This window comes from Bacillus sp. ABP14 (assembly GCF_001831375.1).
In the GTDB taxonomy this organism is placed as follows: Bacteria; Bacillota; Bacilli; order Bacillales; family Bacillaceae_G; genus Bacillus_A; species Bacillus_A paranthracis.
Map to the genome: position 1 here is coordinate 420,343 of NZ_CP017016.1, position 99,658 is coordinate 520,000.

The 99,658-nt window shown below is 35.6% G+C and carries 98 protein-coding genes, 1 pseudogene, 2 riboswitches and 1 other annotated feature (1 of these 102 cut by a window edge); of the genes and pseudogenes, 69 read left to right on the plus strand and 30 right to left on the minus strand.

Features of this window, described 5'->3' with window-relative positions; translation table 11 throughout:
- On the minus strand, window positions 1-746 hold the 5' portion of the coding sequence (locus BGI23_RS02205) for an anaerobic C4-dicarboxylate transporter family protein (protein WP_000498726.1). The gene continues 568 nt to the left of window position 1, outside the view; only the first 746 of its 1,314 coding nucleotides appear in the window; it begins with the start codon at window positions 744-746; its stop codon lies beyond the left edge, outside the window.
- A 283-nt stretch (window positions 747-1,029) separates the two neighbouring features.
- A riboswitch (cyclic di-GMP riboswitch) is annotated at window positions 1,030-1,114 on the plus strand.
- Window positions 1,115-1,255: 141 nt separating this feature from the next.
- Here BGI23_RS02205 and BGI23_RS02210 point away from each other — a divergent pair.
- The 7 genes from BGI23_RS02210 (at window position 1,256) to BGI23_RS02240 (ending at window position 8,754) form a co-directional block, all read left to right on the plus strand.
- The gene (locus BGI23_RS02210; protein ID WP_044790814.1) at window positions 1,256-2,995 is read left to right on the plus strand and encodes a methyl-accepting chemotaxis protein; all 1,740 of its coding nucleotides are present in this window, start codon (window positions 1,256-1,258) and stop codon (window positions 2,993-2,995) included.
- 61 nt (window positions 2,996-3,056) lie between these two features.
- Window positions 3,057-3,158: riboswitch (TPP riboswitch) on the plus strand.
- 100 nt (window positions 3,159-3,258) lie between these two features.
- Entirely contained in the window at window positions 3,259-3,579 is a 321-nt protein-coding gene (locus BGI23_RS02215) for an MTH1187 family thiamine-binding protein (RefSeq protein WP_000082897.1), read from the plus strand.
- On the plus strand, window positions 3,551-4,324 hold the full coding sequence (locus BGI23_RS02220; RefSeq protein ID WP_001057149.1) for an ABC transporter permease: 774 nt from the start codon (window positions 3,551-3,553) through the stop codon (window positions 4,322-4,324). The genes BGI23_RS02215 and BGI23_RS02220 overlap by 29 nt, the downstream gene beginning before the upstream one ends.
- Window positions 4,321-5,319 (plus strand): ABC transporter substrate-binding protein, encoded by a 999-nt coding sequence (locus tag BGI23_RS02225; RefSeq protein WP_000715548.1) that lies wholly within the window; start codon window positions 4,321-4,323, stop codon window positions 5,317-5,319. The genes BGI23_RS02220 and BGI23_RS02225 overlap by 4 nt, the downstream gene beginning before the upstream one ends.
- Window positions 5,316-6,065: an ABC transporter ATP-binding protein gene (locus BGI23_RS02230; protein WP_000016058.1), complete on the plus strand. Its 750-nt coding sequence runs from the start codon at window positions 5,316-5,318 to the stop codon at window positions 6,063-6,065. Before BGI23_RS02225 ends, BGI23_RS02230 begins: the two co-directional genes overlap by 4 nt.
- 65 nt (window positions 6,066-6,130) lie before the next feature.
- On the plus strand, window positions 6,131-6,904 hold the full coding sequence (locus tag BGI23_RS02235) for a hypothetical protein (RefSeq protein WP_070805146.1): 774 nt from the start codon (window positions 6,131-6,133) through the stop codon (window positions 6,902-6,904).
- Between the two features lie 305 nt (window positions 6,905-7,209).
- Window positions 7,210-8,754, plus strand: a complete 1,545-nt coding sequence (locus tag BGI23_RS02240) for an ABC-F family ATP-binding cassette domain-containing protein (protein WP_000025938.1) — start codon at window positions 7,210-7,212, stop codon at window positions 8,752-8,754.
- Window positions 8,755-9,213: 459 nt separating this feature from the next.
- On the opposite strand, the gene BGI23_RS02245 is transcribed toward BGI23_RS02240, so the two are convergent.
- A complete protein-coding gene (locus tag BGI23_RS02245) occupies window positions 9,214-11,238 on the minus strand; it encodes a glycosyl hydrolase family 18 protein (RefSeq protein WP_070805147.1) in 2,025 nt (674 codons plus the stop codon).
- Window positions 11,239-11,592: 354 nt separating this feature from the next.
- On the opposite strand from BGI23_RS02245, the gene BGI23_RS02250 reads away from it, so the two are divergent.
- The 7 genes from BGI23_RS02250 to BGI23_RS02280 all read left to right on the plus strand — a co-directional run bounded on the left by BGI23_RS02250 (window position 11,593) and on the right by BGI23_RS02280 (window position 15,091).
- Window positions 11,593-11,964 carry a DnaJ family domain-containing protein gene (locus BGI23_RS02250; RefSeq protein WP_070805148.1) on the plus strand — a complete coding sequence of 124 codons (372 nt, stop codon included), beginning with the start codon at window positions 11,593-11,595 and terminating at the stop codon, window positions 11,962-11,964.
- A 10-nt stretch (window positions 11,965-11,974) separates the two neighbouring features.
- Window positions 11,975-12,289, plus strand: a complete 315-nt coding sequence (locus tag BGI23_RS02255; protein WP_001091219.1) for a thioredoxin family protein — start codon at window positions 11,975-11,977, stop codon at window positions 12,287-12,289.
- Window positions 12,290-12,302: 13 nt separating this feature from the next.
- Window positions 12,303-12,554: a hypothetical protein gene (locus tag BGI23_RS02260; protein ID WP_070805149.1), complete on the plus strand. Its 252-nt coding sequence runs from the start codon at window positions 12,303-12,305 to the stop codon at window positions 12,552-12,554.
- 126 nt (window positions 12,555-12,680) lie between these two features.
- The gene (locus tag BGI23_RS02265) at window positions 12,681-12,824 is read left to right on the plus strand and encodes a hypothetical protein (protein ID WP_000817976.1); all 144 of its coding nucleotides are present in this window, start codon (window positions 12,681-12,683) and stop codon (window positions 12,822-12,824) included.
- Between the two features lie 80 nt (window positions 12,825-12,904).
- On the plus strand, window positions 12,905-13,486 hold the full coding sequence (locus tag BGI23_RS02270) for a TetR/AcrR family transcriptional regulator (protein WP_001254436.1): 582 nt from the start codon (window positions 12,905-12,907) through the stop codon (window positions 13,484-13,486).
- A 65-nt stretch (window positions 13,487-13,551) separates the two neighbouring features.
- On the plus strand, window positions 13,552-14,784 hold the full coding sequence (locus BGI23_RS02275) for an MFS transporter (RefSeq protein ID WP_000992549.1): 1,233 nt from the start codon (window positions 13,552-13,554) through the stop codon (window positions 14,782-14,784).
- A gap of 55 nt (window positions 14,785-14,839) precedes the next feature.
- Window positions 14,840-15,091, plus strand: a complete 252-nt coding sequence (locus tag BGI23_RS02280; protein WP_002078892.1) for a helix-turn-helix transcriptional regulator — start codon at window positions 14,840-14,842, stop codon at window positions 15,089-15,091.
- 73 nt (window positions 15,092-15,164) lie between these two features.
- Here the strand turns inward: BGI23_RS02280 and BGI23_RS02285 are convergent, their stop codons facing one another.
- Window positions 15,165-16,448: an MFS transporter gene (locus tag BGI23_RS02285; protein WP_044790809.1), complete on the minus strand. Its 1,284-nt coding sequence runs from the start codon at window positions 16,446-16,448 to the stop codon at window positions 15,165-15,167.
- A 108-nt stretch (window positions 16,449-16,556) separates the two neighbouring features.
- Window positions 16,557-17,870, minus strand: a complete 1,314-nt coding sequence (locus tag BGI23_RS02290) for an alkaline phosphatase family protein (protein ID WP_000356446.1) — start codon at window positions 17,868-17,870, stop codon at window positions 16,557-16,559.
- 153 nt (window positions 17,871-18,023) lie between these two features.
- On the opposite strand from BGI23_RS02290, the gene BGI23_RS02295 reads away from it, so the two are divergent.
- On the plus strand, window positions 18,024-18,317 hold the full coding sequence (locus BGI23_RS02295; protein ID WP_000383851.1) for a YesK-like family protein: 294 nt from the start codon (window positions 18,024-18,026) through the stop codon (window positions 18,315-18,317).
- Between the two features lie 93 nt (window positions 18,318-18,410).
- Window positions 18,411-18,617 (plus strand) — a binding site (T-box leader).
- A 47-nt stretch (window positions 18,618-18,664) separates the two neighbouring features.
- Window positions 18,665-20,095, plus strand: a complete 1,431-nt coding sequence (proS, locus tag BGI23_RS02300; protein ID WP_001040954.1) for a proline--tRNA ligase — start codon at window positions 18,665-18,667, stop codon at window positions 20,093-20,095.
- A gap of 117 nt (window positions 20,096-20,212) precedes the next feature.
- On the opposite strand, the gene BGI23_RS28580 is transcribed toward proS, so the two are convergent.
- On the minus strand, window positions 20,213-21,271 hold the full coding sequence (locus tag BGI23_RS28580) for an LPXTG cell wall anchor domain-containing protein (protein WP_070805150.1): 1,059 nt from the start codon (window positions 21,269-21,271) through the stop codon (window positions 20,213-20,215).
- A 202-nt stretch (window positions 21,272-21,473) separates the two neighbouring features.
- Here BGI23_RS28580 and BGI23_RS02310 point away from each other — a divergent pair, with 202 nt between their 5' ends.
- From BGI23_RS02310 to BGI23_RS02340, 7 genes are all read left to right on the plus strand, one after another.
- Window positions 21,474-22,352 carry an ROK family protein gene (locus tag BGI23_RS02310; protein WP_070805151.1) on the plus strand — a complete coding sequence of 293 codons (879 nt, stop codon included), beginning with the start codon at window positions 21,474-21,476 and terminating at the stop codon, window positions 22,350-22,352.
- 128 nt (window positions 22,353-22,480) lie between these two features.
- Entirely contained in the window at window positions 22,481-23,077 is a 597-nt protein-coding gene (locus BGI23_RS02315; protein WP_070805152.1) for a TerD family protein, read from the plus strand.
- Window positions 23,078-23,100: 23 nt separating this feature from the next.
- Entirely contained in the window at window positions 23,101-23,685 is a 585-nt protein-coding gene (locus tag BGI23_RS02320; protein WP_000146723.1) for a TerD family protein, read from the plus strand.
- 79 nt (window positions 23,686-23,764) lie between these two features.
- Window positions 23,765-24,343, plus strand: coding sequence for a TerD family protein (locus BGI23_RS02325; RefSeq protein WP_001007533.1), 579 nt, complete (start codon window positions 23,765-23,767; stop codon window positions 24,341-24,343).
- Between the two features lie 72 nt (window positions 24,344-24,415).
- A complete protein-coding gene (locus tag BGI23_RS02330; protein WP_000025694.1) occupies window positions 24,416-25,207 on the plus strand; it encodes a TerC family protein in 792 nt (263 codons plus the stop codon).
- A 109-nt stretch (window positions 25,208-25,316) separates the two neighbouring features.
- Window positions 25,317-26,948: a YceG family protein gene (locus BGI23_RS02335; RefSeq protein WP_070805153.1), complete on the plus strand. Its 1,632-nt coding sequence runs from the start codon at window positions 25,317-25,319 to the stop codon at window positions 26,946-26,948.
- 18 nt (window positions 26,949-26,966) lie between these two features.
- A complete protein-coding gene (locus BGI23_RS02340; RefSeq protein ID WP_001064400.1) occupies window positions 26,967-28,049 on the plus strand; it encodes a toxic anion resistance protein in 1,083 nt (360 codons plus the stop codon).
- A gap of 127 nt (window positions 28,050-28,176) precedes the next feature.
- Here the strand turns inward: BGI23_RS02340 and BGI23_RS02345 are convergent, their stop codons facing one another.
- The gene (locus tag BGI23_RS02345; protein ID WP_070805154.1) at window positions 28,177-30,843 is read right to left on the minus strand and encodes a cation-translocating P-type ATPase; all 2,667 of its coding nucleotides are present in this window, start codon (window positions 30,841-30,843) and stop codon (window positions 28,177-28,179) included.
- A 190-nt stretch (window positions 30,844-31,033) separates the two neighbouring features.
- Window positions 31,034-31,258, minus strand: a complete 225-nt coding sequence (locus BGI23_RS02350; protein WP_000366197.1) for a DUF1128 domain-containing protein — start codon at window positions 31,256-31,258, stop codon at window positions 31,034-31,036.
- A 174-nt stretch (window positions 31,259-31,432) separates the two neighbouring features.
- Between BGI23_RS02350 and BGI23_RS02355 the strand changes: the two genes are divergently transcribed.
- The 3 genes from BGI23_RS02355 to BGI23_RS02365 are packed head-to-tail and all read left to right on the plus strand — an operon-like array spanning window position 31,433 to window position 33,342.
- On the plus strand, window positions 31,433-31,897 hold the full coding sequence (locus tag BGI23_RS02355) for a low molecular weight protein-tyrosine-phosphatase (RefSeq protein WP_000250909.1): 465 nt from the start codon (window positions 31,433-31,435) through the stop codon (window positions 31,895-31,897).
- Between the two features lie 53 nt (window positions 31,898-31,950).
- Window positions 31,951-32,466: a DUF4075 domain-containing protein gene (locus tag BGI23_RS02360; protein WP_001085393.1), complete on the plus strand. Its 516-nt coding sequence runs from the start codon at window positions 31,951-31,953 to the stop codon at window positions 32,464-32,466.
- Window positions 32,467-32,472: 6 nt separating this feature from the next.
- Window positions 32,473-33,342, plus strand: a complete 870-nt coding sequence (locus BGI23_RS02365) for a YihY/virulence factor BrkB family protein (protein ID WP_001226530.1) — start codon at window positions 32,473-32,475, stop codon at window positions 33,340-33,342.
- 184 nt (window positions 33,343-33,526) lie between these two features.
- Here the strand turns inward: BGI23_RS02365 and BGI23_RS02370 are convergent, their stop codons facing one another.
- A complete protein-coding gene (locus BGI23_RS02370; protein WP_044790805.1) occupies window positions 33,527-35,452 on the minus strand; it encodes a heavy metal translocating P-type ATPase in 1,926 nt (641 codons plus the stop codon).
- A 271-nt stretch (window positions 35,453-35,723) separates the two neighbouring features.
- On the opposite strand from BGI23_RS02370, the gene BGI23_RS02375 reads away from it, so the two are divergent.
- Together BGI23_RS02375 and BGI23_RS02380 are read left to right on the plus strand one after the other, a co-directional pair.
- Entirely contained in the window at window positions 35,724-36,674 is a 951-nt protein-coding gene (locus BGI23_RS02375; RefSeq protein WP_070807270.1) for a DMT family transporter, read from the plus strand.
- Between the two features lie 122 nt (window positions 36,675-36,796).
- On the plus strand, window positions 36,797-37,477 hold the full coding sequence (locus tag BGI23_RS02380; protein WP_001051052.1) for a lysoplasmalogenase: 681 nt from the start codon (window positions 36,797-36,799) through the stop codon (window positions 37,475-37,477).
- Window positions 37,478-37,530: 53 nt separating this feature from the next.
- Here BGI23_RS02380 and BGI23_RS02385 read toward each other — a convergent pair whose 3' ends face one another.
- Window positions 37,531-37,815: a hypothetical protein gene (locus BGI23_RS02385; protein ID WP_000867043.1), complete on the minus strand. Its 285-nt coding sequence runs from the start codon at window positions 37,813-37,815 to the stop codon at window positions 37,531-37,533.
- 186 nt (window positions 37,816-38,001) lie between these two features.
- Here BGI23_RS02385 and lepB point away from each other — a divergent pair, with 186 nt between their 5' ends.
- The gene (gene lepB, locus BGI23_RS02390; protein ID WP_070805155.1) at window positions 38,002-38,538 is read left to right on the plus strand and encodes a signal peptidase I; all 537 of its coding nucleotides are present in this window, start codon (window positions 38,002-38,004) and stop codon (window positions 38,536-38,538) included.
- 42 nt (window positions 38,539-38,580) lie between these two features.
- Here the strand turns inward: lepB and BGI23_RS02395 are convergent, their stop codons facing one another.
- Complete coding sequence (locus tag BGI23_RS02395; RefSeq protein ID WP_000151439.1) at window positions 38,581-41,343, minus strand: tetratricopeptide repeat protein; 2,763 nt, start codon at window positions 41,341-41,343, stop codon at window positions 38,581-38,583.
- Between the two features lie 448 nt (window positions 41,344-41,791).
- Here BGI23_RS02395 and BGI23_RS02400 point away from each other — a divergent pair, with 448 nt between their 5' ends.
- Window positions 41,792-42,388 carry a DedA family protein gene (locus BGI23_RS02400; RefSeq protein ID WP_000434856.1) on the plus strand — a complete coding sequence of 199 codons (597 nt, stop codon included), beginning with the start codon at window positions 41,792-41,794 and terminating at the stop codon, window positions 42,386-42,388.
- 7 nt (window positions 42,389-42,395) lie between these two features.
- Here the strand turns inward: BGI23_RS02400 and BGI23_RS02405 are convergent, their stop codons facing one another.
- From BGI23_RS02405 to BGI23_RS02415, 3 genes are all read right to left on the minus strand, one after another.
- The gene (locus tag BGI23_RS02405; RefSeq protein WP_000100304.1) at window positions 42,396-42,824 is read right to left on the minus strand and encodes an EamA family transporter; all 429 of its coding nucleotides are present in this window, start codon (window positions 42,822-42,824) and stop codon (window positions 42,396-42,398) included.
- A 145-nt stretch (window positions 42,825-42,969) separates the two neighbouring features.
- On the minus strand, window positions 42,970-43,116 hold the full coding sequence (locus tag BGI23_RS02410) for a BH0509 family protein (protein WP_000817786.1): 147 nt from the start codon (window positions 43,114-43,116) through the stop codon (window positions 42,970-42,972).
- Window positions 43,117-43,270: 154 nt separating this feature from the next.
- Window positions 43,271-43,687, minus strand: coding sequence for a pyridoxamine 5'-phosphate oxidase family protein (locus BGI23_RS02415; protein WP_000550219.1), 417 nt, complete (start codon window positions 43,685-43,687; stop codon window positions 43,271-43,273).
- A gap of 179 nt (window positions 43,688-43,866) precedes the next feature.
- Here BGI23_RS02415 and cax point away from each other — a divergent pair, with 179 nt between their 5' ends.
- Both cax and BGI23_RS02425 read left to right on the plus strand, forming a co-directional pair.
- Window positions 43,867-44,922: a calcium/proton exchanger gene (cax, locus tag BGI23_RS02420; RefSeq protein ID WP_000482144.1), complete on the plus strand. Its 1,056-nt coding sequence runs from the start codon at window positions 43,867-43,869 to the stop codon at window positions 44,920-44,922.
- A gap of 81 nt (window positions 44,923-45,003) precedes the next feature.
- Window positions 45,004-45,801 carry a YfkD famly protein gene (locus BGI23_RS02425; protein WP_001992424.1) on the plus strand — a complete coding sequence of 266 codons (798 nt, stop codon included), beginning with the start codon at window positions 45,004-45,006 and terminating at the stop codon, window positions 45,799-45,801.
- A 34-nt stretch (window positions 45,802-45,835) separates the two neighbouring features.
- Here BGI23_RS02425 and yfkAB read toward each other — a convergent pair whose 3' ends face one another.
- Window positions 45,836-46,963: a radical SAM/CxCxxxxC motif protein YfkAB gene (gene yfkAB, locus BGI23_RS02430; RefSeq protein WP_070805156.1), complete on the minus strand. Its 1,128-nt coding sequence runs from the start codon at window positions 46,961-46,963 to the stop codon at window positions 45,836-45,838.
- A 213-nt stretch (window positions 46,964-47,176) separates the two neighbouring features.
- Between yfkAB and BGI23_RS02435 the strand changes: the two genes are divergently transcribed.
- From BGI23_RS02435 to truA, 6 genes are all read left to right on the plus strand, one after another.
- Complete coding sequence (locus BGI23_RS02435; protein WP_000513558.1) at window positions 47,177-47,359, plus strand: SE1561 family protein; 183 nt, start codon at window positions 47,177-47,179, stop codon at window positions 47,357-47,359.
- A 206-nt stretch (window positions 47,360-47,565) separates the two neighbouring features.
- Window positions 47,566-49,086, plus strand: coding sequence for a class I fumarate hydratase (gene fumA / locus BGI23_RS02440; protein ID WP_000413516.1), 1,521 nt, complete (start codon window positions 47,566-47,568; stop codon window positions 49,084-49,086).
- Window positions 49,087-49,212: 126 nt separating this feature from the next.
- Window positions 49,213-49,995 carry a delta-lactam-biosynthetic de-N-acetylase gene (pdaA, locus tag BGI23_RS02445; RefSeq protein ID WP_000681212.1) on the plus strand — a complete coding sequence of 261 codons (783 nt, stop codon included), beginning with the start codon at window positions 49,213-49,215 and terminating at the stop codon, window positions 49,993-49,995.
- A 59-nt stretch (window positions 49,996-50,054) separates the two neighbouring features.
- The gene (locus BGI23_RS02450) at window positions 50,055-50,918 is read left to right on the plus strand and encodes a DNA-3-methyladenine glycosylase family protein (RefSeq protein ID WP_044790801.1); all 864 of its coding nucleotides are present in this window, start codon (window positions 50,055-50,057) and stop codon (window positions 50,916-50,918) included.
- Window positions 50,919-50,928: 10 nt separating this feature from the next.
- On the plus strand, window positions 50,929-52,308 hold the full coding sequence (gene rlmD / locus BGI23_RS02455) for a 23S rRNA (uracil(1939)-C(5))-methyltransferase RlmD (RefSeq protein ID WP_000615206.1): 1,380 nt from the start codon (window positions 50,929-50,931) through the stop codon (window positions 52,306-52,308).
- Between the two features lie 56 nt (window positions 52,309-52,364).
- On the plus strand, window positions 52,365-53,102 hold the full coding sequence (gene truA, locus BGI23_RS02460; protein WP_001067308.1) for a tRNA pseudouridine(38-40) synthase TruA: 738 nt from the start codon (window positions 52,365-52,367) through the stop codon (window positions 53,100-53,102).
- Between the two features lie 52 nt (window positions 53,103-53,154).
- On the opposite strand, the gene BGI23_RS02465 is transcribed toward truA, so the two are convergent.
- Both BGI23_RS02465 and BGI23_RS02470 read right to left on the minus strand, forming a co-directional pair.
- Window positions 53,155-53,352, minus strand: a complete 198-nt coding sequence (locus tag BGI23_RS02465) for a hypothetical protein (protein WP_044790800.1) — start codon at window positions 53,350-53,352, stop codon at window positions 53,155-53,157.
- 149 nt (window positions 53,353-53,501) lie between these two features.
- Window positions 53,502-54,905, minus strand: a complete 1,404-nt coding sequence (locus BGI23_RS02470) for a sigma-54 interaction domain-containing protein (protein WP_070805157.1) — start codon at window positions 54,903-54,905, stop codon at window positions 53,502-53,504.
- Between the two features lie 274 nt (window positions 54,906-55,179).
- Between BGI23_RS02470 and BGI23_RS02475 the strand changes: the two genes are divergently transcribed.
- From BGI23_RS02475 to BGI23_RS02485, 3 genes are all read left to right on the plus strand, one after another.
- Entirely contained in the window at window positions 55,180-55,434 is a 255-nt protein-coding gene (locus BGI23_RS02475; RefSeq protein ID WP_000859492.1) for a biotin/lipoyl attachment domain-containing protein, read from the plus strand.
- 99 nt (window positions 55,435-55,533) lie between these two features.
- A complete protein-coding gene (locus tag BGI23_RS02480; protein WP_044790798.1) occupies window positions 55,534-56,955 on the plus strand; it encodes an amino acid permease in 1,422 nt (473 codons plus the stop codon).
- 95 nt (window positions 56,956-57,050) lie between these two features.
- Entirely contained in the window at window positions 57,051-58,331 is a 1,281-nt protein-coding gene (locus tag BGI23_RS02485; RefSeq protein WP_044790797.1) for an acetylornithine deacetylase, read from the plus strand.
- A gap of 94 nt (window positions 58,332-58,425) precedes the next feature.
- Here the strand turns inward: BGI23_RS02485 and BGI23_RS02490 are convergent, their stop codons facing one another.
- A complete protein-coding gene (locus BGI23_RS02490) occupies window positions 58,426-59,079 on the minus strand; it encodes a helix-turn-helix domain-containing protein (protein WP_001123720.1) in 654 nt (217 codons plus the stop codon).
- A gap of 129 nt (window positions 59,080-59,208) precedes the next feature.
- Here BGI23_RS02490 and ytaF point away from each other — a divergent pair, with 129 nt between their 5' ends.
- The gene (gene ytaF / locus BGI23_RS02495) at window positions 59,209-59,820 is read left to right on the plus strand and encodes a sporulation membrane protein YtaF (protein WP_000100718.1); all 612 of its coding nucleotides are present in this window, start codon (window positions 59,209-59,211) and stop codon (window positions 59,818-59,820) included.
- Between the two features lie 114 nt (window positions 59,821-59,934).
- The gene (locus BGI23_RS28260; RefSeq protein ID WP_000532409.1) at window positions 59,935-60,093 is read left to right on the plus strand and encodes a hypothetical protein; all 159 of its coding nucleotides are present in this window, start codon (window positions 59,935-59,937) and stop codon (window positions 60,091-60,093) included.
- 23 nt (window positions 60,094-60,116) lie between these two features.
- Here the strand turns inward: BGI23_RS28260 and BGI23_RS02505 are convergent, their stop codons facing one another.
- A complete protein-coding gene (locus BGI23_RS02505) occupies window positions 60,117-60,458 on the minus strand; it encodes a DUF3969 family protein (protein ID WP_000766603.1) in 342 nt (113 codons plus the stop codon).
- Between the two features lie 175 nt (window positions 60,459-60,633).
- Window positions 60,634-61,563 carry a glutaminase A gene (glsA, locus tag BGI23_RS02515; protein ID WP_001149852.1) on the minus strand — a complete coding sequence of 310 codons (930 nt, stop codon included), beginning with the start codon at window positions 61,561-61,563 and terminating at the stop codon, window positions 60,634-60,636.
- Window positions 61,564-61,632: 69 nt separating this feature from the next.
- Between glsA and BGI23_RS28890 the strand changes: the two genes are divergently transcribed.
- The 13 genes and pseudogenes from BGI23_RS28890 to BGI23_RS02580 all read left to right on the plus strand — a co-directional run bounded on the left by BGI23_RS28890 (window position 61,633) and on the right by BGI23_RS02580 (window position 76,804).
- Window positions 61,633-61,746: a hypothetical protein gene (locus BGI23_RS28890; protein ID WP_002020305.1), complete on the plus strand. Its 114-nt coding sequence runs from the start codon at window positions 61,633-61,635 to the stop codon at window positions 61,744-61,746.
- 141 nt (window positions 61,747-61,887) lie between these two features.
- Entirely contained in the window at window positions 61,888-63,381 is a 1,494-nt protein-coding gene (gene nagE, locus BGI23_RS02520) for an N-acetylglucosamine-specific PTS transporter subunit IIBC (protein WP_000938880.1), read from the plus strand.
- A 253-nt stretch (window positions 63,382-63,634) separates the two neighbouring features.
- On the plus strand, window positions 63,635-64,876 hold the full coding sequence (locus tag BGI23_RS02525; RefSeq protein ID WP_044790796.1) for a serine hydrolase domain-containing protein: 1,242 nt from the start codon (window positions 63,635-63,637) through the stop codon (window positions 64,874-64,876).
- An 84-nt stretch (window positions 64,877-64,960) separates the two neighbouring features.
- Window positions 64,961-65,766 (plus strand): annotated as a pseudogene (locus tag BGI23_RS02530) (sugar ABC transporter ATP-binding protein).
- Window positions 65,767-65,930: 164 nt separating this feature from the next.
- Window positions 65,931-66,332: an LSm family protein gene (locus BGI23_RS02535; protein WP_046953685.1), complete on the plus strand. Its 402-nt coding sequence runs from the start codon at window positions 65,931-65,933 to the stop codon at window positions 66,330-66,332.
- 16 nt (window positions 66,333-66,348) lie between these two features.
- Window positions 66,349-66,543: an LSm family protein gene (locus tag BGI23_RS02540; RefSeq protein ID WP_000899467.1), complete on the plus strand. Its 195-nt coding sequence runs from the start codon at window positions 66,349-66,351 to the stop codon at window positions 66,541-66,543.
- 13 nt (window positions 66,544-66,556) lie between these two features.
- Entirely contained in the window at window positions 66,557-68,101 is a 1,545-nt protein-coding gene (locus tag BGI23_RS02545) for a glycosyltransferase family 2 protein (protein WP_001266464.1), read from the plus strand.
- Window positions 68,094-69,335 carry a nucleotide sugar dehydrogenase gene (locus BGI23_RS02550; protein WP_044790794.1) on the plus strand — a complete coding sequence of 414 codons (1,242 nt, stop codon included), beginning with the start codon at window positions 68,094-68,096 and terminating at the stop codon, window positions 69,333-69,335. Before BGI23_RS02545 ends, BGI23_RS02550 begins: the two co-directional genes overlap by 8 nt.
- Complete coding sequence (locus BGI23_RS02555) at window positions 69,332-70,297, plus strand: NAD-dependent epimerase/dehydratase family protein (RefSeq protein ID WP_070805158.1); 966 nt, start codon at window positions 69,332-69,334, stop codon at window positions 70,295-70,297. Before BGI23_RS02550 ends, BGI23_RS02555 begins: the two co-directional genes overlap by 4 nt.
- Window positions 70,290-71,834, plus strand: a complete 1,545-nt coding sequence (locus BGI23_RS02560; protein WP_044790844.1) for a glycosyltransferase family 2 protein — start codon at window positions 70,290-70,292, stop codon at window positions 71,832-71,834. Before BGI23_RS02555 ends, BGI23_RS02560 begins: the two co-directional genes overlap by 8 nt.
- A 340-nt stretch (window positions 71,835-72,174) precedes the next feature.
- The gene (gene pflB, locus BGI23_RS02570; protein WP_000195490.1) at window positions 72,175-74,424 is read left to right on the plus strand and encodes a formate C-acetyltransferase; all 2,250 of its coding nucleotides are present in this window, start codon (window positions 72,175-72,177) and stop codon (window positions 74,422-74,424) included.
- Window positions 74,425-74,493: 69 nt separating this feature from the next.
- Window positions 74,494-75,225 (plus strand): pyruvate formate-lyase-activating protein, encoded by a 732-nt coding sequence (pflA, locus tag BGI23_RS02575; RefSeq protein WP_070805159.1) that lies wholly within the window; start codon window positions 74,494-74,496, stop codon window positions 75,223-75,225.
- Between the two features lie 412 nt (window positions 75,226-75,637).
- A complete protein-coding gene (locus tag BGI23_RS02580) occupies window positions 75,638-76,804 on the plus strand; it encodes a diglucosyl diacylglycerol synthase (protein WP_000594714.1) in 1,167 nt (388 codons plus the stop codon).
- 362 nt (window positions 76,805-77,166) lie between these two features.
- On the opposite strand, the gene BGI23_RS02585 is transcribed toward BGI23_RS02580, so the two are convergent.
- From BGI23_RS02585 to BGI23_RS02600, 4 genes are all read right to left on the minus strand, one after another.
- Window positions 77,167-77,286, minus strand: a complete 120-nt coding sequence (locus BGI23_RS02585; RefSeq protein WP_000358485.1) for a YfhE family protein — start codon at window positions 77,284-77,286, stop codon at window positions 77,167-77,169.
- 110 nt (window positions 77,287-77,396) lie between these two features.
- A complete protein-coding gene (locus BGI23_RS02590) occupies window positions 77,397-77,954 on the minus strand; it encodes a GNAT family N-acetyltransferase (protein ID WP_000914738.1) in 558 nt (185 codons plus the stop codon).
- A 241-nt stretch (window positions 77,955-78,195) separates the two neighbouring features.
- Window positions 78,196-79,326 (minus strand): amidohydrolase, encoded by a 1,131-nt coding sequence (locus BGI23_RS02595; protein ID WP_000698305.1) that lies wholly within the window; start codon window positions 79,324-79,326, stop codon window positions 78,196-78,198.
- Window positions 79,327-79,466: 140 nt separating this feature from the next.
- On the minus strand, window positions 79,467-80,372 hold the full coding sequence (locus BGI23_RS02600) for a TIGR01777 family oxidoreductase (RefSeq protein ID WP_070805160.1): 906 nt from the start codon (window positions 80,370-80,372) through the stop codon (window positions 79,467-79,469).
- Window positions 80,373-80,453: 81 nt separating this feature from the next.
- Between BGI23_RS02600 and recX the strand changes: the two genes are divergently transcribed.
- Together recX and BGI23_RS02610 are read left to right on the plus strand one after the other, a co-directional pair.
- Entirely contained in the window at window positions 80,454-81,266 is an 813-nt protein-coding gene (gene recX / locus BGI23_RS02605) for a recombination regulator RecX (RefSeq protein WP_000268519.1), read from the plus strand.
- 10 nt (window positions 81,267-81,276) lie between these two features.
- Window positions 81,277-81,594 carry a YfhH family protein gene (locus BGI23_RS02610; protein ID WP_001057032.1) on the plus strand — a complete coding sequence of 106 codons (318 nt, stop codon included), beginning with the start codon at window positions 81,277-81,279 and terminating at the stop codon, window positions 81,592-81,594.
- A gap of 64 nt (window positions 81,595-81,658) precedes the next feature.
- Here BGI23_RS02610 and BGI23_RS02615 read toward each other — a convergent pair whose 3' ends face one another.
- Window positions 81,659-81,811, minus strand: coding sequence for a YpzG family protein (locus BGI23_RS02615; RefSeq protein WP_000122093.1), 153 nt, complete (start codon window positions 81,809-81,811; stop codon window positions 81,659-81,661).
- A 38-nt stretch (window positions 81,812-81,849) separates the two neighbouring features.
- Complete coding sequence (locus BGI23_RS02620; protein ID WP_000517891.1) at window positions 81,850-82,008, minus strand: small, acid-soluble spore protein K; 159 nt, start codon at window positions 82,006-82,008, stop codon at window positions 81,850-81,852.
- 121 nt (window positions 82,009-82,129) lie between these two features.
- Between BGI23_RS02620 and BGI23_RS02625 the strand changes: the two genes are divergently transcribed.
- Window positions 82,130-82,396: a YfhJ family protein gene (locus BGI23_RS02625; RefSeq protein ID WP_000998158.1), complete on the plus strand. Its 267-nt coding sequence runs from the start codon at window positions 82,130-82,132 to the stop codon at window positions 82,394-82,396.
- 24 nt (window positions 82,397-82,420) lie between these two features.
- On the opposite strand, the gene BGI23_RS02630 is transcribed toward BGI23_RS02625, so the two are convergent.
- Window positions 82,421-83,401: a metal-dependent hydrolase gene (locus BGI23_RS02630; protein WP_000379127.1), complete on the minus strand. Its 981-nt coding sequence runs from the start codon at window positions 83,399-83,401 to the stop codon at window positions 82,421-82,423.
- 149 nt (window positions 83,402-83,550) lie between these two features.
- Here BGI23_RS02630 and mutY point away from each other — a divergent pair, with 149 nt between their 5' ends.
- Complete coding sequence (gene mutY / locus BGI23_RS02635) at window positions 83,551-84,648, plus strand: A/G-specific adenine glycosylase (RefSeq protein ID WP_000171401.1); 1,098 nt, start codon at window positions 83,551-83,553, stop codon at window positions 84,646-84,648.
- A gap of 34 nt (window positions 84,649-84,682) precedes the next feature.
- On the opposite strand, the gene BGI23_RS02640 is transcribed toward mutY, so the two are convergent.
- Window positions 84,683-84,907 carry a hypothetical protein gene (locus BGI23_RS02640; RefSeq protein ID WP_000275444.1) on the minus strand — a complete coding sequence of 75 codons (225 nt, stop codon included), beginning with the start codon at window positions 84,905-84,907 and terminating at the stop codon, window positions 84,683-84,685.
- Window positions 84,908-85,031: 124 nt separating this feature from the next.
- Here BGI23_RS02640 and BGI23_RS02645 point away from each other — a divergent pair, with 124 nt between their 5' ends.
- The 4 genes from BGI23_RS02645 (at window position 85,032) to BGI23_RS02660 (ending at window position 88,461) form a co-directional block, all read left to right on the plus strand.
- Window positions 85,032-85,313 carry a gamma-type small acid-soluble spore protein gene (locus BGI23_RS02645; RefSeq protein ID WP_000039045.1) on the plus strand — a complete coding sequence of 94 codons (282 nt, stop codon included), beginning with the start codon at window positions 85,032-85,034 and terminating at the stop codon, window positions 85,311-85,313.
- A 188-nt stretch (window positions 85,314-85,501) separates the two neighbouring features.
- On the plus strand, window positions 85,502-85,762 hold the full coding sequence (locus tag BGI23_RS02650; protein ID WP_000997582.1) for a YgaB family protein: 261 nt from the start codon (window positions 85,502-85,504) through the stop codon (window positions 85,760-85,762).
- A 353-nt stretch (window positions 85,763-86,115) separates the two neighbouring features.
- Window positions 86,116-86,646 (plus strand): nucleoside tri-diphosphate phosphatase, encoded by a 531-nt coding sequence (gene ntdP, locus BGI23_RS02655; RefSeq protein WP_000506628.1) that lies wholly within the window; start codon window positions 86,116-86,118, stop codon window positions 86,644-86,646.
- A gap of 54 nt (window positions 86,647-86,700) precedes the next feature.
- On the plus strand, window positions 86,701-88,461 hold the full coding sequence (locus BGI23_RS02660; protein ID WP_044790792.1) for an ABC transporter ATP-binding protein: 1,761 nt from the start codon (window positions 86,701-86,703) through the stop codon (window positions 88,459-88,461).
- Window positions 88,462-88,474: 13 nt separating this feature from the next.
- Here the strand turns inward: BGI23_RS02660 and BGI23_RS02665 are convergent, their stop codons facing one another.
- The 3 genes from BGI23_RS02665 to hemL all read right to left on the minus strand — a co-directional run bounded on the left by BGI23_RS02665 (window position 88,475) and on the right by hemL (window position 95,763).
- Entirely contained in the window at window positions 88,475-89,563 is a 1,089-nt protein-coding gene (locus BGI23_RS02665; RefSeq protein ID WP_000765784.1) for an aromatic acid exporter family protein, read from the minus strand.
- 260 nt (window positions 89,564-89,823) lie between these two features.
- Entirely contained in the window at window positions 89,824-94,260 is a 4,437-nt protein-coding gene (locus BGI23_RS02670; RefSeq protein ID WP_070805161.1) for a glutamate synthase-related protein, read from the minus strand.
- Window positions 94,261-94,458: 198 nt separating this feature from the next.
- Window positions 94,459-95,763 carry a glutamate-1-semialdehyde-2,1-aminomutase gene (gene hemL / locus BGI23_RS02675; RefSeq protein WP_000260536.1) on the minus strand — a complete coding sequence of 435 codons (1,305 nt, stop codon included), beginning with the start codon at window positions 95,761-95,763 and terminating at the stop codon, window positions 94,459-94,461.
- A 121-nt stretch (window positions 95,764-95,884) separates the two neighbouring features.
- Between hemL and BGI23_RS02680 the strand changes: the two genes are divergently transcribed.
- The 5 genes from BGI23_RS02680 to bcp all read left to right on the plus strand — a co-directional run bounded on the left by BGI23_RS02680 (window position 95,885) and on the right by bcp (window position 99,449).
- Complete coding sequence (locus BGI23_RS02680) at window positions 95,885-96,898, plus strand: ABC transporter ATP-binding protein (RefSeq protein WP_000843643.1); 1,014 nt, start codon at window positions 95,885-95,887, stop codon at window positions 96,896-96,898.
- The gene (locus BGI23_RS02685; protein ID WP_000521525.1) at window positions 96,891-97,682 is read left to right on the plus strand and encodes an ABC transporter permease; all 792 of its coding nucleotides are present in this window, start codon (window positions 96,891-96,893) and stop codon (window positions 97,680-97,682) included. The genes BGI23_RS02680 and BGI23_RS02685 overlap by 8 nt, the downstream gene beginning before the upstream one ends.
- Window positions 97,683-97,686: 4 nt before the next feature.
- A complete protein-coding gene (locus BGI23_RS02690; protein ID WP_000639353.1) occupies window positions 97,687-98,472 on the plus strand; it encodes an ABC transporter permease in 786 nt (261 codons plus the stop codon).
- A 72-nt stretch (window positions 98,473-98,544) separates the two neighbouring features.
- The gene (locus BGI23_RS02695; protein ID WP_000964350.1) at window positions 98,545-98,949 is read left to right on the plus strand and encodes a potassium channel family protein; all 405 of its coding nucleotides are present in this window, start codon (window positions 98,545-98,547) and stop codon (window positions 98,947-98,949) included.
- A gap of 44 nt (window positions 98,950-98,993) precedes the next feature.
- Entirely contained in the window at window positions 98,994-99,449 is a 456-nt protein-coding gene (gene bcp, locus BGI23_RS02700) for a thioredoxin-dependent thiol peroxidase (RefSeq protein WP_000633720.1), read from the plus strand.
- The last annotated feature ends 209 nt before the right edge of the window (window positions 99,450-99,658 follow it).

Genomic DNA, 99,658 nt, shown 5'->3' on the forward strand with positions numbered 1-99,658 from the left:
GGACGAAGTACTTCAAATGAACCGAGAAGTACGACAAGAAAAGTTCCTACTAGGAAAAGGATAACTGATAATTTAGCGCCTTTTACACCAACAAATTCTTTTTTCTCTTCAATCTTAGGAATCATTCCTTCTTTTAATCGTTTTAAGTATTCAGGGTCTTCATTTAATTCTTTCCCCATTTTGCTAGCAACAAATGCAGCTACCATACAAGCGATGAAAGTAGAAGGGATACTTACTTTTAAAATATCTAATAAAGTGATTTTATAGTCAGCTAACATTGCTAAAAGTGCAACTGTTGCAGCTGATATAGGACTAGCTGTAATTGCTTGTTGGGAAGCAATTACGGCAATTGACATTGGTCGTTCTGGTCTAATTCCGGATTCGCGAGAGACTTCTGCGATAACAGGAAGTACAGAATAAGCAACGTGACCAGTTCCCGCACAAAGTGTGAATAAATAAGTAACAATTGGAGCAAAGAATGTAATGCGTTTTGGATTTTTTCGTAATGCTTTCTCAGCCAGATGAACAAGGTATTCCATTCCTCCAGCGGCTTGGAGTGCACCAGCAGCTGTAATTACTGCTAAAATCATAAGCATTACATCAATAGGAGGAGCTGTAGGTTGTAAGTGGAAGACGAAAACAAGTATTGCCATACCAACGCCACCCATTACCCCTAGACCAACTCCGCCTAGGCGTGCGCCAATAAAGATGCAGAGTAGTAACGTAAGAAATTGTAGCCAAAACATGATAAACTACCTCCGAAATTCATTAGTTAAGATATATTCGAATAATTTAATTTAAATGAAAATTAAAATAAATACTCAAAACAATCCTTGTGTTATATACATTTTTTATTATATAACACAAGAAATGTAACATTCACGTACTTTGTTAAATTATTTCGAAAAAATAATACATTAAAACTTTGCATTTGCATCTCTAAATAGGTAGACATTTTAATTTTTATGTTGTAATCTTTGATAGAGAATAATGTAATTCTCATAGAACTCCCATATCGTTCAACTCGTTCAGCGAGAAAGGCAAACTGGTGGAAACATTAGGACGCAAAACTACAGGAGCTAAGGCCGAAAGGCTACGCTAGCCAGTTACCGGACGGATAGGGTTGGTCTTGACCAATGCTTTTTCATTGGTCTTTTTTTATTTGCAAACAAATGAGAAACCTTATCAGTTGTTGATAAGGTTTTTATTTTAATAGTTTTCCTTTATATTAAGTTAATTAAGAAAGGTGATGTTGATGAAAAAATATTGGCACAAGCTATCATTTCTTCAAAAGAATGTATTGTTAACTGTGTTAGTTATTTTGACGCTTGTTGGTACTATGGGAGCGTTAAGTTTTAACATGTTTCAAAATAGCATGATGTCTATATTTGAAAGGCATTCTTTTGAAACAGGAGATACGGTATTACATAAATTAGACGAAGAAATAGTGAGAGATGTTACAAAGGATCCAGTGGCACAAAGAGAAAAGAGAGAGAAGTTAACAGAGAAATTAGATGAAGCAACGGAAGAATTGAATAGCGTTGGACAAATCTATATTGTTGGAGCAAAAGAAAATGAAAAAGGTGAGTTACTAATCGTCGACTTGTCTACAGAGTTAGCAAATGTTGTTGAAGTAAGGCCGGGAGAATATTATAAACAACCAGATCTTTGGATGAAAGCATACGATAAGGTAATGAGCACGAAAAAAGCAAACATGACAGTAGTATATGAAGATCTATTAGGATCATGGGTAACGATATTAGAGCCAATTAAAGATGGAGACGGAAATATTGTGGCAATTGTTGCAGCCGATGTAGATGCTTCTATTGTTCCTATTACAAAGGAAAAATTCATTATACAAGGTTTAATGTTTATTTGTATTTCTGTTTTAATTGCAACTGTTATTCAATTCTTAATCGTACGTAACGCACTTGCTCCATTGCGGGATTTACGTGAAGGATTACGCAGAGTTGGTGAAGGTGATTTAAGTATTAAATTAGAGGAAAGACCAGATGATATTGGTATTATTAATGCGTATTTTAATAATAACATCGAGAAGTTTAAAGGAATTATAGATAAAGTGAAGCAGACAGCAGAACAGGTTTCCTCATCTTCACAAGAATTGTCAGTGAGTACGAAAGAAAATAGCATGGCAGTCCAAGGAATCGTAAGTTCTATAGTTGAGTTAAGGGCTGGCGTTCAATTGCAAGAAACGTCAGTACCAAAGTATTTAGATATTGTATATGAAATGGAAGATAGGATGGAAGAGATAACTAATATTGCAAAACAAATGACGAAAGAGTCTGAAGGTACGAAGCATCATTCAGAAAAAGGAAATGGTATTATTGAACAGACGATGAATCAAATGAACATAATACAAAATGCAGTACAAGATTTATCTTCTATCATTTATTCTTTGGAAGTAAGATCAAAAGAAATTAGTGATATTGTAACTGTAATTACAAGTATTTCAAATCAAGCGAATTCGCTAGCTTTACATGCTACTATTGAAGCTTCACGTGCTGAGGAAACTGGAGAGGAATTTGCCGTTGTTGCTGATGAAGTGCGTAAATTAGCAGAGCAGACGGAAGCATCAGCAAAAGATATAGCAAAATTAATAGGGGAAACACAAGCAGGAACGGAAGAAGCTGTTGTTTCAATGCAAAAAACCTCAAAAGAAGTAGAGTCTGGAATGAAACTTGTTGAAAGTAGTGGTGCTTTCTTTGAAAAAATTTCGAAATCAGCACAAACTGTTACCAATCAAGTTGGAGTTGTTTCTAGCAATTCAAATAATATATTGCAAAATAGCCAAAATATTGTTCGTGTTGTAAATGAACTATCACTTATTGCAAATAAGTATGCGAATAGTAGTAGTAATGTTGAAGAAATCATGAAAGAACAGGAAATGTCTGTACAGGATATTGCTGAATTAGCCAGTTCTTTAAGCTGGCTCTCACAGGAGTTACAAGAGTTAATTGGGGAATTCAAAAGTTAAATGAAATGATTATACATGCTTTTGTTTGTTCAATAAAATAAATCATGCTACAATGAAAACGAATTAAGGACCGGGGAGCCAATTGGCTGAGAGGATGTGAGCAAACATCGACCCTCAACCTGATCTGGATAATGCCAGCGTAGGGAGTTACTTAAAGTGATGTAGCATATGTTATTCTATAATAACTTGCATACAAGGCTTTCCTACGCAGTAGGAAAGCCTTTTCTTGTTTTAAAATTTAATTTCATAAGGGGGATTTTATTATGTCACAACAAGTTACAATTTCGTTTTCAGTAGTACCACAAGCAAAGAACAAAGATGTGTATTCTGTTGTTGATAAAGCGATTGAGGTTGTACAACAATCGGGAGTTCGTTATGAAGTAGGGGCAATGGAAACGACGCTGGAAGGAGAATTAGATGTACTTCTTGATATCATTAAACGTGCACAACAAGCTTGTGTGGACGCTGGAGCAGAAGAAGTGATTACTTCTATTAAAATCCATTATCGTCCAAGCACTGGTGTAACGATAGATGAAAAAGTTTGGAAGTACCGTGATGAATATGCAAAACCAGAAGCAATCTAAAATAATTACAGCAATTTGGCTTATCCTTCTCATTGCGATATGGGAAGGATCTGTTTCATTATTTAAAATTGAACCGTGGATTTTACCGAAGCCTTCTGCCATTGTTCAAGAATTAATTGGAATGAAAGATTTACTATTACCGAATACGATGCAGACGCTGCAAGAGGTTATAATTGGACTGTTCTTTGCGATTTTAATTGGGACAAGCATTGCAATTCTTATGGACGTTATCCCTTTATTTCGTATTTTAATAAATCCGTTGCTTGTTATTTCGCAAACGATTCCAATCGTTGTACTTGCACCGTTATTTATTATTTGGTTTGGATATGGAATGCTACCGAAAGTAATGGTAGTCATACTCGTTTGTTTCTTCCCGATTGCGCTTAGCATTTTAGAAGGTTTTCAAACGGTAGATAAAAATATGTTGAAGTTGTTGCAAACGATGAAGGCAACGAAATGGCAAGTTTACCAGAAAGTAAAGTTTCCAGCAGTGCTTCCATACTTTTTCTCCGGTTTAAAAATTGCAGTTACATATAGCGTAATGGGAGCGATTATTGGAGAATGGCTCGGTGCCAGTGAAGGATTAGGAGTTATGCTTACAAGGGCTACGAAATCCTTTTTAACAGCCCGAGTATTTGGTGTTGCAGCAATTATTGTAATGGTGACATTATGTCTGTATTTTATCGTGGAGTTTATGGCAAGAATAACAGCACCATGGATATATAGAAAGGACGGCAGAAAATGAAAAAAGGTTTAAAAGTTATGTTGGCTGCCTTATTAGCAGTAGGTGTAGCTGGATGTAATCCGGCGAAGAAAGAAGAAAGTGCAAGTAAAGATCAAAAAGTAAAAGTCGTATTAGATTGGTTTCCGAATACGAATCATACTGGCTTATATGTAGCACAAGCGAAAGATTATTATGAAAAACAAGGATTAGATGTAGAAATTATTCAGCCTGGTGATAATGTGACGGCGGAGCAAATGATAGCTTCAGGAAAAGCTGACTTCGCAATAAGCGCACAAGAAAATGTAACGTTGGCTCGTGTGGAAGGTATTCCTGTTGTATCTGTAGGTGCGATTATTCAGCATAACACTTCAGCTTTTGCATCGCTTAAGAAAGATAATATGACGTCACCGAAAGATTTTGAAGGGAAACGTTACGGTGGCTGGGGAGGACCAGCGGAAGAAGCGACATTAAAGACAATTATGGATAAGCACCAAGCCGATTTTAATAAAGTTGAAAAAATCATTTTAGGACAAACAGATTTCTTTAAATCAATTGGTCGTGATGCAGACTTTGAATGGATTTATTACGGATGGGATGGAATTGAAGCGAAGCGCCAAGGAAAAGAGTTAAATACGATTATGGTGAAAGACTTAGATCCAGCACTTGATTTCTATAGTCCTGTTATGATTACGAGTGAAAAACATACGAAGCAAGATAAAGACTTTGTGAAAAAGTTTATGAGTGCAACGGCAGAGGGTTATAATTTTGCAATTAAAGAACCGAAAGAAGCTGCCGATATTTTAATTAAAGCTGTTCCAGATGTAAATAAAGATTTAGTACAAGAAAGTCAAAAATGGCTAAGTAAGAAGTATCAAGATGATGCAAAAGCGTGGGGAGTACAGAAGGAAGAAGTTTGGACGAATTACATGAATTTCTTATATGATAACAAAGTTATTAAGAAGAAAATTGATGTGAAAGATGCCTTTACAAATGAGTTCCTTCCAAGTGAAAAATGAGTGGATTACAAATAAAAGATATTGTGAAATCTTTCGATGGCAAGAATGTATTAGCAAATATTAGTGCTTCTATACGAGAGGGAGAGTTCGTTTCCTTTGTAGGACCGAGTGGTTGTGGGAAAAGCACACTATTAAATATGATCGCAAATATTGAAAATCCAACAAGTGGAAGTGTAACGTATAACGATAAGCAAATGCAAGAGCAAGATGTTGTAAGTTATATGCCGCAACAGGATTTATTACTACCGTGGCGATCAGCTTTACAAAATATCGTTCTTCCGTTAGAAATTGAAGGGAAGCCGAAAAAACAAAGGCTGACAGAAGGAATGGAAGCATTAAAGCAGTTTGAACTAGATGAATATGCAGACCATTATCCAGATGAATTGTCTGGAGGGATGCGTCAAAGAATTAGTTTTCTGCGCACATATTTATGTGAAAAGCCAATTATGCTACTTGATGAGCCTTTTGGTAAGTTAGATGCTTTTACAAAAATGGAAGTACATAGCTGGCTTTTAAACTCTTGGCACCAAGAGAAGCAAACAATCGTTATGGTTACACACGACTTAGATGAGGCAATCTTGCTTTCGGATCGCGTATTTATTTTATCTCAAAGACCAGCATCAATAGTTGGCGAGGTACAAGTGAAATTACCTAGACCGAGAACGATGGATATGTTAACATCACTTGAGTTAAAGAAGGATAAGGAAGAAATTTTGAGAGTATTAGCTCCTTATATGAAAAAATAGAAAAAATCTTTTAACAGTTTTTGGTATAATTACTGTTAAGAGGCTTTTTTTTTAGGGGGAGAAAGATGAAATCTATAGAGCAAATAGTTGATTCGTTAACAGCTGATAATCTTGAAGAAGGAAAGTCCTTATTAAAAAATTATATTTTATTAATGAAGTATGGTATGGAACATCATGAATTAAAAGAAGAAGAAATGATAGAAGTTTTAAAGTGGGTTCAAGGCCGGGATCAATTGAGAAAAGGTGTACCAGAATTATGTGATTTACATTTAGTTAAAAAGTTTCAAGCATTATTAGATGAATTTATTCATTCTATAATTACAAATGGTTATGTGGAAGATGCGGTAGAAATTCTAGAGAGTGTATTAAAAAGTATGGGAGCAGTCGCTCATATTGTAAAAATTATGTTTGTTGGCAAAAGGAAAGTTAATAGAAATTCTTTAGAAATAGTAGAAGAGTTAAAACGAGAGTGCTACAACTTAATGGAAAAGCGTGCTGCTGTCGGGTTGCATGCTCAAATCTTTCACGTTTTAGGTTTCGTTCATTCGATTCAGTTTGATTTAGAAGAAAGGTCACAGGAACATGGGCGAAGTGTAATAGGATTTTTAACAGATTTTAAAACGAATGAATTGAAGTCTGTGCAACAATTTCAAACTGAAGATCATATCCCAGAAGTGAAAAATATAGTGAGTAAAGAGTATGGGATAGAATTACAAAGAAGAATTTATATGTGGAAATCGTTAACAATTATCTTTACAAGTCCATATGCATTAGAAAAGATGTATAAAGAAATTTATGCAGAGAACGATAAAACGGAGAAGGAACAAAAAGAACAATAGAGAATAGAATATAAAAGAGTAGTTTATACTCTTAATATAACAAATGTTAAAGGAGTGAAAGGATAAAATGACTTTATCAACTGTTCTTCAAATGGTTTTAGCTTGATATGGGAGAAGTCTGCCCATTTTTATCGATTAAGCTAAATTGAAGACAGCAGGTAAAGAACCTTAATCCTTTCTTACGATAATATGTAATGGGTAAGGTGTATTCACCTTACCCATTTTTTATATGCACAATTAAATAAGGCTTTATACTGTTGCTCTCTCTATTTAGCTTATGAATCATAAGTAAAGGAGAGAAAATAATGAGTATATTAACGGTAGAAAATTTAAGTCATTCGTATGGTGAGAAAACCATTTTATATAATGCATGTTTTCGAATATTGAAGGGCGAGCATGTTGGGGTAGTAGGGCAAAATGGAATTGGAAAATCAACATTGCTAAGGATTTTAACAGGAGAACTTATACATGATGATGGGAACATTGAATGGTTTCCGCATGTGAAGGTAGGTTTCTTGCAGCAGCATATGGATTTACAAGAAGGGATGACAATTGAGGGATACTTGCAAAGTGCATTTGCTGATTTGTATGCGATTGAATACGAAATGTTAAAAATTGCTGAAGAAATGAATGGAGCAGGAGAAGTAGAAAAACTGTTAGTAAAGTATGGAGAATTACAAACTATATTGGAAAGCTCTAATTTCTATCACATTCATACAGAAGTTGAAGAAGTAGCAATCGGTTTAGGATTATTTGAAATAGGGCTTAAAAAGGATGTTTCAAAGTTAAGTGGAGGGCAGCGAACAAAGTTATTACTTGGGAAGCTCCTTTTAGAAAAAGCTGATGTTTTATTGTTAGATGAGCCAACAAACTATTTAGATACAGCTCATATAGAATGGCTGCAATCGTATTTGAGACTGTATGAAAAAGCTTATGTAATCATTTCGCATGATGAACTATTTTTGAACAGTATTACAAATGTTATTTTTCATCTAGAAGGAGGAAAAGTGCAGCGATACGTAGGAAACTATGAAAAGTTTGTGCAAAGTTACCAATTGCAAAAGAAACAATTACAATCGGCGTATGCGAAACAACAAAAAGAAATCTCTCAGTTAGAAATATTTATTCAAAAAAATAAAATTCGAAAAGCGAAACAGGCTAAAAGTCGAGAGAAAGTATTAGAGAAAATGCAAAGGATTGAAAAGATTCATTCTGTAACTCGATCCCGTTTTGATTTCAATGTTTATGAGGAGCCGGTGAGTCGTATATTGCAAGCTGAGAAACTAAGGATAGGTTATAGTGATCCTTTATGTCCAGAGTTGAATTTACAAGTGAAAAAAGGAGAAAAGATAGCGATTATTGGTCATAATGGAATTGGAAAAACGACGATGTTAAAAACATTATTAGGTCAAATTAAGCCGCTAAGCGGTTCAATTTCTGTTGGAGAACGAGTAAATCCTGCGTATTTTGCCCAGGAAGAGTTTGCTTCAGAAACAACACCCTTAGAGAAAGTTTGGGCAGAACGACCAGATATGACAAAGAAAGAAGTGCGCCAAGCATTAGCAAAGTGTGGATTGCAAGAAGAACATGTATTAAAACCTATTCGTTTATTAAGCGGAGGAGAACAAACGAAAGTACGTTTATGTGAACTTATCGTAAAGAAAAGTAATGTTTTAATTTTAGATGAACCAACTAATCATTTGGATCTAGAAACAAAGAAGGCGTTGCAGGAAGCGCTACAACGATATAAAGGAACCGTTTTACTTGTATCACATGAGCCTTCTTTTTATGAAGCGTGGATAACAAAAGTGTGGAATATAGAAGAATGGAACGCTGAACAATATGAATAAAGAAAAGGCATTAGCTTGTATAAGCTAATGCCTTTTCTTTGTGATTAACATGATTTTCGAGAACTCTTACATGAGAATTGTATGAAGAAGCACTCTTATGGTGCGCTTATAAGCGTGCTTTTTCTTTTGTTATGTTTATATTTATAATAATACTAGATGCCTTTCCCTAATAGGCGACTATCCTTCTTTATGTATATATAGATAGTTTGAAATGGAATGAAAATAATTCCTATATGTAAAGGATAATGTGATTAGTATAGGAAGACAATAGAGCTTAAAGGAAATTCATGTAAAATTCAGGTGAACTTCACACGAACTTCATATTGTAAACTAAATATAGTTATAATAGGTTATTATAATGTTGATTTGTGATTTTTCATAAAATTAAAAGTTTGAATTTAGGAGAGAGGAATCAAACCTAAATTCAAACTTTAGTGAAATAATTATTGGAAGTTACGTTTAGTTTTCGCTAATGGATGGATTTACAAGTTCAGCAGGAGTGCCTGTTCCTGCTCCTCCGATTGTAATCGATCCACCAGGAGGAATTTCACGATTCCATCCTGCATTCGTAATTACGTAATGATTATTTATTTTACTACTAATTTTAGAATCCCAAACTTGTGTTAAATTGCCGTTATAATCAAATTCTAATTTCCAGTTTTTAATAGAGGTCGTTCCACTATTTTTAATTACAATCGAGAAGTTGTAACCACTTCCCCAATTTGAAGTGACTGAAAAGGTAGCATTGCTATTTCCACCAGGAGGTGTTGTGTTAGCATCATCTGTTTTTACAATAATAGAAGTAGGCTGTGATTTATTCCCAGCAGCATCTTTTGCTAGTATTGAAAATGTGTATTCTGTATTGGGTTTTAAGTTTTTAATTGCAATGCTATTTGTTGTTGTACTCCACTTCTCTTCTCCAGCAGTAATTTCATATTCCGTAACTCCTACGTTATCAGTAGATGCCGTCCAGTTTAATTGAACTGAGTTTGAATTTTTATTTGTTACAGCAATATTTTTTACGTTTGTTGGTGGCTCAATATCTTTTTGAGTAATAGGTCCACCTAGTAATTCTTTTACTAACGTATCAAGTAATTTTGGTCCACTACAACTATATTTTGGACTTGTGCGACAGTCACCACTAAGCTCCCAAAACATTGCACCACTTAAACCTTTTGTCTTTATATAGTCTGTTTTATATTTCATAGATTCGTTGTCATCATAGCTAATAAACGTGCCCGTAGTCGCATTATATAAATAAGGTACTTTTGCTACATCGTTCCAATAGCGAACAAAACCATTTTTATTAACATAATTAGCTGCTAAATCACCATAATCGTACACACCTGTGTCACCGGTAGAATAATCATCCCAAGTTCCTTTAGAAGCGAGCTTTCCATCACTACCTGGTTTACAAGGTTGGTATTGTCCGTTATTTTCTTTTCCACAACTTTTCCACCCGCGTCCGTAAAATGGTACACCTAATACGAGTTTATCTGCTGGAACCCCTTCATTTGTATAAATGTCTATCGCACCATCTACGTAAAAATTCGTATCCGCTGCTGGGTCATTTGGATCTTTGTATAGAGCTGCATTATGATTAGAAGTAGCTTCCCATCCACCGTGGAAATCATATGTCATAATATTAATCCAATCCAGTATTTGAGAGATTTTCTTTAGCTCTGTATGATCAGCATAACGTTGGCTTGCACCTGATGCAATTGTTAGTAAATATTGTTTACCATCTTCTGCACCAGCTTTCGTTAATGCATTTCGAACATCTTGAAGGAGTAGGGTGAAGTTTTGCTTATCTTCAGGGCGATAACTACCACCAGGAATCGTTTCTACGCCTGGATATTCCCAATCTAAATCAACGCCGTCAAATCCATATTCGCGTAGGAAATCGACTGTAGAATCAGCGAATACTTTTCTTGTTTTTTCATCAGCGGCCATGTCAGAAAAGCGGTTAGACCAAGTCCAGCCACCAACGGAAATAATTGTTTTTAGGTGAGGATACTTAGCTTTTAATCGTTTCAGTTCGCCGAAATTTCCGCAGCGTGCGTATTTATCACAATCTTCCCAAGTTGTACCTGAGCCAGGATAAGATTTTGTGACATCAGCCCACGGCTCACCGAGTACGAGAGTACCATTAGGGACCTCTTTATTTTGCAGTGGTACACCAGATTCTTTACAGTTCCACGTTTGTTTATTTGGATTATCAGGGTGAGTAGAAGGGTTTCCATGTTTTCCATTCCAGCAAATATCAGCGAAAGCATAGTTTAAATGAGTTAGCTTTGATGCATCAATATCTGCAACTTGATAATTACGTCCGTAAATGCCCCATGAAGGAAAATACCCAACAATTTTTTGACTTTGCTTTTGTGAATCTGCTAATGCGACATTGGGAGTAATAAAGTTTGTGAGAAAAAGAGGTAAGAAGAGTAGTAGGGATAGTAATAGCAGTGTGAATTTTTTTGATTTCATAGCCATTTCTCCTTTCAAAATAAAAGATATATTTAAAGGCATGCGCCAATAAATCAAAATGAATCTAGATGAAAATGATCAGACATCACGAAGTCTATACAAGGAGCTGAAGCTGATTAAATCGTAGCAAATGTAAGATTTGGTGTAAACGCTTTATTGAATTCGAAAAGACTTTCTCAATATGAAATGGCTCTAATACAGATTACACATGAAAATAAAATATCGATTAGAGAGGAAAGGGCTTCTTGGAGTTAAATTTGAGAAAAAATTGTATGAGGTCAATTTGTAATAGCGTAGCAAGATAATGAAATTTCATGTAAAATAATAGTAAAAATATGTAAGGGAGGGAGTAATGTGGATGTCTTTTTGAACATTGCTGAAGAAAAAATTCGACAAGCAATACGGAATGGAGACCTTGATCATATTCCGGGAAAAGGAAAACCACTACAATTAGAAGACCTTTCAACGATACCTCCAGAACTGAGAATGAGTTATAAAATTTTAAAAAATGCGGGCATGATTCCACCAGAAATGGAACTACAAAAAGATATATTAAAAATAGAAGACTTAATTGCGTGCTGTTATGATGAAGCGGAGAGAAAAAAATTACAAGAAGAGTTAACAACAAAAACGCTGCGTTTTCAGCAGGTAATGGAAAAGAGGAAAATGAAAGATAGTTCAGCTTTTCGTATGTACCAAGATAAGGTATTTCGTAAATTACGCTAAGAGGGATAAGATGAATACATTTGAAACGATAGAAGAATTAGCAACATATGTTGAAGAACAACAATTAGTACTGCTCTTTATTAAAACGGAAAATTGTGGTGTCTGTGATGTTATGCTAAGAAAAGTAAATGGTCTATTAGAGAATTATGATTACGTAGAGAAAGTAGAAATATTACTACAAGACATGCAAGAAATTGCAGGGCGATATGCAGTATTTACAGGGCCAACAGTTTTATTATTTTATAATGGAAAAGAGATCCTTCGTGAATCGCGCTTTATTTCACTTGAAAATCTAGAGAGAACTATTCAATTATTCGAAGATTAAGGGAGGTTTTTATATGGAATTTATTATTTTCATACTATTATTTGTTGTAGTTGTAACAATCTTAACAGCAGTTCGATCAAACAAAAAGAAGGTAAATCTTACAAAACAAAATAACATTCATAACTCATCTAACAACTCATCACCATTATTTTTCTTTGCGGGATCTGATAATGATAGCTCGCATGGAGTTTCACATGATTGTGGAGGGTCTTCTGGTGGAGATAGCGGAGGCAGCTGCGATGGTGGCGGAGGTGGCGGTGATTGATGAAAATGCGCCTTATATAGGCGTATTTCTTTTTAAAACAAACGTTTGATTAGTTGGCTTACATATGCATAAAAACAGTTAAACAAACGTTTGATTAATATTTTTAACGTACTAAGGGGAATAGAAATGAAAAGGGAACCGAAAGTGAAAAACAAGGGGAAAGTAATGTTATTTTTATTAGCTGCGGGAGGCGTATTTCTTGTTAAATTAGGATTTAAAATTGGAATCATACATATGATTCGAACATGGTTTGAAAGTACGTTTTCTTAAATAAGGAATATAGCCTCTTGCGATAGAGGTTTTTGATTTGTTATTATTAGACTGAACGGTCGGTTTAAAGAGGTGTGAATATGAGAAGAAGTGCAGAAGAGATAAAGAAAGAAATTGCATATAAAGCAGAAAGTTTGTTTTCACAGAAGGGCTATGCAGCTACATCTATGGAAGAGATTTGTGAAATTACAGAGCGAAGTAAAGGAAGCATTTATTATCACTTTAAAAGTAAAGAAGAATTATTTTTATTTGTAGTAAAGCAGCATACGTATGATTGGCTTGAAAAATGGAATGAAAAAGAGAAGTTGTATAGTACGAATACTGAAAAACTATATGGTCTCGCGGAATATCATGTCGAGGACATACAGCAACCAATTTCAAATGCAATAGAGGAATTCTCTATGAGCCAAGTTGTAAGTAAAGAGATTTTGGATGAACTATTAGCTTTAACTAGAGAATCGTATGTTATGTTTGAGAAACTAATTGAAGCAGGCATACAGTCTGGAGAGTTTCGGGAAGATAATACGCGCGATCTTATGTATATTGTGAATGGATTATTATCAGGGCTTGGAGTACTTTATTACGAGTTAGATTATAAAGAGCTACAACGTATTTATAAAAAGGCAATAGATGTATTGTTAAAAGGAATGGCAGCTGAATAATAAGTCAGTTGCTTTTCTATAAAATAAATTAGACCGAACGGTCGGTTTATGAAAGGGGAATGAAAATGAACGCTTTATTTAAAAACCGAGCATTTATGCTCGTTATGGCGTCTGATATTTTACAACAATTTGCAATTTGGATCAGAAATATGGCCCTTCTATATTTCATAATGGAGCGAACGAATAATGATCCAGTTTCCGTTTCATTGTTATCGGTTATGGAATATGCACCTATTTTTATTTTCTCGTTTATCGGTGGTGCGCTAGCTGATCGCTGGAATCCGAAAAGAACAATGGTCGCTGGAGATGTGTTAAGTGTACTATCTATTATAGGTATTGTCTTGTTGTTAAAGCTGGATTATTGGCAGGCTATATTTTTTGCAACACTCATTTCCGCAATTGTAGGTCAGTTCTCTCAGCCATCATCTTCGCGTATATTTAAGCGCTACGTGAAAGAAGAACAGATAGCAAATGCGATTGCATTTAACCAAACATTACAGTCATTATTTCTGATTTTTGGACCAGTGGTAGGATCGCTTGTGTATACACAACTTGGTTTATTTACATCACTATATAGTTTAGTCATTTTATTTTTGTTATCTGCTATCGCCCTTTCGTTCTTACCAAAATGGGTTGAAAAAGAGCAAGTGGCGAGGGATTCATTAAAAAATGATATAAAAGAAGGGTGGAAATACGTTCTTCATACAAAAAATTTACGTATGATTACGATTACTTTCACCATTATGGGCTTAGCTGTTGGACTAACGAATCCATTAGAAGTGTTTCTTGTAATAGAACGGCTTGGAATGGAAAAGGAAGCAGTTCAATATTTAGCCGCAGCTGATGGGATAGGTATGTTAATCGGTGGTATTGTTGCTGCAGTTTTCGCTTCAAAAGTGAATCCGAAAAAGATGTTTATATTCGGTATGAGCATATTAGCGATGTCATTTTTAGTAGAAGGGATATCTACATCATTTTGGATTACTAGTTTCATGAGATTTGGAACAGGTATTTGTTTAGCTTGTGTTAATATCGTTGTCGGTACGCTTATGATTCAACTTGTACCAGAAAATATGGTCGGGAGAGTAAATGGAACAATTTTACCGCTGTTTATGGGGGCAATGTTAATCGGAACTTCACTAGCTGGAGGATTGAAGGAGATGACCTCACTAGTTACTGTATTTTGTATAGCGATGGCACTTATTTTATTTGCTATAGGACCAGTTCTACGCATGCAAATAAATAAAGAAGATGTCGCGAATAAAGAGGAACTAACAAGTTCGTTAGCCTCGAAATAACTATTGTAAGGGAGCAAAACTGCTCCCTTTTTTGTGGTAGTCTTTTGACAATGAAATGTACCGATTATATACTAATGTTGTAAAAACGATTTTACATGTTAGGAGAAAAGATGTGAAAAATCAAATTTATGAATTACGCACTGAAAATAATATTTCACAAGGTGCATTAGCTGATAAATGTAAAGTTTCAAGACAAACGATAAATGCAATTGAGAATAATAAATATGATCCAAGCTTAGCATTAGCTTTTCGTTTAGCGGAAGTATTAGGAACAACTGTTGATAAACTATTTTTGTATAAGATGTAGCGTCTTTCATTGTGGGACGTTATTAATAAAAGTATAGAAAAGATCCTCTTCTTATGTGAAGAGGATCTTTTTCTTATAGTGTTTTAGTCTTTGGATTAGGTGGTGTAACGGATGTATGATTTTCTGGAACTCTAGTTAGTAAGAATCCCCCGATAAGGAATAGTACAATAATGCTAAGGACACCAGCGTTTGTTTTTCCGGTTAATTGCGTTGTAACACCGACTAATATTGGACCCATAATCGCGGCAAACTTGCCAAATATGTTATAAAATCCGAAGAATTCATTTGCCGATTCTTTAGGTACTAGTTTTGCAAAATAGGAACGACTAAGTGCTTGGATCCCGCCCTGAGAAGTAGCAACTAGCATTGCTAAAATCCAGAAATCGAGTGTCGTTTTTAAGAAATAAGCATATATGCAGATAATGATGTAAATAATAATACCGACATATAGCATTTTTTTACCGGTAAATGTCTCCGATAGTTTTCCGTACAATAAAGCGAATGGACAAGCTACAATTTGTGTGACGAATAATATGATTAATAGATTTGTCGCACTAATACCGAGGTCTGTTCCGTAAGCGGTGGACATAGTAATAATTGTATCGACCCCATCAATATAGAAAAAGTAAGCAATTAAGAACATAAAGACCGTTTTATATTCTTTAATATTTTTAAAAGTATCAGCAAGGCGTTTGAAGCTCATTGTAATTGGTCTTGGGTGACGTTCAATATAGTGCGTTTGTTCTACGTTTTTTAGCATTGGAATTGTAAATAATCCCCACCAAAGAGCTGTGATCGCAAATGAAATTTGACTAGCAATGCCGACTGATAAAGGGATAGTTCCTTTTTGAGCAAGAATGATAAGAGCGATACAACCGATAAATGGAATAGTACTCCCAATATAGCCTAAAGCGAAACCTCTTGTAGAAATTCGATCCATTCTATCTTCAGAAGTGACATCTACTAAAAATGCATCATAAAAAATGTTTGCTCCAGCAAAACCGACTAATGCGAGCATATAGCATCCTAGTAATAAGTACCACTGAGATGTTGGAACGACTGCTAGCATACTTGTAAATACGATACCGAGTCCAAAGAAGAATGTGAAAAATCGTTTTTTAAATCCTTTATAATCAGCAACTGTGCCGAGAATAGGAGCAAGTATAGAAATTAAAAGTGTTGCGAACGAGTTTGCATATCCCCAATATGCTGTTGAAGTTGCACCAGATAACCCGGCTTCTTTTGCAGCTGCTTTAAAGTAAATTGGGAATAATGCGGTTGTAATGACGAGCGAATATACGGAGTTCGCCCAATCGTATAATATCCAGCTTTTTTCTTGTCTGGACATTTTTTTCATATAATGTTCCCCCTCAAATTTGTTCTACTAACAGTGTACAAAAATAAAAATTATAAAAAGAGAAACAATGATGAATTTTACATAACTTTTACATATATACACAGTTCTTTACAATTGGAGTAAATCCTCTACAATTGATCCGTCTGTTTCACCTAAGTGTAAACCGAGTAGTCTAGCGATAGTTGGGCCTTCATCAATAAGTCTCATATACGGTATGGTAATGCCGCTTTTTATTCCTTTCCCGGCAGCTATAAAAATTGTTTCATAGTTAGGTTTTGTTGGAGAGTATCCATGCGTACCAAATGTATATTTTTTACTAGGCGTAACATCTTTTTCAGTAATTTCTTTTATAAAATCTCCTGTATAGTTTTCAGTGAAATAATACCCTTCTCGTGCTTCTAACATAAATAAACAATTGCCATCTGCACCGCATTCCTTCGCATCCTCATCATGAAGTATAAATTCAATACCGTTTTGTTTATTTTGAAGCAGTTCTTCAAGGAGTAGTTGTACTTCTCGAATTGTATCGGTATCGTTTTTGTCTTTCACATATACATAGGCGGACCCATCGCAACTTTGGCAATAAGCATTCCAGTCTACTAATTTTCCTTTTGAATTTATAGAGATAAGCCCTTTTTGATGAAATAATACATTTAATTGAATGGCTTTGTTTTCACTTAAAGCGCTATGATCACCAAGAGCGATAATGGTGCTCTCTTCGTATAGTCCACTGTCTTTTAAAGCTTGAATAATTTTCCCTAGTCGCTCATCATGTCTATGAATTGCGGCTATTGTTTCTTTTGATTCAAAGCCGTGATAGTGTCTTTGGGTGTCTAAATCGGTGAAATGTACAAACATGACATTAGGCTTTTTCGTCTGGATTGTATGCACAGCAGAAGCAAGTACGAAATCATCAAGTTCAGGTTGTGACAGTCCATTTCGTATATGACCGAAACGACGATTTAAATCTAATTGATATAGCGGGCTACCGCTAAATAATGAAACTAAAACTTGATTTTGCCACGGTCTATTTGGAAAGATTTCTGGTAAATTGTAATCAATATTTGCTCTGCCGGTAACAGGCCATAGAAGGGCAGCTGTCGTTAAATTTGCTTTATGTGCTTCATCATATAACGTTGTTCCTTGTATTGATTTTCGGTACCAATGCCAATCGGGTGATTCACGTCCAGGTTGAAGTAACGTATTGCTAACAACACCATGTTTATTAGGGTAATTACCAGTTACGATTGTTGAGTGACTTGGGTATGTTACAGAAGGATAAATTGGTTCTACTTTTTCGACAACCGTGCCCTTTTTGATTAGAGATTGGAAGTGAGGTAATTTTTGTAGTATAGGAAAATCTAAAGCTGATAAACAGTCGAATGATAAAATGATGACACGATTCGTTAATGCTTTATCCATAAAGTAATCCTCCTAATTATATAAAACTTATTACTATATACTACTATTAATACCTAGTAATAAAAATATGTTTTTAAATAAAATTTATTATTTATTTTCAGAAAAGTTGAACATATAATAAGTATAAGGGAATCTATGGAAGGAGGGAATAGTATGGACTGGTTAGATGGATTTGGTATATTTTACATCATTGGCGGAATCACGATTATCCTTGTATTTGCTATTTCGTATTTACTAAAGAAACGGTTTCCAGACAAGCAGTTCGATATTATATTTGCACTTAGTTTAATACTTCTTTGTTTAGCATCCTTTCCTGTTACAATGATGGTTATTGGTGGATGGGAAGGAATGGGGTATGGGTTTATTGGTTTCTTCGTCCTACTTGGTACACTTATTGGTATGATTGCACATCAACTTTTAAAAATATCACGAAAAAGCTACGTATAAAACTGTAAAAAATGAAAAGAATATATAAAAATAAGAAAATTCACTCTTGTTTTGAAGTGAAATTTATATTATGATATTCAACAAATTTATTTTGTTATAACGATGAAAAAGGACTAGTATATGTTCAACCTTTTTAGCAGAGAGAGAATCCGTCAGGCTGAAAGATTCTTAAAAAGACAACATGGAACCTACCTTTGCGTTCTGCATATGCAGCGGGAATTTCCCGTTATCAAAAAGAGAGCATGCGCAATTTTTGTGCATGAATCAGGGTGGTAACGCCGGCAAAGCTCGGTCCCTATTTAGGGACGCGGGCTTTTTTGTATTTTCTAGAAGGAGGAAAACTGACTATGGCAAAAGAACAAGTACAAGCGATTACGAAGATGGAAGAGGACTTTGCACAGTGGTACACAGATATTGTAAAAAAAGCAGAACTTGTTGATTATTCAAGTGTAAAAGGATGTATGATTCTACGTCCGTACGGCTATGCCTTATGGGAAAATATGCAGAAAGTTATGGATGAGAAGTTAAAAGCAACTGGTCATGAAAATGTGTATATGCCAATGTTTATCCCAGAGAGCTTATTACAAAAAGAGAAGGATCATGTAGAAGGATTTGCTCCTGAAGTAGCATGGGTGACACATGGGGGGGATGAAAAATTAGCAGAAAGACTTTGTATACGCCCTACATCTGAAACTTTATTCTGTGAGCACTTTTCAAAAATTGTGCAATCCTATAATGATTTGCCAAAGTTATATAATCAGTGGTGTTCAGTAGTTCGTTGGGAAAAGACAACGAGGCCATTTCTTCGCACAACGGAATTCTTATGGCAAGAGGGACATACAATTCATGAAACAGCAGAAGAATCTCAAGCTGAAACGTTAAATATTTTAAATCTATATGCTTCTTTCTGTGAAGACTATTTAGCGATACCAGTAATTAAAGGACAAAAAACAGAAAAAGAAAAATTTGCGGGTGCAAAGGCAACTTATACGATTGAAAGCTTAATGCATGATGGGAAAGCACTTCAAACAGGAACATCCCATAACTTTGGAACGAATTTCTCTGAAGCATTTGATATTAAATTTTTAGATCGTACCGGTAAGTGGCAATATGTACACCAAACATCTTGGGGCGTATCAACGAGAATGATAGGTGGACTGATTATGGTTCATAGTGATAATAATGGGCTTGTAATGCCTCCTAAAGTCGCACCAGTGCAAGTTGTTATTGTACCGATTGCGCAGCATAAAGAAGGAGTTTTGGCGAAAGCGATAGAGTTACAAGGACATATTCAAAAGGTTGCACGAGTAAAAATAGATGCTAGTAATAAAACACCAGGTTGGAAATTTAATGAGTATGAAATGAAAGGTATTCCAATTCGATTAGAAGTTGGTCCTAAAGATATTGAAAAGAATCAAGTTGTACTCGTAAGAAGAGATACGAAAGAAAAAGAGTTTATATCAATGGATCAATTAGAAGAACGCATTCCAGCACTACTTGAGGAAATTCATAACTCTTTATTTAATAAAGCAAAAGTATTTCGTGATGAAAATACGTATAGTGTGACGAAGTTTGAAGAGATGAAAAAAGTAGCTGATGAAAAGCAAGGATTTATTAAGGCAATGTGGTGCGGGGAACTAGCTTGTGAAGAGAAATTAAAAGAAGAAGTCGGAGTATCTTCTCGCTGTATGCCTTTTGAGCAAGAGCATTTAGCTGACGAATGTATTTGTTGTGGTAAAGAAGCGAAACAAATGGTGTATTGGGGAAAAGCGTATTAATGCTCTTTTGGATAGGAAGGATGAAAAGGACTTTAGGCTGCATAATAAAATGCAATCCAAAGTCCTTTTTAGTTTTACAATTTGTTTCATGTATTTTTAAGATGGAAGGATATGTTTTTATTTTGCGTTTTTACGGCGAATGAATAGTAACATACCAATTAGGAATGTTGAAAATCCCATTAAAATAGATGCAGGATAATGTGTTGCAGTATTCGGTAACTTATCGCCTTGTTTTTTCGCGTTATCTTTTACGTTACCACCTTGAGAGTCAGTTTCTCCTTGAGAACTGCTATCGCCTTTAACGCGGTTTCCGCCTTGAGAGCCACTGCCGCCAGAACCGTTGCCACCAGAGCCACTGCCATCAGAACCGTTGCCGTCAGAGCCATTACCACCAGAGCTATTGCCGCCAGAACCGTTGCCACCAGAGCCATTGCCACCAGAACCGTTGCCGCCAGAACCGTTGCCACCAGAGCCATTGCCATCAGAACCGTTGCCGCCAGAACCATTGCCACCAGAACCATTGCCACCAGAACCGTTGCCACCAGAACCATTGCCACCAGAACCACTGCCATCAGAGCCATTGCCACCAGAACCATTGCCACCAGAGCCATTGCCGCCAGAACCACTGCCATCAGAGCCATTGCCACCAGAACCGTTACCACCAGAACCATTGCTACCAGCGCCGTTACCACTAGAACCGCTACCGCCAGAACCGTTGCCACCCGAGCCATTGCCGCCAGAACCACTGCCATCAGAGCCATTGCCATCAGAACCGTTGCCACCCGAGCCATTGCCGCCAGAACCACTGCCATCAGAGCCATTGCCATCAGAACCGTTGCCACCCGAGCCGCTACCGCCGGAACCATTGCCGCCAGAACCATTGCCATCAGAACCGTTGCCACCAGAGCCGTTACCGCCAGAACCATTGCCGCCGGAACCACTGCCATCAGAGCCGTTACCGTCAGAACCATTGCCACCAGAACCACTATCGTCCTGAGAACCACCGTTTCCAGGTGGTTTATTATTATCTTTTGAGTTACCTTCTGCGAGATGATCGTTATTTTGTACAATCGCGTTTGTTATTGGAGAGAAGTTTTCTGTTGCTGTATTACCGATATTTAAACCACTAAAAAAAGATAAAGAAAGAGTTGATGCTAAAATAAAAATTTTCGTCATTGATTTCCTCCTGAAAAATTAATATTCCATCTAAAATACATCCCTTTGTAATATTTCATAGGAAAAAGAGTTTTATGCAAAAAAAACTATATATAGAAAAAGGTGGTGTATTTCTCAAGAGAGAAAAGAGTTAGTGTAAATTCTTTATAGTAGTAGAGTAGTGGGAATTTCACACCCATTACAGTAGAGGAAGTGACAGCAGATGAAAGAGTATATTGCATTTGATATTGGTGGTACACACATTAAATATGGAATTGTTTCAGAAATAGGAACAGTACTAAAGCATAAAACAGTTCCAACAGAAATTCATTTGGGCGGAGAACAAATCATTCAAAAACTCATTCTTTTATCAAAAAAATTAATGGGGGAACATAAGGTTTGGGGAATTGGTATTAGTACGGCAGGAATTGTTGACGTTAATAAAGGGATTGTGACGGGAGGTGTGGATCATATTCCGGGCTATAGTATGATTCCTATTATGAATAGATTGCAAGATGTATTAAAAGTTCCTGTATCCATTGATAATGATGTGAATTGTGCAGCGTTTGGAGAAAAGTGGAATGGTAGTGGAAGAGAGAAAGGAAACTTTATTATGCTCACCCTTGGAACTGGTATTGGAGGAGCGATTTTTATAGATGGAGAGTTATATAGAGGGCATTCGTTTAGTGCTGGTGAGTGGGGAAATATGTTAATAGAAGGAAAAGCGTTTGAAGAGGTCGCTTCCGTTTCAGGGTTAATTCATCTTGTCCGAAAATATAAAGGAGAAGGTGATTGGAATGGGAAAACGATTTTCGAACTGTATGATAAAGGAGATAGGGAAGTTACGCAAGTAGTTGAGGTGTTCTTTAAACATTTAGCGATTGGAATTAGTAATCTTGCTTATATTTTTAATCCAGAAACAATTATTATTGGTGGAGGAATTACAGCTAGAGGAAATGAGTTTTTAAAAGAAGTAAAAGAAGAGGTTAGTAAATACTTAAATAAAGAGATTTATAGTAATTGTGAGATTGAACTTGCGCAAAACGGTAATTGTGCAGGAATGGTTGGTGCTATTTATCACTTCTTACATCATCATAAGTAAATTATATGAATGTTTTCATATAACTGAGAATTTATCCTTTTTATCACTAGGTAAATAATGCTACAATATAAGGGAAGAATACAATATTTTCCGATTTGGAAAATGCTTTGTAGAAAGGGAGAAACTGCATGCCTATTATTTTAGAAAAAGGTCAAAAGATCGATTTAACGAAAGGACAACCAAAAGTAGCAAAACTACAGGTTGGCTTAGGCTGGGATCCAATTGGGCAATCAGGTGGATTTCTGTCTTCATTATTTGGAAGTAAACCAAATGTAGATTGTGATGCATCTGTTGTTATGTTAGAAGGGGATTGTTTTTTAAATAAAAACGATTTAGTTTACTTCGGAAACAAGCTTTCTACTTGTGGTAGTATTATTCATTCAGGAGATAATTTAACAGGTGAAGGCGCTGGTGATGACGAAACAATTTTCGTAGAATTACATAAAGTTCCAAGCCGTATTAATCGTTTAGTATTCGTTGTAAATATTTATGACTGTGTAAATCGTCGTCAAGATTTCGGGATGATTCGTAATGCATATATTCGTATTCAAAACCCGCAAACTGGTGAAGAATTCGCACGCTATAATTTATCTGATAATTATGCTGGCAAAACGACTCTAATTGCAGGTGAAATGTATCGCCACGGAAGTGAATGGAAGTTTTCAGCTGTTGGAGAAGGCACACAAGATAAAAACTTAAGTGAGATTGTATCACGTTATCAATAAAATAAACCGAGGAGGAATTGTGTATGGCATCAATTTCATTGAAAAAAGGACAAAAGGTAGACTTAACAAAAACGAATCCAGGTCTTTCAAAAGTTCTTGTAGGACTTGGTTGGGATACAAATCGTTATGATGGACAAGCTGATTTTGATTTAGATGTTAGTATTTTCTTAGTAGGTGCGAACGGTAAAGTTTCAGGTGCAGAGGATTTCGTTTTCTATAATAATCCAAAAGGCGCAAATGGTGCTGTAGAGCATCTAGGAGATAACCGAACTGGCGAAGGTGAAGGCGATGATGAATCTATCAAAGTAGATTTGAAAAATGTACCTGCACATATCGAACGTATTTGCTTCACAATCACAATTTACGATGGAGAAGGACGCAGCCAAAACTTTGGACAAGTTTCTAACTCTTTCGTACGTATTTTAGATGAAGAAAAGAATGCAGAGTTAATTCGTTACGATTTAGGAGAAGATTTCTCTATTGAAACAGCGGTTGTAGTAGGTGAATTATACCGTCATGCAGGTGAATGGAAGTTCAATGCAATCGGAAGTGGATTCCAAGGTGGATTAGCGTCTCTATGTAATAACTTTGGTTTAGACGTAGAGTAATAGAGTTATATATCCATCCGTAAATATATATTTGCGGATGGATACATTCTTTAAGATTAAAATATAGAGGTGAATATAAATGGCTATTCAGTTACAAAAAGGACAAAAGATTGATTTAGGTAAGACAAGTCCTGGTTTAACAAAAGCGGTAATTGGTCTTGGCTGGGATATTAAATCTTACGACGGTGGATCAGATTTCGATTTAGATGCATCAGCATTCCTATTAGATGCGAACGGAAAATGTACGAAGGAAACTGATTTTATTTTCTATAACAATTTACAGTCTCCTTGCGGATCCGTTCTACATACAGGTGATAACCGTACAGGTGAAGGTGAAGGCGACGATGAGCAACTTGTTGTGGACTTAAAGAAAGTTCCAGCAGATGTGCACAAAATTGCTATTACAGTTACAATTTATGATGCAGAAGGCCGTAGTCAAAACTTTGGACAAGTAGGAAATGCGTTCGTTCGTTTAGCGAATGAAGAAACGAATGAAGAAGTTCTTCGTTTTGATTTAGGCGAAGATTTCTCCATTGAAACAGCAGTTGTCTTTTGTGAATTATACCGTCATAATGGACAGTGGAAGTTTAATGCAGTAGGAAGTGGATTCCAAGGTGGTTTAGGTGCTCTTGTAAGAGCGTATGGCTTGGATGCATAGAAGGGAAACGATATTCGTTTCCTTTTTTTGACCTTTCTATAAATCTAGCAAAGAATAGGGGATATAGGTAAGATGAGTATTTTGCAAGGAATCCTTGATACGTATGCTCAGTTTTTCGACTTGGACATGTGGATTAAAGTGTTGCAGGATCCAGTATCTTGGGGATTAATAGGTACACTTGTTGTACTTGAAGGATTGTTATCTGCTGATAACGCACTTGTATTAGCAGTAATGGTAAAACACCTTCCGGAAGAAAAACGTAAAAAAGCATTATTCTATGGACTTATTGGAGCTTATGTATTCCGATTTATTGCAATTGGAATTGGAATGTTCTTAATTAAATTAGCATGGGTAAAAGTGTTAGGTGCACTTTACTTAGCATGGCTTTCAGTTAAATACTTTATTGATAAACGAAAAGGTAATGCAGAAGAAGAGGAAGCTCATGGTATGAACCAAAACAGTATTCTCTTCAGAATGTTTGGTGTCTTCTGGGGAACAGTTGCGATGGTTGAATTAATGGATATCGCATTCTCTGTAGATAGCGTACTTGCTGCATTTGGTGTATCAAATGAAGTTTGGATTCTATTATTAGGTGGAATGCTTGGTATTTTAATGATGCGTGGTATCGCTGGTGTATTCTTAAAGTTGTTAGAGCGTATTCCAGAACTTGAAACGACAGCATATATTTTAATCTTAATTATCGCAGCAAAAATGTTACTGTCTGTTATTCATATTGAAATAAGCCATACAGTGTTCTTCATTATTTTAGTTGTAGCATTTGGAGCAACATTTATACTTCACTACATGAAGAATTCTGGACAAGCTAAAGAAGAAGTTGCAGCTACTAAAGAAGACAATAAATAATTGAAATGGGTTTGCTCGTTTTACGAGCGCCCATTTTTTATAACCAAAAATAGTTTATAATAGAAGAAAGACTTAGAAAAAACGTAAATGTTTTTGGAGGTGAACTGTTGTGTTTTCACGTTTTACACTTCAACCATATGCATTAAAAGATGAATCAGATTTAAAGCAATTTGAAACACTTTTAGAAAAACGTCCACAATATGAGCTGACAGAGAATGAGATGAAATTTAGTTATATAGCATGTCGAATCCTTGGCGTTCCTAATGATGTAGATGAATATTTTAATGAATTATTTGATTATAGTGAAGCGAAAGGAATCGAAGTTTTACACGAACAAAATTTAAACAAAGTGATCGATTCGGAAAAACTTCGTCATATTCAAGAAGTGTTCGGATTACATCAAGAAGCACCAAATGGTCTAACAGTAAATAGGCTAGTGGCGCACTTATCTGGGAAACAACTTTTGCCAAAAGTAGACAATCCGGATTTACAACATTATATACATACGACATTTATTTCTGTATTGAAATTATATGAGAAACAACATAATCAATCTTTAAAGACAGAAGGCTTCCGTCGTTTCTTAATCGATATGATTAAATTAAGCGAAAATTACGTAGCGAAGTGGTTCTCTACGATTAACTATAAGAAACAAATGCCGCGTATCGTTTGGTACGGTGATGCACAGGAAAGCCGTATATATTTCTTATATTTTCTTATTATGCTCGGCTGCGATGTACTTTATTATCATCCAGAAGGAAAAGATGGATTTGAGAATGTTGATGAAGAAGGAAGAAGTTTTATTGTGTCTCATCCAGGTCGCATTTCTCTTGAACCATTTCCAGATCGTCGCCGTGAGCGTGTAGCAACAGTAGCGTATCAAGCTTCAAAAGAAATTGAGCAAGTACTTCACCACGATAATTCACTGCTGTACAAGCCGTGGCAATTTCGTTCCTATACGCCTGTAGCTCGTACATTAAAAACAACATACGATGAACTCTTTTTAATTACGAAGGAAAAGGCGTTCGTACGCCCGACATTCTTTGTTGAAAATAAACACATTTATATTCCTTCTTTATTTGCGAAAATATCAGGTGTTTCAAAAAATGATAAAGAATATTTTCAACGATTAAAGGCTGTTACATCATTTGATAATAGTTTATTAATTAATGTATTTCCGTTTACGAAAGAACAGAAAGCAAATTTCCAATACCATTATCGAGATGCATTAGACCGCGGGGGAAAATTGCATCCAGATTTAATTATGAACAGTCATTGGTGGCCGCATAAACGATTGCCAGAAGGATTACAACATGGTATTGCAGAGGCAATCATCCATACGTGTGAAAGTGAAATGTGTAAACCAATTGCAAAAGAGACGAAACAAGATGTAGCGCTATATGTTTTTGCACAACTTTCTCAAATACCACCAAATATTTTAGAGCAGCTTGAGAAATTTGATTATTCACAAGATGTACCAAAAATTGTTATATTTAATAATGAGAAGAGTGGAGAATTGACTCGTTCTGATGCTGTTTTATTACTATTTTTAAATCAAATAGGAGTAGATGTATTCCACTTCAATCCAACAGGAAGAAACGACATTGAACCGTATATTGAAGCGGAGGCATTTGATTCACATTGGCTTGAAGAAGTTAATTTCGATCTTGAGTTTCATGGTTCATCAGCCTATAAAAATTTATCACAAACAATAAAAGGACTATTTCGTCCATTTTTATAAGGAAAGGGAGAATACCATATGAATAACCCAGTCATACTAGATTCGAAAACAGAATTAAATGAGCAAACAGCACAAGATGTTCGCTTGCAGCTTAGACAAGATGCAGATGTACAACGTATTTATAATGCGGTAGATATTAAAGATCAATTAGAATTAATCGAACTTGGAAAAGAACCTTCTATGGAAATTTCACGTTTCGCTGATCAAATTTTACATACAATGTCATTATCAAAAATAGAAGATTCGGGTGAATTATTAAAACAACTTGGTAAAATTATGGACCGATTCGATAGCAAAGACTTTGCGGAAGAGAAAAGTGGTTTCTTCTCACGTATGTTCAAAAAAGCGGATAAAATGATTGAACAAATCTTTAGCAAGTATCAAACGATGGGCCGTGAAATTGATAAGGTGTATGTGGAAATTACGAAGTATCAAGATGAAATGAAAAAATCAATTGGTACGTTAGATGGTTTATATGAGCAAAACTTAAAATATTATTTAGACTTAGAAAAATACGTAGTAGCAGGAGAAATGTTATTAGAGCGTTTAAATACAGAGTTAGTTCCGATGTATGAAGAGCGTGTACGTAATAATGATCAATTAGCAGGTATTGAATTAGAGTCGCTTAAAAACTCTGTTGAAATTTTAGAACAACGTATCGATGATTTAGAAAAAGCACGTATGGTCGCGTTACTGACAGCACCACAAATTCGTATGATTCAACGTGGTAATAATAAATTAATTGGTAAAATCAATACAGCATTTATTACGACGATTCCTATCTTTAAAAATGGTATCATTCAAGCAGTAAATGCGAAGCGTCAAAAGCTTGTTGCAGATTCTATGGCTGAACTTGATCGCCGTACAAATGAATTACTGAAGAAAAATGCACAAAATATCGCGACGCAAAGTGTGGAAGTAGCGAGGTTATCAGGTTCTTCTAGTATTAAGATGGAAACGCTTGAGGAAACTTGGAACATTATTTCAAGAGGCATGCAAGAAACACAACAAATTGAAGAGCAAAACAAACGTGAGCGTGAAGAAAGTCGCAAACGTATGGCTACATTAACTGAGAACATTAAAAAAGAATTACAAGGATAAAGTGAAACTTTAATCAGTGGGGTTTTGTTCATTCCCGCTGATTATTAGCCTTCACCGATCGGATGTTTACTGCCCGGTGAATAGTGGGATAAATGAAAAGGCAATGAGGAATAGTCCTCATTGCCTTTTAGTTTTTCTTCGCTAATTTAATGATTTCATTCACAACAAGCGGAATGATACTTAATAAGAGAACAAATCCCCAATCTCGCAGCGTTAATGCATGCACACCGAATATATTTGCAAGGGGCGGGATGGAGATGATACAAACTTGCATAAGAACACCGATAAGAAGGGAGAAGACTAAATATTTATTTGTAAAAATCCCAATTGAAAAAATCGATTTCGTTCTTGAACGTAAGTTAAATGAATGAACGAGCTGAGAAAAACTAAGAACGACAAATGTCATCGTTTGAGCGTGTAATAGAGCGTCCTCATCAATTCGCTCTGGGAAAAGAGGGAATAAATTTGTATCTCCAGTATAGAACTTTGCTCCGGCAATAAAGGCTATTAGCGTTAAAAGTCCAATGACAACCCCATTGAAAATAAGGAAAGGAACGCTACCACTAAATAAGCTTTCTTTCGCATGTCGCGGTTTTTCCTTCATCACATCAGGATCTTCAGGATCAACCCCAAGTGATAATGCGGGCAGCGTATCTGTAATTAAATTTACCCACAAAATGTGAATAGGTCGTAGTGGTGTTGCCCAGCCGAGTAAAATGGCTAAAAATAAAGTGATAATTTCTCCGAAGTTACAAGAGAGTAGGAAGAGAATTGATTTTTTTATGTTACGATAAATGTTTCTACCTTCCTCAACAGCTTTCACGATAGATGAGAAATTATCATCTGTTAATACGACATCCGCTGCCCCTTTTGCAACGTCTGTTCCTGTAATGCCCATCGCTACGCCAACATCTGCTTGTTTTAAAGATGGAGCGTCATTGACGCCATCACCAGTCATAGAAACGATATTGCCTTTTGCACGTAATGCTTTTACGATCTTTACTTTATGTTCTGGAGAGACTCTAGCGAATACATGTAAGTGATCAATTTTGCTTGCTAGTTCTGTATCTGAAATGTTATCTAATTCAGTTCCAATCATAATTTCAGATATTTCTTCAGCAATGCCAAGTTCTTTAGCAATTGCAAAGGCGGTATCTTTATGGTCACCAGTAATCATAACTGTGCGAATACCGGCTTTTTTACATTCTGTAATTGAATCTTTTACTTCAGTTCGCGGTGGATCGATCATACCGACAAGACCAATAAAGATGAGGTTTTCTTCGAGATGATCTATATCCACATCGTTTGAATTGTATTGTTTAAACGCGAATGAAAGTACTCTTAAAGCTTCTTGAGACATTGACCTAGCGGCTTCTAATATTTGATCTTTATCAGCATCTGTTAGAACCTCGATTTTACCGTTTTTAAATATGTGGGTACATCGAGGTAAGAGTTTGTCGATAGCACCTTTCGTCATGCTATAGTAGCTTTCATCATATGTATGCACGGTTGACATCATTTTACGATCTGAATCGAAAGGCAGCTCATTTACACGTTCATGTATTTTTTCTAAATGATCTTTTTGCATATTAAAGGTGCTGCCGGCAACGAGAAGAGCAATTTCAGTCGGGTCTCCCGTTTGTGATTCATTGTTGTAAGACGCATCGTTACATAGCACCATATTTTCTAACAATAGACGTTGCACATCATTATTTACATTTAAATTTTCTAATTGATCGTATGTGTTATCACTATAAAAGTGAGTAACGGTCATTTTATTTTGTGTTAACGTACCTGTTTTATCTGAACAAATAATTGTGACAGAACCGAGAGCTTCAACAGCTGGTAGTTTCCGAATGATAACATTTTGTTTAATCATACGCTGCACACCAATTGCAAGAACGATGGAAACGATAGCTGGCAAACCTTCTGGAATAGCTGCAACGGCTAAACTAATAGCAGTCATAAACATTTCTAGTGTATCTCGTCCTTGTAAAAAGCCGATGAGAAACATAACGATACAAATCACTACAGCAACAAAGCCTAAATACTTTCCGACTTGTGCTAAGCTTTTTTGAAGTGGTGTCATATCATCGTCTGCTTCATGCAACAGGGTAGCAATCTTACCAATTTGTGAGTTCATTCCAGTTTCAACAGCAACACCGACGCCTCTTCCATATGTTACAAGGGTAGACATGAAGGCCATGTTTTTTTGATCACCGAGTGGTACTTGTTCATCACTTTGCATGGAAGGGTGGTAGATTGCCTCTTTATCAACAGGGACAGATTCACCAGTTAGAGCAGATTCTTCAACTTTTAAATTTGCGGTTTCGATCAGGCGTAAATCGCATGGGATATATCGTCCGGCGTCGAGCATAACGATATCACCTGGAACGACGTGCTCAGATGGAATTTCTTTTAGTTCACCATCTCGCTTGACGATAGCTTTAGGTGTCGCCATCTTTTTCAATGCCTCTAAAGCTTGTTCTGCTTTCGATTCTTGGACGACACCGATAACAGCATTTAAAACTACAACGAGTGCAATAATACTTGCATCAGCCCATTCACCTACAAAGGCAGAAATAAGAGCAGCAATAATAAGGACATATACGAGGACGTCATTAATTTGGGCGAAAATACGCTGCAATAAAGTGCGTTTTTGTTTTGTAGCTAATTCATTAAAACCATATTGCTTTAAACGTCCATTTACAATTTCTTCTGTTAAACCGTGTTGTTCGTTTGTTTCTAAGTCGATTAATGTTTGGTCTTTCGTCTTACTGTACCAATTGCTCATAAGTAAGCACCTCCAGTAAAAACAGTTAGCAATGGTAGTGTTGCTATTATTTGTGAGTAGTATGTATGGAGAAAAAATCTAAGGTGAGGTTCTACTTCTATTGTACAATATTTTACAGTTGCTTGAGGGAAAGAGAAGAGTTGTCATGAATTTGTTGGAAATAAAAAAGAGCCTCATAAACGAGGCTCCTTTACTTTTTAATTAATGTACCTAATTCTTCTGTAATAGCTTGCATTTCACTAATGCTGAATGTTTCACGTTTCATAACATGCTCATAAATGTCACGTAAGTCTTCGTACATTTCTTCATTAAAACTAGCAGCTCTCATCGCTCCAGCATTAACCATACGTAATTTTTCTTTAATAGCTTCGACCATATATTCAACGTTTTCTTCTGACTTTACGGATAAATCCACCGAAGTGTCCCCCTTTAAAATAACATAAGGCTATCTTAACATTTTTTATCATTTTCGTTAATGAATCTTTTCAATCCTATTAAATTAGTAGGGATTTCCTTTATATTTAATAATTGGTTGTTTATACTATAAGTATATATAAAGAAATGCACCAAGAAAGGAAGAAACAAAAATATGGTTCAAGTATTGTTTGTTTGTCTTGGGAACATTTGCCGTTCTCCGATGGCAGAAGCGATTTTTCGAGATCTTGTCGTAAAAGAGGGACTCGAAGAGAAAATTGTCATTGATTCTGCAGGAACTGGAGATTGGCATGTTGGCCATCCGCCACATAAAGGAACACAAAAAATTTTAAAAGAAAATGCAGTCACTTTTGAAGGAATTAAAGCAAGGCAAGTAGAAAAAGAAGACTTAACAAAGTTTGATTATATTATTGCCATGGACAACAAGAATATAGCAGATTTAAAAAGTTTAGGTAAAACTGGAGGCTATATTGGTAGGCTGTCCGATTTTGTTCCAGACGGTGGCTGGACAGACGTTCCCGACCCTTACTATACAGGGAATTTCCAAGAAGTATATGACCTTGTAACAGAAGGGTGTGCAAAGCTATTAGCTTTCATTCGAAAAGAACAAGGAATATGAGGAAGCTTAGAAAGAAATACTTTCTAACATAAGAAATGAAAGGGTGAAGGAATATGGCAAAGAAAAATAATATTGCTCGAAACATTGCGATTGGTGTAGCTGCAGGTGTAGCTGTATCTATGTTGAAGAAAGAAAACCGTGAAAAAGTAAAAAATACTGCAGAAAAAGCAAAAACAAAGATGATTGAAATTGGTGAAAATGCAAAGATTAAAGAAAAAGTGCAAACTGTTACAGATAAAGGACGCGAACTTGCTGATTTAAATGTAGTGAAAGCAAAAGTAGCAGAAATTAAAAAATTGACGCCGTCTGTTGTAGAGACGTTAAAAGAAACGAAAGAAATTTTTAGTAAGAAAAAGGTTGAGCCAGCAGAGAAGCCAGAAACGATTGAAATTCAAGCCGTTTCTCCAAAAGTAGATGAACTGAAAGCAGAAGAAGAGCCGGTAGTTGCTGAAGATGGCGGTATGAAAGAAGCGCGTGAACTATTTATGAAAGACTCCAATGTAGAGGAAAAAAAAACTGAAGCGTACATTGAGTTGAAGCAAGATAAAGAAGAGAAGAAAAGCGTTTAACCATATATGAGAAAAATTTTAGAAAAGGTGAGAAGAAATCGTACTTATTCGTTTGGTAAAGATTTATATGACCGAACGATGCGCGATGATGTAGCGGGCTTGGCAGCACAGCTCGCTTATTTCTTCTTGCTTGCGATTTTTCCTGGGCTTGTTTTCTTAATTACGCTTCTTGGATTCATTGACCTTCAAACAGAAAGTGTGCTCAACTTATTAGAACCGTACGTACCTGAAGATGCAATGTCTTTAATTGAAGTAAACGTGGATAAAGTTGTAAATGAGCAAAATGGTGGTTTATTATCATTTGGTTTATTATCAATGCTATGGTTTGCTTCAAATGGTGTAAATGCGGTGATGAATGCTTTTAACCGTGCGTATGATGTAACAGAAACACGTTCTTTTATTAAAACGAGGGCGTTATCAATTGTATTTACATTAGCGATTATTTTTATGATTGTGTTTGCACTAATTGTTCCAGTGTTTGGACAAGTCATTGGGGCAGCTGTATTTAAAGCAATTGGTTTATCGGATAGTTTTTCTTACGTGTGGAGTATTACGCGTTTAGTAGCGAGTTTCTTCGTGTTATTTGCATTGTTTAGTTTTTTATATACATTTGCACCAGATCGAAAATTAAAAAGAAGAGAAGTCATTTCAGGAGCAACATTTGCTACTGTAGGATGGATTGTGGTATCGTACTCATTTGCTTATTATGTAGATAAGTTTGCGAATTACGCCAATACATATGGTGGTCTCGGTGGTATTATTATTTTAATGTTATGGTTTTACTTAACTGGATGGGTAATTTTACTTGGCGGTGAAATTAATGGTTTACTCCATCATTATAGGACGGGTGACAATAATTCCCGTAATGAAAAGTGAGCTCTTGTTCCATAATAATAGGGAACAGGGGGGATATTTCATGAGTAATAATAAAAAGAATCACAACAATAAAAATAACAATAAACAAAAGAGTAGTTCGCATCCAAAGCATAAGACGAGTGGTAGTGCAAACGGGCATAATAGCTACCATTAGAAAAAACGGGTCCTTTATGAGGGACCCGTTTTAATTGTTTCCTTTTAATAATCGTAAGCCATTTAAAATAACAAGAATCGTACTTCCCTCATGCCCGATAACACCGAATGGAAGAGCTAAAAATTGCATGAAGTTTGAACAAATGAGCATTGCAATTACAGCTAGTGAAAAGATTACGTTTTGCTTTACAATACGGTTCATTCGTTTTGATAAACGAATTGCTTGTGAAAGTCGAGATAACTCGTTCTTCATAAGTACAACGTCTGCCGTTTCTAAAGCTACGTCTGTTCCTTCTCCCATTGCTACACCAATGCTAGCAGTAGCGAGTGCAGGGGCATCATTTATACCATCTCCGACCATTGCTACTGTCCCGTATTTTTCTTTTAGCTTTTTAATCGTTTCCACTTTTGTTTCTGGTAAGCATGATGCGTAATATTCCTTTATATTACTTTCAGAGGCAATTGCTTTTGCTGTTTCTTCATTATCACCAGTAATCATAATTGCTTCGACACCGATACTTTGTAATTCGCGAATAGCAGCTATCGTTTCTGGGCGAAGCGTATCTTTTAAAGCGATAAGGCCAAGAATGCCATCCTTATCACTAATATAAACGACAGTTTTACCTTCTTTTTCAAGTGAGGCAGAAACACCATTATGAAATGTCTTTGTTTCTTCACCAATAAAATCAGCTTTACCTATTTTATAAGCTTTGCTTTCAAATATTCCTTTTAGCCCAAAACCAGTTACATCTTCAACATTTTCTGGTTTTTTTAATGTAATGTCATACGTATGTTGTGCATATTTCACAATAGATTCAGCTAAAGGATGTGTAGAGTGACTTTCAATTGCTGCTGTAATAGAAAGTACTTCTTTTTTTGTCATATTTTCTCGAACATATACATCTGTTACAGTAGGTTTTCCTTCTGTTAATGTTCCTGTTTTATCAAAAGCAATTGCTTTTACTGAAGCGAGACGCTCTAAATGTATGCCACCTTTAAAGAGAATTCCGTTTCTTGCGCCGTTAGAAATAGCAGATAACGTTGCTGGTGTAATGGCAGCAACGAGTGCACAAGGAGATGCTACTACAAGTAAGATCATAGCGCGATAAAACGTTTCATTCCAGCTCCAATCTAGTAAGAAATGAGGGACGAACATCATAAGCGCAACAACGAGTAGTACACCTTTTACATATGTTCCTTCAAACTTTTCGATGAATAGTTGTGATGGTGATTTTTCACTTTGTGCACTTTGAACGAGACGAATAATCTTTTGGAATAATGTTTGATCACTCGGCTTCGTAATTTTAACTTCGATAGCACCGCGTAAATTTACAGTACCAGCAAATACTTCATCACCATGTTTTTTTTCATTTGGAATAGGTTCACCAGTAATCGCTGCCTCATCGATATTTGTTTCACCGCTATGAATCGTACCGTCAGCAGGAACGCGCTCACCTGGCTTAATTAGAATAATGTCGTTAATTTGTAATCGTCCAACAGGAACACGTTCTTCAGTTCCATTTGAAATACGTAATGCTTCTTCCGGTTGTAAATCAAGAAGCGCTGAAATTTCTTTTTGACTTTTACTTAATGTATAAGATTCCATCGCACCGCTTAGTGCGAAGATAAAGATTAAAATGGCACCTTCTGCCCAGTAGCCAATAATTGCAGCACCGATAGCAGCAAAGAGCATAAGCATTTCGACATTTAGCTCTTTCTCCTCAATTGTATCTTCAATACCTTCTTTTGCTTTTGCATATCCACCAACTATATAAGCAAGGATATAGCAAGTAATGCCTACATTCATTACATCGTTCTTTGTGAATAACCAACCAGCTAAAATGAAAATACCAGATGCGATTGCAAATATAAGTTCATAATGTTTCTTTAATGTATCCCATAAAGAGGGATGAGAAATAGACTTTTGTACTTGTAATGTTTTTACTTCTGAGTTCATTACTACTCGCTCCTTCCAAATTCTTATTGAGAAAAATAATCAAAATCGAAACCCCTATAAAACGACGAAAGCTGCCATCCATAATGGATAGCAGCATTTCTGTTGAATCTGTTTTTAACAGTTATTATGTTGTAATTATTCTATAGTATAGCATATGTTTTCGTTAGATGATATGTTTTTGTTTGCATATAAACTGAAAACTTGTGTTTTCACACTTCCTTTGGTATATATGAATATTGTTCGTAAAAAAGATCGGAAAGGAAGACAACAAGTGAAGACAGAGAAATTTTTTACCCATCCGATTGGCGTATTTATTGCTGCAATAGTAGCAACTTTTTTATGGGGAAGCGCATTTCCTTTTATTAAATTAAGTTATGCTGAACTTGGAATTCAGCCACAAGAAGTTGGGGAGCAAATATTATTTGCTGGTTATCGTTTCTTCTTATCTGGGGTTATGCTTTTATTCTTCTTTAAAGCGTTAGGAAAAGATATGAGCTTCAAAAAAGGAACGGGGAAGCAGTTAGTACAAATTGGCTTATTTCAAACATTTCTTCAATATATATGTTTTTATATTGGAATGAGTTATAGTTCTGGCATTGAAGGAGCTATCATTTCAGGAACATCATCATTCTTTCAAATTTTACTTGCGCACTTCTTATATAAAGACGATGCGCTCAATATGAAAAAAATAATTGGAGTCTCTATCGGATTTTGTGGTGTCGTTTTAGTAAATGTACCGAGTGATGGTAGTTTGTCATTCCATTTCGGAATTGGTAGTTTATTACTTCTGAGTGCAGCAATGTTGTACTCGTATGGGAATATATTGGCGAAAGAAGGTAGTAAAACATTAGATGTTGGCTATATGACAGCATACCAAATGATTTTTGGTTCTATCGGGCTATTATGTATAGGGGGTTTGCAAGTTGGAGTCATGCCATTTACATTTAGTGTACATGCAATACTTATGCTTATCTACTTATCTTTCTTATCCGCAGCAGGCTTTTGTATTTGGAATACAATTATGAAGTACAACAAAGTTGGAAAAGTATCAATGTACATGTTCTTTATACCCGTATTTGGTGTGTTATTATCGAGCATGATTTTAGGAGAAGCAATTCATTCATTTGTATTATTTGGTTTAGCATGTGTAGCCGTGGGAATTATCGTGGTGAATCGTACGCCAGCTAAGCAGAAAATGGAGCAAGAAAAACAAGTAGCATAAATAACAGAAAACCGATTACAATGGAAGAACAGTACTGTTCTTCTTTTTTTATGTAGAAAAAGGATAATAGACTAGGTATAACGAAAAAAGATACAAAAAGCATTTATTGGGGAGAACGTGTTATGAATCTACTTTACATGGTGTTAATTGCACAAATCATTCTTTTTTTAATTGGTGTAATTTATGCAATAGGACAGACAAAAAAGAAAAGAAATAATATGCCGTTACCTTTAGCTGTGCGTCTTATTCTTAGTTTTTCTTTAACAGCAAGTGCAATTTGGATATGGTTACAAGATCCATCAGTAGATTATAGTACGTGGGTTGCACTAGGTATGACGTTATCAACTGTAGGGGATTTATTTATGGCAGGTTTAATTCCAATTGGTCACAGGCTAATTGGAGGGATGATTACTTTCGCGCTTGCGCATTGTTTTTATGTAAAAGCATTTTTGCAAACAGGCATTTCATGGAATGGTTTTTGGATTGGTTTACTCGTATACGGACTCTTTCTCATTATAGGATGGTTCTTTTTTATTCGAAATGAGAAACAAGATAAATTGTTTACGATAGGGGCGCTAATTTACGGATTGTGGGTTGGAGGAATGGCTTGCTTTGCATTCGCCTTATACTATGAGAATACAGGAATATGGTGGATACCAGCTTTTGGTGGTTTACTATTTGTGATTTCTGATTTTATTATTGGCGTGACAGATATTGGAGGGCGCAAATTAAAGTATGAACCACTTTGGATTTGGTTTACATATGTAGCGGCTCAAATGTGTATTGTATATGTGGGAATATAAAAAGATACTCTTCGAATAGTGGATAGACTATTTGAAGAGTATCTTTTTTGTTACTATGCTACAATGTTTTTTTGTTGTAGAGCAGAAAGGCTGTATTCATCTGCTGCTTTATAACCTTGGGATAATAAATCATTGATGTAAAGCTTGTTGTAAATAAAGCAGAAGACTAAGTTAGAGAATCCGAATGTAAACATACTAGCGACTAAAATAATTAAAAACCATTTCCAGTCTCCACGGAATATAGCAGGGAAGAAACCAAAGAAAAATACAGTCCAACTAAAACCAATTTTTGCTTGTTTAATTTGACCGGTATTTTCATTTTTAAGCATAACTTTCATAGAAAAAGTCCTCCTAAGTAACTAAAAATATAATGATAAATGCAAGGTATAGTATATCAAAATAATACATTCTTGAATATTATTATTTGTATTTTTGCAATATTGTAATTTTGCAATTCAGAATCTTGTGGAAAATATACAGTTGAAGTCTTTATAATAAAAGTAAAAAAACGATGAGATGGTGGAATGATGCAAAAGAAAAAACGTTTGCGTGAATTCTTTGGAACAATTGCAATTGCTTGTTTGCTCGTGCTTTTGGCGAAAATTTTCGTATTTTTTCCTACGACTGTAAAAGGGGCGTCTATGAAGCCAACGTTACAAGATGGGGATAAGGTGATTGTGAATAAGTTGGCAAAGAAATTTGAAAGTTATGGGAGAGAAGATATTATTGTTGTAAAGACAGATAATTTTTATGTGAAAAGGGTTATTGGTTTGCCTGGCGATGTTATTGAGGTGAGAAATGATCAATTATATGTGAATTATGAAGTGATAGAGGAATCGTATTTGTATAGTAATAAAAAACAAGCTGAAAAAAAACTTATGAATTTAACGGAGGACTTTGGACCGATTACAGTTCCTAAAAATAAGATTTTTGTTATGGGAGATAATCGCTTAATAAGCAGAGATAGTAGAAATGGTTTAGGACTCATTGATAAAGCTGATGTATTAGGAGAATTAGCAGCAATTTATTATCCATTTGAACATATGAAAATAATGAATTAAAGTAAAAAACCAAGCAAATTTCAGTTTGCTTGGTTTTTTATGTTAAATCGTAGGAGACTCATTAAATTCATAGACGTCTTCATTGTTTTTGTGCGTACTTAAAACGAATTTGTGCTGTAATAGTTGCAGTTTAAAGAATGCTAACGGATCGTGATAAGTTTCTGGATTGCTTCTTAACGTTGCTAATGTTTGCTCGTCTTCCTGTATTTCAAGTTGAGCGGCTTCTACATTTTGTTTCAATATGCTAAGTGGATCTTTAAAGAACATCATGATATCTCGTTCTAATGCGCCTTCAAATACTTCAAATTGAAGGAAGAATTGTTTTGAGATTGTTTGAGCAATTTCCGTATAGTCTTCCGTTTCAATGTATTGTTTATATTTGTTTGCAAGCATAGATTGATTCTTTTGCATGTTACCAAATAGTTTTCCTGCACTCTTTAAGAAAAATTGTGTCGGTGTAAAGCGTAATAAAATATTGATGTTCGATACTGTAATTCTATTTGTCATACGTACAACATCTCGATGCCAATCATCTAGTAATTTGAAATCGCAAGGAAGTTTCATACGTTCTTCTTTATATAATTTATTAAACGTTTCACTCATTTCATCTAAATAAGATTGAGCTTGAATAAATTCATTATGCGCTGTTTCAATCCACTCTTGAATAAACCCAGTAAATTTAGGGAGAAGCACTTGCTGTACATGTTTTTGAATTCGTTCGTTCATCGCAGTATTTAATTCTTCATGAACTAATTTGAAATCACTATCTTCTTGAACAAGGTCAGAGCAGCTCTGTAATAATTCAGGAATTTGAGAATGGATATCTCTTGTGATTTCTTCTTTCGTTAAAAGATAAGATTCTGTAATAGAACGAATTTTATCTTTTTCAAGAGCAGTAAGATTGTTAATAAATCCGTTTAGTTTTACTGAGATATGTTTATTCCAGCGTACTGATTTGACTAATGTATTTTCTAATTCCACACGTTCATTTACAAGGTATGCGATTGTCTTTTGAGTAAACCATATTAGCTTTTCGATACGTTCTTGTTCTATATCTCGTTCTGCTAGATTAGAAAGAATAGACTCTGTCACGTCCCCAAGTTGCTGGCTTCCCTCTTGTGAAGGAGAGTATGGGAAGAACTGCGCATTTGGGAAATGGACTTTCATCTTACTCATTAGTTTTTCATTCGTACCCGCACTATTTGTATGTAATACGAAATGAATTTGTAAGTTTGGTACTTGTTCACGTAAATAAAGTAATGTATCAAGTTCTTCACCATGTAACGATGAAGCAGAATTTAATACGTAAATAAGGCTATCTGCGGCTTGTAAGTATTCAAAATATGAGCTGTTTTTATCCACTTGTCCTCGAACAGATGGTGTAACAAGAAATGCAAATTTATTCTTTCTCAAAAATCTACTTGGTAATTTAATTTCTATACATTTGTTCTCAAGTTCTGATTGTTCAGGTGTAGCCATTATTTGATGGAATTCATCAAAGTTCGGTATATTGTGCACATCTAACGCAGTGAATTCTGTTATTTCAGTTTGGCTATCATCTTTAAATAGAATAGGAGTTGTTATAGTTTCAGTTAAGATGTTCTCTCCTAATATTGAATTGACGAATGATAATTTATCATGGTCACTAGTTCCCGAAATTAGTAATTTTGTAACATTTAAATCACATAGTTCATGAACGAGTAACGTAAATTGATGACTTAAATCTACATCATTTTTTTCAGCCCATACAGCAATTGTTTCGAATAAATGAGAAACAGTTTCCATATTCACATTTGTTTCAGCTGTTGAATTAGAGAGTAGGGCTCCCGCACTTTTTACGAGTAATGACTCTAAAGTTGTAGGTGAAACTTCATTCCACGCTAACACTGCAGCAGAGACGAATAGGGCGTCTTTTGCTCTCGTTAAACTAAACCAATTTGTTAATAAGTCAGGTACAAGTCCTTGCATTTCATGCATGAAATGTTCACCAGTAATTAATTCAAAGTACGTATCTTGATAGCGTTCAACAATTTCATGCCAATCGTCATTGTTGTCTGTCTCAATATGTAAGAATAAATGATTGATTGTTTGAATCCAAGGTAGATGTGACTTTTCATTTTGATAGCTGTTCCAAAGAGCGATAACAAGTTCCTTAAATTGGACTTGATCAATTGCATATAAAGCTTTTAAAGATTCATAGAAATATTCTGGTTTGATTTGTTTCGTAAATCCTTGATTCACATAATTAATTAAAGTATCGAACCAGTGTAATGATTTTGTTCGAATTCCTTCTTGAACGGCAAGTTCGATGGCATTATTCCAATCTTCTTGTTTTTCATAGAACGAGCGAGCAATTGAAGTAATATTTGGATAGTCAGGTTGAAATGCAACAGCTTCACTAATCGTCTTAAATGCTAGACCTAAACGATCTTGTTCGATATAAAGAGAAAGAAGTTGTAAGGAAACTTCCATTGTAAGAGTTGTATCTTCCGTTTGGATAGATTGATACATTTCTTCTGCTTTTGGTAAGAATCCTAGTTCAAAATAAGCATCTGCAATATTTTTGGTTGCCCAAAGTGCAAGCTCGTTATTTACTTTCTCCCATTTAAATATCGCTGCTTCAAAGTCTTTATTTTGGTAATAAAATTCACCTTGAGCAAAGCGAATATTAGAAATGTTGGAGAATTCATTTGTAGATTCATTTATATATGCTTCACCGAGTACTTCTGATACTGGAGTAGAAGTTTCTTCTGTTAAAAATGTTTTATAGTAAACCTTTTGGATAAATTGATTTTCAATGGTCATGTTCGTTCCCCCTGTATAATTTAGAAAAATGATGTTGTATGTAAAGGGTGCATGTTCTTTTAATAGGTAGAAGTTGCATTATATCGACCAAACTGTGTTTTTGCTAGGTATATCATTTTTCCTGAGAGTTAAACCGTTGCGAAAAGTAACTTTCCTTTATTGTAACAAAAAAACAAGCATATGAATTTTTATTTTTTAATCATGGTATTTGTGGATAGTAAGATTAGTCCTTCAAGAGGAGATGGATATAAGAAAAGAAGGCGGGAGTCTAAGTCTAGCACATGATTGATGTCACTGATTAATAGTTCAATTTCTGCCTGCTAAAGGAATGGATAGAAGTAGAGTTCATTATAAAAACAATGTATAGTGAATATGTATACCATGTTTGTCTGAAAGATAGAAAGGGCACAATGTGGAATAACGATCGTGTATAGGATGTGTCTTCCGAATGGAACAACATATTGGCGAGTTAATCGCACATTATGGGTATTTTGGAATTATTATAGCTTTAGCTGGCGGGATTGTTGGATTACCGATACCAGACGAGTTTTTATTGACCTTCGTTGGTTATAACGTTTCAAAAGGCGTTATGTCAGGAACTGCTGCGTTTTTAAGTGGGATGGCTGGTGCGATGTTAGGCATTACATTAAGCTACATATTAGGTTTAAAACTTGGACTCCCTGTTTTAAAAAAATATGGACCGAAAATTAGAATTAAAGAACATCACATTGAAAAAACACATATTTTATTTGAAAAATATGGCCCATTTCTTTTAATAGTTGGTTATTTTATCCCAGGAGTACGTCATTTAACAGCGTATTTTGCTGGGATGTCGAATTTAACACTTTGGCGTTTTTGTTTGTACGCTTACGGTGGTGCACTTATTTGGATAAGTGTTTTTATTGGACTTGGCTGGAAGTTAGGAGAGAAGTGGCGTTTCGTTGAGTATAGTTTGCATCATTATGGAATATGGATTTTATCCATTTCAGTAGTTGTTACATGTGTCGTATGGTTTTACATAAAGAAAAAGAAAAACCGCGAGTAGCGGTTTTTTAGCTGAAAGCGATAAATAGTACACCAGCTGTAATAAAGACAACCCCAATACCAGTCATAAAGTTTAATTTTTCGCCGAGTATAATCATAGCGAGAATGATAGAAAATACGACGCTTAATTTATCGACAGGAGCTACTTGTGAAACTTTTCCTGTTTTAAGGGCAAGAAAATAAAATAGCCATGACGAAGCACCTGCAATTCCGCTTAATGTGATAAAGAGAAGTGCTTTTTTATTTAGTAGTACGTCGCCAATATTTTGAAATTTACCTTGTATAATAATAACGCCTACCATAAATAATGCCATGATAATAGAACGAACCGTCGTAGCAACATTGGCATCGATTCCATCTAAACCAATCTTACCGAAAATAGATACAAGGGCAGCAGCAATTGCTGATAATAGTGCGAATAAGAGCCATGAACTCATAGTAAAATTCCTCCAATCTTACATTATTATACATGAAAATCATTCTCATGTATAAAGTGAATGGGGTTTTACCGCCTCGCAAAGAGCTGGATAGATAACGAAATAATCCCCACCTTATATTTTTCATAAGGTGGGGATTATTATACTACTCTGCAATTTCTTCATATAAAAAGTACGTTACATTATAAATATGTTCTACTTCATCGTCTGTCATAAACAATAATTCGTCACGCTCAATCCCTTTTTTCTTTTCGATAAACTCAATCATGTTTTTACGTTCTTCTCTTTTCATCAATTTTATTTCTCCTCTCAATCTGTTTTAATACAGTTTATTTAAGTTACTGCTATTATATAACAGAATCTTTAGAAAGTTCCACCTATTTTATTGTTTTTTTCAGAAGAACTTTTCGACAAAACAAGCCCACCTAAAGGGGGCTTGTTTTATTTTATAGTCGTAAAAACTCGGGCTCCGTCGTACCGGCACCATCGATGTAATAAATTGTATCGGGATTGATTTTAATTAGTACATAATTAGGGTCTTCAGGACCGAGTAACCAACGTTTTAAGCTATTATTCCAAAACTTGTTTTTTAATGTTGAGTCTTCCTCGATGGAGGCTAAGCCTTCCACTTCAATATAATCTTCATCTAATTTTTTTCCTTCACGACCAAGTAGTACATGTACATTTGGATTGTTTTCGATATCTGTTATCTTTTTTGATTGTCGATCTGTTGCAACATACAGTACAAAATCTTCGTGGAAAAACATCATAAAGGCGCTATGTGGTTTCTCATTTCGTACTGTAGATAATACACCGGTACGTTGACCTTGAATAATAGTTGCGATTTTTTCTTTTAAGTGCATAATTTTAACCCCTTTTCATAATTTATAATTCTGTCTGTTTCAACAAGGTAATTTAAATATCTTTCATACTGTTTTCTTCAATCCGATTTTTTAAACGTAATTGTGATGAAATCGGACAAGTTAGGAGAAGAATAATAATAATATCGAGGAGAAATACATACGATGGAAGGATGAAAAGCATGTTTAATAAAATATTTCTTATAGTGGCGCTTATAGGTGTACCATTGTCTGTACTTGGGAAAACACTTCATTGGCCTCAAACAATTATGTTTGCTGTGTATTGTATTACGATTATCGCATTAGCGGGTTTTATGGGGAGAGCGACAGAAAGTTTGGCAATTGTATCTGGTCCTAGAATAGGTGGATTATTAAATGCTACTTTCGGTAACGCTGTTGAACTAATCATTTCGATTTTTGCACTACAGGCAGGATTAATTGAAGTTGTGTTAGCTTCTTTAACAGGTTCTGTACTTGGAAATTTATTATTAGTAGGAGGGCTATCCTTCTTTGTGGGAGGGCTTAAATATAAAAGACAAAGTTTTAATGTATATGATGCAAGGCATAATTCGGCTTTATTAATCTTTGCTGTAGTAGTAGCATTTGTTATTCCAGAGATTTTTTCAATGAAAATGGACGCTGGAAAGACGTATCAATTAAGTATTGGTGTCTCGATTATTATGATTATTATGTACCTTGCTGCATTGCTATTTAAGTTAGTTACGCACCGTGGTGTATATCAGCATAAAAGTGATGAAGTCGCTCATGAGGAAGAACCAGAGTGGTCGAAAGGGAAAGCATTACTCATTTTAGCGATAGCAACAATTGCGGTAGCTTATGTGTCAGAGGCGCTCGTGCATACATTTGAGACAGTTGCAAAATCATTTGGTTGGTCAGAATTGTTTATAGGTGTTATTATCGTTGCGATTGTTGGAAATGCAGCAGAACATGCATCTGCAATTATTATGGCGTATAAAAATAAAGTAAATATTGCAGTTGAGATTGCGATAGGTTCTACATTACAAATTGCCATGTTTGTTGCTCCTGTATTAGTACTGCTTTCTATGTTTTTCACGCAAAGGATGCCTTTAGTATTTACAATACCAGAACTTGTTTCTATGATTACAGCTGTTTTCTTAACGATTGCGATTTCAAATGATGGAGATACGAACTGGTTTGAAGGCGGTACTTTATTAGCTGCGTATGTCATTATGGGAATTGGTTTTTATTTATTATGAAAAATAGGCATAACAATTGTGCTCAGAGAAAACAATAAACGAAGTAGTATATATACCTTTATGTAGGAAGGAGCCAGACAGGTGAAACGAGTATACAGCATATGTCTTTCAACTATGGTCTCGTTTATTTTATTATTTCCTAACAGTGGCTTTGCAAAGACAACAGTAGAAACAAAAATGCCTTCATCTGTTTTAAATATTTCTAAAGACAATACGTTTCCAAATGATGCGCAAGATTTACCGCGTTTACAGCCGAGTAAGTTTGCTCAAGAATTATTAAAAACAGCAAATATTAAAATTGAAAATCCGGACTTAATTCGAATGTTTAATGAAACAACAATTTCGAATGCGCCGCTTGCGGTAGGGTACCGAGCAAAGATTTATTTAGGGCAATGGGCTTTACATTATGAATCGATTGATACATCGGTTAATTGGGAATATAAACAAGTAAATCGCAATGTGTACGATAATCGCGGAGGAGATCGCCTATATCCACTACGCTATAAGCAAGAAACACAAAAGACGGTTGAAGGTGATTTAACAGCAGATATGAAAGATGCTGCAGATGTGAAAAAAATGATGCTTCTCAAAGCACTTGAAAAAGTACAATTGCCACTTTCATTTAAAACGACTATTGGTTATGGTACAGGGCATGAGCGTGTGTATAATATTAGTCCGAGTCAACTTGGATATTTATATGCTTATACACCAGCAGTAAATGAAAAAGGGAAAGTAACATTTGGAGAAGTATATCTCGTATTAAAAGGAAATCAAAAAAGGCTTGTTGTAAAAAATATTACTTCTCAAGGAATTGGAGCCGCTATCCCAATTCATGATCATTTATATTTTAAATTCATTTCTTCTTCTCATTCGCAATAAGATAAAAAACGTCAGCTTATAAGCTGACGTTTTTTTATAATGTAATATTTGCTGTTTTTGATAAGAAATCTTCGGTTGGATAGTAGCTGTTTTTTACAAGAACATTCGGTCCAAGACATTTTACTGCTGGACAGTGACAGCTTAATGATTTTGCTGTTTTTGAAGCGCTCCATTTTTCATACGCTTCTTGTAACGTATTTGTTTGAATGTTACCTAGAAGTGGAACATCACCAAAGTCCGTTACAATAATATTTCCATCAAAAATATTTACATTTAAACGAGAACGGCCATCGGGATCGTTACGAACAGTTACATTTTTGCTCTTTTGTAATTTTTTAAATGTGGCAATGTCTCGCTCATCATCGCTACAAGCATAGAAAGGTAAAGTTCCAAATAACATCCATACATTTTCATCGCGAATTTCTAGTAAATGCTCAATTGCATCACGAATTTCAGATTTTGTTAAAATCTCTAGATTACTCGCGAAGTCACTTGGATACATTGGGTGAACCTCATGACGTTTACATCCCATTTCATCAACGATTTGACGATGAATATGCTCAATGTGTGGTAGAGTTCGTTTATTCAACATCGTTTCGGCTGATATGAGTACACCTGCATCTGATAGAGCTTTACTATTTGTGATCATACGTTCAAATAATTTTGCACGCTGTTCATACGTAGGTTTACGCTCCATCATTGCAAATCCGCCTTCAACGAAGTCGTCAATTGTTCCCCAGTTATGAGATATATGCAATACGTCTAAATAGGGAATAATTTGTTCGTAACGTGCTAAATCTATAGTTAAGTTTGAGTTGATTTGAGTGCGAACACCTCGTTCGTGGGCGTATTTTAAGAGTGGTGTTACATAGTTGTCGACGGATTTTTTTGAAAGCATAGGTTCTCCGCCAGTAATACTTAAAGAACGTAAATGAGGAATCTCATCTAATCGTTTTAATAAAAGATCCATCGGAAGCGGATTCGGGTCTTTCGGCTGTAACGTGTAACCAACAGCGCAATGCTCACAGCGCATATTGCATAACGTCGTTGTTGTAAACTCAACATTTGTTAATAGTAGTTTGCCGTACTCTTCAAGGTCCATATACGCTTCCCATGGATCGTAAGAAGGAGTAATCGGCTTCATTTTTTGTGATATCGTCATATGAAATACTCCTTTGACTATTGAAATAACAATTTGTCCATCCTCTATAATAGAAGAATATGTGCTTTTTATAAAGCGAAACTTTTTAGAGGAAAAAGAGAGAGGGCTTACATTATAGTGAATAACCGTGACAAAATTGATGAAATTACATACCCATTGTAATCATTTTTGCGGTATAATAAAAGCAACTCGAATTAAAAGGAGAGTGCCTTCATGGGAAAAGCAATTCAAGATAAAGATACACAATTAGTATATTTAAAAGAACGTTTAAATATGTTCATTGAAGTAATTGATACAATTGAACCTGAAGAAGTAGAATTAGAAGATGTAGATCGTCTTCTTGCAATGCTAGATGAATTAGAATTAAAATGTGAGCAATTTAAAAAAGACGAATAATATATTAAAAAGGCTGCCAATTCCAATTTGGTAGCCTTTTTCTGTGCGGATAATAGAAGGACGATAGAAAAAGAGGTATAATCAAGTTGTGAAAAATTTCATGTATGCTTGAATAGCGTGAAAGAAATAAAAAGCTGAAGAGCATAACAATGGAATTTTCAGCTCATAACGTTTTGGTAGCGTTCACAATTGAGGGGGAAGTAACAATGGAAAAGCTTCAAGAAAGCATGTATCAACTAATTGTTGAAACGTCAACGAACTTACCGAAAGATGTTCGTCGTGCGATTCAACAAGCGAAAGAGCGAGAAAATGCAGGGACTCGTTCTGCGATGGCACTTGGCACAATTACAAATAATATTAAAATGGCTGATGATAACATCTCGCCAATTTGCCAAGATACAGGGATGCCAACGTTTAAAATTTATACACCAGTTGGTGTGAATCAATTAAAGTTGAAGGAAGCTATCTATAATGCGCTTGAGCGGGCGACAAAAGATGGTAAACTTCGTCCAAATTCTGTTGATTCTCTTTTTGGAGACAATAGTGGAAATAATTTAGGACCAGGTACACCGGTTATTAAGTTTGAACAATGGGAAAAAGATTATATTGATGCACGTTTAATCCTAAAGGGGGGTGGCTGTGAGAATAAAAATATTCAGTATAGCTTACCGTGTGAACTAGAAGGACTTGGACGAGCTGGCCGTGATTTAGAAGGGATTCGTAAATGCCTTCTTCATGCAGTATATCAAGCACAAGGTCAAGGATGTAGTGCAGGTGTAATTGGTGTTGGTATCGGGGGAGACCGCACATCAGGTTACGAATTAGCAAAAAATCAATTATTCCGTACATTAGATGATGTCAATCCAATCCCAGAATTACAACAACTTGAAGAATATGTATTAGAAAATGCGAATAAGCTTGGCATTGGTACGATGGGATTTGGCGGAGAAACAACTTTACTTGGCTGTAAAATTGGCGTGTATAACCGTCTGCCAGCTAGTTTCTACGTATCTGTGGCGTATAATTGCTGGGCATACCGTCGCCTTGGTGTAACAATCCATCCTGAAACAGGTGAAATTATGGATTGGTTATATCAAGAAGGTGAAGATACACTGGAGCAAGAAGTACAAGAAAAAACGGAGCAGCGTGAAATTGTATTACAAGCGCCAATTACAGAAGAGCAAATTCGTGAACTTCGTGTTGGTGATGTTGTAACAATTAATGGCATGATGTATACAGGTCGTGACGCAATTCATAAGCATTTAATGGATAATGATTGTCCAGTAGATTTAAATGGACAAATTATTTACCACTGTGGTCCAGTTGTTGTGAAAGATGACAATGACAATTGGCAAATTAAAGCGGCAGGTCCAACGACAAGTATTCGTGAAGAACCGTACCAAGGTGATATTATGAAGAAATTCGGTATTAGAGCTGTCATTGGAAAAGGCGGCATGGGTGCGAAAACATTAGCAGCTTTAGAAGAACACGGCGGTGTATATTTAAACGCAATTGGTGGTGCAGCGCAATATTATGCTGAATGTATTAAAGAAGTGAAAGATGTTGATTTCTTACAATTTGGTATTCCAGAGGCAATGTGGCATTTACGTATCGATGGATTTAAAGCAGTTGTAACAATGGATTCTCACGGTAATAGCTTACATGCAGATGTTGATAAAACATCACTTGAAAAATTAGCTAGCTTTAAAGAGCCAGTATTTAAGTAAACAAAAATGCATCTCGAACGATTCGAGATGCATTTTTTTGGTATATATAGAAAAACATGTTCAGCATGAAAGAATGCGTAGCAACAGAAACTACGAGTACGATTATATATGGAAAGGAGACTATTTATGAAACATAAATGGTTATATATCGGTCTCATTTTTTCAATTATGATGGCACTTGTTCCAGTTTCGGCATTAGCTTATACAAATACTCCACATAACTGGGGAATCCCGCGTCCTAAAAATGAAACAGTACCAGATGCAGGAAAGTTATATACAGATTTACTACAAAAAAATGGCGGGTTTTATTTAGGGGATACGAAGAAAAAAGATATTTATTTAACATTTGATAATGGTTATGAGAATGGATACACAGGGAAAATCTTAGACGTATTAAAAGAGAAAAAAGTACCAGCAACTTTCTTTGTAACGGGGCATTACATTAAAACACAAAAAGATTTATTGTTAAGAATGAAGAATGAAGGACACATTATTGGAAACCATTCTTGGAGTCATCCTGATTTCACAGCGGTAAATGATGAGAAACTTCGTGAAGAATTAACGAGTGTAACGGAAGAAATTAAAAAAGTAACTGGGCAAAAAGAAGTGAAATATGTACGTCCCCCGCGCGGCGTATTTAGTGAAAGAACGTTAGCTCTTACGAAAGAAATGGGCTACTATAATGTATTTTGGTCACTTGCATTTTTGGATTGGAAAGTAGATCAGCAAAGAGGATGGCAATATGCGCATAATAATGTTATGACGATGATTCATCCAGGATCTATTTTATTACTTCATGCAATATCAAAAGATAATGCAGAAGCACTTGCAAAAATCATTGATGATTTGCGCGAGAAAGGGTATCATTTTAAAAGTCTAGATGACTTAGTAAAAAGCAATCAACCGTAAGCATGTATGCTTGCGGTTTTCTCATGCTATAATGATGTGTAAAAAGGATGGGGAAACGTATGTGGAGCGAACATGTTACGTTAGAGTATCCGTATCATTTTGAAGAAGTATTAAAACGTTTATCTTTTGATCCTCTTAACGTCATTCAATTAGATGAGAAAGTTATTTATGTCCCGATTTGTATAGACGAGGAACAGATTGTTGTTCGCCTGCAAGGGATTGGTACTGTTCAAAATCCACAGTTTTGGATTTCTAGTCAGACAGGAGATCCAGAGAAAGTTATGAAACGAATGAGGGCCATTTTTCATTGGAATGAACCGTTTCAAGATATACAAAATCATTTTTTAAACACATCATTACGTCCACTATTTGAAACATATGCTTATACTCCAATTATTTTAGAGTTTGATTATTTTGCTTGTCTTCTTCGTTGTATCATTCATCAACAAATAAATTTGAAATTTGCTACTGTGTTAACAGAACAGTTTGTGAAACGATATGGAACAGAGAAGAACGGTGTATTCTTTTTCCCAACGCCAGAAGTAGTAGCAAATATTTCAATAGAGGAATTGAGAGAGCAGAAGTTTAGTCAGCGAAAGGCTGAATATATAGTAGGATTAGGGCGAAGTATTGTCAGCGGTACATTAAATTTAGCGAGTATAGAAACCAGGGCGGAAGAAGAGGTTACAGCACAATTGTTACCAATTAGGGGGATTGGTGCATGGACAGTGCAAAACTTTTTAATGTTTGGGCTTGGACGGAAAAATATGTTTCCGAAAGCAGACATTGGGATTCAGCGTGCAGTACAAGGTGTATTTCAATTAGATGAGAAACCTGATGATGCATTTTTAGAAAACGTGAAACAAGAGTGTGAACCATACTGCAGTTATGCAGCGTTATATTTATGGAAAAGTATAGAGTAGAGGTGTAATAATGATACAAAAGCAACATGAGAGTAAGTTGGAAGTTGGTCAAACGTTTCCTGTGACAATTAAACGTCTTGGGATTAACGGAGAAGGCGTTGGTTATTTTAAGAGACAAGTTGTTTTCATTCCCGGGGCATTACCAGGAGAAGAAGTTGTTGCTGAAACGACGAAAATTCAGCGTGGCTTCGCTGAAGCGAAAGTGAAAAAAGTTCGTAAAGCTTCACCACATCGTGTGAAAGCACCATGTCCGGTATACGAAGAGTGCGGCGGTTGCCAATTGCAACATTTAGATTATAAAGAACAATTAAATCAAAAGCGTGATATCGTTGTACAAGCATTTGAGAAGTATATGAAAAACAGTATGGAAGAGAAAATTCGTCCGACGCTTGGCATGGAAAATCCATGGCATTATCGTAATAAGAGTCAATTACAAGTGGGGCGTAAAGACGAAAAGGTTATTACAGGGCTGTATAAACAAAACTCACATCAGTTAATTGATATTGCTCATTGTATGATTCAACATAAAGCAACGAATGAAGCGACAAAAGTTGTAAGACGTATTTTAGAAAAATTAAATGTTTCTATTTACAATGAGAAAAAACAAAAAGGTTTAGTACGTACAATTGTGACACGTACTGCAGTTCAAACAGGGGAAGTACAAGTTACACTGATTACAACAAAAGAAGAGTTGCCAAATAAAGAACAATTTATTGCAGAAGTACAAAAACAGATGCCAGCTGTTAAATCGATTATGCAAAATGTAAACTGGCGTAAAACATCTGTTATTTTCGGTGATAAAACATTTAAATTAGCTGGAAAAGAAGTAATTCAAGAAACACTTGGTGATTTATCATTTGAACTATCAGCACGTGCATTCTTCCAGTTGAATCCAGAACAAACGGTTGTTTTATACAATGAAGCGAAAAAAGCGGCTGCTTTAACAGGAAATGAGAAAATTGTAGATGCGTATTGTGGTGTTGGTACAATCGGACTTTGGCTTGCAAATGATGCGGCGGAAGTACGTGGTATGGATGTAATTCCAGAAGCGATTGCAGATGCAAGAAAAAATGCGAAGCGTCACGGATTTACAAATACGAAATATGAAGCAGGTAAAGCTGAACAATGGTTACCGAAATGGGTAAAAGAAGGATGGCGTCCAGATGTAATTGTTGTCGATCCACCTCGTACAGGTTGCGATGATAAATTATTGGAAACAATTTTAAAGGTGAAGCCGAAACAAGTTGTTTATGTATCTTGTAATCCTTCTTCATTAGCTCGTGATGTACAAGCATTAATGAAGAGTTATGAAGTGGAGTATGTGCAACCAGTTGATATGTTCCCGCATACAGCTCATGTAGAAAATGTAGTGAAGCTTGTTAGAAAGTAGAGTTTATTCATATTCCCTCACGATATGAGGGAATATTTTCTATGAAGGAGAGTAAAATGAATAATTATAAATTAACGATTCAGTACGATGGTGCACGTTTTAAAGGATGGCAACGTCTCGGTAATAACGATAATACGATTCAAGGAAAAATCGAAAGTGTTATATCTGAAATGGTCGGAAAAGAAATTGAAATTATCGGTTGCAGTAGAACTGACGCTGGTGTGCATGCTTTGAATCAAGTTGCTAACTTTCAAAGTGATGAAAAGTTAGTGGAACATAAAGTGAAAAAATATTTGAATCAATATTTACCAAATGATATTAGCATTACGAACGTGGAAGAAGTACAAGACCGCTTCCATGCTCGTTACAATTCTAAAGCAAAAACATATCTTTATAAGATTTGGAATGAAGAGCATACAAATCCATTTATGCGTAAATACAGCATGCATGTGAATAAAAAATTAAATGTGAAAAGCATGAAAGAAGCTGCGAAACATTTAGTTGGTTCACATGACTTTACTGCTTTTTCAAATGCGAAATCAAAGAAAAAGTCTATGGTTCGAGAAGTATATACACTTGAAGTGATGGAAGAAGCAGGATTTGTACAAATTAGAGTAAGTGGTAACGGATTCCTTCATAACATGGTACGAAAAATTGTTGGAGCATTAATTGAAGTTGGATTAGGACAATTAGATGCAGAAGCAATTCCACACATTTTAGAGTCGAAACAACGCAATCAAATTAATTGCCTTGCTGAGGCAAGTGGTTTGTATTTGGAGAATGTTGAGTTTTAATAGTCAGTAAAAAAATCGAGCTGTGTAGGCTCGATTTTTTTATGTTTTGGCGTTAAGAAGATTTCTCTTTCTTCATACGTATCTTCAAATTCCAAAAAACAGCAAGCATAATAGCTGCAAAAGAGCCGCTAATTGTTGCTAATAGTTTTGCATAAGGATAGGCGTTTATATCAACTAGTAACATCATACATACAATGGTAGGGAAGAAGGCTAAGTATTGTAATAACTTTAATTTGTTATCATTACTCATATATATCGTTCCTTTCTAGTATGTTATATTTTTATTATAGCATATTTTACCAAATGTTTATTTGTACATTAAAGCAGATTTCTGCTATATGAATAAGCAATAAAAGTCGAATAGGTGAGAGTTAGTAATCGACTCATTCAAGTTTCATTTCATATGTGTAAATGCAGTTTTTTAATTCGATATTGTAAGTTTTGCCTACTTAATCCTAAAAACTTTGCAGCTTGTGAAATATTACCGTGATACTCTTTCAGAATTTGAGTGATGTAGTTCTTTTCCATTGCTTCTATTGTGTGTTTTAACGTTTTAGGTCTATCAGTATCGTTATTAGTTAGGAAAGGTTGCGTATTGGATTCTTTTTTTATTTGTTCACGAAAGCGAGTAGGAAGATGAAACGCCGTAATAATATTTTCATCTTCAACCAAGTTCATTGAACCTTCAATGATATGTTCCAATTCTCGGACGTTTCCAGGCCAATCATATGCATACAAGAATTCTCTTACATGTATATCTACATCCGTTACAGCGAGTCCAAATTGAATGTTGTACTTTTCGATAAAGTGCTGAACAAGAGCGGAAATATCTTCTTTTCGTTCACGTAAAGGCGGGAGGCATAAAGTAACGACGCTTAATCGGTAATATAAGTCTTCCCGTAATCGATTATGTGTAATAGCTTCAAGGGGGTCTTCATTAATAGTTGCTATAATACGAACATCAATTTCTTTTTCTTGTGTGCCCCCGATTCTTCGTATTGTTTTTTCTTGTATAGCTCGCAGTAACTTCGCTTGAAGTGCTGGACTTAATGAGTTGATCTCATCTAATAACAAAGTTCCTCCGTTCGCTTCTTCAAATAAACCAGCTTTATCGATTGCTCCTGTAAATGCCCCCCGGTTCGTACCAAATAATAAACTTTCCATTAACGTATCAGGTATAGCGGCACAGTTTTGTGAAATAAATGGTTTGCCTGAACGCTGACTTTCATTATGGATACTTTGTGCAAATAGTTCTTTTCCAGTTCCTGTTTCTCCTACGAGAAGTATGGAGGAGGATGTACGAATTACCCTTTTTCCTTCCGCAATGGTTGATTGAATGGCTTCAGAATCACCAATTATGTGATCAAAGGTAAATTTAGTGTTTTGTTTTCGGGAAGAGTCCATTTTTATTGTTTGCTTTAAGTGATTCATCTCTTTTGAAATTTCAATAGCGCCTTTAATTTTTCCATTTTCTATTATAGGGAAAGTATCGTTAATCGTCGTAATTTCTTGCCCTTTATTGTTAAAGTACGTTTGTTTTATATTTTTGTTTGTTTTTCCTAATTTTAATGCTTCTATAAGAGTACTATTTTTATTTTCTTCAAATGCGAATACTTCTAAAGGACTTTTATATAGCACATCTGAGCGCTCCATTGATTCAATTTCCATCATTTTACGGTTATAGATAATCGTTTTACCTTCCTCATTAATAATATGAATCCCGATATCGAGTTCATTGAGCAAAGTTTCATATAGCATATTCATTTCAATGATCTGTTTCAAATTAATTTCTTCTGTACGCATAGATTATCTTCTCCTCATTTCACCCTATGAAGACTGACTTTTTATAATTTTATTAAAATTCTTATAAAATCGCAAAATTTTTTTGCGATTTTCCTTTTAAAACTTCTTACACGGTAGAAAAAATTTGCGGTTATGAAGATTTTTTTGTGAGGAACCCTCATTTTAAATAGGAATTTAAGATTGGTACGCATTTTGCATAAAGAATAGTTGAAATTTTTAAAGGAGGGATATGCAACGTTTCAGTACCAATTAATAAGAAGGAGGAGTGTATAAAGTGAAGACGGTTATAGAAGGCGTGTATAGTCCTTGTTACGGGAAAGTTGAGAAGTTATTTGTTACGGAAAGTTCTTACGTATACGAATGGGAGAAATTAGCGTTAATTGAAACAATAGATAAACAGAAAGTAGAAATTAAGGTAGGAATCAGTGGATATATCGAGTCATTAGAAGTAGTAGAAGGACAAGCTATCGCTGATAAAAAGTTATTAATAACAGTGAGGGATGATCTTTTAATAACAGGTAGTGATTAATACTATGTATTTTGCTCTTTTCAATAATTATTTTTCGTATAAAAAATTTTAAAAACGCTTACATGAAATGGGTTTCCAAAGGGAAAAGGGGGGATTTTTATGATGGATCAAAACCAAGGATTAAAAAGGGAATTGAAAAGCAGACACATATTTATGATTGCACTTGGAGGAGTTATTGGTACCGGACTTTTTTTAGGATCGGGGTATACAATTCATGAAGCTGGGCCTGGAGGAGCGATTGTAGCTTATCTTGTTGGAGGATTTGTTATGTATTTAACGATGCTCTGTCTCGGGGAATTAGCTGTTGCGATGCCTGACGCAGGATCTTATCAAACGTATGCGACGAAGCATATTTCCCCTGCAGCGGGTTATGTAGTCGGATGGATGTCGTGGCTAAACTGGTCGGCTACAATAGGTATTGAATTAATTGCAGTTAGTATTTTAATGAAACGATGGTTTCCTGATGTACCGTCTTGGATTTGGTGCGTAGTGTTTGCGGCATTACTTTTTGCTATTAATGCGTTATCTTCAAGAAGTTTTGCAGAAGTTGAATTTTGGTTTGCAAGTATTAAAGTCATTACAATCATTGCATTTATTATTTTGGGCGGGGCAGCAATGTTTGGTTTTCTAGATATGAAAGGAAATGAACCAGCACCAATGTTTTCTAGCTTTACTGATTATGGTGGGTTGTTTCCAAATGGATTATCCGCTATTTTAATTACGATGATTGCTGTTAATTTTTCCTTCCAAGGAACAGAGCTGGTTGGTATTGCAGCTGGGGAGAGTGAAAATCCAGAGAAAACGATCCCGAAGGCAATTAATAATACAGTTTGGCGTATACTTGTGTTCTTTGTATTATCTATTTTCATTCTTGCAGGATTATTCCCATGGCAACAAGCAGGAGTGATAGAAAGTCCATTCGTAGTTGTATTTGATAAAATTGGTATTCCTTATGCAGCCGATATTATCAATTTCGTTATTATTACAGCGGTTCTATCCGTTGCGAATTCAGGATTATATGCAACTTCTCGTATGCTATGGTCTATGTCTAATCAAGGAATGATTAGTCCGATTTTCGGTAAGTTATCTAAAAATGGTGTTCCTATTTATGCATTGATTGTAAGTACAATTGTAGGTTGCCTTTCATTACTATCAGGTATTTATGCGGAAGATACAGTTTATTTATGGCTACTTTCTATTGCCGGGTTCGGAGCGATATTAGTTTGGGCATCTATTGCTCTATCTAACTTATTAGCTAGAAGGTCATATGTGAAGCAGGGCGGAGATGTGAAAAACTTGAAATTTAAAACACCGCTGTATCCGTTCGTACCACTGCTTGCGTTAGTATTAAATGTAACGGTAATTGTTGGTATGGCCTTTATTCCAGAACAAAGAATGGCATTGTATTGTGGTATTCCCTTTATGATTGTTTGTTTACTGTTTTACCGTGCGACAAGAAATAAGGGGAGTAACTTGGAGCATATTGAAAAGACAAATACAACAGAAGTAGAAAGTTTATAATATTGAGTAATTCGGAGACTGTAAAATTGTAAACAGTCTCTTTTTTTGTGAAAATAAAGCTGGAAACATACTACGTATGCAAAGGGGAATTAGCGATGAATGAAGAAGTTGCACAGCTATTAGAACAGATTGATCTACGAAAAAATGAGTTACTAGAGCTTACAAAAACATTAATTCGTTTTGAAACACCAGCACCGCCGGCGAGAAATACAAATGAGGCGCAAGAATTTGTTGCACAGTTTTTAAGAAAACGAAATTTTAGTGTTGATAAATGGGATGTATATCCGAATGACCCGAACGTTGTTGGGGTGAAAAAAGGGACAGAAAGTGACACACATAAAAGTCTTATTATTAATGGACATATGGATGTAGCTGAAGTATCAGCAGATGAGGCGTGGGAAACGAATCCGTTTGAGCCATTTATAAAAGATGGTTGGTTAGTTGGACGTGGTGCAGCAGATATGAAAGGGGGACTGGCTGGGGCACTATTTGCTATTCAGCTTTTACAAGAAGCTGGCATTGAATTACCTGGAGATGTAATCTTTCAATCCGTAATTGGGGAAGAAGTTGGAGAGGCGGGAACACTTCAATGCTGTAAAAGGGGATATGAAGCTGATTTTGCAGTCGTAGTGGATACGAGTAATTTACATATGCAAGGACAGGGCGGCGTAATTACTGGATGGATTACTGTGAAAAGCCCGCAAACGTTTCATGATGCAACACGTAGGCAAATGATCCATGCAGGGGGGCGTTTATTCGGAGCGAGCGCGATTGAAAAAATGATGAAAATTGTGCAAAGTTTACAAGAATTAGAGCGTCACTGGGCAGTCATGAAAACATATGAAGGTTATCCGTCTGGAACAACAACAATTAATCCAGCTGTTATAGAAGGTGGAAGACATGCAGCGTTTATTGCCGATGAGTGCCGATTATGGATCACGGTGCACTTTTATCCGAATGAAACACATGAACAAATAATAAAAGAAATTGAAGAGTATATTGGGAAAGTGGCAGCTGCCGATCCATGGTTAAGTGAAAATCCACCGCAATTTAAGTGGGGCGGAGAATCAATGATTGTGGATCGTGGCGAAATTTTCCCTTCTTTAGAAATAGATAGTGAACATGCAGCTGTAAAAACGCTTAGCTCAGTACACGAATCAATTCTTTCTAAAAATGCAATTTTAGATATGTCTGCAACGGTAACGGATGGTGGTTGGTTTAGTGAATTTCATATTCCGGCCGTTATTTACGGACCAGGTACATTAGAGGAAGCTCATTCAATAAATGAGAAAGTAGAAATAGAACAGTTAATTGAATTTACAAAAGTAATAACAGCATTTATATACGAATGGTGTCATACGAAAAAAATAGATTAGTATGTTGAAATCGTACAGGTATGTATACTTGTACGATTTTTTAGTGAACTATTTCAGAGTTGGATAGAAACAACTGAAATAGTTCTTTATTTTTCTATGTCTTTCGTTTTAGCTCAATTAATTTCTCTTTCGCTAATTCAACAGCAATTGCATCATCTAAATAACCAATTGGAAAGAGATAGTCGGGAATGATATCTGTCGATAAAATGAAATACAGTAATGCGCCGCCAAGAACTGCACGCTCTTCTTTTGAAATCGTTTCATTGCAAAATTGTTGATACATATCCGTTAATTGTTCAATGAAAGGACCAGCGCTATCAATTTGTTCTAACTTGCTTGCAAAACTTTCATGAATACGTTTTTCACCCTCTGTTGTTTGCGCATATCGTTCATAGTTTTCAAGTTCTTGTTTTACGCGGGTTGTTGTGTAGTCGAAATCGAATAAGTTAGAGGATTGCAGCGTTTGCTGAATTGTATCAAGAGATGTGTACATATCCGTCTTTTCTTTATTAATGTGAGGAGAATCCGGATACATTTCATCAAATAACAATTGGGGTGGAACTTGCAGACATTCTGCGAATTTTTGTAGGTGTTTTTGTTTTGGCGGTTGTTTACCATTCATAATTCTTGAGATTGTTGCGGGATCAATATTTGTAAGCATTCCGAGTTGACGCATAGATAAGGCACGTTCTTTTAAAAGTTTTTTTATTAATCTACTAAGCCGCTCATTTGGATTTTCTTTAGGCATAGCGAAGGCACTCCTTTTTATTGTTGAAAAAATGTTGAGTATTTATTACATGTATATGAAACAGACAGGCACAGTTGCTCAACATTTTCATAAGATGCATTGAAAAGTGAGAAAAAGGGGTGGCTATTTATGAGTACGGCAGGTCTATTTTCAATTTTTTTAATTGGGATTGCTTCTAATTTAGATAATGCAGGTGTTGGGATTGCATATGGCATTCGTAAAATTAGAATTTCGTGGTTCAACAATTTTATTATCGCATTTTTTGGTTTTTTATTTACTTTATTAGCTGGATTTTTTGGGAACTGGATTGCGTTATTTATTTCAGAGTTTACAGCAAACTTGATTGGAGCAATCGTTTTAGCGATAATCGGTGTGTTTATTTTGTGCCAGCCTTTCTTGGGGCAAAGAAATACCGTAGGCTCTAAAGATGGTAATGTACTTATGGGAATTTTACGTGATCCAGAAAAAGCAGATTTTGATGGTTCTAAAACAATTAGTTTTTCAGAAGCAATTGTTTTAGGGATTGCGTTGTCTATTAATAATATTGCAGGTGGATTTGATGCTGGAGTAACAAACTTGAACCTTTGGCTTACAGCAACTATTTCTGGGGTGTTTAGTTTTATTTGCATAAGTGGCTTTGCGTATGTAGGAAAACGATATTTAGCAGAATACTTAGGGAAATGGGCTACGGTTATTGCGGGTGTGTTATTAATTCTTATCGGGATAGATCAGTTGTTGTAAGGAGAGTAGAAAACAAGGTTCGAGTATTTCCTTGGAAATACAGCAAGGGATTGCATATATCGACGTACTTTTCTCCATACTAATACGGATTTCTTTTAAGAAAGGGGGATTTGTATGGGACGTGGGAAAGCATTTGATCATAAGAAAAAAGGGCATGATCACCAACCACCTAAAGGTGCGTTCATTCATAAAGATGTAAATGAACATACTTTGGAAGAGGAAGAGCTACCAGTAAATATTGAAGCGTATAAAAATAGTTTGAAAAAACATTAAAAGCACCTACATAGGTGCTTTTTTTAACGTATATCTTCAATTAATTGTTCTGATTCTTCATGCATACTGTACTCACTTAATACTTGGATACAAAGCCACTTTAATTCTTCAATCGTATGTTCAAGTTCTTCAGGAAGCACATGATGAATGTCTTCAAGTCCCATTCCGAAATGAATAAGTTCAAGTACTTGATCATCGATGTTCCGATCCATTAATAGTTCAAGTACTTCTAAATTGAATATGTATCGGTGAGCTTCATCGAGTGAAACAACTTTTAGCTTTAAGCTTTCTACAATACTCAATATAAAAAGAAGAATTGTTTTTTCAAGAACAGGCTGTTTTCCCATTTGAAATATTAGCTTCATCTTTCACACCTCCACATATAGCGCTAGGTTGTACTATATTATTCAGGAGGGGGGAGCAAATATGCATGATATAGAGAAACTTTCAGTACGGTTTCAGTACGGTCATGGATAGCTGATAAAGTTAAGATTTTTATGAAATGAAAAAATCCTGCTAGTATAGCAGGATAGTTCTGAATTAAAAAATGCTCCAACCTTCTTGAGCAGAAAGAAGTTCAAGAATTTTAAAACCAGCGATACTATTTCCGTTTGCATCTAAAGCTGGTCCGAAAATACCAATTCCCATTTCGCCTTTTACACAGCCGAAAATGCCACCAGCTACACCACTTTTTGCGGGGATACCAACACGAATCGCAAATTCACCAGACTCGTTATACATACCGCATGTAACCATAAATGTTTTACAAATCTTTGTAATATGCTTAGGGATAATTTGTTTTTCCTTATATGGATCATATCCATCCATTGCAAAAATTAAACCGATACGTGCTAAATCGATACAGTTTACCTCAACTGCACATTGACGAGTGTATAAATCCATCAGTTCTTCGATATCACAATCAATAATTCCGTTTTGTTTCATATAGTAACAAAGTGAACGATTTAAGTAAGCTGTCTCTAATTCTGAATTCGCAACTTTAGAAGAATAATTAATAGTAGGATTATCTGTTATTTCACGTACGAAATGAAGAATGCGCTCCATTTTTTCTTCATTATCTTTACCTGCTAACATGCTTGTAATGGCTAGTGCCCCTGCATTAATCATTGGATTAAGTGGTTTAGAAGGACTTGTCGTTTCTAATTTAATAATAGAATTAAATGGATCACCGGTTGGTTCCATTCCAACTTTAGAAAATACATATTCTTCACCACGATCTAAAAGGGCAAGTGCAAGTGTAATTACTTTTGAAATACTTTGAAGAGTGAATAGTGTTTGTGAGTTGCCAGCATGGATGTATTCTGTTTCTTTATGAAAAATGGCAATCCCTAAATCATCTGGATTGGCATTTCCTAGTTCGGGGATATAAGTAGCAAGCTTTCCTTTTTTCGTATATGGTTTTACTTGTTCTAACAACTGTTGTAAGTTGTTTGTCTCAATGCACTGCATAGTACCAACGCTCCTATTTTGAATTAACTAAGTTTACTTTTCCCGATATGCTCGGAAATAAATAATAACATGAAAAAGTGGAATGATAAAACGAAAGTTGCATGTTCTATAGTGGGTCTTTCGTTTCGCGTATTTTGTAGTGAAAAAGGAGAAATTTCCTTTTATATAACAGTTTGGAAATAGGAGATTTATCCATAAAAAATTCAAAAATAAAAACTACACATCTATACAACTATATGTTATTATGGTTATGTAAATAGAAAGCGTTTTCTAAGGCGTACTTATAATGATAACGATTTCATAAATTTGATAGGGGGAATTAAAATGTTGCAGTTTTTACAACGTATTGGTAAAGCGTTAATGCTTCCAATTGCCGTACTACCAGCAGCAGGATTATTGCTTCGTTTAGGACAAGAAGACGTATTTAACATTCCTGTTATGGCACAGGCCGGTGCAGCAATTTTTGATAATTTAGCACTTATTTTTGCAATTGGTGTTGCAATCGGTTTGTCTGTTGACGGTAGTGGAGCAGCTGGACTTGCCGGAGCAATCGGATATCTTGTTTTACAAAATACAACGAATGCTCTAAGTAAGACGTATTCAGCAGCAGAGTTAAATGATAAATTAAAAAGTGTTCAAGATTTAGTCGGTTCAGTAGATCCAACTAAATTAGCAGATACAATGACAAAGGTTTCAAAAGCAGCGGCGTTAACGCCGAAAATTAATATGGCCATACTCGGTGGTATTATTGCAGGGGTTGTTGCTGGGTTACTATACAACAAATTCCATAAGATTAAGCTACCAGAATGGTTAGGATTCTTTGCAGGAAAACGTTTTGTACCAATCATTACTTCAATCGTGATGCTTCTTTTAGGATTAGTATTCGGTCAAATTTGGCCAACGATTCAAAGTGGTATTGATGCAGTAGCACACGGTATCGTGAACTTAGGTTCAATTGGTGCTGGTTTATTCGGATTATTAAACCGTTTATTAATTCCAATCGGTTTACACCACGTAATGAACACATACTTCTGGTTCGTACTTGGTGACTTTACAAATGCAGCTGGCGATATCGTTCATGGTGATATTGCACGCTTCTTTGCAAAAGATCCATCAGCAGGTATGTTCATGACTGGTTTCTTCCCAATTATGATGTTCGGTTTACCAGCAGCATGTTTCGCAATGATTGCAGCTGCTAAACCAGAAAAACGTAAAATGGTTACAGGTATGTTAGGTGGTCTAGCATTAACTTCATTCTTAACTGGTATTACAGAGCCAATTGAATTCTCATTCATGTTCTTATCACCAGTATTATATGGTATTCATGCTGTATTAACAGGTCTGTCTCTATTCATTACAACAACACTTGGCATTCACGATGGTTTCTCATTTAGTGCTGGGGCAATCGATTACTTCTTAAACTTCGGTATTGCAACAAAACCATTGTTACTAGCAGGAATTGGTTTAATTTACGCAGCAATTTACTTTGTAGTATTCTACTTCTTAATTAAGAAGTTCGACCTAAAAACTCCTGGTCGTGAAGATGAAGAGGAAGTAGCTGAAGGCGAAGAAGCTCCAGTTGCAGGTTCAATTGGTGAAACTTACGTAGCAGCTTTAGGTGGAAAAGAAAACTTAACAGTTATTGATAACTGTGCAACACGTCTACGCTTACAAGTGAAAGATGCTGGTCAAGTAAACGAAGCAGCATTAAAACGTGCTGGTGCAAAAGGTGTTATGAAATTAAGTAACACGAGTGTCCAAGTTATTGTAGGTACAAATGTTGAATCTGTTGCCGATGATATGAAAAAACACGTATAAATAATGAGATAAGAGGATATCCGAAAAGATTGATGACATCAATTTTTTTAGAGGATATCCTCTTTTTTTGTTAACAATTTAACAGCAATCTTACTTTTGTAAATTTTCTTTTTCTTTTTTATACATATAGGTTGGTAATATGTGCAGTGCGTGATAAAGTAGGGATGACATAGAATGGCGTATCCATAATCTACTAAAAAAAATCTTTAGTAGAGGGAGTAAATTATTGTTGAGTAAGGGGAAAAAAGCAATCATGGATCAGGAAAAAAATAATGCGAATGGGAAAGCACGTCGGCCGATTGTATACATAAAAAGAACAATCATTATCGTCTTACTATTTTCAGTTGTATATTTCATGTATACAAAAATTGTTGCGCATAATAAGAAAGAAGAAACTTTAAAAGCAGCAGCAGAAATGAAGAAACAAGAAGAGCTAAAAAAGAAAGAAGAAAAAAAGAAGCAAGAAGCACAAAAACAAAAAGAGCAGGAAGAACAAGTGAAGCAAGCACAAGCTGCAGAACAGCCTGCTGAGGGACCACCTCAAGAAGTTAATGAAAACGCTCAATTAGATCAATATTTACAAAATACAGGATTTAGCGGGACAGCGGTTATTGTGAAGAACGGAAAAGTTCTTTTGAATAAAGGATACGGTATGGCGAATAAAGAGAAACAAGTACCGAATAATTCAGAGACAACCTTTTATATTGGTTCTATTTCAAAGGCATTTGTAGCGACTGCTATTATGCAATTAAAAGATCAAAATAAATTAAACGTAGAGGATACGATTGCAAAGTATATTCCAGATTTCCCTCAAGGTAATGGGATTCAGTTAAAACATTTACTAACACATACATCAGGAATTCCAGAGTATGAACAGGGAACAGAGGATATTTCGCATGAAGAACTGATAAAACGAATAGGAAACCAAAAGCGTGTTGGGGGTCCAGGAGAGAAATGGAAGTATTCCGATTCTAACTATTCGATACTCGCCTATATTGCTGAGAAGGTAAGCGGACAACCGTTAGAAGAGTATATTAAACAACATATTTTTGCACCTGCTGGTATGAAACATTCTGGTTTTGGTAGAGAGCTAGAACAAACAAGATTTCCATCGACAGGTTATAAAATAGTAAATAACAATATGACAACACCTAATATTCCAAGTATGTCACAACTATATGGTTGTGGTGATATATATACAAGTGCACACGATTTATATTTATTTAATGAAGCACTCTTCTCTGGAAAGCTAATTTCAAAAGAAAGCTACAATCAAATGTTTACAGGCGGAAAAAAAGATTACGGGTTTGGATGGTACGTAGATCCGGGAAGTTATTCGAATCACGGTGTAATGCCAGGCTGGAATTGCTTGAATGGATTTAGTAAAAACGGAAGTGTGTATGTCGTTTTATTATCTAACATTCAAAACAATATTAAATCGTTTGGTAAAGTGAACAACGATATTTATACGATGTTGCGAAATATTGAAGTATAAGAGACTATCCTTTTGGGTAGTTTTTTTTATTGAGGAAGTGTATGTGCAATGAGATAATGAAATAAATGGAAAAGGGGGAGGGGTATGAGTATACATAAGCATCATGAACGTAATGCAAAGCGCATCTTTTTTTTATCTGTTATTGTATGGATTATCGTCGCAATTGGATTAGTGATGGAATATAAAAAAGGGATGTTATTTACTTCGGAGAAAGAAAATCTGAAATTAATAGGTGTTATACTACCGGCATTTGGATTATTAATATATAGCTTTATAGAAAAAAGAAGATCAAAAATGCTCAAACAGGAAAATTATAATATAGAGACTTTTGAATTATTGGAACAACAAAAATTTGTTGTTCGCAAAGAGGTAGGGATATTTCAAGTAATTACATACTTTGGATTAGATGGAAATACAGTAGGATTTTTAAAAGAAGAGTATGATTTTGTGATTCAAAGTGTATGGCAAGCTGTACTCTCTTTTCTTTTTAAGGGACTACATAAGCAACAATTTTATTTATATAATCAATCGGGAGAAAGATTATTGCGTGTTCAAAAGAAGATGGGAGTACGCAACTTTTATATTTTTTCTAATGTAGATGGAGAGAAATTAGGAGAGTTGAAACAAGTACTAAGTTTAAAAAAGTGGGAATGGATCTTTTTTGGGCCGGATGATAAGGAATTTGGTAAAGTGACTGGGGACCTTTCAGCAACAATGCAGAAAATAGAATGGCGAGATGGAACGCATATTGATGTGAAAGAAGATGGTATTCCGTTAGAAGCTGTTAAATATTTCTCGGCAAGCGGTGGTTCACTTGTTACAGCTTCTATAAGTGAACGGGCAGAGCGGTTTATTACTGTGTCTCTGCGATAGTTACAATTAAAAATTAAGAGGTAAAAAAGATAGATGGAATGCCATCTATCTTTTTTATTGTTAGAACATATTGTTTCGATGAAAAATGTATGCCTTACCTATCACAAAAAAAGCCTGATTTGTATACATTAAGATGTATGGATGTGTTTTTATAATTTTAAAATAATAGGAGGAGAAGTGTATGTGTCTGTTCGGTAAGTATTGGAAAAAGTTATCGAGATTGTTTAATAGGCAATTAGATTACTTTTTAGATAATAAGTTATTACCTGCTGTGGAAAGACTTTTATTTTCACAAAACTTCGCGAGATTTATTCAAAGAAACTCTAAGCAAGCTACGGAAGAAGTTATTGAATCAAGTAGATTTCAATCTATTATTTGTAACATTTTAAAAGAATGTAATACATCACCTTTTAAAGAAATTGCAGAGCAGTATTTGGGTAAAAATGTTGAAATTACTGTGACAGTTGGACAGTTAACGGGTGTAATTGTAGCAGTTGGTGATGATTTCTTAACACTGCAAGAAGGAATAGGAACAGAAGTTTTATTACCATTTACAAGTATTATATCAATTAAAGAAGCGTAAGAAAGGAGAGTTATATATGTTATTTACTGATGAATTACGTAACCATGTTGGTGAACTAGTGCAAGTTGTGACAGCTGTAGAAATCATTGCGGGCGTTCTTTTATCTGTGACGGATGGGGCAGTAATTATTCGTACTTCTCCTTCTTATGGACCACCAGAAGATGTAGCTGTACGTATTCCTATTATTGCTTATGTTCGCTTGGAAGGGTAAGAGTGATACAAGTATGAGAGTGTCAGTTGTGATTCCAGTGCATAATGAAGCAAGTACTTTATCAAAAGTTTTAGTAGAAGTAAGGAAGTTGGAACCATATGAAATTATCATAGTAGATAATGGATCGACAGATGGTACGAAAGAAATAGCGCTACAGCATAATTGTCGTGTGATTTATTATAGATATTCTCTTGGTAATGATGTGGGACGGGCAATTGGCGCTAGAGAAGCAAAAGGTGAAATTGTCTTATTTTTAGACGGTGATATCGTCATGAAAAGTGAAGAATTATATCCTTTTATTAAAGGAATACAACAAGGACATCAAATTGTTTTGAATAACTTAACATGGTCTGTTTATTTAAAAGTACGACCGCATTATACGACGGTTGGAAAATATATGTTAAATCGTTATTTGAACAAGAAAGAATTTGTTGTAGGGTCTTTAATTGCGATACCACATGCAATCAGTCGTGAAGTGATTGAAAAACTAGGGTGGTGGAATTTAGCGGACCCAGCACTATTTCAAGCGATGGCGATGTCTAGAGGAGTAGATATTTCTGATATGGCTTCAGTTGATGTCATTTACACAAATAAAGTTCGTCCTGTCCATACGGGCACATCACCTGGCTCTCCTTATCCGAAAGCGACTAGTCGTATTATGGGTGATCATTTGCGAGCTTTACAATACGTAATCGAAACATACGGTAATCGCGGTGGTTTTTCTAAGGGCAATAAAGATAGGGAGTTTGTAGGAAAGTATAAACCAGTTTTATTGCAAAAGAAAAAAGCGAAATATAGTGCCATTATCCCAGTATCAGAAGAGAAAACAACTATAAGGTCTGTTATACAGGAAGTGAAAAAAGCGGGTGTAGATGAAATTATAGTTGTTGCGAATGGAGCTGCCGTAAAGACCATTAAACAAGTAAAGCTAGAGAATGTTATTGTTGTTGAGTTGGAGGAAACGCTTGGGCATAATGTAGCACGGGCGATAGGGGCCATGTATGCTACGGCAGATATTTGTTTATTTGTTGATAGTGATTTTGTTATTCCAGCAACAAATTTAATTCTATTTTTGCGCGCTATTGAAGATGGAAGTGATGTGGCATTAAATGATTTACAGTGTTTATTAGATATGTTTCATCCAGCAGATCCAATTAGCATGGGAAAATATTTTGTGAATTTGATAGCGAAGCGACCAGATTTATGGAATAACTCATTAACAGCAGTACCACACGCTATGCATAAAAAAGTAATAGAGAAAATTGGTTATGATTCTCTTGTGATTCCTCCATTAGCTCAGATAAAAGCTATTTTAGAAGGATTCTCTATTACAGCAGTAGAGTTAGTAGATGTTATAAAAACAAATCGAGTACGTCCAGAGCAACACGAATTTGTAAATGGGCGTATTTCAGCATTTGATCGTATTTTCGGTGATCAAATTGAGGCGATTGCGTATTTATTACAGTGTACGGACGAACGCGGTGGCTTTACGGATGGAGATAGAGATAGAGATATCATTCAACAATTGAGAAGGGAAGAAGAGAATACAAATGAATAGTAGTAAAGTAGCTATTATTGGCTTAGGGTATGTTGGCCTTCCTTTAGCAGTCCATTTTGCAGAGAGAGGGCATACAGTACTTGGGTTAGATAAAGATATTAGAAAAATAGAATCAATTATAAAAGGAGAAAGTTATATTCCGGATGTTTCTTCTAAAGAGTTACAAAGTTTATTGACGAAAAAAAAATTAATAGTAAATACACCGGATCAAGGTATTGCTGATTTTCAAAATAGTGATTATGTTATTGTTACTGTCCCGACTCCAATTAATGAACAAAGAGAACCAGACTTAAGTGCCCTCATTTCAGCCTCACATTATATACAACAAAACCTTCAAAAAGGACAAACCTTCATTTTTGAAAGCTCCACATATCCAGGTACACTCGAGGAAGTTATCATTCCTATTATTTCTCAAACAGGGAAAAAGGTAGGAGAAGATTTCTATATCGGATATTCCCCTGAGAGAATTGATCCGGCTAATAGTCACTATTCTGTTCAAACGATTCCAAAAGTTATTAGTGGACAAACAGAAAAGTGTAAACAAAAAGTTCAGGAGTTGTATAGCACTACATTTGATGTAGTTGTTCCAGTTAGTTCTCCGAAAGTAGCGGAAATGTGTAAGTTATTTGAAAATATTCAGCGCCTAGTCAATATTTCCTTAGTAAATGAGTTAAACACACTATGTGAAAGTTTAGGAATTGATTTTTATGAGGCGCTTGAAGCGGCATCTACAAAACCGTTTGGATTTACTCCATATTGGCCAGGACCAGGAATAGGAGGACATTGTATTCCAGTAGATCCTTTATATTTCCAATGGAGAATAAAAAGAAATGGGGAAATTAGTCAATTAATTGAGGCTGCACATGTGATTAATGAAGAAATGCCAGAGAAAATAGTCAGGAAAGTAAAAGGTATGGTGCAATCACCTGCATCAGTTTTAATTGTAGGAGTTGCGTATAAGAAAGATGTAAATGATTTGAGAGAATCACCTGCTTTACCAATTATTGAATTGTTAATAAAAGAAGGATATGAAATCGAATATCACGATCCATATATTTCTTCTGCAAAGTTTGGAGATAAGGTGTATCAATCTGTTTCTTTGGATGAACAAGTCGTTAAACAAGCGAATTGTATTTTAATTTTAACAGACCACTCTAATATCGATTGGAAGGTTTTTAAAGGGATAAAGCAAGTCGTAGATACACGTGGAATTATAAAGAAGGTGAGTGTATGAGTAAGAAATGTTTAATTACAGGTGGAGCAGGATTTATTGGATCGCATTTAGCTGAAGAGCTGGTGAAAAGAGGTTATGATGTCACTATCGTTGATAACTTCTATAAAGGGAGAAATAAATATCATGATGAGTTAATGAAAGAAATTCGGATTATTCCAATAAGTGTTTTAGATAAAAATTCTATTTATGAATTAGTAAATCAACATGATGTAGTGTTTCATTTAGCAGCAATTTTAGGTGTGAAAACGACAATGGAAAAGAGTATAGAGCTTATTGAAACGAATTTTGATGGAACGAGAAACATTTTACAAGCAGCGCTAAAAGGAAAGAAGAAAGTAGTTTTTGCGTCTACTTCAGAAGTATATGGTAAGGCAAAGCCACCCTTCTCTGAAGAGGGAGATCGATTATACGGGGCAACTTCTAAAATACGTTGGAGTTATGCAGTGTGTAAAACATTAGAAGAAACATTATGTTTAGGATACGCATTAGAAGGTTTACCGGTAACGATTGTTCGTTATTTTAATATTTATGGTCCAAGAGCGAAAGATGGTCCGTATGCAGGGGTAATCCCGCGATTTATTAGTGCGGCTTTGCAAGGAGAAGACATTCTCGTATATGGAGATGGAGAGCAGACACGTTGTTTTACGTATGTAAGTGATGCGGTAGAGGCAACGATTCGAGCGATGGATGAAAAGGTAAATGGTGAAATTATTAACATAGGTTCTGAGAATGAAAAGAGTATAAAAGAAGTAGCAGAAGTAATTAAAAAACTAACGAAATCTTCTTCGAAAATTGTTCAAGTTCCTTTCGAAGAGGTATACCCACATGGCTTTGAGGAAATTCCAAATAGAAGACCGGACGTAACAAAATTAAAAGAGCTTGTTCAATTTCAGGCGAAAGTAACGTGGGAAGACGGATTGAAGGAAACAATTAAGTGGTTTCGTGAAGAAGACAATGGCTAAGTCATTATCTGTTATTATTCCTGCATGTAATGAAATCGATACGATTTCAGACGTTATTCAATCGGTAAAAGGATTAAATCCATTAGAGATTATTGTAGTAGCAAATGGTTGTACTGATGGTACAGAAACAGTTGCTGAGCATTTAGGATGTAAAGTACTGCGGTATACAGAAAAGCTTGGAAATGATGTTGGACGTGCAGCTGGTGCCAAAGAAGCTATAGGTGATGTACTACTATTTATAGATGGCGATTTTGCTATTCAAACTTCAAAATTACAGTTATTTCTTAATCCGATTTTATACAATCAGGCAGATGTAGTTTTAAATAATTTGGACGCATTATTTTTAAAAAGGCAAAAACCTAATTCTATTACAGTATGGCGCCAAATATTAAATGCAATATTAGAGCGTGAAGAGTTAAAAATTGATTCTTTATTAGCTGTACCTCATGCGTTGACGAAAGAAGTTGTTCAAAGTATTGGATATGAATGTTTTGTTAATCCTATTCTCGCTCATTTACGTCTAGTTCAAAGCAAATGGAGAATTAGTCGACATTGTGCAATTGACGTTATTACGCCAAATAAATTTCGGCCGACCGAGCATGCTGCGTATGGCGCAGGTCTTTCTCATTCTGAAAAACGGATGATAGGTGACCATATAGAAGCTGTAGCGGAGCGAATAGTAGGTAGCGATGAGCGCGGAGGGTATTGTGATGGAAATAGGAAAAGAGATAGTGTCTATCATACTTTAGATTTTGAAGATTTTTATCAAGGATGGGGCGTTACATCTAATTTGTATAAGGGAAAGCAATTATCGGTCATTATTCCTGTACAAGATGAAGAGAAAACAATTGGAAACGTTATAGAAGAACTTCGCAAAATTGAACCTTTTGAAATTATCGTTGTTGTAAATGGTTCGTCTGATCAAACAGCAACGATTGCAAAAGAAAAGGGAGCAACGACAATCGTATATAAAGAAGCACTCGGAAATGATGTGGGGCGCTCACTTGGAACGTATTTTGCAAAAGGAGAAATTGTGTTATTTATAGACGGCGATTTTGTTATTCCAGCGAGTGAGTTATATCCTTTTGCGAAAGCTATTGCAGATGGAACAGATGTTGCATTAAATGATCTAAATCATTATTTAGATTTAAGAGTACCGCTTCATCTTGTAACTGCATTTAAATATGCATTAAATTTAGCTTGTGATAGAAAAGATCTAGGCGTAGGCTCTCTTATCGCTGTACCGAATGCGTTTAGTCGTAAGTGTTTGAAAGAAATTGGATATAGATCTTTACTGGCACCGTGTGTAGCCCAAGTGAAAGCTATTCTTTCAGGATTTGAAGTTGCATGTGTAAGTCGTGTTGAAGTCGATAAGATGAACCGTATTCGTCCCAGTGAACATTTTGCTAAAATAGGTCATCCACCAGCTGTACTTCGAATTATAGGTGATCATATAGAAGGGTTAGAGCAATTAATTGTATTAACAGGCAGTCGTGGTGGATTCCATGATGGAAATAGAAAAAGAGATATTTTATAAGTAACAAAAAAGTGTACAACATATGTACACTTTTTTGTTCTGTTATAAAAAACTATAACAGATTAGGAGATAAGAGTATTACAGCTCTACAATGGGTATTGTTTTTATATTACAAAATAGGACTCGTATATAAGAATACCAAAAAAATACAATTAAGGAAAGGGTTAATTTTAAAGACTTTCAAATGAAGTTAACACTATGTATATAGTAGTTTGCTCAATATTTCACAAACATGTCACAACTATTTCGTTCACTTTCGTAAAAAAGTAGTATTCTAAGTGTGTAAGCTGTTATATAAAAAATCTTAGTCCTGTACTAATCAAAAATGGAGGAGATTAGGATGACTCAAGTATTAGAAAATGTTAAAAACGCATGGGAAAACTTTAAAGGTGAAAAATGGAAAGCAGAGATTGATGTTCGCGATTTCATTTTAAATAATGTAAACGTTTACGAGGGAGACGAATCTTTCTTAGCGGGAGCAACTGAAGCAACGAAACAACTTTGGGATCAAGTAATGGATTTAACAACGAAAGAACGTGAAAACGGTGGCGTTCTTGATATGGATACAAAAATTGTTTCTTCTATTACATCACATGAACCAGGATATTTAAATAAAGAGACTGAAAAAGTAGTCGGTTTCCAAACTGATAAACCATTTAAACGTTCTTTACAACCATATGGTGGTATTCGTATGGCGGAACAAGCTTGTGAATCTTATGGATACGAAATGGATAAAGAGCTTAGTCGTATTTTCAGAGATTGGAGAAAAACTCATAACCAAGGTGTATTTGATGCTTATACACCAGAAATGAGAGCTGCTCGTAAATCAGGTGTTATTACGGGTCTTCCAGATGCATACGGACGTGGACGTATTATCGGTGACTACCGCCGCGTAGCATTATATGGAGTAGATCATTTAATTGAAGCGAAGAAAACAGATTTAAATTTAACTGGTGGTGTAATGAGTGAAGATACAATGCGTTTACGCGAAGAGTTATCTGAGCAAATACGTGCACTTCAAGAGTTAAAACAAATGGCTGCTTCTCATGGCTTTGATATTTCTAAGCCAGCAACAACTGCTCAAGAAGCATTCCAATGGTTATACTTTGCATATCTTGCAGCAATTAAAGAGCAAAACGGAGCTGCAATGAGTCTTGGACGTACTTCTACATTCTTAGATATTTATATTGAAAGAGATTTAGCAAATGGTACTTTAACAGAAGAAGACGTACAAGAAATTGTGGATCACTTCATTATGAAATTACGTCTTGTGAAATTTGCAAGAACACCTGATTATAATGAGTTATTCTCTGGTGACCCAACTTGGGTAACTGAGTCTATCGGTGGTATGGCATTGGATGGTCGTCCATTAGTAACAAAGAACTCATTCCGTTTCTTGCATACATTAGATAATTTAGGACCAGCTCCAGAACCAAACTTAACAGTTCTTTGGTCTAAACAATTACCACAGAACTTTAAAAACTACTGTGCGAAAATGTCTATTAAAACATCAGCAATTCAATATGAAAATGATGACATTATGCGTGCTGACTATGGCGATGACTACGGAATTGCTTGTTGTGTATCTGCAATGAGAATTGGTAAACAAATGCAGTTCTTCGGTGCACGTGCAAACTTAGCAAAAGCATTGCTATATGCGATTAACGGTGGTAAAGATGAAAAATCTAAAGCACAAGTTGGTCCTGAGTACGCACCGATTACTTCTGAAGTATTAGATTATGAAGAAGTTATGCATAAGTTTGATATGACAATGGAATGGTTAGCGGGTCTATATTTAAACACATTAAATGTTATTCACTACATGCACGATAAATATAGCTATGAACGTATTGAAATGGCACTTCACGATACAAATGTTCTTCGTACAATGGCAACAGGTATCGCGGGTCTATCTGTAGTAGCAGACTCTTTAAGTGCAATTAAATACGCAAAAGTAAAACCAATTCGCGATGAAAACGGAATTGCAGTTGACTTTGAAATTGAAGGAGATTTCCCTAAATACGGTAACAATGATGACCGTGTAGATGAAATTGCTGTAAATCTTGTGAAAACATTTATGAATAAACTTCGTAAACACAAAACATATAGAAATTCCGTTCATACAATGTCAATCTTAACAATCACATCTAACGTTGTATACGGTAAGAAAACTGGTAACACTCCAGATGGTCGCCGTACTGGAGAACCATTTGCACCAGGTGCGAACCCGATGCATGGACGTGATACAAAAGGTGCGTTAGCTTCATTATTATCTGTAGCTAAATTACCATATGAAGATGCACAAGATGGCATTTCTAATACATTCTCTATTATTCCAAAAGCACTTGGTAAAGAGGATGAAGTACAAGTACGTAACTTAGTATCAATGCTTGATGGTTATGCAGTAAAAGAAGGACATCACTTAAATATTAACGTATTTAACCGTGAAACATTAATGGATGCAATGGAACATCCTGAGAAATATCCACAATTAACAATTCGCGTATCTGGTTACGCTGTAAACTTTATTAAATTAACTCGTGAACAACAAATCGATGTAATTAACCGTACAATGCATGAAAGCATGTAAATGAAAAAAGTGTCCCTCTGCATTTTATAAATAGCAGAGGGAGGCTGTTTCAATAAAGGAGGAAGTAACATGGTAAAAGGAAGAATTCATTCTGTAGAGTCTTGTGGTACTGTTGATGGCCCAGGAATTCGTTATGTCATATTTACACAAGGGTGTTTATTACGTTGTCAATATTGTCATAATGCTGATACGTGGGAGATCGGTAAAGGAAAAGAAATAACAGTCGAAGAAGTAATGCAGGATGTGACATGTTACCTTCCTTTTATTGAAGCTTCCGGAGGCGGTATAACAGTTAGTGGTGGGGAACCATTATTACAACTAGATTTCTTAATTGAATTATTTAAGAAATGTAAGGAAATTGGAATTCATACAACAATTGACTCTTCGGGTGGTTGTTATTCTGAAGAACCAAAATTCCAAAATAAGCTAGATATTTTAATGGAGTACACAGATTTAGTTTTATTGGATTTAAAACATATTGATTCAAAGAAACATCGTAAATTAACAGGAAAACCAAATGAACATATTTTACAATTTGCTCGTTATTTATCGGATAAAAATAAACCGATTTGGGTACGACACGTATTAGTTCCTGGTGTTACTGATAATGAAGAGGATCTACAAAAGTTATCTAGCTTTATTCAAAGTCTGTCTAATGTTCAAAAAGTTGAAGTGTTACCATATCATAAGCTTGGTGTATATAAATGGGAGGCACTTGGACATAAGTATCCACTTGCGAATGTAGAACCACCTACTGAAAAAAATGTAGAAGAAGCAAGACATATTTTACAAGCAGTCTAATCCAAATATTGGATTAGGCTTTTTGCTTTCTTTACAATAAAACCTAGAGTATATATAGAGAAAAGAGTATACTAAAAATAGAATATCCATATTTTTGTAAGGAATAAGTAGAGAAATTTACATAATTGTAAAGGGAAATCAAAATAGTAAAAAGAATTAAGAAGTAAAAGAGTGAGTATCATGGAATAGAGAACATTTGTAAGTTATTGCGAAAGCTCTTATAGGAAAGTATAATGTAAAGATATGAGCACAGATAGGATTAAGGGGTCAATCTTATATGCTTTGCATATCCACGACAGGTACATAGCTGAAAGAGAAATATTAGAGTCTGTTTATGTAATTTTTAAGGAAAATGTTTTTCCTATTGTCGTATATGCAATATGGAGAAACAATAAGCTAGGAGTGGATTTGTTTGATAAAAAACCCCAAGGTTTTAATATTAACTGCACATTACGGTAACGGTCATGTGCAAGTAGCGAAAACATTAGAGCAAACATTTCGCCAAAAAGGAATTAAAGATGTAATTGTATGCGATTTGTTCGGAGAATCACATCCGGTTATAACCGATATTACAAAATATTTATATTTAAAAAGTTATACAATAGGAAAAGAATTGTACCGCTTGTTTTATTATGGCGTAGAAAAAATTTATGATAAAAAAATAGCATCTTGGTATGCAAATTTTGGAAGGAAACGTTTGAAATTACTTTTACAAGCGGAGAAACCGGATATTGTTATTAATACTTTTCCGATTATAGCTGTACCAGAATTAAAAAAGCAAACAGGTATTTCAATTCCTGTGTATAACGTATTAACGGATTTTTGTGTGCACAAAATATGGATTCATCGGGAAGTAGATCGTTATTTTGTAGCAACTGATCACGTAAAAAAAGTTATGGTTGATATTGGTGTGCCTGCGGAGCAAATTGTTGAAACTGGAATTCCGATTCGTAGTAGTTTTGAGTTAAAGATCAATTCAGATATTATATATAATAAATATCAGTTATGTAAGAATAAAAAGATTTTACTAATTGTAGCAGGTGCTCATGGAGTATTAGGAAGTGTAAAAGAACTATGCCAATCATTTATGTCAGTACCTGATTTACAAGTAGTTGTCGTTTGTGGGAAAAATGAAGCGTTAAAACAGGATTTGGTAGGATTACAGGAAAAAAATCCTGATGCATTAAAAGTATTTGGTTATGTAGAAAATATTGATGAACTATTCCGTGTTACTTCTTGTATGATTACAAAGCCAGGCGGTATTACGTTAAGTGAAGCGGCAGCATTGCAAGTACCTGTCATTTTATATAAGCCTGTTCCAGGACAAGAAAATGAAAATGCGATGTACTTTGAAAGAAAAGGGGCTGCAGTTGTCATTCGTGATGATAGTGAGGTTTTTGCAAAAACAGAGGCGTTATTACAAGATGATATGAGGCTTCTTCAAATGAAAGAAGCGATGAAAAGTATTTATCGTCCAGAGCCAGCTGATCATATTGTGGATACAATTTTGGCAGAAAACCATGTAGAACCGAATCATATACCTATTAAATCACCTGCTCTTGCACAATCATTTACTTAATATGAAACCCTCTTTTGTATGTTTAAAGAGGGTTCTTTATTATTTTCGAAGATAAAGACTTATCCACATGAAGAGTGCGCTTTCATTAAACAGTAAAGTCGGAATATTAACAACTATATCCACATTATCCACAATTTTTAGAAAAATATCCACAATTCTAACATTTGATGTACGTTACAATATATAAACTTTTGAAAGATTTATTCAATTTATTCACAATTCTATAAATTATGTGGATAACGTTATCCACATAAAAAAGGTTCCTTATTTATAAGGAACCTTTTTTTACTCTATCACGTAGAAAAAATATGTAATGAGAATGAATAATTAGGGGGGAGAACTTCTAATTATTCATTCTCACTTTAAATACTTTTCGAACGATAACCCGCTGCGCGATCTGCTTTACGAAATTCTCGTTGGTAGAGAACTTCTTGTGTACTAGATAATGCGTTTTTTGTTTTGTCACGTTTCTTTTTATCCATTACAAATCACCTCGTGTCCTAAAGTCACTATTTATCGTTTCCAAAGACATGGGGTGATATACGTATATATCAAAATGTTAATGGTTAATTATTATTTCTGAAAATTTAGATTACGCTTCTTTTAAGTGATGAGAATCTTGGAACGTTGTATCTCGCATTGTAGCAAGTGTATATTGATCTTTTGGAATTTCATATAAGTTATATACTTCTTCATTTGCGTTAATTTCATCATAAACGGCTTTTCTTGTTTCGTTTGCTAGATTTACATATTGTAATTTTTCTGCAGCTTTAATAGAACGAATATTTATTTTGCGAATACGCATAAAAATCGTTTCAATATCTAACTCGTAGAAAAGTTCGCTAAAAAATGAATCTTTTGCCAATTTATTGTAGCCTTTTCCGTGATAAGGTTTGCCAAGCCATGTTCCAAGGAATCCGGCTTTTTCTTGCACATCAAATAAAGTAATTGTTCCGATAGGGTTACCCCATTCATCTAAAATTGTACGTGAAATTAATTCCCCACGCTCTTCAGCTTCAATCGTTTGTTTCGTTAAAAATAAATATTCCTCATAAGAATAAGCCTTTTGACGCACAAAAGGGAAGACAGCTGGATCCACCATTAACTCGTATAGAACGTGGCTGTCGTGTAAGTCGCGTTTTTTCAACATACTAACTCCTCCTCACACGAGGGTAGCATGACGAAAAAACACCCCACCCTCGAAATTTTTATATCAATCTTTAAAAAATTTCGGGGTGGGAATCGAACCCACTAGAACCAGTTTCTAACGCTGGTGGCGCACCATTTGCCTTCCCCATTCATCAATTTGAAAATGATAATCACGACACAAATTGATTATGGTTTCATTCAGTTTATAATCGTATAATACTTTATCTAGTCAAAAAAATAAACTAGTTTTTTTTATTTTTTTTGTAAATTATTTTTCCATCAATCATAGTTAGTACAGGCTTGGCTAAATAATGGAAAGGATGATGGGTCCAGAGCACAAGATCAGCGTCTTTTCCAGCCTCAATACTTCCAATTCTATCCTCTAACCGTAAATTTCGCGCTGGAAATATAGTGATTCCTTCTAGTGCAGTTTTTTCGTCTAATCCTTCCCTTACTGCGACAGCAGCACAAATATTTAAATATTGAATGGGTGTATAGGGGTGATCTGTTGTGATGGAAACTTCCACTCCATTTTTTGATAATATATGGTAAGTATCCCATGTTTTATTTTTTAGTTCGATTTTAGAACGGCGTGTAAGCGTGGGGCCAACTGAAACCTTCAAATTGTGTTTTGAAAGTTCTTCAACAATAAAGTGTCCTTCTGTACAATGTTCAATACGTAAATCAAGATTGAACTCTGTTGCAAAGCGTAGAGCAGAACTAATATCATCTGCTCTGTGAGCGTGGATACGTACGGGTATTTCACGGCGTAATGCTTTTAAGATAGGAAGCATTCGAAAATCAGCTTCATGCCCGTAGTGCTGTGCTTCATAGAATGATTCCCGAAGTAATCCCATAATTCCCATACGCGTAATGGACTCTTTTGTGCCATTACTATGGACCTTTTTAGGATTTTCTCCAAAGGCAATCTTTAAACCAGCAGGTTCTTGGATAATCATATGATCAATACAAGTTCCAGCTGTTTTTATTACACAAGTCGTACCACCGATAATGTTTTGACTTCCTGGCATAACGTGAACAGTTGTAATTCCATTTTGTACCGCATCTTGAAATGCAATATCCAAAGGGTGGATTCCATCTAAAGAACGGATATGTGGTGTTGAAACTTCAGACGTTTCATTTGCATCATTGCCAGCCCAACCAGTACCTTCATCATAGAGACCAAGATGGGTATGGACATCAATAAATCCAGGTAAGAGATGAAGAGCACGTGCGTCTATAACTGTCATCTCTTGAGTAGGTTGAATGGAAGGCTTGACCTCAGCAATTTTTTCTCCTATAACGAGTACATCCCCTTGAAATTTTTGGGATGTAATAGGATAGACAATGGCTTGTTTGAGCAATATTTTCATAGGTACCTCATTTCTGTTACTTTATAATGTTAATGGAATGTAAGGGAAAGTAACTGAAAGATTATTTGTGTAATAATGCTCCGGATGCTAGAAAATAAAAGTTTTGAAAGGGCCCTCTGTAAAACTGTGTTTTAGAAGTACTACATTGTATGCGAAAGTATATTTTGTAATGCATGGTCTATTGCCGGAAATGTATATTCATACCCATGCTCAATTGCTTTACTAGGTAATACATGTTGCCCTTCTAGTACAAGTATGCTCATCTCACCAAGTAAAATGCGAAGCATAAATGAAGGGACAGGTAACCAATGAGGTTTTTTCATTATAGCTGCAATGGTTTCTCCGAATTCCTTCATTCTTATAGGGCGGGGAGCTGTAATGTTAAGCGGTCCATCAATTTCTTTTTTGTGTATGATGAAATCAATCAGGCGAACGACATCGTCTATATGAATCCATGATAACCATTGATTTCCAGAGCCAATTGTACCGCCGATATAGAATTGATAGGGGAGTAGCATTTTTGGAAGAGCTCCTCCATCTGCACTTAATACGACTCCAAATCTTGCGTAGATTGTTCGTATTCCGAGAGCGCGTGCTTTGGATGCTTCTTGTTCCCATGAATATACTGTATGTGCTAAAAAGTCATCTCCAGGAGGCTCATGCTGTTCTGTAAAAGACTCGGTTTCAGACGTTCCATAGTATCCAATAGCGCTTGCGTTAATAAATGTGTGCGGTTTTATGGTGAGTGTCTGCAATTGTTTAATGAGTCCTTTTGTCGTTTGAATTCTACTGTTTACAATGGCTTTTTTTTGTTTCTTTGTCCATCTACTATTAATAGACTCTCCAGCTAGATTAATAACTACATCAATAGAAGAGAGAGGGAAGGTTTGTAAATCTGGTGTCCATTGTACGTATTGAAGGTTAGGATCGAAAGTTTCAGTCGTTTTGTTTCGAGTCAGAATGTAAACCGTATATCCTTTTTGAATGAAAAAAGTAGAAAGGTATGTACCGATAAAGCCGGTACCACCAGAAATTGCGATTCTCACAATTATTTCCTCCTCATTATATATATTCTTGAAAAGCAAAAACGTTCCTCGACTATGTTAAAATAATAGAGAGGTGAGAGTATGGCTGTCATTACAAAAATAGAAGTCCAAAAACGATCGAAAGAACGATTTAATATTTATATTGATAAAGGTCAAGGTGAAGAGTACGGATTTAGTGTCAATGAAGTAATCTTAATAAAACACGGATTACAAAAGGGCTTAGAAATTGATGAAATAGCGTTAGGAAATATTTTGTACAATGAAGAGGTACAAAAAGCATATTTACAAGCAATCTCCTATTTATCCTATCAAATGAGAACGAAACTAGAAATAGAAGATTTTTTACGAAAAAAAGAAGTGGGACAGGCCATCATCTCTGAAGTCGTTTCGAAATTATTACATGACCGATATATTAATGATAAAGAGTATGCTATTTTATATACGAGAACGCAAAGCAATGTGAATCGAAAAGGTCCTACTGTTATTAAAAGAGAGTTGTTAAATAAAGGTGTTCAGGATTTAATTATTACGCATAGTTTACAAGAATATCCGAAGGAAAAGCAAATTGAGAATGCTTTAATTCTTATAGAAAAGAAGAAGAAATCTTATCAAAAGCATTCCTTTTTACAAATGAAGCTAAAGTTAGACGAAATGCTTGTTCGGAAAGGATATTCTAGAGATGTGATTCAAATTTGTTTAGAAGAATTGAAAGACGAAAAAGATGACGAAAAGCAACAAGAAGCGTTACACTATCATGGGAATAAATATTATGAGAAATATAAGAAGCATGATGGATGGACATTCGAAAATAAGATGAAACAAGCGTTATATCGCAAAGGATTCTCTATCGATGAAATAGAGGTATTTTTGCAAATGAAACGCGAAGAGGGATGAGGAGAATAAGATGAATATGCCAAAGCGCTACAGTGAAATGACACCATATGAGCTAAGGGAAGAAATTGGGCTTTTGAAAGAGCAAGCGATAAAAGCTGAGCAACTTGGAATTGTAAATGAGTTCGATGTATTAATGCGAAAGATAGCAATGGCTCGCGCTTATATGACTGACATAAACAAATTCCATATCGGTGAGACATATGAATTAGTAGAAGAACCTGGTATATTATTTGAAATTACGTATTTCAATGGGGTATTTGCTTGGGGACATAAGCAAAATGATAATGAAGAGATCGGAATCCCGATTTCTTTATTACAAGAAAAATAAAAACCAGAGAGCGAATATCTCTCTGGTTTTCATCTTTGGTAGGCGTTACAGGAGATAGGAGATTCTAAAATTGGCGTTTTTTACATTCATTCGCCAATATAATGAGAGACTGGGTTTGTTGCGTCTGTCCGTTAACTTGCGCTTTTGCATGTTTCGGACGAGTCCACGTATGGTTAAATAATTCAGAACGACTATCTAAGCGATCACGGTAGCTCATCTTTATCACCTCGTGTAGGAAGTTAAGTTACTTTGTTACTATTCTTCCTGCTGATTTGCAGCACGCATACGTTCTTGTGGGTGCGTGTTAATTGTGCCGTTAGGTCGCTTCGAAGCGAAGCGTGATTTCGCTTTCGGTTGACCGTCGATTTTGCTGTTGTTTTTTGACTCAGACCAAAATTCGGCTTGTTTACCCATTGCGAACGCCCTCCTCATCATCAGTTGATACCTCTTGAAGAAGTATCAATTATAGAATGTGCAAAATAGAAGAAACTATCCTTTAGAAATGAAGGGATAATTAGGTAAAGGAGATTAGAACATGAATGATATTTATGAAGCATTAACGAAAGAACTATTAGACAAAAATGACAAACTTTCTTACGCGCAAGCTCGTGCGTGGGTTGAATTACTGTGGGAAGATTTTCAAACAACTTATGCGAAATCAGGTCGTTATCAAGGAGAAGAAATGACTGAACAAGTGGTGCGATCATGGATTAATAATCATGGAGTACGCCTTCATGAAATGCGTACAAATAATCCGAAATATAGCCATTTAATCAATCAAGAAGATCATTTGAAACATTAAAAAAAGCGACTGAAGTCGCTTTTTTTAATGTGGAAGTAACTCCAGTTTTTTTCGAAGTTTTTCTTCACTAAAAATCCATCCTGTATAGGAACTAATAATATTTAAATTATGATCGAGTTGAACGATTGCAACGAATGGATAATAGTCTTTACTGCGATATCGCAAATCAATGAATCGAACTTCATAATAATGATCATAATCGAAAATGTCCCAGCGATATACAGGGGAGAAAGATAAAAATGCTGAGATGTTTTCATCTTGTTTAGCTGCGCGCATAATAGCATTATCTGGGAACGGTACCCGATCGAACTTATCATATACCATGATGTTACCACGATGCCATCTAGCAACGTAGTAATAATTGGTTGTAACGATTGCTAAATGATAATGATAAAATCGATAAGAAGGAGAAATAATTATCTTCTCAACATGTTTGAAACGTTTTTGTACAACGCTTCTTATATTTCTATGCATCATAATCCGTCCGATATAGTAAACAATCATCAATATATACGCTGCTAAGGCAGTATACCCTTTATGGGAACCTACGAGCATACAAGCAATTGCGAGTATATGGATGAAGAAAATGACGGTATCGAATGTATTAATGATACCTAGCGCTACCCATTTTTTTGTGAAGGGTCGTAATGCCTGTGTACCGTAGGCATTGAAAATATCTACAAAGACATGAAGAAAGACGGCAATAAATGACCAAAGTAGTAGATGCAAATATGGAGCGTCTGAAAAGAAGGCGAAAGAGATGCCACTTATAAGGAATGACCAAAGAATCACTGCAGGAATGGAATGAGTAATCCCGCGATGATTTCTTATATATTTAGCGTTATTACGCAATTTTAAAACTGTATCGATATCAGGAATATTGGAACCAGCAATTGTAGCGAGCATAACTGCTTGTGGCCCAATATCACTTTGTGCTATGGCTGGATCTAACGTGGCCAAGCTGCCTAGAGTAACGCCCATAACAAGGTGAGTGGCTGTGTCCATAGAAATCCACCTCCGTTTTTTATTAATGTAACTCTTTTTATTCGATACCTCAAGTCCTTTGCCTTCTATTTCCTATGTCATCTTACTTAAATTTTTTCCTAAAATCTTTATAATAGTACTTATATGCAAAAAAATGAGGGGGATCAAGTTTGACACTTGAAATATTAAATAATTTTAACATAGAGCAGTTTCAAAATGATTTAATTGGTTGGTTTGAAAAAGAGCAACGCGACTTACCGTGGCGTAAAAATAAAGATCCATACCGTGTTTGGGTTTCGGAAATTATGTTGCAGCAAACTAGAGTAGAAGCTGTAAAACCATATTACGCGAATTTTATGGGGAAGTTTCCTACTCTAGAAGCTTTGGCAAATGCTGATGATGAAGAAGTGTTAAAAGCATGGGAAGGTTTAGGTTATTATTCTAGAGCAAGAAATTTACATGCGGCCGTAAAAGAAGTAAAAGAAGTATATGGCGGGATAGTACCAAGTGATGTAAAGAAAATTGAAAAATTAAAAGGAGTCGGCCCCTATACAAAAGGTGCTATTTTAAGTATTGCCTATGGTATACCAGAGCCGGCAGTTGATGGAAATGTAATGCGTGTATTGTCTCGCATTTTATCAGTATGGGATGACATTGCAAAACCAAAAACGAGAAAAGTGTTTGAAGAGATTGTGCGTGAAATTATTTCGGCAGAAAATCCATCTTATTTTAATCAAGGTTTGATGGAATTAGGAGCACTGATTTGTATTCCTAAAAATCCAGCATGCTTACTTTGTCCTGTACGTGAGCATTGCAGGGGATATGCTGAAGGTGTTCAAAAGGAATTACCAGTCAAAAGTAAAGCAAAGGCCCCTACGATGGTACCGATTGTTGCAGGAGTACTTCAAACGGAAGATGGTCGTTACGTCATTAATAAACGTCCAAGTACCGGTTTATTAGCTAATATGTGGGAGTTTCCGAATATTGAACTTGGCGAAGGGATTCGTAATCAGAAGGAACAGCTTATAGATTATATGAAAGAAAAATTTGAGCTTTCGATTTCTATTGAAGAATACGCAATGAATGTACAACATACGTTTACACATCGTACTTGGGATATATTCGTATTTTACGGAAAAGTAACTGGTGATATTGTTGAAACAGATACATTGAAATTTGTATCGAAAGAAGCATTTGAGCAGTTACCTTTCTCTAAATCGCATCGTACGATTTATGAGAGTTGTGTTGAGAAAATTACAATGCAATAAACAAAAAAAGTGTTCCCAGGTTGGGAACACTTTTTTAATCGTAAGAAATTTTCGTCCCATGAGTCCAACTAGCATCACCTTCTTGTAAGCCGCCTCTTGATTCAATTTCTATTACAATTTCTTTGTAAATACTTTGACCTTCTGCATTTAAATACGGCAGAATCTGTTGTAATGAATGATGAAAATAAGCTAATTCATCTTCTTTCCATTCATTTTTTGAAACCATCGTTAGTTCAGTCATATCGCGTCCTATATACATATTTCCACCTCCATTTTCTATAGTTTGAATGAGTGACAAGAGATATATACGGAGATTAAAAAAAGAAAATCACGGATAGCTTCTAAGTGAATTGGTTACATTATTGGTTGTGGAGGTGAGAAAGATGAGTAAAAAACAACAAGGTTATAACAAGGCAACTTCTGGTGCTAGCATTCAAAGTACAAATGCTAGTTATGGTACAGAGTTTTCAACTGAAACAGATGTGCAAGCAGTAAAACAAGCAAACGCGCAATCAGAAGCAAAGAAAGCACAAGCTTCTGGTGCACAAAGTGCAAACGCTAGTTATGGTACTGAATTTGCAACTGAAACAGACGTGCATGCTGTGAAAAAACAAAATGCACAATCAGCTGCAAAACAATCACAATCTTCTAGTTCAAATCAGTAATGAAAGAAAAACACTTCTCTAATTCGAGAGAAGTGTTTTCTTTGTGCTTTGGTCATGGGAATGAAAATAAAACGAACGACATAACTTCTAATAAGTCAACAAATGTAGTCAAAGGAGAAGGAAGTTAAAGATTAGAAATATGTAATGAGGAATAATAAATGATAAATAAGTCCAAAAGGGGGTAAGTAATGAACGATTTTGATAAGTTGGTAGGAGAGCAATTGGAAACGATGGATGAGTTGTTGAAGTTACAAGCTCACCTAGAGAAGTATCAGCAAATTGAAATGAGCGAAAAGGATACGTGCGATAAAAAGGAATTACATTTTATCCGCCAAGAAATATATAGAACAGAATTAGCGCTCAAGCTATTACATGAGAAATTTGAAGAGCAAACAAATAGTGTGATTCAATCTTTTGAAACTGAAAAAATGATTTCAAATTTAGGATAAGATATATCGTTACCTTTAGGTGAAAGGTCCTTCTTTACATGGAAATGAGGAAGGACTTTTTTTATCCCACTTTAATGGGCAGTAAGACCCCCATCTCAAAATTCAGCGAAAGCAAAGGCGTTAGGTGGGGGCAGGCTGACCATAAAAGTCCGATTGGTGAGGGCTGATTAAAGTTTCACTTTATTCTCCTTTCCTCGTTTGGCCCCGTTCCCTAAGAAAGACTATGGATATGGTATTCAGTGTGAAATATAGAGTCTTATCGCTTTAGTTTTAAAATTTCGACAAAAAAGTTATAATAGAAAAAAAGTGAATGCAGTTCAAAGGGCATTTGCAGTTGAAGGAAGGGAGCATATATGGGATTTCCCAAAGAAGGAGAAAAAGTACAAATACATAGTTATAAACATAATGGCTCCATTCATAGAATGTGGGAAGAGACAACGATTTTAAAAGGGACACAAAGTCTTGTGATCGGAGCAAATGATCGTACAGTAGTGACAGAATCAGATGGCCGAACATGGATTACTCGTGAACCAGCAATTTGTTATTTTCATGCAAACTACTGGTTTAATGTGATTGGAATGTTAAGGGAAGAGGGCGTATATTATTATTGTAATTTAAGCTCACCTTTTGCATATGATTCTGAAGCGTTAAAGTATATTGATTATGATTTAGATATTAAAGTGTATCCAGATATGACATATACACTTTTAGATGAAGATGAATATGAAAAACATAGTCAAATTATGCAATATCCACCTGTAATTGATACGATTTTAAAACGAAATGTAGCACAATTAACACAATGGATTCATCAAAGAAAAGGGCCATTCGCACCAGACTTTGTAGATATGTGGTATGAGAGATATTTAATGTACAGAAATTAAAACAAACCTGCAGGGGATTTCCCCGCAGGTTTGTCCTATTAGAGGGGGGATTATGTGCAAGGTATAAAAAGATATTTGCAATTTGTTAAACCATATCGATGGCTTATTGCTATTACGATTATGATTGGTCTAGTTAAATTCGGCATCCCGCTCATTATGCCGTGGTTATTAAAGTATATTATTGATGATGTCATTCAGGGCGGAGGGTCACTTCAAGATAAGACGTCCCAACTAGTAACAGCGATTGGGATTGCTTTTTTTATTTTTGCAGTGTTAAGACCACCGATTGAATATTATCGTCAATATTTTGCGCAGCGTATCGCAAATACAATACTATATGATTTGCGAAAACATATTTTTGGTCATTTACAAAAGTTGAGTTTACGTTATTATTCGAATACAAAAACAGGGGAGATTATTTCGCGTGTCATTCATGATGTAGAACAAACGAAGGATTTTGTAATTACTGGTTTGATGAATGTTTGGTTAGACACGGCAACAATTGCTATCGCTATTATTGTTATGTTTTCTATGAATATAAAATTGACATTTGTTGCGCTATTAATTTTACCTATTTATGTAGTGGCAGTGAAATATTTTTTCGGGCGTCTTCGAAAATTGACGAAAGAGCGTTCACAAGCGTTAGCAACGATGCAAGGGTATTTACATGAACGTATTCAAGGGATGCAAGTGACACGTAGCTTTGCATTAGAAGAGTATGAAGGGAAGCAATTTGAAAAAAGAAATAATGAATTTTTGACGAAAGCGTTAACACATACGAGTTGGACGGCGAGAACATTTTCGGCAGTAAATACGTTAACAGATTTAGGGCCGTTACTCGTGATCGGTTTTGCGGCGTATGAAGTGATTCAGGGGCAGTTAACCTTAGGAACTATGGTTGCCTTTGTTGGATATATGGATAGTTTGTATAGTCCACTTCGCCGCCTTGTTAATTCCTCTACGACATTAACACAGTCTTTCGCATCGATGGATCGGGTGTTTGAACTGTTAGACGAAAAATACGATATTGTGAATGTACAAGGTGCGGTACAAACGAAAAAATTAAATGGTGAAGTGATATTTGATAATGTATCTTTTCGTTACAACTCGGATGAAAAAGAGGTATTACATAACCTTTCGTTAACTATATTGCCAGGAGAGAAGGTAGCACTTGTAGGAGCGAGTGGGGGAGGGAAGTCATCTCTTGCTAGTTTAATCCCGCGTTTCTATGATGTTTCTTCAGGCGCAGTTTATGTAGATGGGATAGATGTTAGAAAGTATGATATGAGAAATTTACGTAGTCATATTGGAATTGTACTGCAAGATAATTTGTTATTTAGCGATACAATCGGGGCAAATATTTTATATGGGAATCCGAAAGCTACAGAGGAAGAAGTAATTGCAGCTGCCAAAGCTGCGCAAATTCATGATTTTATTATTGAGTTACCTGATGGTTATGATACTGTCGTCGGGGAACGCGGTGTGAAGTTATCTGGTGGGCAAAGGCAACGTGTAGCGATTGCACGCGTGTTTTTAAAGAATCCATCGTTACTTATATTAGATGAAGCGACTTCCGCTTTGGATTTAGAAAATGAACGATATATTCAAGAGGCGCTTCAAACGTTAGCTGCTGATCGAACGACGATCATAATTGCACATCGATTGGCGACGATTACGCATGTGGATACGATTATTTACATTGAAGATGGTGAAATTAAAGAAACAGGATCTCATGAAGAATTAATGAAAAAAAGAGGATATTACCACAATTTATATCAACTTCAACATATAACAGAAACAGCTCCTTTAGCGTAAAAGGAGCTGTTTTTTATTCGTCTTCTTTTTTATCATCGATTTTGAGTTCTGCTTCTGGTTTATGGTATGTGTAGAAGCTATCCACAAGTAAATCTAAATGCTCTACTTCTTCACTATAGTTAATAATAGCAGAAATAAGAGGGAAGAGATGTAGCCATGTTTTATATGCCTCTTCATCATCCTTGTTTTGATATTCCATAAAGATATCAATTAATTCCTGTTTACCTGTTTCAACTTCATCAAGCATTTCAACAGATTGTTGTTTTTTTGCTTTACCAATAAATTTTAATAAAACTTGTTCATGATAATGTGTTAATGAATCAAGTTCGTTCTGAATAGATTCCTGGAATTCTTCTGGCATATAGCGCAGTTCGTTTTCAGTACGATGTAATGATTTTAACGTACTTAAAGCACGACTTGTCGTCGCTAACATTTGTCTGAATAAAACAAGCTTACGAATTTTTGCGAACTTTACTTTTTTCGTATAGCTTCTTTCTTCTTTATACAGCAAATAGTAATGGTTTAGTTTGATCATTTTTTCTTTCATACGATCAATATCAGTTTTTAATGTTGTAAAATCAGAAGCTTGCCTGCTATTCATTCGAATCCATTTTACAATTTCTTCTGTATTATCAACGATGCGATGATATAACTTTGTTTCGTATTTTGGCGGCATAAACACTAAATTTACAAGTGAAGCCGCAATAATTCCAACCATAATCGTCGCAAATCGAAGTAAGGCAAAACTAAAGAAATCTTCACCTTGATACTCCATAATAGCGATAACTGTTACTAAAGCAATTGATATTGTGTTTTCTAATCGTAATTGCAATGTAAGAGCAATTACTAATATACATGTTAATCCAATAATAAAAGGATTATGTCCAAAAGCAGTAGCGAATGCGATAGCGAATACCGCACCAATGACGTTTGCTTGAATTTGTTCAAGTGCAGTTAAATACGAACGGTATACAGATGGTTGAACAGCGAAGATAGCTGAAATTCCCGCAAATACTGGACTCGGTAAGTTAAGTAAAATACAAGCAAATAAAGCTAATGTGATGGCAATACCCGTTTTTAAAATGCGAGCACCAAGTTTCATACCCTTAATAAGATCCTTTCTCTTGTCATAATGAATGTACAACATGATACTATACATTCATTACAATATGTTAGCAAGTGATATTTTAGTGACGTTAATAAGAAATTAAGATTCATTTTATACTTTTTCCTAATTCTTTTTAAACATCAATTTTTAGTAAAAAAACCTGCTGAATTTCAGCAGGTTTCAAATTGTTACTATAGATTACTATGAGAAGTGTACTTCGTCAATTTTTTTCTTGAAGATGAAAATTAGGCATATCACTCTGTTGAGATAGATGGATCAGCCTGCTCTTTTTTCGGGATGATTTCAAAAAACTGTTGCTGCATATCATCGAATAACGGTGTCAATAAAGCAACTTCCTCGTATTGCTCATGTTCATTTAATACACGGATATAATCTAGTAATAACTCGGTCACATCTTGCACACCATTTTTACTAAGTGGTTGTAATGTGACATTTGCTCCTTTTGCGATTCTTCTTTTTAAGGCCTGTTCTGTTAAACCTAAGCTTGAATCATGGCGTAAATAAACAACACCGCCAGTCATACCAGCGCAAATCCATGGACCAGGATCTCCTAAAACAAGCGCGCGCCCATTTGTCATATATTCAAAAGCGAAACCTTTAATATTAGAGTATGCTCCTATATTCCCTTGTTCTTTTTCGCGGAGTGGCTTTATCATGCGTCCGCCAATTATCATGTCTGCTCCAGAGAGGCGAATGCCAGCGCGAGCATCAGCGTTACCTTGAACGTATAGCGCCCCTTTTTGTGCACCGTATCCAAAACCTTTTCCGACAGAACCGTTATAATATAGACCGTCTTTTCCTTTTGCTTTCGTTATATAAATACCACCACCAAAGGAAGTTTTACCAATACCATCTTGTGCGCCGCCGTTTACGTGTATAAATAAGTTCTCACTATTGTAAGCACCTAATCCATTTCCAGGAATCGAGCCATTCGTATACTTTAATGTAAGTGGTTCAAGCTTCGTGTCTTCATATAATTTACTACGAACGCGATAACAAGATTCTAGACCACCCATAACGCGTTGCTCTACGCCAACGCCTACTAATTCTTTTGAATGAGGAGAATGAATTGTTTCAAATTGTTTTTCTAGTACGTGTTCTGTTTTTGTACTAGATGGATGTTCTATCGTTTGTAGTAAATTACATAAGTTTAATAAATTTTTGCCTCGAACTTGTTCTAATAAATCGGAACGTCCGACAATTTCTTGTAAATTTGTATAGCCGAGATTTCCTGTTAATCGTTTTAGTTCTTCGCCAAAAGTAGTGAATAAATGCAATAATCCAGCCACGGCGCTTTCTAATTCACGCGGGACGAAGCGGCGTAATCCGTGTTCTTTCGCTTGAGCTTCAGATTCAATCTGTGTTGCGATTCCAACGTGGCAAGTATCTAGATGACATCCGCGGCAAGTTGTACAGCCAATTGCAATCATGGATAATGTACCAAATCCAATGCGGTTTGCTCCAAGGAGCATAATTTTCAAGGCATCATTCACACTTCGAATACCACCATCAGCCCAAATTTCTACTTTATGTCTCATATTTGCTTCTAATAAAGCATTGTGAGCGGCTTTCACACCAATTTCTACAGGAAGCCCTACATGTTGCAATGCGTGAATACGTGCGGCACCTGTACCACCATCAAATCCGCTAATGTTAATAAAATCAGCACCAGCTTTTGCGATACCGACAGCAATTGTTCCAATGTTAGGGACGACAGGAACTTTTACAGCTACTTTTGCAAGCTGATTAGCCGTTTTAATTTCTGTAATCATTTGAGCTAAATCTTCAATGGAATAAATATCATGGTTGTTAGAAGGTGAAATTAAATCAGAGCCAATTGTAGCATTACGCGCTTCGGCGATTTTGGCTGTTACTTTTGAACCTGGCAAATGTCCACCTTCACCAGGCTTGGCACCTTGCCCAATTTTTATTTCAATTAAGTTTGATGAATTGAGTAGTTCGGCGTTTACGCCAAATCGTCCGGACGCGATTTGTTGTCCACGTGTATGTGGATATTTTCCAATCATATCTTTAATTTCGCCGCCTTCACCGTTCAAACTAATCATATTTAGCTGATCGGCTGCTTCTGCATATGCACGAAAGGCAATTTCATTTTGAGAACCGAATGACATAGAACTAATAATAAATGGTAAATCATGATTTTGAATACTGATGGACACTTCTTCAGCCGGAACGACATGTTTTGTTTCTTTCGTTTGAATAAGATGTCTAATCGCGATTGGATTGTTTTCTTCTAATTCACTTAATTTTTCACGGTAATCATCATAAGAGTTTCCTTTTGCGACATCACCGATTGCTTTCCAAATTCGCGGGAATATATGAAAAGATTTTCGCATTCTAACTTTAGGATTGTTATAATCATCTGCTCGCATTTGTGCATCTTCAGCAAGTGACTCAAGCGAGAAAGCTAAATTATTTGAACCGAAGAAATTTGTAATTTGCAATATATTTGCGATTTCTTCATGTAACCCGATAGAAGAATAGAGGCGACCGTAACCACGCAATTCATGAATTCCAATTGTTGAAATGACTTTTTCCAGTCCTTTATTAAGTGCATGATATAAATTCGTAATTGGTGTTTTTGTCCCATCATTTACGGTTGCAAATAGTAAATATGGATTGATACTATCTGCTCCTAATCCATACAGTGTGACGATATCGTGTAAGGAGCGAAGGGCACCAGAACGTATAACGAGAGAGCAGTTTCGGCGTAATTTATTTTCGCTTAATATTTGATGTACTTTAGCGGTAACTAAATGCGGATCAATCCATAATCGTCCATTTAGGTGAGCATCAGCATCGTCTATTAATAATAGGGAAGCTCCATCGTTCACAGCTGTTATCGCTTCAGAACTAATTCGATTTAAGGCGCATTGTAAAGTTTCTGCCTGACTGAATGTAGCAGAGATTGTAGCGATAGAGCTATGAGTATTGAATAGCTGTATAAGTTGTTCGTACGTAATTGTGTGTAATTCTTCTGCAATAGATTGTGCTACGCTTCCTTCTAAAATGATTGGGGAAAGCATCTCAACTACAAATGGCTGTTTAGCACCAGCCAATAAACTTGGACGTTCGCCAAGTATCGTTCGTGTGGAGAAGTGTTCAACTTCTCGGTCACGATCGATTGCTGGATTTGTAACAACAGCTACACTCTCCTTAATGAAGTCAGCGATATTTCGTCTATCAGTATCGAGTGCAGCGAGTGGTGAGTCATGCCCAAGTGAGCGAATTGGCTCAACGCCTTTTGTTGCCATCTGTTCAAGAAGTTGAATATGTTCACGATCCCATCCGAAAGCAACGTATTGCTTCGTTTCAACTTGCATAGAATCACATAATCCTTGGATTTCTTTCGTTTCAGGGGTAGATAAGTTTAAATGATAATCTTTAGTATCCACTCGTTTTTTAAAACGGTCATATACTTGAGCTTGGTATTTGTCATATTCATAAAGAACAAGCTCATCTTGTTCATTCCACTTTAGTCCGACTTTTTCTCCAGGAGCGAGTGGTTTCGGTTCTGCTACATATTCAGTTGGAGATACAACTCCAGGTTCAGAAGAGAAAATATAAGAACTCTCTGTCTCTACTTTCCAAACTGGTCGTAGTCCGAGGGAATCGACGCTGAAAACAGCTTCATCTTTATAGCGTGAAATAATGCCAGCTGGACCTTGTGCAAAATGGCCCCATGCTTCACGTATATACGTATATAAATCTTGTAAATGTGGTTCATAAAGTTTAATTTCATTAATGATTGGTGGGAATAGTATATCCATTGCTTCAAATAAACTGTAGTCGTATTGAACAAGTAGAGTTTCTAAGGTGCGGTTTAAATCTTGGGAGTCGCTACCCCCAGCAGTAAGTGGAACATGAATCATGTCAGCTTGATCGCGTAACTTGGCAATTGTGTTAATTTCACCATTATGTCCGAGAATGCTAAATGGTTGTACACGAAAAAAATTAGATAATGTATTTGTAGAATAGCGATTATGTCCAAGTGTCATAGTTGAAGCGATCAGCGGGTGTTGTAAATCATTGTAATAGGCCACAAGCGTATCACCAGCACCGAGAACTTTATATACAACATGATCACGACTTAAGGAAGCAACATGAATCGCTTCGTTTTCCTCTATTTTTATCGTTACTGAAAATAATGTTTGCTCAATATTTTTAACTTCATTTTCAGCGATAAGGGCAACTTGCCAAAATAAAGGTTCTTCTTGTTTACCAAGTGGACCGAGTGCATCGGAGTTTATTGCATCGTCACTTTCAAAAAGAATTGCAAAGTTTTCGTTGCTTAGTTGGGTACGAATATGATTTTTTAAATTAACTACATTTGCGTTTTTGTTTAGAAAAAAATGTCCAACGATAAAGTGGGGATGATCCACGATCGTTGGATTATATCCGCTACTTTTTAGTTTTTCACTCCAAAGTGCTTTTGGTACATCAATGTGAATACCGATTCCATCGCCTTCACCATTAATGAAACCAGCTCTATGATTCATTTTAACGAGAGATTGTATGCAAAGATCAATGTTTTCTTTTGTAGGAATTTTTCGTTTCTCCATAACGGAAACGATTCCACACGCATCATGTTCTGCATTTTTATAACCTCGAAATAAAGACGGTGTCCATGTATTTGTTTTATTGAGCATCCGTCAATCCCCCCTCTTATTGAAGTTTGAATAATCTTACTATTTAAGGTGTGAGCAGCCTTGCATACAAAGATAGTAAGGATATAAAAGAAAATTAAACAGATAATTATGAATAATTATACTATTAATGAGGAATTTATGAAATAGAAAAAAGGAAAAAAGAAAGGTGTGCTTTCTTTTTTCCTTTTCATGATGCGATTATTTATTGTCTGCTAAAGCAGCAAATGCTCTGCCTACAGCTTCGATTGTATATTCAATATCTTCTTTTGTATGTTCTGTTGTTAAGAACCATGCTTCGTATTTAGAAGGTGCTAAGTTAACGCCTTCTTGAAGCATTAGCTTGAAGAATTTGCCGAACATTTCCCCATCTGTATCTTGTGCTGCATCGTAATCTTCAATTGTATTTGTTGTGAAGTATACAGTTAAAGCACCTTTTAGGCGGTTTAATGTAATATCGATATTATGTTTTTCAGCCTGCTCTAAAATTCCTTTTTCAAGCATTGCACCAAGTTCATCTAATTTTTCATAAAGCCCTTCTTGTTGAAGAACTTCTAGACAAGCAATACCAGATGCCATAGAAGCAGGATTTCCTGCCATTGTACCAGCTTGATATGCAGGTCCAAGAGGGGCAACTTGTTCCATAATTTCTTTCTTACCACCGTAAGCACCGATTGGAAGTCCGCCGCCAATAACTTTACCAAGCGCTGTTAAGTCTGGTGTTACGCCAAGTAAGTCTTGAGCACCACCGTACATGAAGCGGAAAGCAGTAATAACTTCATCGTAAATTACTAGTGCACCAGCTTCGTGAACAAGTTCATTCACTTTCTCAAGGAAGCCAGGTTTTGGCTCTACAATACCGAAGTTTCCAACGATTGGTTCTACAAGAATAGCTGCTACTTCATGTCCCCATTTATCTAATGCTTCTTTTAAAGTTTCTACATTATTAAATGGAACGGTAATAACTTCTTGAGCGATACTTTGTGGTACACCCGCTGAGTCAGGAGTTCCTAGTGTAGAAGGGCCAGATCCAGCTGCTACAAGTACTAAATCAGAATGACCGTGGTAACAACCAGCGAATTTCATAATTTTTGTGCGGCCTGTGTAAGCGCGAGCGACACGAATTGTTGTCATTACAGCTTCAGTACCAGAGTTTACGAAGCGGACTTTATCTAATGCAGGCATTGCTTCTTTTAACATTTTTGCAAATTTTACTTCTAGCGCTGTTGGAGTTCCGTAAAGTACACCATTTTCAGCAGCTGTTGTAATTGCTTTTGTAATGTGCGGGTGAGCATGTCCAGTAATAATAGGACCGTATGCTGCTAAATAATCGATATATTTATTTCCGTCTACATCCCAGAAATAAGCACCTTTTCCACGTTCCATAGCAACAGGAGCGCCGCCACCAACTGCTTTAAAAGAACGAGAAGGACTATTAACACCGCCAACGATATGTTCTAAAGCTTCTTTATGTAATGCTTCTGATTTTGTGAATTTCACTACCATTCATCTCCTTACAAAAATCTATGTATTATTCTAACATGTTTTTCGAAAAGACGTATTGTTTGTGATAGAGAAGGCAGTTGGGTAAACTATTCGTTGTGACATTTAGGAAGGGGGTCCGGTTATGAAATCGGTAATTGAGGTACAAGGGTTACGTAAAGAATTTACAGCCTATTCAAGTCGTCCAGGTTTAAAGGGTGCATTTCGCGATTTATTAAATCGTAATTATAAAATAGTACCAGCAGTAAATGATGTATCTTTTACTGTGAAACAAGGTGAAATGGTTGGATATATCGGTGAGAATGGTGCTGGTAAATCAACGACAATTAAAATGCTTACGGGGATTTTGACTCCGACATCAGGAGACATTTTAGTAAACGGGATGAACCCGCATAAGCAGAGGGAAGAATTTGTAAGAACGATTGGTGTTGTTTTCGGACAACGCTCACAGCTTTGGTGGGATATTGCGGTACAAGAATCGTTTCGTTTATTAAAAAAAGTGTACGGTGTATCAGACGCTCAGTATAAAGAACATATGGAGCACGTGATCGAAACGTTAGATATTGGTCCTTTATTAGATAAGCCAGTTCGAAAGCTATCTTTAGGTCAAAGAATGCGTTGTGAATTAGCGGCAGCATTAATTCATAATCCGCCGTTATTATTTTTAGATGAACCAACAATTGGGTTAGATGTACTTGTGAAATTGAAAATACGTGAATTTTTAAAAGAAATGAATGAACGTTATAAAACAACGATTTTATTAACAACTCATGATATTACTGATATTGAAGCTTTATGTGAGCGCGTTATCATGCTGGATGAAGGCAATATTATGTATGACGGTTCTTTACATAATCTTCGTACGCAGTGGGGAGCAGAGAAAGAAATACATTTTCAGTTTGTCGCACCAGTTTCTTATCAGGATTTATCAATGGTTATGCCAGATAGTCATGTCGTTTGGTCGAAAGCGAAAGAGGAAAACGCGTGGATTGCCAAAATACCGAATGAAGAAGTTATTATTTCAATGCTTATTTCTAAAGTGGTACAAGCCTTTCAAATTAAAGATTTAAAAATTAACGAAGTGTCTACAGAGGAAATTATTCGTAACATTTATGAGGAAGGTATTAAACATGGGTAAGTACATTGAAATGATTCGAATTCGCTTTTTAATGATGCTTGCGTATCGTACAAACTACTATAGCGGGATTTTAATTTATACAATTAATATCGGCGCATATTATTTTTTGTGGCAAGCAATTTATAGCGGAAAAGAGAATATTGAAAGTTTATCTATTTCGCAAATGACTACGTATATCGCAATTGCGTGGATGGCACGTGCTTTTTATTTTAATAATATAGACAGGGAAATTGCGATGGAGATTCAAGAGGGACGTGTAGCGGTAGAACTGATACGTCCATATAACTATTTAGGGATGAAAGTGATGCAAGGTCTTGGTGAAGGAATATTTCGCTTTGCCTTCTTTTCAATTCCGGGTATGGTCATCGTTACCTTATTATTTTCATTGCAAATTACAACGAACTTTCAAACGTGGTTATATTTCTTCTTATCTTTAATATTTAGTTTTATTATTAATACACAAATTAATTTAATGACGGGAATGCTCACATTCTTCTTATTTAATAATAGCGGAATTATGTATGCAAAACGTGTTGTTATTGATTTGTTTTCAGGTCTATTATTACCAATTAGTTTTTATCCGTTATGGGCCCAAAAGACAATGATGTTTTTACCGTTTCAGGCTATTAGTTATATTCCGAGTATGATTTTCTCAGAAGGTATACAAGGAAGTAAATTGTATGAGGCATTATTATTCCAAGTAATTTGGGCCATTGTACTTATTATTCCGATTGTACTTATGTGGAGAACGGCGAGAAAACGTCTAATTGTACAAGGGGGATGATGAGATGATATATATAAAACTATTTTTGCAATATGCAAGTCAATATATAAAAACAAAATTGGAGTATCGGGGCGATTTTATCGTTGGGTTACTTTCTGATTTATCACTACAGGCTGTTAATTTAATCTTTATTCTTGTTGTGTTTGGACATACGCAAGCATTAAAAGGTTGGAGTAGAGAAGAAGTCATCTTTATTTATGGTTTCTTTTTAGTGCCGTTTGCCATTTTCTCAGCTTTCTTTAACATATGGGACTTTAATGATCGTTACATTATTAAAGGAGAAATGGATCGCATATTAACGAGACCGATTCATAGTTTATTTCAAATTATTTTAGAAAGAATGGAGCTTGAATCTTTAATTGGAGCGATTACGGGAATGATTGTAATGGGCTACGCAGCAGTGGAGTTGCAATTATCTTTTTACTGGTACGATATCTTCTTATTCTTATTGATGGTAGGAGGGGGCGCACTTGTATACGGAGGGATATTTGTTACGCTTGCAAGTCTTGGTTTTTGGTCGGACGCGAAAAGTTCGATTATGCCGCTAATGTATAACATAGGGAATTATGGCCGCTATCCTGTTAATATTTATAACCGTGTGATTCGCTTCATTTTAACGTTTGTCCTACCATTTGCGTTTGTTGGAGTGTATCCAGCAGCATACTTCTTAAGAAAGACAGAGTGGAATAGCTATGCATTTGCAACACCATTTGTTGGTGTTATCTGTTTTACGATTGCAATTACTCTTTGGAATCAAGGGGTAAAAAGGTACCGTGGTGCAGGGAATTAATTATAAAAGCTTGTTTGTTTCTAAGGGATAAATCTAATGGCTGTCTCATACATATAAAATGAGGTGGAGGACATGTTATGGGGATTTATTCTATTAATTGCAGCAATTGCTATTTTGAGGAGTGTCCAATTGTTATGGAGTTCCTATTCGGATTCAACGCGTTTTTTTTCGCTGTATAATTTAGCTACATTATTTTTGATTTATACAACAGTATTGATTGCATTTGGATTAAGTTACGTTGTATTAGAGGAAATGGGTTTTGCAGTTTTGAAAGAGGATGGAGAAAGCTTAAACGCTCACTCTTTTCAACTGGTTGAAATTTGTTTATATTTTAGCGCAGTTACTTTATTGTCTGTTGGATATGGTGACATATCTCCGATTGGAATTGGGCGATGGATTGCGATTGGAGAAGCGCTAATTGGATATACATTACCGTTTGCTTTTGTAATGAGGTCTGTAATAGACAATGAAAAATAAGGAAGCATTTGTTATAGTAAAAGAAAAGAGTAGGAGTGATAACAATGATCACAGTAGGAGAAATGGCTCCAGAATTTACATTAGAGGGAAGTAACGGGGAACAAGTTCGCTTAGCTGATTTTCGTGGTAAAAATGTAGTTCTATATTTTTATCCGAAAGATATGACTCCAGGGTGTACAACTGAAGCATGTGATTTTCGAGATGCATATGGATTATTTCAAGAGAAGGACACAGTTATTCTTGGTGTAAGCCCTGATTCAGCGAACAGACATCTGAAGTTCATTGAGAAGCATGAACTTCCATTTGTACTTTTAGTAGATGAAGATCATAAGGTGGCGGAATTGTACGATGTTTGGAAGTTGAAAAAGAACTTTGGGAAAGAGTACATGGGAATTGAGCGCTCTACATTCCTTATTAATAAAGACGGTGAGCTTGTAAAAGAGTGGCGTAAAGTGAAAGTGAAGGGACATATTGAAGATGTTCTTTCTTATATAAAGTAAATCCATTGTGGAGATAAAATATATAGAAGTAAGGCGAGTGTCTATACATATTTTATTGTCTTACATAAAGTGAAGTGTAGGGCATACCTCCTCAGATGATAGTATTCCAAGTGCGATTATGTCGCACTTTTTTTCTATTGTAAATGCATAAAAAATAGGGAAAGATACATAAGAATAAGGCTATATACAAAAATAAACCACATACTTAT

What these genes read in the sequence shown, in the direction of transcription:
- BGI23_RS02210 (WP_044790814.1), top strand. Translation starts at nt 1,256, where the DNA reads ATGAAAAAATATTGGCACAAGCTATCATTTCTTCAAAAGAATGTATTG.
- BGI23_RS02215 (WP_000082897.1), top strand. Translation starts at nt 3,259, where the DNA reads ATGTCACAACAAGTTACAATTTCGTTTTCAGTAGTACCACAAGCAAAG.
- BGI23_RS02220 (WP_001057149.1), top strand. Translation starts at nt 3,551, where the DNA reads ATGAATATGCAAAACCAGAAGCAATCTAAAATAATTACAGCAATTTGG.
- BGI23_RS02225 (WP_000715548.1), top strand. Translation starts at nt 4,321, where the DNA reads ATGAAAAAAGGTTTAAAAGTTATGTTGGCTGCCTTATTAGCAGTAGGT.
- BGI23_RS02230 (WP_000016058.1), top strand. Translation starts at nt 5,316, where the DNA reads ATGAGTGGATTACAAATAAAAGATATTGTGAAATCTTTCGATGGCAAG.
- BGI23_RS02235 (WP_070805146.1), top strand. Translation starts at nt 6,131, where the DNA reads ATGAAATCTATAGAGCAAATAGTTGATTCGTTAACAGCTGATAATCTT.
- BGI23_RS02240 (WP_000025938.1), top strand. Translation starts at nt 7,210, where the DNA reads ATGAGTATATTAACGGTAGAAAATTTAAGTCATTCGTATGGTGAGAAA.
- BGI23_RS02245 (WP_070805147.1), bottom strand. Translation starts at nt 11,238, where the DNA reads ATGAAATCAAAAAAATTCACACTGCTATTACTATCCCTACTACTCTTC.
- BGI23_RS02255 (WP_001091219.1), top strand. Translation starts at nt 11,975, where the DNA reads ATGAATACATTTGAAACGATAGAAGAATTAGCAACATATGTTGAAGAA.
- BGI23_RS02260 (WP_070805149.1), top strand. Translation starts at nt 12,303, where the DNA reads ATGGAATTTATTATTTTCATACTATTATTTGTTGTAGTTGTAACAATC.
- BGI23_RS02265 (WP_000817976.1), top strand. Translation starts at nt 12,681, where the DNA reads ATGAAAAGGGAACCGAAAGTGAAAAACAAGGGGAAAGTAATGTTATTT.
- BGI23_RS02270 (WP_001254436.1), top strand. Translation starts at nt 12,905, where the DNA reads ATGAGAAGAAGTGCAGAAGAGATAAAGAAAGAAATTGCATATAAAGCA.
- BGI23_RS02275 (WP_000992549.1), top strand. Translation starts at nt 13,552, where the DNA reads ATGAACGCTTTATTTAAAAACCGAGCATTTATGCTCGTTATGGCGTCT.
- BGI23_RS02280 (WP_002078892.1), top strand. Translation starts at nt 14,840, where the DNA reads ATGTACCGATTATATACTAATGTTGTAAAAACGATTTTACATGTTAGG.
- BGI23_RS02285 (WP_044790809.1), bottom strand. Translation starts at nt 16,448, where the DNA reads ATGAAAAAAATGTCCAGACAAGAAAAAAGCTGGATATTATACGATTGG.
- BGI23_RS02290 (WP_000356446.1), bottom strand. Translation starts at nt 17,870, where the DNA reads ATGGATAAAGCATTAACGAATCGTGTCATCATTTTATCATTCGACTGT.
- BGI23_RS02295 (WP_000383851.1), top strand. Translation starts at nt 18,024, where the DNA reads ATGGACTGGTTAGATGGATTTGGTATATTTTACATCATTGGCGGAATC.
- proS (WP_001040954.1), top strand. Translation starts at nt 18,665, where the DNA reads ATGGCAAAAGAACAAGTACAAGCGATTACGAAGATGGAAGAGGACTTT.
- BGI23_RS28580 (WP_070805150.1), bottom strand. Translation starts at nt 21,271, where the DNA reads ATGACGAAAATTTTTATTTTAGCATCAACTCTTTCTTTATCTTTTTTT.
- BGI23_RS02310 (WP_070805151.1), top strand. Translation starts at nt 21,474, where the DNA reads ATGAAAGAGTATATTGCATTTGATATTGGTGGTACACACATTAAATAT.
- BGI23_RS02315 (WP_070805152.1), top strand. Translation starts at nt 22,481, where the DNA reads ATGCCTATTATTTTAGAAAAAGGTCAAAAGATCGATTTAACGAAAGGA.
- BGI23_RS02320 (WP_000146723.1), top strand. Translation starts at nt 23,101, where the DNA reads ATGGCATCAATTTCATTGAAAAAAGGACAAAAGGTAGACTTAACAAAA.
- BGI23_RS02325 (WP_001007533.1), top strand. Translation starts at nt 23,765, where the DNA reads ATGGCTATTCAGTTACAAAAAGGACAAAAGATTGATTTAGGTAAGACA.
- BGI23_RS02330 (WP_000025694.1), top strand. Translation starts at nt 24,416, where the DNA reads ATGAGTATTTTGCAAGGAATCCTTGATACGTATGCTCAGTTTTTCGAC.
- BGI23_RS02340 (WP_001064400.1), top strand. Translation starts at nt 26,967, where the DNA reads ATGAATAACCCAGTCATACTAGATTCGAAAACAGAATTAAATGAGCAA.
- BGI23_RS02345 (WP_070805154.1), bottom strand. Translation starts at nt 30,843, where the DNA reads ATGAGCAATTGGTACAGTAAGACGAAAGACCAAACATTAATCGACTTA.
- BGI23_RS02355 (WP_000250909.1), top strand. Translation starts at nt 31,433, where the DNA reads ATGGTTCAAGTATTGTTTGTTTGTCTTGGGAACATTTGCCGTTCTCCG.
- BGI23_RS02360 (WP_001085393.1), top strand. Translation starts at nt 31,951, where the DNA reads ATGGCAAAGAAAAATAATATTGCTCGAAACATTGCGATTGGTGTAGCT.
- BGI23_RS02365 (WP_001226530.1), top strand. Translation starts at nt 32,473, where the DNA reads ATGAGAAAAATTTTAGAAAAGGTGAGAAGAAATCGTACTTATTCGTTT.
- BGI23_RS02370 (WP_044790805.1), bottom strand. Translation starts at nt 35,452, where the DNA reads ATGAACTCAGAAGTAAAAACATTACAAGTACAAAAGTCTATTTCTCAT.
- BGI23_RS02380 (WP_001051052.1), top strand. Translation starts at nt 36,797, where the DNA reads ATGAATCTACTTTACATGGTGTTAATTGCACAAATCATTCTTTTTTTA.
- BGI23_RS02385 (WP_000867043.1), bottom strand. Translation starts at nt 37,815, where the DNA reads ATGAAAGTTATGCTTAAAAATGAAAATACCGGTCAAATTAAACAAGCA.
- lepB (WP_070805155.1), top strand. Translation starts at nt 38,002, where the DNA reads ATGATGCAAAAGAAAAAACGTTTGCGTGAATTCTTTGGAACAATTGCA.
- BGI23_RS02395 (WP_000151439.1), bottom strand. Translation starts at nt 41,343, where the DNA reads ATGACCATTGAAAATCAATTTATCCAAAAGGTTTACTATAAAACATTT.
- BGI23_RS02400 (WP_000434856.1), top strand. Translation starts at nt 41,792, where the DNA reads ATGGAACAACATATTGGCGAGTTAATCGCACATTATGGGTATTTTGGA.
- BGI23_RS02405 (WP_000100304.1), bottom strand. Translation starts at nt 42,824, where the DNA reads ATGAGTTCATGGCTCTTATTCGCACTATTATCAGCAATTGCTGCTGCC.
- BGI23_RS02410 (WP_000817786.1), bottom strand. Translation starts at nt 43,116, where the DNA reads ATGAAAAGAGAAGAACGTAAAAACATGATTGAGTTTATCGAAAAGAAA.
- BGI23_RS02415 (WP_000550219.1), bottom strand. Translation starts at nt 43,687, where the DNA reads ATGCACTTAAAAGAAAAAATCGCAACTATTATTCAAGGTCAACGTACC.
- cax (WP_000482144.1), top strand. Translation starts at nt 43,867, where the DNA reads ATGTTTAATAAAATATTTCTTATAGTGGCGCTTATAGGTGTACCATTG.
- yfkAB (WP_070805156.1), bottom strand. Translation starts at nt 46,963, where the DNA reads ATGACGATATCACAAAAAATGAAGCCGATTACTCCTTCTTACGATCCA.
- BGI23_RS02435 (WP_000513558.1), top strand. Translation starts at nt 47,177, where the DNA reads ATGGGAAAAGCAATTCAAGATAAAGATACACAATTAGTATATTTAAAA.
- fumA (WP_000413516.1), top strand. Translation starts at nt 47,566, where the DNA reads ATGGAAAAGCTTCAAGAAAGCATGTATCAACTAATTGTTGAAACGTCA.
- pdaA (WP_000681212.1), top strand. Translation starts at nt 49,213, where the DNA reads ATGAAACATAAATGGTTATATATCGGTCTCATTTTTTCAATTATGATG.
- BGI23_RS02450 (WP_044790801.1), top strand. Translation starts at nt 50,055, where the DNA reads ATGTGGAGCGAACATGTTACGTTAGAGTATCCGTATCATTTTGAAGAA.
- rlmD (WP_000615206.1), top strand. Translation starts at nt 50,929, where the DNA reads ATGATACAAAAGCAACATGAGAGTAAGTTGGAAGTTGGTCAAACGTTT.
- truA (WP_001067308.1), top strand. Translation starts at nt 52,365, where the DNA reads ATGAATAATTATAAATTAACGATTCAGTACGATGGTGCACGTTTTAAA.
- BGI23_RS02465 (WP_044790800.1), bottom strand. Translation starts at nt 53,352, where the DNA reads ATGAGTAATGATAACAAATTAAAGTTATTACAATACTTAGCCTTCTTC.
- BGI23_RS02470 (WP_070805157.1), bottom strand. Translation starts at nt 54,905, where the DNA reads ATGCGTACAGAAGAAATTAATTTGAAACAGATCATTGAAATGAATATG.
- BGI23_RS02480 (WP_044790798.1), top strand. Translation starts at nt 55,534, where the DNA reads ATGATGGATCAAAACCAAGGATTAAAAAGGGAATTGAAAAGCAGACAC.
- BGI23_RS02485 (WP_044790797.1), top strand. Translation starts at nt 57,051, where the DNA reads ATGAATGAAGAAGTTGCACAGCTATTAGAACAGATTGATCTACGAAAA.
- BGI23_RS02490 (WP_001123720.1), bottom strand. Translation starts at nt 59,079, where the DNA reads ATGCCTAAAGAAAATCCAAATGAGCGGCTTAGTAGATTAATAAAAAAA.
- ytaF (WP_000100718.1), top strand. Translation starts at nt 59,209, where the DNA reads ATGAGTACGGCAGGTCTATTTTCAATTTTTTTAATTGGGATTGCTTCT.
- BGI23_RS28260 (WP_000532409.1), top strand. Translation starts at nt 59,935, where the DNA reads ATGGGACGTGGGAAAGCATTTGATCATAAGAAAAAAGGGCATGATCAC.
- BGI23_RS02505 (WP_000766603.1), bottom strand. Translation starts at nt 60,458, where the DNA reads ATGAAGCTAATATTTCAAATGGGAAAACAGCCTGTTCTTGAAAAAACA.
- glsA (WP_001149852.1), bottom strand. Translation starts at nt 61,563, where the DNA reads ATGCAGTGCATTGAGACAAACAACTTACAACAGTTGTTAGAACAAGTA.
- BGI23_RS28890 (WP_002020305.1), top strand. Translation starts at nt 61,633, where the DNA reads ATGAAAAAGTGGAATGATAAAACGAAAGTTGCATGTTCTATAGTGGGT.
- nagE (WP_000938880.1), top strand. Translation starts at nt 61,888, where the DNA reads ATGTTGCAGTTTTTACAACGTATTGGTAAAGCGTTAATGCTTCCAATT.
- BGI23_RS02525 (WP_044790796.1), top strand. Translation starts at nt 63,635, where the DNA reads ATGGATCAGGAAAAAAATAATGCGAATGGGAAAGCACGTCGGCCGATT.
- BGI23_RS02535 (WP_046953685.1), top strand. Translation starts at nt 65,931, where the DNA reads ATGTGTCTGTTCGGTAAGTATTGGAAAAAGTTATCGAGATTGTTTAAT.
- BGI23_RS02540 (WP_000899467.1), top strand. Translation starts at nt 66,349, where the DNA reads ATGTTATTTACTGATGAATTACGTAACCATGTTGGTGAACTAGTGCAA.
- BGI23_RS02545 (WP_001266464.1), top strand. Translation starts at nt 66,557, where the DNA reads ATGAGAGTGTCAGTTGTGATTCCAGTGCATAATGAAGCAAGTACTTTA.
- BGI23_RS02550 (WP_044790794.1), top strand. Translation starts at nt 68,094, where the DNA reads ATGAATAGTAGTAAAGTAGCTATTATTGGCTTAGGGTATGTTGGCCTT.
- BGI23_RS02555 (WP_070805158.1), top strand. Translation starts at nt 69,332, where the DNA reads ATGAGTAAGAAATGTTTAATTACAGGTGGAGCAGGATTTATTGGATCG.
- BGI23_RS02560 (WP_044790844.1), top strand. Translation starts at nt 70,290, where the DNA reads ATGGCTAAGTCATTATCTGTTATTATTCCTGCATGTAATGAAATCGAT.
- pflB (WP_000195490.1), top strand. Translation starts at nt 72,175, where the DNA reads ATGACTCAAGTATTAGAAAATGTTAAAAACGCATGGGAAAACTTTAAA.
- pflA (WP_070805159.1), top strand. Translation starts at nt 74,494, where the DNA reads ATGGTAAAAGGAAGAATTCATTCTGTAGAGTCTTGTGGTACTGTTGAT.
- BGI23_RS02585 (WP_000358485.1), bottom strand. Translation starts at nt 77,286, where the DNA reads ATGGATAAAAAGAAACGTGACAAAACAAAAAACGCATTATCTAGTACA.
- BGI23_RS02590 (WP_000914738.1), bottom strand. Translation starts at nt 77,954, where the DNA reads ATGTTGAAAAAACGCGACTTACACGACAGCCACGTTCTATACGAGTTA.
- BGI23_RS02595 (WP_000698305.1), bottom strand. Translation starts at nt 79,326, where the DNA reads ATGAAAATATTGCTCAAACAAGCCATTGTCTATCCTATTACATCCCAA.
- recX (WP_000268519.1), top strand. Translation starts at nt 80,454, where the DNA reads ATGGCTGTCATTACAAAAATAGAAGTCCAAAAACGATCGAAAGAACGA.
- BGI23_RS02610 (WP_001057032.1), top strand. Translation starts at nt 81,277, where the DNA reads ATGAATATGCCAAAGCGCTACAGTGAAATGACACCATATGAGCTAAGG.
- BGI23_RS02615 (WP_000122093.1), bottom strand. Translation starts at nt 81,811, where the DNA reads ATGAGCTACCGTGATCGCTTAGATAGTCGTTCTGAATTATTTAACCAT.
- BGI23_RS02620 (WP_000517891.1), bottom strand. Translation starts at nt 82,008, where the DNA reads ATGGGTAAACAAGCCGAATTTTGGTCTGAGTCAAAAAACAACAGCAAA.
- BGI23_RS02625 (WP_000998158.1), top strand. Translation starts at nt 82,130, where the DNA reads ATGAATGATATTTATGAAGCATTAACGAAAGAACTATTAGACAAAAAT.
- BGI23_RS02630 (WP_000379127.1), bottom strand. Translation starts at nt 83,401, where the DNA reads ATGGACACAGCCACTCACCTTGTTATGGGCGTTACTCTAGGCAGCTTG.
- BGI23_RS02640 (WP_000275444.1), bottom strand. Translation starts at nt 84,907, where the DNA reads ATGTATATAGGACGCGATATGACTGAACTAACGATGGTTTCAAAAAAT.
- BGI23_RS02645 (WP_000039045.1), top strand. Translation starts at nt 85,032, where the DNA reads ATGAGTAAAAAACAACAAGGTTATAACAAGGCAACTTCTGGTGCTAGC.
- BGI23_RS02650 (WP_000997582.1), top strand. Translation starts at nt 85,502, where the DNA reads ATGAACGATTTTGATAAGTTGGTAGGAGAGCAATTGGAAACGATGGAT.
- ntdP (WP_000506628.1), top strand. Translation starts at nt 86,116, where the DNA reads ATGGGATTTCCCAAAGAAGGAGAAAAAGTACAAATACATAGTTATAAA.
- BGI23_RS02665 (WP_000765784.1), bottom strand. Translation starts at nt 89,563, where the DNA reads ATGAAACTTGGTGCTCGCATTTTAAAAACGGGTATTGCCATCACATTA.
- BGI23_RS02670 (WP_070805161.1), bottom strand. Translation starts at nt 94,260, where the DNA reads ATGCTCAATAAAACAAATACATGGACACCGTCTTTATTTCGAGGTTAT.
- hemL (WP_000260536.1), bottom strand. Translation starts at nt 95,763, where the DNA reads ATGGTAGTGAAATTCACAAAATCAGAAGCATTACATAAAGAAGCTTTA.
- BGI23_RS02680 (WP_000843643.1), top strand. Translation starts at nt 95,885, where the DNA reads ATGAAATCGGTAATTGAGGTACAAGGGTTACGTAAAGAATTTACAGCC.
- BGI23_RS02685 (WP_000521525.1), top strand. Translation starts at nt 96,891, where the DNA reads ATGGGTAAGTACATTGAAATGATTCGAATTCGCTTTTTAATGATGCTT.
- BGI23_RS02690 (WP_000639353.1), top strand. Translation starts at nt 97,687, where the DNA reads ATGATATATATAAAACTATTTTTGCAATATGCAAGTCAATATATAAAA.
- BGI23_RS02695 (WP_000964350.1), top strand. Translation starts at nt 98,545, where the DNA reads ATGTTATGGGGATTTATTCTATTAATTGCAGCAATTGCTATTTTGAGG.
- bcp (WP_000633720.1), top strand. Translation starts at nt 98,994, where the DNA reads ATGATCACAGTAGGAGAAATGGCTCCAGAATTTACATTAGAGGGAAGT.